We start from the raw sequence: 113990 nt of genomic DNA, 5'->3' as shown, positions 1-113990 counted from the left end.
CCCATTACATCGGCGTCGAGAACTATCGGGAGTGGTGGAGCCGGGACGATACCTGGCAGATCGTCACCAACACAATCGTTTTCACCCTCGCGGCCGTGGTCGGCAGCCTGACACTGGGACTCGGACTGGCACTGCTGCTGAATCGGAAACTGTTCGGCCGCAGCGTCGTTCGCGCCGCGGTCTTCGCGCCGTTCGTGATCTCCGGGGCCGCCGTGGGCGTGGCGTTCCAGTTCCTGTTCGATCCCACCTTCGGCCTGATCCAGGACGTGCTGCGCCGGCTGGGCATGTCGAATGTGCCCGACTTCTACCAGAATTCGCACTGGGCGCTGTGCATGGTGACGGTCACCTACATCTGGAAGAATCTCGGCTTCACCTTCGTCATCTACCTCGCGGCGTTGCAAGGGGTGCGGCGAGAGTTGCTGGAAGCGGCCGCGATCGACGGCGCGGGCCGCTGGGCGAGGCTCACCCACGTGCTGCTGCCGCAGATGCGGCCGACCACGTTCTTCCTGTCGATCACCGTGCTGCTCAACTCGTTACAGGTTTTCGACCTCGTCCACGTGCTGACTCGCGGCGGTCCGCTGGGCACCGGCACCACCACCATGGCCTACCAGGTGTATCTGGAGTCCTTCCGCAATTCCCGGGCGGGGTACGGCGCCGCGGTGGCGACCGTTCTGTTCGTGGTGCTGCTGATCGTGGCGCTCATCCAGGTACGCGCCATGGACCGGGGTGACCGATGACCGCCGACGCCTTCCGGCGCAGACAGCGCGCGGCCACACTGCTCGGCTACGCCGCGATGGCGTGCGTGCTGATCATCGTCGGCGTGCCGCTGTTCTGGGTGCTGACCACCTCGTTCGAGGCCCGGCCGGACATCTACACCCGACCGGCGGTGTGGTGGCCGCGCACCTGGCAGCCGGGCAACTACACCGAGGCCGCGACCACGCTGCCGTTCGGGACGTTCCTGCGCAATTCGCTGATCGTCACCGCCGTCGTCGCCGCCGTGAAGTTCGTGCTCGGCGTGTGCGGCGCCTACAGCCTGGTGTTCCTGCGCTTTCCCGGCAAGACCCCGATCTTCCTGCTGATCCTCGCCGCGCTGCTGGTGCCCGACGAGGTCACGGTCATCTCCAACTACGCCCTGGTCGACCAGTGGGGCTTGCGAAATACCTTGCCGGGCATCATCGTTCCGCTGTGCGGCGTCGCCTTCGGCATCTTCCTGCTGCGCAATCACTTCCGGTCGCTGCCCGCGGACGTGATCGACGCGGCCCGCATGGACGGCGCCGGCCGCTGGCAGCTGCTCACCCGGGTGGTGCTCCCGATGTCCGGGCCGACCCTGGTGACTTTCGCCGTGGTCACGGTCGTCACCGAGTGGAACGAGTACCTCTGGCCGCTCCTGATGGCCGATGACGCCGGGGTTGCCACTCTCCCTGTGGGCCTGACCCTCCTGCAGAGCACCGAGAATCCGTCGTTCACCAACTGGGGACCGGTGATGGCGGGGACAGTGCTCACGATGCTGCCGATTCTGGTGGTCTTTCTGATCCTGCAGCGACACATGATCAAAGGCCTCACCCTCGGCCTGACCCGGCCGACACCGAGGCCGGACGACCGATGAGTCTGCGTGGGCGCGATCGTCTGGGCCTGCCGCGCACACCGACCGTCGCGGCCGCCACCGCCCCTTCGAGACGGGGAGCGGGCCGTCGGTCCACGGCACGACGATCGCGCTGACCATGGCCGTGGCCGACAGGCTCGCCTACTCCACCAGCGACGTCGACAGGCGACGGATCTACCAGATCCGCACGCGCTCGGTCGGATCCAGGTACAGGGCGTCGCCCTCGGTGACCTCGAACGCCTCGTGGAAGCCGTCCAGGTTGCGGACAACACCGTTGCAACGGAACTCCGGCGGCGAGTGCGGGTCCACGGCCAGGCGGCGGATCGCCTCCTCCTTGCGGGCCTTGGTGCGCCACACCTGCGCCCAGCCGAAGAACACCCGCTGCAGCCCGGTGAGACCGTCGACGACCGGCGGCTCGGCGCCGTCCAGCGCGATCTTGTAGGCCTGCAGTGCGATCGACAGGCCGCCGAGATCGCCGATGTTCTCGCCGATGGTGAATTCGCCGTTCACCGTGTGGTTGTCGGGCAGTTCGGCGGGGGAGAACCCGCTGTACTGGTCGATCAGGGCCTTGGTGCGCTTGGCGAATTCGGCGCGGTCGGCGTCGGTCCACCAGTCGATCATGTTGCCGTCGCCGTCGTACTTGCTGCCCTGATCGTCGAAGCCGTGCCCGATCTCGTGGCCGATCACCGCGCCGATCCCGCCGTAGTTGGCGGCGTCGTCGGCGTTCATATCGAAGAACGGCGGCTGCAGGATCGCGGCGGGGAAGACGATCTCGTTCATGCCCGGGTTGTAGTAGGCGTTGACGGTCTGCGGCGTCATGAACCATTCGTCGCGATCGACCGGACCACCGAGCTTGTTCAGGTCGCGGTCGTGTTCGGCGGCGTAGCCGCGGCGATAGTTGCCGATCAGATCGGCCGGGTCGATCCGCACGGCCGAGTAGTCGCGCCAGCGGTCCGGGTAGCCGATCTTGGGGGTGAACTTCTCCAGCTTGGCCAGCGCGGCCTGCCGGGTGTCGGGTCCCATCCAGTCCAGCTGGGTGATGTTGCGGCGGTAGGCCTCGATCAGGTTGGCCACCAGCTCCTGCATGCGCTGCTTGGCCTCCGGCGGGAAGTGCTCGGCGACATACAACTTTCCGACCGCCTCGCCGAGCAGGTCCTGCACCAGCGACACGCCCCGCTTCCAGCGCTCGCGGTTCTCCTGCGCGCCGGTGAGGGTGCGGCCGTAGAAGTCGAAATTTTCCTCGACCAGCTCGGGCGTCAGATATGCCGCCCGCGCGCGCAGCACCCGCCAGGTGGCCCACGCGCGCCACTCCGCGAGCGACTCCGAGGCCCACAGCCGGGCGAAGGTGCGCGCGTAATCCGGTTGGCGCACCACGATTTCGGCGAACAGCTCCGGACCGGAACGGTCCACGCCCTCGGCCGTCGCGGAAGCCCATGCGGCCCAGTCGAATTCCGGGTTCTCCGCGGTGAACGAGTCGAAAGTGGTGAGGTTGTAACTCAATTCGGCGTCACGGCGGCGGACCACGTCCCAGTGCCCGGCCGCCAGCTTGCGCTCCAGTTCGAAGACCCGCTGCGGGTCGTGGTCGACGCCGGCGAGGGCGAACATGCGGCCGATGTGCTCGACGTACCGCGTGCGGATCTCGGCGTAGTCGTCGCCGCGGTAGTACGACTCGTCGGGCAGGCCGATGCCGGACTGGGTGGCATGGACGAGGTAGCGCTGTGAGTTCTTGTCGTCGGTGTCGACGTAGAAGCCCAGCGCGCCGCCGACGCCGGTGCGCTGCAACCGGCCCAGCAGCGCCGCGAACGCACCGCGGTCGGTGACGTCGCGAATCTCGGCCAGTTCGCCGGCGATCGGGGTGAGACCGGCGGCCGCCACGGTCGCCTCGTCCATGAAGCTGTTGTAGAGGTCGCCGATCTTGCGCTCGACGCTGCCGGGCGCGGCATCCGAGGCGGCGGCGTTCTGGATGATGGTCTGCACGTCGAGTTCCGCCTGGTCGTACAGCGTGCGGAAGGCGCCGTCCACCGCGCGATCGGCCGGGATCTCATAGGTCTCCAGCCACTTGCCGTTGACGTGTGCGAACAGGTCGTCCTGCACCCGCACAGCGTCGTCGCGATAGGACAGATCGATTCCGGAGGGGGTCGTCACGTCGGCAGTCACGATCTCCAGTATGCCGATCCGCGCGAGCGGGCGCCCCCGCCGGACGGGTTACACCGGCACCCGGTCGAACTCACCGGCGCGGGCCCCGGCGACGAACGCCTCCCACTCGCCCGGCGTGTAGGTGAGGGTGCGGCGCCCGCGGCTCAGCGTGGTGGCTCCGTCGGCGGCCGTGCGCGCGATCAGCTCCGTGGCCGGTGGCCCGCTGCCCGCCACGGCGTCGAGGAAGACCATCCACTCGGTCGCGGTGACGGTGATGACGGGCTCGTCCTCGGGGCGATGCGCCGGATCGCGGCGGAACTTGCTGTCCCGGATCAGTACCGCGTCGCCGTCGAACCGGACCTCCACGCACTGGTTGCCGTTGTTGGTACGGCTCGAGGTGAACCAGCCGGTGGCCTCGGGCCGATACCTGGCGGTGGTTGGCATGGGCAGGATCTTACACTCGGGCATGCTTCCTGATCAGGGCCAATGACTCAGTGCGACTGAGGGATTGGTCGAGCGCCCGGGCATAGGCGAACGCCAGGTCACGCACCTGTTCCGGGTTCTCGACCGCGCCGCCGAACACCGCGCTCTCCGCCCACGCGAACGTCGGCAGGGAGGCGCCGGCGAAGTCGAGCAGGTGGAAGCTGGAGCCGCCCAGAATCGCGCCCGCGGGGGCGCTGAACGGGATCACCCGCAACTCCACCGTGTCGAGGTCCTCCAGCAGATCCAGCAGATACTCCAGCTGGCCCCGCAGCACCGCGGCGCCGCCGATCTGCTGCAGCAGCGTCGCCTCACTCACCACTGCGGTCAGTCGCGCTCGCTCCGGACCGCGCAGCCGCTGTTGTCTGCGCATCCGGACCCCGACCAACTGTTCCACCAGCACCGGCCGGATCATGACGTCCGCGCTGATCAGCGCCCGCGCGTAGGCCTCGGTCTGGAGCAGGCCGGGCACGACCAGGCTGTCGTAGCTGCGGATGCTGTCCGCACCGTATTCCATGCCGTAGTAGCGCTGCAGCTCGGGGCCGATCACGGCCGATGCCTTGGCCCACCACCCGCGATCCTTGCTCGCCGTCAGCAGCGACAGCAGTTCGTCGCGGTCGTGATTCCCCACTTCCAGTAGATCCAGCACCGGGCCGATGGTGGTCAGGGTCAGGACCCGGCGGCCCTTCTCCACATGCGACCAGTTGGCGGGGGTGAAACCGACCCGTTTGGCGAAGGTGGCCGAATCGAAGCCACGTTGCTCGCGCAGCTCACGCAGGCGCAGCACCAATTCCCAGCGGGCGACCGTAGGCGACAGCGGAGCCATGGCAGGTGATGCTACGCCGCGCCGTCCGACAATATGTGACTATTGTCATTTTAATTGCGCGGAACACCTGATCTCTCAACGGGTCGGCGCCGGCGTGACGCTCAACTTGTTCTCCAGGGTGTCCCGGAAGTCGTCCTCGCACTGCTGCACCTTGGACTGGTCACCGCCGGCGTCCCTGATGCAGTCCATATAGTCGCGCCCGCCGTTGTCGACGAAGAAGCTGTAGCCGACGATCGCCTCGGCGACCGCACCGGCCAGGGCCAGCACGCCCAGCACGATGCCCGCGACGGCCATGCCGAATCCGCCCGCCGTGCCGCGCCGCGCCTTGACCGCCGCGATGATGCCGAACAACAGCGCGAACGGACCGAGGATCACCGCGCCGAAGAAGATGAGCAGCCCGAGGACCGCGAGGATGCCGAGCACCAGCGACGTGATCGCCAGGCCCTTACGCTGCGGCGATTCCTGCCAATACTGCTGCTGGCCCGGGTAATTGCCCGGCGGCGGCGGATAATTGCCGGACGGCGGCGGGGGGTATTGGCCGGGCGGGGGCGGGTACTGACCGGGCGGCGGATACTGCTGACCGGACGGCGGGTGCTCCGACATGGCTGTCCTCTCGTTCGCCCAGGCGCGGTGCCGGGTTCGGGCGCTCTGAAATGTTATTGGGCGCCGAGCCGCGCGTGCATCTCCCACACCAGAACCTCCGACGGCGAGTTCGCCACGACGCGCTGACCGCCACTGCGGGTCATCCGCACCGCATCGCCCTCGTAGAGGGTTCCGACGCCCTCCATCTCGATCTCACCGCGCGCCACGAACAAGTGAAGATAGGGGGCCTCCGGGACGGTCACCGGCGCGCCGTCCGCGGCGCCCGGCATGCGCGCGACATGCAGCGCGGAATGGCTGCTGTTGATCGCGATGGCGGTGCGGTCGCGGTACTGCGGCAGGCCCGAGGCCACCGTGACCAGCTCGCCGCCGGCCAATTCGGCGTCGATCTCCAATTGCTGATAGCCGGGATTCAGTCCGGGCTCGTCCGGCACGACCCACATCTGCACGAAATGCACCGGCTCGACGTGCTCGTCGGTACCGCCCTGGGCCGGCGCCAGCCGCCAGGAATCGTTCTTCTCCGAATGCAGAATTCCGGTGCCCGCGCTCATGCGCTGCGCCAGCCCCGGATAGATGATGCCGCTGTGCCCCAGCGAATCCTGATGCACCAGATTTCCGCTCAATACCCAGGTGACGATCTCCATATCCCGATGGGGGTGGGTATCGAATCCCCGGCCCGGCGAAACAATGTCTTCGTTATTCACCAGCAACAGGCCGTGGTGGGTGTTTTCCGGGTCGTAATGCTCGCCGAAGGAGAAAGAATGCTTCGAATCCAGCCACGCCACACGGGTTTTCATTCGGTCGCCGCCGCGGTGGACGTCGATGTGCGGTGTCGTGAGTGTGGACATCGTGGTCCTCCTCTCCGGCCGAGCACCCATCACCTTTCAGGGTAGGAGCACATTACGAACCAGTCCCTGAATTCCCAGTAAATTCTACCGTGCGAGCCCCGGACACCGGGCCCCGTGACGCCACGGCCACCACGATAAGCTCCCCGGCGGCACCGCGCCCGATGGCAAATACAGGGCGCTCGGTACCGCCGCCGGATACGCACCGCGGCGCGCCGGCCGTGCGCGGCCGACCGTATCATGGTGTGCCGCAACCCGAACCGGAGGTGATTCGCGCATGCGACCCGAGGTGTTCGCGGGCATCGAACACATACTCCGGCAGCGGTCCCGCGCGCCGGGCCGCGACCGCGATCGGGCGGCGATACCGGTCCACCGCGACCGGAAGCCGCTGGTGGTACGGCGTGTCGCCGGTGACCGCGGATGACCGGCCACCTGACCTCGAGCCCGGACGGTCCGCCCGCACCGAATCCACCGCACCGGTTCGCCGTCGCGCGGACGGCGCTAACCGCCATCGCCCGCAGCCCCGGCATGCTCCGGCTGGCGCTGGTCCGTTTCGCCGGGCAGTTCGGCGACGGGATGTTCCAGGCGGCGCTGTCGGGCGCGATTCTGTTCAATCCGGAACGCGCCACCGATCCGCTGGCCATCGCGGCCGGATTCACCGTGTTGCTGCTGCCGTATTCGGTGATCGGGCCCTACGCCGGGGCGCTGCTGGACCGCTGGGACCGCCGGCTGGTGCTCCTGGTGGCGAATCTGCTGCGCGGCGTGCTGATCCTGGTGACGGCCGCCGGTCTGCTCGCCGGGATCACCGACACCCCGTTGCTGCTGCTCGCGCTGGCGGTGATCGGGATCAGCCGTTTCGTGCTGGCCGGAGTGAGTGCCGCGCTGCCGCGCGTGCTGGCGCAACAGTGGCTGGTCCCGATGAATTCGGTGCTGGCGACGGCGGCCTCGGGCTGCGCGGGCGCGGGCGCCGCGGCCGCCGTCGCGATCATCGGCGGCCTCGGCGCGGGCGACTTCGGCTCCGCCGTGGCGGTGGCCGTCGCCGCCGCCGGATCGGTCGTCGGTGCGCTGGCCGCGTACGGGTTCGGGCGCCGCGCGCTGGGCCCGGAGCGTGCGGAGTCCGCAGCGCGCAGTTCGGTGCGCGCCGTGGCGACCGGATTGCGTACCGGCGCGCGAGCGGTGTGGGAGTCGCGCGAATGCACCACCGCGATGATCGGCATCGGCACGCATCGAATCGTGTTCGGCGCCAACACTCTGCTGATGGTGCTGGTGCTGCGCCGCACACCCGCCGAAGGCGTGTCGCTGAGCAGCGGGCTGGTCGGGTTCGGGGTGGCCATCGCGGCCGCGGCCTCCGGGATGCTCGCCGCCGCCGTGATCGCACCGGTGCTGATCCCGCGGCTGGGGCGGCCGCGCACCGTGGCCGCGGGTCTGGCCACGGCCGTGCTGGTGCAGTTGCTACTGGTCACGCCGATCACGGTCGCCACGGGGGCCGCCGAGCGGCACGCCCATCACCTGCTGCTGGCCGGCGCCTTCCTCCTGGGGTTGGCCGGGCAGACCATCAAGCTGACCGGCGACGCCACCTTGCAGATCGATATCGACGACGCCCGGCGCGGGCAGGTATTCGCCCTGCAGGACACCGTTTTCAACATCACCTTCGTGCTCGCGATCGCGGTCACGGCGCTGCTGATCCCCGACGACGGGCGGTCGCCGGGGGTGGTGCTGGCCGGTGCGGCGATCTACGGGCTGGGCATCGCCGCCGTCACGGTCAATACCCGGCGGCACACGCTCACTCGCTGACCGGGCGGATCTGCTCGTCCCAGACGCCCAGCCCGGCGGGATCGGTGAAGTAGGCGTCGAGCACGCCGTCGTCGTCGAGGTCCAGCGCGGACACGTCGGCGAAACCGTCGCCGTCCGAATCCCACAGCGCGTCGTCGATCGCGCCGTCGCCGTCGAAATCCAGCGCGACGCCGTCGAACACGCCGGTACCCGACAGATCCAGATCCGCCGGGGACGACCAGGTGTGGCGAACGCCGTCGCCGGTGCCGAACACGTACGCGATGTCGGTCATGACAATTCCGACGCACTCGAATCGATACGGGTTCCCCGCCGTGCCGTACTGCGTACGGGCAAATCGGTCGGTTAAATTGAACGGGCTGTGTTCGGCCCCAGTGACGATGGCGGCCGATTGTGCGATGTCACCGCAGCGCGGCCGGTACCGAGGAGAATTGATACTGCATGGGAAAAGGCACTGCGCCTGCGCTTTTCGGTGTCCTGCTGACCGCTGTCGGGCTGTCCGCGCCCGCCGCGGCGGCCCCCGCGCCCTGGGCGCCGCCGCCGGTGAACGCCTGCGGTGAAACGGGATTCGACCCGCTGGCGCGCGAACCCGACCCGAACGCACCGCCGCCGCCACTGCTGCCGCCGCTACCGCCCACCATCGACATCCCGGTGCCGGTCCCGGAAATCGTGCCGGTGCCCGTGCCCGGACCACAGCCGGACAACACCCGCATCGAACCGGCGCCGCTGCCGCCGGATCCGTGCGGCAACCCGTGCCCCGACATCCGCGACAGTCCCAAACCCGAGCCCGAAAAGCCCAAGGAGCCCAACGGTTCCAAGCCGCAGACCGCGCCGGAGCTGGAGCCGGAACCCGAACCGGCGCCACCGCCACAGCCCGAGCCGCAGTCCGGTTCGGGGTCGGGATCGTCGGATTCGGGATCGTCGGGTTCCGGGTCGAACTCCGGGCCGTTCAACCTGCCGCGCATCCAGATCAAGCCGGAACCTGAACCGATTCCGGTCCCCGTGCCCGGCGGCGAGCCGCCGGCACCGCAGACCCCGCCGCCGCCGGTCGTGCACCCGGCCGAGCCCGGTCCGATCGTGGCGCCGGTGGCGCCCCGGCAGGTGGAGTCGACGACGCTGGTGAACCAGGTGACCGGCCACGGCTCGGACAATCGCACCGATATGCGCTGGCAGGTCGACGGCACCGACCTGGGCATCCTGTGGGAGACCAAGCCGGGCGAGGTCGCGGTGCTGTTCGGCGACACCTTCGGCAAGGGCTGGGCGCCGGGCGGCGCCGGTGGCGCGGGCGCGGACTGGCGCAGCAACGTCATGGGTTACAGCACCGAGCGGGACCTGTCCAAGGGGCTGGTCATCGAGAACATGGTGCAGGACAGCCGTTGCCACGCCGCCGAACTGCTGGACAGCCGCAAAATCAAGAATTACGAGACCACGGTCATCCCCACCTCCGGTTTCGCGCTCGGCGGCCGGCAGTACATGAGCTACATGTCGGTCAATCACTGGGACCGCATCCCCGGTATGTGGTGGACCAACAACGGCGGGCTGGCCTACTCCGACGACAACGGCCGCACCTGGGTCAAGGACCAGTACGCCAAGTGGGACAACATGTTCGGCCTGAATCGCTTCCAGGTCGCCACCATGGTCCCGCACGGCGACTACGTGTACATGTTCGGCACTCCGAACGGCCGCATCGGCGTCATCGGCCTGGCGCGGGTGCGCCGGGACGAGGTGCTCAACAAGTCGGCCTACCAGTACTGGGTCGACGGCTCCTGGGCGCCGGCGGCCGAGAACTACGCCACCCCGCTGCTGCCCGGTATTGCGGGTGAGATCTCGGTGCGCTACGACGAGTCCAGCGGCCAGTGGCAGATGGTGTACCTGGATCCGGCGCGGGGCTCGATCGTGCTGCGGACCGCGGCCGAACCGCAGGGCGCCTGGACCGACGGCGTACCGCTGGTGAGTACCGCCGATTATCCGAAGGCGTACGGCGGCTTCATCCATCCGTGGTCGTCGGGGCGCGATCTGTACTACACGATCTCGGCGTGGGACAGCTACAACGTGTACCTCATGCACACGACCCTGGACGAACCCCGCTGAGCCATCGGAAGTTTCGCCTCCGCCGGGCGGTTTCCGGCTGACACAAATGCGTCGATGACGTCAATACGCTTCGCGGAATGGGTGGTCAGCGCGGATAGACCTGGACCTCGGTGGCCTTCACGGCGAAGTACACCTCGAGATCCGGCGCGAGTCGCAGTTCCGCCGCGGCGGCGGGCGTCAGATCGGCGGCCGGGCCGGGATTGCCGTCCGCGCGCTCCCCGGCCTGTACCCGGATGATGCCGCCACGATCGGTGAGTTCCGCGACGCGCACCCGAAACACGTTGCGCGGGCTGCCGGTCGGCGGTTTCCGGTGGACGGCGACAGCCGAGGGGGAGAAGACGGCCGCGGCCTCGACACCGGGCCGCCAATGATCCCCGCACCGGCCGTGCACAACATCCGCGCCGCATCGCACGGCGCGCAGCGGATGCGGGTCGTCGACATCCCGGTCTCGGCCCACATCGGCGTCCCCGGCCGCCGGGTCCGGGAACGGCACGGGCTCGGCGGTGTCGATCGCGGTGCCGATCATCAGGTTCACACCGGCGATGCGAGCGGCGAAGGCGCTGCGCGGCCGGGACAGCACCGCCGCGACCGGACCCTGTTCGACGATCCGGCCCGTCTCCAGGACGACGACCCGGTCGGCCAGTGTCAGCGCATCGACGATGTCGTGGGTGACCAGAATCGTGCTGGGAGCGTGGGTGTCCCGCGGTTGCCGGAGCACGCGGCGCAAGAGGGTGCGCAGGGCCGGGGCCGCGGTCACGTCGAGTGCGGCCATCGGTTCGTCCAGGAGGAGCACGCGCGGCTCGACGGCCAGGGCCCGCGCCAACGCCACCCGCTGCGCCTGTCCGCCGGAGAGTTCCCCGGGCCGCCGCTCGGCCAGCGCGGCGGCGTCGACCGCACCGAGCCACCGGCGAGCCACCGCCGCGGACCGCGCGCGCCCACCGCGGCTGCGCGGACCGAATGCCACATTCGCCGCGGCCGTCAGATGCGGGAACAGCAGGGGATCCTGTGCCAGCAGCGATATCTCGCGTCGATGCGGTGGCACAGCGACCCCGGACGCGACATCGGTCAATGTCTTTCCCGCCAGGCGGACATGCCCACCGTCCGGCGCCACCAGCCCCGCCACCACCTCCAGGACGGTCGATTTGCCCGCGCCGTTCGGACCCAACACCGCCACGACCTCGCCGGGCGCGACCGAGAACTCCACGTCCAGCCCACGTTCGGCGACTCGGGCCGAAACCTCCAGTCCCGCACCAGCGCCGGTGTTCATCGACCCGCCGCCGAGCCGCCCCAGCGCCACAGCCCGCCCGCCCACTCGCGGCCCTCGGGCACGCCGACACGGCGGTACGCCACCAGCACGATCAGCACGGCGATCAAGACCAGCAGCAGGGAAAGTGCCACGGCCGCATCGGGATCGGCCTCGCGTTGCAGATAGATCTCGAGCGGCAGCGTGCGGGTGCGGCCCTGCAGGCTGCCCGCGAAGGTGAGCGTGGCGCCGAATTCGCCCAGGGCACGGGCGAAGGCCAGCACCGCGCCGGAGATCAGCGCGGGACGCAGCAGGGGCAGCGTGATCCGCCACCACACCGTGGTGGGCGCCGCGCCGAGCGTCGCCGCGATCCGCTCGTACCGATCACCGGCCGTGCGCATCGCTCCCTCGAGCGTGATCACCAGGAACGGCAGCGCCACGAAGGCCTGCGCCAGCACGACCGCGGTGGTACTGAACGCGATCCGGATACCGGCCGCCTCCAGATGCCGGCCGAGCATCCCGTACCGGCCGAACAGATACAGCAACGCCAACCCGCCGACCACCGGAGGTAACACCAAGGGCAGCAACACCATTGCCCGCAGCACCGGCAGCACCCGCCACCGCGCCCGGGCGAGCAGCACCGCCATCGGCACCCCGGCCACCACGCACAGCGCCGTACTCGCCAGCGCCGTCCGCACACTCAGCGACAGCGCGTCGCGCGAGGCGGGCGACGACACCAGTCCGAAGAACCCCGACCAATCCACCGCCCCGGCCAACGCCACCAAAGGCGCTGCCACGAAGGCGAACCCGAGCAACGCGAGCACCAACAGCCACCCCGGCACCGCGAGCCCGGGACCACGCAGGCTACGAACAACCCGCACGGTTCGCCGCCGAACCACGCGACGTAAGGCCACGTGGCGGCGCTGCCCGGACCTGGGGGTTCGGGCAGGGGGCGGGGTGTCGGCGGTCGGGCTCACGGTGTTCCGAAGCCGGCCTTCGACAATGCCGCGCGGCCCTGTGGTCCGGTGACGAGGCTCTCGAATTGATGCGCGAGGTCGGCGTGTGTCGAATCGGCCACCGCGGCAATGGGATAGGAGTTCACCGCGTCCGCGGATTCGGGGAAGGCGACCTGCTCGACCTTGTCGCCCGCACCGGCGGCGTCGGTGACGTAGACCAGCCCGGCGTCGGCCTCGCCGGAGGTCACCTTGGCCAGCACGTCGGTCACCGCCGATTCCTCACTCACCGGAGCGGTCGGCACCTTTGCCGCTGTGGTCACCTTCTTCGTCGCCGAACCGCACGGCACCTGCGGCGCGCACACCACCAGGCGCAGCCCCGGCCGAGACAGGTCAGCCAGCGACGCAATGTGTTTCGGATTTCCCGGCGGGGTGACGATGGTCAGCACGTTGGTGGCGAAAAGCTGTGGCTGCTCGGTGATCCGCCCGCTGCGCACGGCCTTGTCCATAGTGGCGGTATCGGCGGAGGCGAAGACATCGGCGGGCGCACCCTGATCCAGCTGCGCCGCCAGGTCAGACGAACCGGCGAAGGAGAAGGTCACCTTCGTCTCCGGATGAGCGGCCTCGAACTCCGCGCCCAGCTCGGTGAAGACCTTGCTGAGCGAGGCGGCGGCGAAAACCGTCACGGTCGTCGTGTCGGAATCGGACGAACCACACCCGGCAGCCACCACCGTCAGCGCCACCGCGCCCAGTACGCCGACCGCGCCGCGCCACCCGCGCCGCATCAGCCGCGATCCGTGGGCGTCTCGACGACGACCGTGGTCGCCTTCACGCTCGCCACCGCCACGCTGCCCGGCTCCAGCCCGAGCGCCCGTACCGACTCGCTGCTCATCAGCGACACCACCGTGAACGGCCCGCATTGCATCTCCACCTGTGCCATCACCCCGTCGGCCAGCACGCGCGTGACCAGTCCGGGCAACCGATTGCGTGCCGAACTGGCACTACCCAGCCGCGTCCGCGGCGTCCGCGCGTGTTCGACGGCCAGGGCCGCCAGCTCGCCGCCGTCGATGGTCAATCGTCCCGACTCGTCCTTGCGCGCGGCGAGCGCGCCGGTGTCGATCCACCGGCGGACCGTGTCGTCGCTGACGCCGAGCAGCTCGGCGGCGTCGCGGATACGCAGACTGGGCACGTCAGCAGCATAGGTCCGAATAATCGGACCAACAACGGCCGATCATCCGAAAATGCGGACTCAAGAGCGGTTGTTTTCGGAGACGTCACCGACGACGGGGTCGTGTTGTCACCCGTGCCCAGTACTCTCGAAGCAATCATGGCCACCTATTTCGACCCCAAGACCTGGTCGCCGTTGCGCGCCGTGGATGTCGGCAGACGCCTGCTCGACCCGGGTCTGCTGGATCAGGTCGCCGATCTGGGCGCGGGCACCGTCACCGCGTTGCTGCCGGACGTGCTGATGACGCTGCTCAGCGAGGGCATCCTGAGCCAGTTCGGCGGCCGGGAGGTCAACGCCACCCTGCTCGGCCACGAGATGACGGCCACGCTGGACACACTGAAGGCCCGCCGTCGCGGCGCTCACTTCCAGACCAAGACGGTGCTGACCGATCTGCGCTGGAACGGTCATCCGATCGAGGAGATGACCGTGATCGCGCACGGCGTGCGGCTGATTCCGGGCATGCCGACCAAGGTGCGCACCACGAATCTCGACGTCACCGGCACCGTGACCACCGCGGCGCTGGTCGGCTGGCTCAACGACGGACGGCTGGACTGGCGGCTCGGGGTCGACCCGCACACCGGTCTGTTCACGGCCCGGCACCGGCGCCGCAATATCCGCGCCCTGGTGGATGCGTCGGTCGGGGAGAACCTGGTCGCCATCGCGGTGCACCGGGCGAGCTGGTTCGGTGTCCGCGTTCCCCGCCGGTGGATCAGGATCGCACCGGTGCCGCTGACCGAGTTGCCGAAGCACATCACCGTCGTGCGCGCCGACCGGGACGGCGACCACGTCCGTTTCCGCATCGATATCCCCGAGATCACCGGCTCGTTCGATCTGGCCCAGATTCGTTCGGCCATCGTGGCGGGCACCACGCTGATCGTCTTCTAGGGCGCGCCCGCTTTCCACCATTCCAGCAGCGCCGCCTCGGCGTCGTCACGCGAGAGCGGCCCGCGGTCCAGCCGCAGTTCCTTCAGATACCGCCAGGCCCGGCCCACCTGCGGCCCCGGTTCCAGGCCGAGCAGTTCCATGATCGCGTTGCCGTCCAGGTCGGGCCGGACGCGATTCAGGTTCTCCTCCTGTTGCAGGTGCTCGATGCGTTTTTCCAGGTCGTCGTAGGTGGACTGGAGTTGCGCGGCGCGGCGCTTGTTGCGCGTGGTGCAGTCGGCGCGGACCAGCTTGTGCAGCCGCGGCAGCAGCTCACCGGCGTCGGTGACGTAGCGCCGCACCGCCGAATCCGTCCATTGCCCCTTGCCGTAGCCGTGGAAACGCAGGTGCAGATAGACGAGCCGGGCCACGTCCTCGGTGAACTGCTTGGGGTACTTCAGGGTTCGCATCCGCTTGCGCACCATCTTGGCCCCCACCACCTCGTGATGGTGGAAGCTCACGCCGCCGCCGGGCTCGTTGCGCTTGGTGGGCGGCTTGCCGATGTCGTGCAGCAGCGCCGCCCAGCGCAGGACCAGGTCCGGATCGCCCTCCTCCTGGTCGATGGCCTGGCGCAGCACGGTCAGCGAGTGCTGGTAGACGTCCTTGTGCTGGTGGTGTTCATCGATCTCGAGCCGCATGGCCGGTACTTCCGGCAGCACGCGTTCGGCCAGCCCGGTTTCGCACATCACGTCGATGCCCTCGAGCGGGTGCTCGGCGCCGATCAGCTTGTCCAGCTCGGTGCGCACCCGCTCGGCGGTGATGCGATCGATCTCGTCGGCCATCACGGCGATCGCCGCCCGCACCCGGGGCGCGAGCTCGAAACCCAGCTGCGCCACGAACCGCGCGGCCCGCAGCATCCGCAGCGGATCGTCGTTGAACGAATCCTCCGGCGCCGCAGGCGTATCCAGCACACCCGCCAGCAGCGCGTCCATACCGTCGAGCGGGTCGACGAATTCCAGCTCGCCCGCGGCGCCGATGCGCACGGCCATCGCGTTCACGGTGAAGTCGCGCCGCACCAGATCGCCCTCGAGCGTGTCCCCGAAGGTCACCTCCGGATTGCGCGACACCCGGTCGTAGCTGTCACTGCGGAACGTCGTGATCTCCAGCTGCCACCCGGCCTTGGACGCACTCACCGTCCCGAACGCCAAACCCCCCGTGTCCCACAGGTTGTCGGCCCACCCCCGCAAGATCTCCTGCACGGTCTCCGGCCGAGCGTCGGTGGTGAAGTCCAGATCCGTCCCGAGCCGCCCCAGCACCGCATCCCGCACCGTCCCCCCCACCAGGTACAACTGATGCCCCCGCGCCCCGAACATCTCCCCCAGCGGCGTAAGCACATCCGCCAGCCGCCCCACCGTGATCGCCGCCGACGCCAGCAAACGAGTACGACGATCCACATTCGGATCAGACACTGTTGCATCCTCGGATATCGGCGAAACCACGAAAACGCAGCTTAGTTGGTAGCGAAAGACACCCACGCAACCCCGCCCGGGGTTTCGGCGCGGGGGGGGGGGGGGGGGTGGGGGGGGGGGGCGGCCGCGCGCGGCGGCGGCCGGGGCCCCCGCCCCCCCCCCCCCCCCCCCCCCCCCCCCCCCCCCCCCCCCCCCCCCCCCCCCCCCCCCCCCCCCCCCCCCCCCCCCCCCCCCCGCGGAGCGGCCGTGCCTGCGTGCGCCCGCAGACCGAGAAGAGACGGGCTGGGATCGGATCCTGGTAACAGGAGCCTCTCATACTGGTAGTGGCAGCACCTGGATACCCGCCGGGTGGTCGATGAGGATGGGTGCATGGTTGCGGAGTCCCGGACGGTGCGGAAGGTGCGGCGTACCGAGTTGGCGGCGTTTCTGCGGACTCGCCGGGCTCGGATCATGCCCGAGGATGTGGGGCTGCCGTCCGGGCCGCGGCGGCGTACGCCGGGGTTGCGGCGCGAAGAGGTCGCCCAATTGGCCGGGGTCGGGGTCACCTGGTACACCTGGCTGGAGCAAGGGCGCGACATCAATGTCAGTGTGCAGGTGCTGGACGCGATCGCGCGCACGCTGGCCCTGGATGCCGTGGAGCGCGCCCATCTCTATCGGCTCGCGGATGTGCCGACGGTGCCGAGCTGGCATGTCGAGGAGGGGGTTCCCGAAGAGTTGCAGGTGATTCTGGATCACCTGTATCCGCTGCCGGCCGTGTTGCTGTCGGGGCGGTACGACGTGCTGGCGCACAACGAGGCCTATGCGGCGCTGTGCCCGGGGTTCATCCGGGGTGAGCGCAATGTGATTCGGAAGGTGTTCTTCACCGAGGAGTGCTGCAATCCGTATCCCGGTCAGCCCGAGCATGTCTGCCGTATGGTCGGGTTTCTGCGGAGTGGTTACGCCAAGAATTTGCACGATCCGGAATGGGTGGCGTTCATCGACGACATGTGCTCGCGCAGTGCGCGTTTCGCCGCGCTGTGGGCGCGTAACGACGTAGCCTCGCCGTTGGGCCGGTATCGCATGGTCCGCAATGTCGCCAGCGGTGATATGGAGGTCGTCATGACCAGCATGTCGCTGCCGTCGATGAGCGGATCCTGGGTCCAGATACTCACTCCCGCACAGGATTCCGACTGGGAGAAGCTCAACCGGTTGCTCGCCATGTCTCCGGAGGAGCGCGCCCGGCCCTGGCAGGAGCATTTCGATCGGTATCACGCCGAGGCGACGGCCTGACTCACACCTTGTGCAGCACACCGTTGATAGTGCTGCCGACGGCGCCGGTGCGGTAGGCGAGGGACCCGTCGGTGTGCAGCTGAATCGTCGATTGCGCACTCTTGTCGCAGTCCGTGCCGGTCACCGATTCGGCGGTCAGGGTCAGCTCGGTCTCGGAGGCGGTGACCACCCGCTCCACCCGGTCGCAACGGGCACCCGTGGCCGTATTGGTATGCGACGAAGTGGCGGCCTGTTCGGAACCCTCGCCGTTGATCGTCAAGACGACATCGAAGGTCTCACGCCCGTTGTCGGCGGCCCCCTGCCACGCCCCGACGAACGCGGGCGCGGCCGTCGCCGCCGAATCGGTATCCTCCGGATTGCGGACATACGCGATCACCGCAATCGCCACGATCAAAATCGCGATAGGCCCCACGACGGCCAGCCGCAGCCGGTTCTTCCGACGAATAGCCTGCTCTTCCGGCGTCTCCCACTGCTCCCGACCCACCTACCAAGTGTAGGCCCATTGGCAGCCGTCGGTCTCGTATTTGCCGCACCTGGTCACGTAATGCATTGCGACACGGCCGCTCTCGTTGTCTCGAGACTCCGCGTTTCAAGCCGCCACGCCGACGCGCTCGCTCAGAGCGTGCACGTCGTCTCGCATTCCCGACGGGGGTGACTTCAGTAGACCGCGGAGCAGGTCCCGTGCGAAACCGTTGTATCGGATGGTTTCCGGAGCCGTCCATTCCGATTTCGACAGCAAGGCGAGTGTGGCGACCGCATCGTCGCGGCGGTGATGAGCGCGGGCGACTTCGATGAAATGCCTGCTGCGGCGGGGTACGGAGACGATCCGCTCCGCGTCGAACGTCTGTGCCGCCCGCAATGCTTCTCCGGAACGGCGCAGCTCTACGCCGAGGGTCACCGCGTGCGCGGCCATCACGGGCTGCGAAAACGATGTCTGCACATGCCGATACGACGGGCCGAGCAGTCTGACGGTGTGGTCGGCGCGTTCCCAGTAGCGCCAGGCGTCTCCATGTCGGCCGCGACGCGCGTGCACGTAGGCGATCTCGGCGTCGAGCGCTCCCGCGATACCGCGCCAATCGTCGGATGTTCCCTGCCGATCGAGGTAGGGAGTCAAACGGTCGATCGAGTCGTGAGCCAGGCCGATCGCTTCTTCCCACCGACCGGAATCTCGCAGAGCCTGCACCATCGACCATGCGCTGCATGCGATCACGTAGGGATCGTCGGCTTCGTAGCCCTCGTTGAGTCCGCGGTCGGCGACCATCCAGACCAGTTCCGGGGCAGGTTGGTAGGCGACGTAGAAGTCCGCGAGTTGATACACCCCGGCCAGGATCTTGCGGGCTGTACGGCGTTCCGCACCGGGCGTGCGTGCCGCCGTCTGCGCGTCGCGAATCAGCCCTGGCAGCAACGCACCCAACTGTGTTCGATGGTCCGGGCTGCCATGCCGGATCTGCCACGCCTGCCGCAACCGTTCGGCCAGATGCTGCGGCTGCGTGCGCCGGCCGGACGGGCTCGCACGGAAGTCCGTCAGCGCGTTCTGTACCTCGGTCAGCGCCGCGTGGCGTTCCCCGGCGAACACCGCCACCGGCACCGCGTCACCGTCACCGGCTAGTTCGGCGAGGTCTCGAATTTCGAGAGCTTGGGCGATTCGCAGCAGGATAGGAAGCCTCGGCGTCTGCAAGCGGCCGTTCTCGACAGCCTTCAACCACTCCGCCGATTTGCCGATCAACCCGGCCAGAACCGGCCGCGACATCCCCGCGCGCTCTCTCCGCAACTTGATTCGCCGGCCGATCGCCAGGCTGTCCTCGCCGTTCACGATAACGCCCTCCGCTCGTCGCCCCCGAGATCAAGGCTAGCGAAGCGGCCAGGGGTACGGAATGTACCTGGCAGCATTCGGTGCCGGTACGGCCATTCCGTCACATGCTCGCGTCCGATGCTGCAATGAATGGCTCGGTGGATACTTCCAAACCCCGCCTGTAACAACGTATTCCGGGTGCCTACGGATTTGCGAGAGATCCGGTGTCGAGGCCGCCGGGATCGTTCTGGAACTCGGGATCAGTTGGTCCCTCGTGCATGAGACACGGAACCGGTTCGGCCGGTGCGTGGACGGCGATGTGTCGGAAGGTGACACACGAAAGTTGTGCGACGGAACGGTGGTGGGCGACCCCGCCGGGTCGGCGGTCGGATCGCCCCGCACGTTCAGGATTCGCTCGGGAGCCGGAAATAGTGCCCCGCGTTGAGGTCTTCGAGGAGGTTGGGGTGGGTGGGTTTCCAGTTGAGGAGGTCTTGGGTTCGGGTGCTGGAGGTGGGGTTGTCCAGCGTGACCATGGGGGCCAGGAAGCCGAAGTGGGCGGGGGCGGATTCCGGGGGGATGCTTACCGCGGGGATGTTCAGGTGGCGGGCGATGGTTTCGGCGATGTCGCGGAGGGGGACGCCCTCGTCATCGACGGCGTGCAGGCGGGAGCCGGCGGGGGCGGATTCGAGGGCCAGCCGGTACAGGTGGGCGGCGTCGCGGGTGTGGCCGGCGGGCCAGCGGTTGGCGCCGTCGCCGACGTAGCCGGAGATGCCCTTCTCGCGGGCGATGGCGATCAGGGTCGGGACGAAACCGTGGTGGTCCAGGTCGCTGTGCACAGTCGGTGGGAGCCGGATGACACTGGACCGGATACCGCGGTCCGCGTAACCGACGACCGTGTTCTCCGCGTCGATGCGCGGCCCGGATTCCAGCGCGTCGGCCTCGGTGCCGGTCCGCTGCAAGGCGCCGAGCATCCCTGTACCCGACGTGATCACCAGCGGTTTGCCGGTGCCTGCGAGGGCGTCGCCGAACGCCTGGACAACCCGTAGGTCGGCGTCGGCCGCGCTGGCGTAATCGCCCGACAGCATGTTCTCGTGTTTGAACGCCAGATGGATCACGCCGTCCGCGGCGGTCGCGGCGGCGGCCAGACCGGCGAGATCGTCGAGGGCGCCGCGGTGCACCTCGGCGCCCGCGGCGACCAGCGCGTCGGCCGAGCGCTGCGAACGAGCCAGGCCGACGACCTCGTGCCCGGCGGCGCGGAGTTCCGGGACCACGGCGGAACCTACGTGCCCGGACGCTCCGGTGACGAATACCCGCATGGTGAACACCTTCCTGCGATGAGTTCGGGGCTCGCACCGCGGTGCGAGAGCGGCTTATGTCAGCCGCTGTCATCAGCGTAGCGCTTATGTCAGTTGCTGTCATCAATCCCGGCGCGTGCCGTCGTTTGGGCGGTTTCGCGCCGGGTAGATCGCACAGGTAGCCGAGAAGAGGAGGTAACTGTGTCCGCAGAACTCGAGGGTGCGCGCGTCCTGATCGTCACCTCCAATGCCGGGGTCGAGCACGACGAGTTGGTGGTGCCGCGCGACCAGCTGCGCCAACGCGGCGCTCAGGTACGGCATGCCGCGATGAAAGGCGAAGCGGTACAGACATATCGCCACGATCTGGAGCCCGCCGAGCAGGTGCAGCCCGACGTCACCCTGGATGCCGTGGCGCCCGACGACATCGACGTGCTGGTCGTTCCCGGCGGCACGGTCAACGCCGACACGCTGCGCACCGACGATCGCGCCCGCGAACTGGTTCGTGCCGTGAAGTCGGCGGGCAAGCCGATCGCCGCGATCTGCCACGGTCCGTGGCTGTTGGTGGACGCCGAGGTGCTCCCCGGCAAGACGCTGACGTCCTACCCGTCGCTGCGCACGGACATCGTCAATGCCGGTGGGAAGTGGGTGGACCAGTCGGTGATGCGCTGCGATCACAACGGCTGGATCCTGATCACCTCGCGCAAGCCGGACGACCTGCCCGACTTCGTCGACACCATCACCACCGAACTGAGCCGCTGACAAGCCACCGAACGACGAGCCGGTGCGGATCGGCCTCGGTCACGCGCGTATTCAACTGAGCGCGTGAGGAATTCGGTTCAGCCAGTCGCGTACCGGCCCGAGGCTGATCATGCCGCTGCCCGCGCCCGCCAGTTCGTCGGCGGCAGGTGATAAGCGGGTAACAGCCCGGCGCAACACTTTTCGGTCGTCTATCGCCAGCGCGACGGCCGTTTCCAAGCAGGTTTGCGCCTCGTACATGAGATCCGCGGGCGGCTCCGGCAGGGCATGCAAGGCGTCCTTCGCGTCGGCATCGCGGTTCTCCCGAAGCGCGACGAAGGGCTCTATCCAAGGCCGGTACGGACCCCAATCTTCCTGCGGGTCAATGTATTCGGCGGGGGGGGGGGGGGGCGCCCCCCGCCCCCCCCCCCAATTCCCGCCTGGGCTATATTGTGGGGGGGGGGGGGGGGCCCCCCCCCCCCCCCCCCGGACAGCCGCAGGCACAGCAACGCCAGGGGGAGTAGGCCGCGTTCCACCCCGGGCATCCCCGCGCCGTCCAGACGTTGCGCGGCACCACGATACGCAACCTCCGCGTCGACCTCGGAACCGGTGGCTGCGAGTCGAAGCGCCCGATACCACTCGGTGAAGACGCCGGTCAACGGCCGTTCGTAACGTTCGCCCAAGCGGTCTGCCGTGGCGGCATGACGATCCGCGGCAGCGAAATCGCCGAGCGCGCCGCACGCCTGCACACGAATCAGATGTCCGAGAATTTCGAACGACGCCAGCCCGTGCCTGGCCGCCAGATCGACCAGCTCCGAACCGATTTCGCCGCGCCGCGAAGCGAGACCGGCGCGGGTGCACGACTGCATGAACTTCCCGTTGAGAGCGAAAGCCAGTAGCGCGGGATCATCCAGTCGGCGCGCGATCTCCTCGGCGCGGTGCGCCGCCTCCGGCCCACGCGGCAAGCGACTGCCGCGCATCTCCACAGCGATCGTGGCGAGCAGACGGCAGCGCGCGGGGTCGTGCGGTTCGTCGCCGGGCAGCGCGGACAGCGTGCGTTCGGCCGCGGCGACCACCTGCTCGGCCTGCCGCGGGTCGTCGCTGCGGGTCCAGATCGCGGGGACGTCGAAGGCGCCGATCACCCGGGCGGTCAGCTCCGGGTCACCGAACTCCTCGGCGGCCGTGATGGCCGCCATCCGATGCTCCCGGGCCAGCTCGAGGCCGGTGCCGCCGGTGACGGCGAGGTTGCGGAGCAGGCCCACCGTCGAATCCAGCCGGGCTCGGGATCCGGCGGAGACGGCCCGGTCGTACGCCGCGGTGGCCTCCGTCCACACCTGGGCCGCCGCGGTCTCGGGACTCGGCCGCGGTTCCAAGCGCGGATGGTGAGACAGGATGTCGGCCTCCAACCGGCGTAGTCGCGGGCCGGGGTAGAGTCCGAGTTCGTCGGCCAGTGCGGTGCGGGCGCGGCGCAGCACCGCCAGCGAATCAGCTTGGCGCCCAGTCCGATACAACGCCGAGGCCAGGAGCGCCCACGCCTCTTCGCGCCACGGGTGGTCGGTCAGGTGGGCGTTCAGGTCCGCGATCACCTCGGCTGCCCTGCCCAATGCCAGCCGGGCCTGGGCATGCTGTTCGACGGCATGCAGCCGCAGCTCCGCCAGGCGGGCGCGCTCGGTCCGGACCCAATCTTCGTGCGCGAATTCGGCGTAGGACGGGCCGCGCCACCACCGCAGCGCGTCGTCCAGCCGCTGGAGCGCCTGCGCGGGCGGCAACTCGGTCGCCGTGCGGACGGCCGTTTCGAAACGCCACGAATCGACCGCGTCCGCCCGCGCCCGCAGTGCGTAACCGGGCCCCTCGGTCACCAGCAGCCTCGGAGCGGCACGCGGCGGCCGATCCGGTTCGAGCACGCGCCGCAGATCGCCGACGAAGGTGCGGACCGCGCCGACCGCACCCGCGGCCGGGTCCTCCCAGAGGTCCTCCACCAGGCGCGACACCGGAACCAGTTGCCCGTGAGCGACAATCAATCGCGCCAGCACCGCCCGATGCCGCGGCCCCTTCAACCCGAGCGCCCCGCCGTCGGCGTCCCACGCGGTCACCGGCCCGAGCACGCCGAACGTGACCTGCCGCATGCCGCCTCCCTATCGTCTGTCGCCGCGCTGGACCATCGGATTACGCACTGACCTCGGTGCTGATCGGATGCTGATTCGCCCGCGGCACAGTCGATGATGCCCGCCGGTCCGGCGGATCCGTCCCGACGAGAGAGAATCATGGAAACACCGACCATCCCCGATTTCGAGTATCGCCGCGTGCCGGTCGCGCCCGGTGTCGCACTCAACGCCGCGATCGGCGGGCGTGGCCGTCCGATCGTGCTGCTGCACGGTTTCCCGCAGACCCATCTGATGTGGCGGCACGTGGCCGCCCGGCTCGCCGCCGACCACACCGTCATCTGCCCGGACCTGCGCGGATACGGTGCCAGCGACAAACCGGCCGAGATCGACAAGGCCACGTACAGCAAGCGAACCATGGCCGCGGACATCGTCGCGCTGGCCGCCGCGCTCGGCCACGAACGGTTCGCCCTCGCCGGGCACGACCGCGGCGCGCTGGTCGCCTTCCGGGCGGGACTGGATCACCCCGACACGATCACTCATGTGGCCTGCCTCGACGTCCTGCCGACGCTCGATATGTGGGACGTGATGCACGGCGTCGATGCGGCCGTCGGTTTCCACCTCTACCTCATGGCGCAACCGCCGGGCCTGCCCGAACAGCTGATCGCGAATTCCCCGGACGCCTTCTTCGGCCACTTCCTCGACATCTGGAGCCTGCGCCCCGACGCCGTACCGGCCGATATCCGCGCCGCCTACCTGAACGCCTGCCGCGCCGCCGTGCCCTCGATCGTCGCGGACTACCGCGCCTCCGCTACGGCCGACCTCGAACACGACCGCGCCGACCGCACTGCCGGAAACCTCCTGCGAATGCCGGTGACCGTCCTGCAGCAGGACTGGGGCGCCGCACTCGGTTTCGACGCCGCCGCCCGGTGGCGCGCCTGGACGAAGGACCTGGCCCACGCCACCGTCACCTCCGGACATTTCATGGCCGAGGAGGACCCCGACCGCATCACCGCGGAACTGCGCGCCCTGCTGGCGCGGTGAAGACTACCGTCGCGGTGTAATGCGCCTCAGGTCGACGAGCGCCAGGCGGCCATGCCGAGGGCGATCATGCGGACCTGGCGGACCGTGCGGTCGACGATGTCCACGCGGTCGCGCAGGGCGGCGGCCACGTAGTCGGCGATGTGGTCGGCGACGGTGGACACGATCAGGTCGGCGGCCAGCTCCAGATCGTCGGGCGACCAGGTGTCCAGGGCCCTGACCCGCGAGAGATCGACCACCAGCTCCCGGGTGATGAGCTGCATCTCGACCGCGATCGCGGTGCGCAGCGCCGCCGAACCGCCGTGCCGCTCCCGGATCAGGAAGCCGTACAGCGCCTCACGGCCCGCGACCTGGCCGAAGACGAAACGCACGGTCTCGGCGAGCCGGGCATCCGGTGTGCGCCGCAATTCCCTTAGGGCCAGGCGCAATTGGCGCACGCCCTCGTCCACCAGCGCGGTGCCCAGTTCGTCCAGCGAGGCGTAATGGCGGTAGAACGCGGTCGGAACGATGCCGGCCGAGCGCGCGATCTCGCGCAGGGACAGGGCCGCGAAGCCACGGTCGGCGGCCAGCGCCAGCGTGCCCTCCAGCAGGGCCTGCCGCGTGCGCTCTTTGCGCTCGACTCGGGACTCCACCTGCTCACTCACATCGCTGAGCATACATCCGTTCACGATTCGTACTCTCCTAGGGATGTTGCCTCGGTCACAGCATCTGCTGGTTGAACTTGTATGGCACCAGCAGGCACACTATCTGAGTGTACAGATGTGCACCGAAAGTTTAGTGGTTACGTCGAGGCTCTGGGAGAACCGAATGGTGGGACTCATCGACCTGGTGCAGACATTGACTTCGCCGCACCCGCTCGATCGCTATCTCGAATTGGTGCGGCCGACGCTCACCCTGCGCGACATGCGCGCCGAGGTCACCCACGTGCGGCACTCGGCGTCGGATTCGGTGACCTTGACACTGCGCCCGACCTGGCAGTGGACCGGCCACCGCGCCGGACAGTACGTGCAGGTCGGAGTGCTGATAGACGGCGTGAAGCACACCCGCTGCTATTCGCCGGTCGACGCGCAGGGACGCGGGAGCCGGCGCCTGCGGCTGACGGTCAAGGCGCATTCGCACGGCCTGGTGTCGCAGTACCTCTACCGTCACGCCGCCCCCGGCATGGTGGTGGATCTCGCTCCCGCGGCGGGCACCTTCGCGCTGCCCGATCCGCGGCCGGACAAGATCCTGCTGATCAGCGGCGGCAGCGGCATCACACCGGTGCTGTCGATGCTGCGTACGCTCGACCGCGAGAAGCATCCGGGCGCCGTGGTGTTCCTGCACTACGCGAAGGCGCCGGAGGCGGTACCGCATCGCACGGAACTGACGGACATCGCCGCGCGGCACGGCAATTTCCACATCGAATTGCGCTACCCGAGCCGCGGTGCGGGTGAGCGCCTGGGTTCGCCGGTCGCGGCCGAGGCGCGCCCCGTCGGCCACTTCGACTACGACACGGTGGAGCAGCTGGCGCCGTGGTTCGCGACCGGGGAGGCCTTCGTCTGCGGCCCGCCCGCGCTGATGGACTCGGTACGCCGGGTCTACCAGGCCGAAGGACTCGAAAACCGGTTGCACAGCGAAGAATTCATCATCTCGACCACGCCGGTGGACCCGGCGGACGTCACCGGCACCACGACCTTCTCGGCCAGTGGAGTGCAGCAGGCCAATGCCGGCGCCAGCCTGCTCGAGCAGGCCGAATCCGCCGGGCTCACCCCGGAATACGGCTGCCGGATGGGAATCTGCTTCTCCTGCACCGCCGTCCGGCGGTCCGGCTGCACCCGCGACCTGCGCACCGGCGAGCTGGACGGCGACCCCGACCAGCCCATCCAGCTCTGCATCAGTGCCGCCGTCGGCGACGTCGACATCGAAATCTGAAAGGGGAGAACAACTATGACCATTCTCACCGAGACCAAGGACGGCCCGCTGGTGCTCAGCCCGCAGCAGGTCGAGGAGATCGGCCGCCGGCTCGACGAGCTGCGCGAGCGGATCACCGCCGACCTGGGCGAGCGCGACCGGGAGTACATCTACTCGATCATCAAGGCGCAGCGCGGGTTCGAGATCGCCGGCCGCGGCCTGATGTATCTGGGTTTCCTGCCGCCGTTCTGGCTGGCCGGCGTCGCCGCGCTGAGCGTGTCGAAGATCCTGGACAACATGGAGATCGGCCACAACGTCATGCACGGCCAGTGGGACTGGATGCGTGAGCCGGGGCTCAATTCCCGTGTCTTCGAATGGGATACGGTCTGCCCGGCCGATCAGTGGAAGCACTCGCACAACTACATGCACCACACCTACACCAACATCCACGGCCGCGACCGGGACATCGGGTACGGCGTGCTGCGCATCGACGAAGGGCAGCCGTGGAACCCGTACTACCTGGGCAACCCGGCGTACGCCTTCCTGCTGATGATGCTGTTCGAGTGGGGCGTGATGCTGCACGACCTCGAGGCCGACAACATCGTCAAGGGCAAGCGCAAGTGGTCCGACATCCAGAAGCTGGCCAAGGGGCAACTGCGCAAGGCCGGTAGGCAGGTGCTCAAGGACTATGTGGTGTTCCCGCTGCTGAGCGGTCCGCTGTTCCTGTCCACCCTGGCCGGGAACGCCACCGCCAATATCGTCCGCAACATCTGGGCCTACTCGATCATCTTCTGCGGTCACTTCCCGGCGGGCGTACAGACGTTCACCGAAGAGGAGACCGCGGAGGAGACCCGCGGCGAATGGTATGTGCGGCAGATGCTCGGTTCGGCGAACATCACCGGCAGCAAGCTGTTCCACATCATGTCCGGGAACCTGTCGCATCAGATCGAGCATCACCTGTTCCCGGACCTGCCGGCCAACCGCTACCCCGAGATCGCTCCCGAGGTGCGCGCGCTGTGCGAGAAGTACGGCCTGCCCTACAACACCGGCCCGCTGAGCAAGCAGGTCGGCGAGGTGTGGATGAAGCTGTTCCGGCTCGCGCTGCCGCCCGCGCTCGCCAAGAATGCCCCGCAGCCAGGTGTTATCGTGATGCGAGAGCGGCATCCTAGCGAAGCGGGCGTGTGAATGATCGGAAAGTTCGAAAGCAACAAGGATCTGATCCAGGAGTTGACGTCGTCCGGGGCACGGCACGTCGGCAATATCGCCACGATCATCACGAGCACCGTCGCCGAGGTGACCCGTGAGATCGGCGAGTGGGTCACCGACGCGATCGAGAGGCGGGAGGCGGCCGCGGCGGCCCAGCGCGATCAGGCCGCCGCCGACGTGAACGCCGGGCGCGACGAGCCGGATGTGTTGCTCGACGAGCCCCGGCAGACGCCACACGTGTCCACCGAACAGCCGTATATCGACGCCGATATCGAGATCGTCGACCCGCGGGACCGCTGAGACCGGTTGCCGGGTCAGAAGACCGGTAAGCGGCGGCGGTGTTCGGTGACGTCGGTGATCAGATCCTTGTAGCCGTCGGCCAACTCGGCGAGGCGTACCCATTGCAGGTGCGCCTCGCTGTCCACGCCCATTCGCGTATCGGGTGTCGGCAGGCCCAGAGCATGTTGGGCGGCAACCCATTTCGCCGCCATTCGATCGATGACCGAGCCGAGGGTCTCGGTGTGCAGCGAGGCGCCCTCCCGATGCGGGATGTTGTCCCCGACCCAGGTGTCGATGCGCGCGATCAGCCGCATCCGGGTGACGTCGACATCGTCGACGACCTGACTGCACGCGGCCACCCGGCTGCTGGGCACGCCGGGCGCGCGGGCGTCGCGCTGGGCGTGGCGGCGCCGTTCGTGACATCGCACCAGCGCCGCGGCCGCGTCGAGCACGGGATGCGCGTGTTGTTCGTGGTCTGCGCGGAAGGCCCGCAGGAGCGCCGCCGCGGACGGCAGTTCGCCGAATCCGATACGGCCGTCGGCGTATTCGGTGGACATGATGTTCCCACCCTCGTACTGGCGTCGACTGGATACGCCAGGGCCGAGGGGGTATCGGGGAGGGGCTCCCCTCGGCTCCGGCGCAGCCCCGCGGGCCCGGACACGGCAGCCCACCACAAACGCTCACGGTGAAGAAACCGGGAAATCCGCGACGATGCGATAGAAGAGTGTCCGGGAAATGCGGGACATATTCAGGAAAGCGCGTCGGCAGAACCCACGCAACAGTCGGACGCCCGAAACACCGAAGCTGCGGGCAATCGTTATACACCATTACGGCGGGGTCACATGATCGCGAAGATCGGTGATCTTCCGGCACGGTAGGAACTACAGGTACCCGGGCGGTGCGCCGGCGAAACCCGCTGCCGCCGAGCGGACGGCCGCGCTGTCGCGATAGCGACACGGGAGCTATCCGCGCCGCGTCGGGGGACGTCGTCCGATAGCCTGCTATTTCGTGTCTGCCTATGTGTCCTCCCCGGAGCTGACCTTCGGCTTCCTGTTCGCACTGGAAGACCCCGAGCGAATCGCCGAGGTGGTCCGCAATCTCATGGAACGCCGGACGGTTTCGGTGTTCCGGCTGGCACACGTGTCGGGCACCGCGGGTCCCCCGGAGCGTTATGTCGTGAATTGGGCCGCCATTCCGCAGATTTCGATCACCACCGAGGCCCCGGACGGCGAGGAGTTGCTGGCCGCTCGCACCATGCTGGTGAACGCGTTCCTCGACGACGAGGGCGCGGTCAGCCTGTATTCGTCGCAGGGCAATCTGCCGGGGTGAATCCGAAGGTGCTCCGGGATACTCCCGGCGTCACGTGGCGACCGCGTGCGACAACCGATGCAGCAGCACCTGTTCGAGCAGTTCGACCAGGACCCGCTTGACCGACTCGCGGTCGCGGGCATCGCATTCGACCAGGTGGATCGACTCGTCGATGTCGAGCGCCTCGCGCACCTCGTCGAGTGCGAACTGCGGGGCGCCGTCGAAACGGTTGACCGCCACCACGAATGCGGTGTCGCGCTGCTCGAAGTAGTCCAGCACCGGGTAGCAGTCCTCTACCCGGCCGGTGTCGACCAGGATCACCCCGCCCAGCGCGCCGTCGAGCAGGTCGTCCCAGAGGAATTCGAACCGCTGCTGGCCCGGCGTGCCGAACAGGTACAGCACCAGCGTGCGATCCAGGGTGATGCGCCCGAAATCCATTGCCACCGTGGTGGTCGTCTTGTCGGCGCGTCGGCCGGGATCGTCGACGCCGACGGAGACCTCGGTCATCGCCGCCTCGGTGGACAGCGGCTCGATCTCGGAGATGGCGCCGATGAAGGTGGTCTTGCCGACCCCGAAGCCGCCGCTGACCACGATCTTGACCGAGGAGGGGGACGGGTCCGGCGTGGGGCTGCCGGAGGGGCCGATGTCAGAGTGCCCGAACAAGATCCCTGATCCTCTCGATGGCGGCGGTGGACAGTTCGTCGGCGGTGTGCACCGACGCGTGCCCGGCGGTGACCAGGTCGCTGACCACGACCCGGGCGACACCGAGCGGAACCCGCAGTGCGGCAGCGATTTCCGCGACCGAGTGGGGTCGCTGGCACAGCCGCACCACCGTGGACTGTTCGAACCGCAAAGGGGCCGACAGCGCGGCGGTGGTGGCGTGGACCAGTGCTTCGATGCGTAGTCCCGCGATCAGCGGAGCGGTGCGGCCGCCGGTCATCAGGAACGGTCGCACCACGGGATCTTCGGTGGAGCGTGATGTCGTCGGGTCTGATTGTGCCACAGTGGAACTCGACCACGCATCCGGTCGGTTCAGGGCGATCATCCGGTGGTCGGGCAGCCGGTGCGACTCGGTCATCTGCGCAGCGATTCCCGCAGTTCGGTGATGAGGGCTGGAGTGAGCAGGGCGCCGGCGCGGTCGGCCAGCACGGCCATCTGGTACCCGACCAGGCCCACATCGGCGTCGCTGTCCGCGATCACGCCGACGCAGCTGCCGTCGGCGATCGCCGAGACGAGCAGGAAGCCGCGGCGCATCTCGATCATGATCAGTTTCAGGCCGTCGAAGTCGTAGCTGCGCGAGGCGCTGCGGGACAGGCTGACCAGGCCGGAAACCATGGCGGCCAGCCGATCCGCGTCGGTCCGGTCGAGGCCGTCCGACATCGCCGTCAGCAGGCCGTCCGAGGACACCGCGACCGCGTCGCGCACGCCGTCGGTGGTGCGGACGAAGTCGGTGAGCAGCCAGTTGAAGGCGTGCGGGTCGGTGTCGGACAGGTGGGTGGTCACCTGGGTTCCTCCTGGTTCGTCGGTACCGGAATCCGTTGCCGCTCTTCGGTTTCGCCGCGCTGATGGCCGCTGCGGAAACCGGCGAGCATACTGCGGACCTGGTCGGGGGAGCGATCGGCGGCCGGCGCCACCGGATGCCGGGGCGGGGCCGCCGGGCGATTCCCCGCATCACGAGTCTTCCGCGCCCGCTTGACGAGACCGTTTCGCGTACGTTGAACTTCGGCTACCGGCGTGTCTCCGCCACTGTGAGGTTCACCCGCCCCGCCGTGCCGCCCCCGCTCCACCGCCGCGGCGAACAACGAATCCTTCATCGGCCCGGGCGGCAGCGTAGGAAACGGATCCGGATACGCCCCGGTTACGGCCCCATCCGTCCCGCCGACACGAAGACTGTGCCGCCCCACCGAACCCGGCTGCAGCCCCGAACCCGGCTGTTGTCCCGCCGAATCCGGTTGCCGCCCGATGGGATTCGGTTGCTGTTCGGTGGTATCCGGCTGCCGCCCGATCGAACCCGGCTGCCTCACGGTCGAATCCGGGAGCTCCCCTGCCGAATCGGACTGTTCTGCCGCATCCGGGGGCCACACGGACGTAAACGGCTGCGGCCCTGACGAAATCGCCTCCGCTGTAGCACTCTGCCGCGTAGGCGATCCGGGAGGCCATGCCGAGGACTCGGTCGATGTCCCGGTGGCCCACTGCGAGGTATCTCCGCGCTGCACCTCGGCACGCCCGCTCCCGTTCGTGGGCTGGCTGACCACGGGCAATCGCGCTGCGGATGCGGCGGGCACGCCCTCCGGAAGGCCCGAACGGCCGATAGCCGCTACAGGTTCGGAAGAAGCGACGGAATCGGGGGCAGGCGTGGTGGGGTCGGCCAGCAGGGTGGTGGGGAGTAGGAGGCGGGCCACCACGCCGCTGACCGGGGAGACGGTGAGTTCGACGGCTATGCCGAGGCGGCGGGCCAGGCGGCCGACGACATAGTGGCCGAGGAAGCGGGTGGGGGCGACCAGGAATTCGGCGTCGCCGCGGAGCCGGGCGTTGGCTTCGGCGAGTTGGGCTGCGGGCATGCCGACGCCGTGGTCGACGATGGCGAGCAGGTACTGCTGCCCGATGCGGCGGCCGTAGATCTCGACCTCGAGGTCCGGTGGTGAGAAGGCGAGGCCGTTCTCGATCAGTTCCGCCACCATGTGCGCCAGCTCGCTGACCACCGCGCCGGTGACGGGCACGTCGTCGACGCGGCGCAAGGTCACGCGCCGGTAGTCGTCCACTTCCGACAGCGCCGCGCGGATGACGTCGGTGAGCGGGATCGGTTCCGCCCAGCGCCGCGGGCTCGCCTCGCCGACGAGCACCAGCAGGCTCTCGGCATTGCGGCGCATGCGCGTCGCGAGATGGTCGAGTTCGAACATATTGCCCAGCATCTTGGGATCGAGTTCCTCGCGCTCGAACTCGCTGATCAGCGCCAGCTGGCGGCGCACCAGGTTCTGGTTGCGCCGGCCCAGATTCGCCAGCGACTCGGTGGTGTTGCGCCGCAGCAGCGCCTGCTGCGAGGCGAGTTCGTAGGCGGTGACCTGTACCCGGTCGAAAGCCTCTGCCACCGAGACGATCTCGGTGCTGGCGGCGGCGGGGGTCCGGACCCGTTGCGGCGGATCGGGTTCGGCGCCGGTGGTGGTGTGCCAGGCCGCGATGAGTTCCGGCAGCCGCCGCGAGGCCACGTCGTCGGCCTCCGCCGCCAGCGCGGCCAGCGGCCGCACGATCGCGCGCGCACTGGCGACCACCAGCAGCACCAGGGCGAGCAGCGCCAGCACGGCGGCGCCGGTGTAGACGCCGAGGGTGGTCGCGGCCTCGCGGCGCAGCTGATCGGCCCGATTTTCGATGTCGGCGCCGATCGCGCCCTGCACGCCGCGCTGCGCGTCGATCACGGCGGTGGTCCGCGCCCACCAGTCGGCGGCGTCCACCGGGCGGGTCAGCGGCCCGCGGTCGGAGGCGAGCGCCACCGCCTCGGACTCGGCGGCCCGGGTGGCGTCGGCGGAGCGCAGCGCGGCGTCGAACCCCGCCCGGCGCTCGGGGGTCGCGTCCTCCCGGAAGGCCTCGACCGCGGCCTGCTGACCCGCGCGGATGTTGAGGAACTGCACGTATTCGCCCGGCCCGAAGCCGCCCGCGGCGAACACGCCGTTGAGGAAGCCGCGCTCCTGGCCCGTGTACTCCTTGGCGTCGCCGAGCCGGTACAGCGCCTGCAGGCCGCGCCACACCCGGTCGTCGCGGGCATGGTCGAGTCCGGAGCGGGTGCGGCCGAGCGCGCTGATCGCGCCGGTATAGAACTGGAAGGCCGCGGCGCGGTCGAGGCGGCCGGTGTCGATCCGCGTCCGGGTGTCGCCGAGCGTGCCGAGCTGGTCGAACGCGCCACGCGCCGGGGCCACGCCGGGCGCGTCGGTGGCGAGCGTGGTGTCCAGCGCCGCCAGTGCCCGGTCGGTGGCCGCACGCTGTATGTCGACCGTCGCGCGCAGCGCCGGATCACCACCCAGCAGGCCGTTGCTGAGGCCGCGTTCCCGCTGCAGTTCGTGCACGGCGTCCTGTACCGACAGGGCCAGCGAGACCGTGCGGACGGTGGCATCGGTATCGCGATACGAACCGACCTCGCGGGCGACGATCACGCCGAGCAGCACGAGCGCCAGCGCCACCGACACCACCAGGACTCGCGTGAGCTGACCGCGAATGGTGCGGGGGCGGACCACGCGGGCCAGCGGTGTGAGCCTTTTGCTACCTGACGGCAACAATCGAGCGCGGCGGAATTGCACTTGTACTCCTCGCTTTTCGCTCGACACCGACCTCCGGCGCATGCCGCGGAGAATCACAAGCAACGTCGCACACCCCGGCGGCTTCCGCAACAGCTACAGCCGTTCGCCACGACACTGGCTCGAATGCGACACGCCGGGCGTCGAGCTGTTATGACACGTCCAGTGTGGAAAGTCCCATGAATTTGCGTCCGCATGGGAAACAATTGACGACACAACCGGCCCGACCGCAGGGCCGAAACGCCCGAGAGGAGCGTGATCATGAATCCGGAAACCGTGAATCCGAACCCGATCAGAGTGCGAGGCGATCTCGACCCCGCGCTGTCGCGGTGGCAATGGATCGTCAAATGGATTCTGGCGATACCGCACTACATCGTGCTGTTCTTCCTGAGCATCGCGTACGCCGTGGTGACCGTGATCGCATTCTTTGCCATTCTGTTCACAACCCGTTATCCCCGTGGGCTTTTCGATTTCAATGTGGGTGTCATGCGCTGGTCCTGGCGGGTGCGCTTCTACGCGTTCTCGGCGCTGGGCACCGATCGGTATCCGCCGTTCAGCCTGCGCTCGAACGACGACTATCCGGCCGATCTCGAGGTCGACTATCCCGAGCGGCTGTCGCGCGGTCTGGTGTTGATCAAGTGGTGGTTGCTGGCTATTCCGCAATATCTGATCGTGTGGGCGCTGACGGGCGGCGGGCAGTATTGGGGCGATGACGGCGGCGGCGGCATGTTCTTTCCGCCGCTGCTGGGAATTCTCCTCGTCATCGCGGTGATCGGTCTGCTGTTCACCGGCAGCTATCCCGGCGGGCTGTACGCGTTCGTGATGGGCGTGAACCGGTGGACGATCCGGGTGCGCGCCTACACATCGCTGATGCGGGACGAGTATCCGCCCTTCCGACTGGACCAGGGACCGCGCGAGCCCGAGCCCCAGGGGCCGCGCGAGCCCGAGTCCGCGTCGTAGATGCGGCGGACCACGTCTTCGATATCGGGCTCCTCGATGGACAGGTCGCGGACCTCGGCGCGCGCCCCGCCCCCCCGGTGGAGGAGTGGGGGCGGGGGGGGGTGTGGGGGGTGAGCTGGGTGTGGTGGTCGGCGCCGCCGGGGGCGTGGGTCGGCACCGCGGCGCCGGCGCCGCCCTGGTGCAGCAGGATCTCCCGGATGCTGCCGCTCAGTACCGGATGCGGTCCGACCTCGAGGAAGATCCGGTGCCCGTCACCGAGCAGGGTCTCGACGGTGTCGGCGAAGCGGACCGACTCGCGCACGTTGCGGCACCAGTACTCGGCGTCCCAATCCTGTGGTGTCGCCCGCGCCGCGGTGACCGTGGAGTACACGGTGACCGACGTGTCGCGGGCCGCGAGCGCGGCCAGCGCCGTGCGCAGCTCGTCGAGGATCGGATCCATCAACCGGCTGTGGTAGGGCACCTCCACGCGCAGCATGCGAGCGAAAACACCGTCGGCGGTGAGCTTTTCGGCGAGGTCGAGCAGGATCGGCGCGGGGCCCGCGAGGGTTACCGCCGACGGGCTGTTGATCGCGGCGACGTCCACGCCGTCGAGGTCGGCCAGCAGGTCGCGGGCCTCGGCCGCGGGCAGCCCGACCGCGAGCATCGCGCCGCTGCCGGCGGTGGTGGCCTGCAGACGGGAGCGGTGGTAGCTGACCGTCACCGCTTCGGCGAGGGTCAGCGCCCCCGACACATACGCGGCGGTGACCTCGCCGACGCTGTGGCCCACGACCACGGCGGGCCGGATGCCGCGCTCGGCGAGTTCGGCGGTCAGCGCGGCTTGCAGCAGGAAGTTCGCGGGTTGCGCGATCTCGGTGCGGGTGATGCGGGAATCCGCCTCGGCACGCAGCATCTCGTCGAGAATCGACCAGCCCGCGAGCTTGCCGAACTCCCGGTCGACCTCGCGCGCCACCGCGGCGGCCGGGCCGTCGCCGCGCAGCAGCTCGCGCCCCATGCCCCACCACTGCGGGCCCATACCGCTGTAGACGAACACCGGATCGGTATCGCCCTCGGTCACCGCGCGGGCGGGCGCCTGCCCACCGCCCGCGGCGAATTCGGCCAGTTGGGCGCGGAGATCGTCGGAGTGGGCGTAGCGGAACGCCGCCCGCAGCGGATGATGCGCCCGCCGCACCCAGGCCGCGGCGGTGAGCCGGTCCACGGGCTCGGCGTCGACCGCCAGTTCCGCGGCCAGCGACCGCAATGCCGTCTCGCTCCGCGCGGAGAGCGGGAAGATCGGCAGCCCTGGGTGGTTGTCCCGCACGACAATCGCGGCGGGTTGGGGTTCGAGCGAGGCCGTCGCGGCCTGTCCCGTCACGATGGCCGTATCCGGGCGGCGGCCCGCGGTCACGGTGGAATCCGTTGCGGGGCCGATGATGACGTGAGCGTTGGTGCCGCCGTAGCCGAAACTGTTGACCGCGACCAGGGGTCGGCGCAGCGGCTCGGGAGCCATCGGCACGCGCAGCCGCAGGCCGTCGAAGTCGATCTCGGGGTTGGGATTGTCCAGGCGCACCTGCGGGGCGACGGTTCCGTGGTAAACCGTCAGCGCGGCCTTGATCACCCCGGCTACGCCCGCCGCCGCCTCGGTGTGCCCGATATTGTTCTTCAGCGAGCCCACCGGCAGCGGCTCGGTACGCCCGTCGACCGCGCCGTACACGTGGCCCAGTGCCGTCAGCTCGATCGGATCACCGACCGGCGTGCCCGTTCCGTGCGCCTCGACGAACCCGATCTCCGCCGGGGAGATCCCGGCCCGCGTGTGCACGCGGCGCGCGAGCTGTTCCTGCGCAACGGGATTCGGCACCGGGATGGCGAGGGTGCGGCCGTCCTGGTTCACGCCGCTGCCGCGCACCACCGCGTAGACGCGGTCGCCGTCGCGCCGCGCGGCCGCCAGCGGCTTGAGGATCACCGCGCCCGCGCCCTCGCCGCGCCCGTAACCGTCGGCGGCGGCGTCGAACGACTTGCAGTGCCCGTCGACCGCGAGGAACCGGCCCTTGCACATCGAGATGAAGGTCTCCGGCTGCAGCATGGCGTTGGTGCCGCCGACGATGGCCGACTCGCACTCGCCGGCTGCCAGCGCCTGTACCGCCTGATGCAATGCCACCAGCGAGGAGGAGCAGGCGGTATCGATCGTCATGGTCGGGCCGTGCAGATCGAGCAGGAACGCGATACGCGCCGACAGCAGGGTATGCGAGGAACTGGTGGGGGTGTGGCTGTTGATCGCGTGCCGGACCACGTTGCGCCCCACGGCATTGTCCATCATGAACCCGCCGACGAAGACGCCGACGTCGCGCCCGCCGATGCGCCCGGCCATGCCGCCGTCGTCGAGCGCCTCCCACGCCACCTCGAGCAGCAGCCGCTGCTGCGGGTCCATGATCGACGCCTCGCGCTGGGAGATGCCGAAGAAGTCCGCGTCGAACTCCCACAGCGATCGGCCGAGGAAGCCGCCGTGGCGGGTGTACATGCGGCCCGGCGCCTCCGGGTCGGGGTCGTAGAACTTGTCCAGGCTCCACCGGTCCGGCGGGACCTCGACGATGCCGTCACCCCGCCGGATCAGGAAATCCCAGAAGGAAGCGGGATCTTCGATGCCACCGGGAAAGCGGCAGCCGATCCCGACGATTGCTGCATCGGACATGGCGCGGTCCTCTGAATATCTGCACCGACCGGTGCGCGGCGGTAAGACTGTGCGGCCGAGTATTTCCCGGGCCAGTTGGACAGCATAGTTTCGATAATCGTTGCCATGGGTCAACTTCGGTGAAAGTCTTTGCGGCGCAGTGCAAGTAGGCATGACAAACGTGAATTGTGATGTGCTGCGGCAGTGTCCTGACGTTGTTATTGCGCGCTGACATCGTTATTTGTCCAGAGCGTCGCCGGAGAGTTTTCGAGAACGGGATTTCCGATAACATCGTCATTGCCACCGATTACATCGTTATCAACACCGTGACAATGTTATGGGTGTACTTTCGCGCCCATGCACTCCGGTGAATTCACGCTCGACCCGGACGCCGAGCCGATCGCCGGCCGGGATTGGTTGCGGGCCTTCGTCGATCGCTACATCGCCGGATGGAACACCGGCGACCCGGCCGCCGTCGCCGCCTGCGTCAGCACCGACACGCGCTGGCTCGACCCCTCGGAGGAGGGGCTGATCATCGGCCGGGCGGCCGTGGCGAAATTCGTCGGCGACACCGTGCGATCGTTCCCCGACGTCTCCTACGACCTGGTCTTCGAACCCACGATCACCGCCGACGAGCGCGCCGCGATCGTGCCGTGGCGGATGAGCGGCACCCATCTCGGACCCATCGACCCGCCCGGATTCGCCGCCACCGGAAAGAAATTCGACCTGCTGGTGGTCGACATCTGGCAGTTCCGGTCGGGGCTGATCTGGCGCAGCAAGGCCACCTGGGACCTCAACGAACTGCTGCTGCAACTGGGACTGCTGCCCAAGCGCAACGGCTTCGCCGAACGCTTCATGGCCCGGGCGCAGCGAGCCGGAGCGAAGCTGCGCCCGCCCCGCTGAGGACCGAACGCTCAGGTCAGGGTGACGGGATCCTGGCTGGGTGACAGCACCAGCTGCGCGACCCGCGTCACCGACTGCTGCACGCGCGCCGGTTCGGCGCCCATCCCGATCAGGATGTTGACGATCGAGGGCAGCAATACCTCGGTGAGCCCCTCGTCGCCGTAGAGCCCGGCCATGTCCAGCTGGATGAACCCGTATAGGCCCGTCCAGAATTGGGCGGCCGCGGCCCGCGCGTTCGTCGCCCGGATCAGCCCGGCGTCCAGCGCGCGCTGGGTCGCTCGCACCACGTGGTCGAAGCTCTCGGCGAAGTTCTCGAAATCGGAGTCGCCCGAGCCGGACAGGATATTGCCCCGGTTGAGCTTGACCTCCGCCTTCGGCGACTCGGTGGCGTACATCAGCCGGAACAGCTCCGGCTTGTGCAGCGCCTCGTCGCGGAAGATGAAGCCCAGCACCAGAATGTCGGTAATCGGATCGTCGCTGATCGCGCACTCGGACAGGCGGGTGTTGAGCTGCGCGAAGCCGACCGAGCCGACCGCCCGCAGCAATCCGGGCATGCCGCTGAAATTCGAATAGATCGCCATGGTCGATACATCACATATCCGGGAGACCCGTCGCACCGTCAGCGCCGCGAGCCCCTCCGTCGAGAGGAGTTGGATTGTCGCATCTATCAGTCGTTCTCGAAGCGACGACACCGTATCGGTTGCCGTGCTTGTTCCACTCATGCCAGCCACCTGCAATTCGTCGGCCTCGGCCGGCGTTGCACCTATCCGCTGCCGCACCGAGCCCTCATTCGCAAACCCGCCCCCAACTACCCGTTACCGGTCGGTAGCGTACGAGATATCGGGTCGGGAGAAGGACCGTTTGGCGAATTTCAGGAGTATCGGAGGCCGGTCGGCTCAGCGCGCCGCGTCGCGCAGCCAGTTGCGCAGCCAGCCGGTCGCGGTGGCGCCGTTGCCGTCGACGACGTACGACGCGTACTCCTGATGCACCTTGGAGCTGTAGAACTCCTCGAGCTCCTGCCGGCGCTGTTCGTTGGCGGAATCGCTGAACTGGCTCTGCAACATCGGGAGCCCGCCCGCGGCCATCAGATCGTTGATGATCGACTGCGCCTCCTGCTGATACCGGTTCGCCAGGCCCGGATCGGGCGCGGAGAGCTGCGCGAAGAAGCCGGCGATCCGGGTGGCGTAATCGTCGTCGGGCGTGGAGCAGTACAGGTCGCCGACGGCGCAGATGCTGCGCACTCGCGGTGTCAGCCAGCCGAATCCGCCGATCCGGGGCCCGCCCGCGCCGGCGCCGGGCACCGGCGGGCCGACCATCGGATCGGTCGGGGAGCGGCGCGGGTCGGCGAGCAGGCCCACCGCGGCCACCCGGTCCGGCGGCACCACCCCGAGGCCCGTGCCGATCTGGGCGGCCAGGTCACCGGCGGCGTCGGCGCCCTGGCTGTAGCCCAGCAGGGCGATCCGGGTGGCGGCGCAGGCGCGTCCCATGTCCGCGACCAGGTTTCGCGCGTTGTCGATACCCTCCTGCTTGGACCGGCCGTACACCTCGCCCTCCCACGGCATCGCGGTCGCCGCGTAGCTGACGTAGTCGGTGCGGATATTGCCGGGCAGGCCGTCGGTGACGGCGGACAGCATGCCTTCCCGGGGCTCCTCGCGCGAGGTCTCCCAGGTACCGGGCACGGCGACCACGTACAGGTCCGGGCAGCCGCCGGGCGCGGCGTGCGCCGCCGGCGTTCCGGCCGCCGACACCAGCGCCGCCGCTATCGCCGCCGCGGACGCGAGGGCACCACAACTTTTTCGAACAGACACGACCGAACTCCTTGCGCCGCAGAACCTTTCCCGGTGAGACGGCCGCCGAGCGCGCGATATTCGCGGTGCGCGAATACCTCGAGGACGTGCTCGCGAACCCCCTGCCGACTCGACGGTAACCGAGACCGGCGGTCCCGCGCGCGAGGTTAGGCCAAGATGTAGGTGAACCGTGCCTGAACCCTTACCAACGGCGGGAAGCCGCGGTGAGGTCAGGCGGTGGCCGCGGCCGGCGCCTCCCCGGGGCTCATCACCTGCTCGAAATGCGCCACGACACGGTCGTGGAACATCCCGAACAGGTCCTCGAACAGCGCCACCTGCGCGTCCGACGGGCCGGACTCGGAATCCCACACCGCCGCCAGCGCCCGCCACATCAGCACGTGTAGATCCGGGCCCACCGAGTAATAGGACTCGACGGCGGCGGGCACCTCGAGGATCATCTCGCCGATGGAGTTGAGCACCGCGCGCTGCATGCTGTGGCCGAGCGCCGACAGCAGCGTGCGGACCAGGGCCAGCTCACCGGCGAACAGCGCCGACAGGTTCGGATTGGGCTGGCGGGCCAGGGTTTCCAGGTCGTCGATGGACCGCTCCAGCAGCGCGGTATCCGCGCCGTGCGGCTCGGCGGTGTAGACCAGTAACGCGTCCATCACGATCTGCCGCTGCATGGTGACGATATCGCGGAACATCTCGACCGCGACCTCGGGCTGCGGCAGCGAGAGCCGGAACAGCCTGCGGTACACCTCGACTCCGCCGTGCTCGCGGACATCGCGGATGGTGAAACCCTTGCCGCGATGCGCCTCCACGAACCCGTGCGACTCCAGCCGGCCCAGGATGAGTTGCGCCGTCGCGCGATTCATCGCGAACTCCTCGGCGACCTGGCGAACGGAGGGCATCAGGTCGCCGGGAGTGTACTCACCCGCCGCCACCCGGCGCGCCAACTCGTCGGCGACATCGGCGACGACCGTCTGCGCTCCCATTGATCTCTCAACCCTTTCGATGTGGTTGACCGATGTGGTTGACCCACGAACACTTTTCGGCTACGTCCCAGACAGTCTAAGCTGTGCTGAGCCGAACTGCACGTGCATGGGTTGCGGGCTGTGCACACGATGGGGTGATCGATGTCTTTTCGTCGCGTCGGCGACCGGCCGGAGAACGAACGCACCGGCGCCGGTCGCGCGTGGGGCCGTGCCCGCCGGGACGGAAATCCGCCGGGGCACAGGATGGTTCGCAACGCGAAGCTGGCCGCCCTGCCGGTGGCGTTCGCCGGGCGGCGGGCCGCCGGCGTCGGCAAACGGGCGCTGGGACGTTCGCCCGCCGAGATCGAGCACGAGATCCAGGTCCGCACCGCCCAGCACATCTTCGAGGTGCTCGGTGAACTGAAAGGGTGCGCGGCCAAACTGGGTCAGCTCCTTGCCATCTACGAGCTGGCGCTGCCGCCCGCGCTGGCCGAGCCGTACCGCACCGCGCTGAGCCGGTTGCAGGACTCCGCGCCGCCGATGCTGCCGCGCACGGTGCATGCCGCCGTGGCCGAGAGTCTCGGTGCGGACTGGCGGGATCGGTTCGCCGACTTCGACGATCGGCGCGCCGCGGCGGCCAGCATCGGGCAGGTGCACCGGGCCGTCTGGCACGACGGCCGCCCGGTCGCGGTGAAGGTCATGTACCCCGGCGCCCGCGCCGCGGTCCTCGGCGATCTCGACGAACTGCGCCGGATCTCCGCGCTCGCACCGGTTTTCGCGCCGGGCGCGGACATCAAATCGCTGACCGAGGCGCTGGCGGGATCGGTGCGAGCCGAACTCGACTACGCGGCCGAGGCCGACAACCAGCGCGTCTTCGCCGCCGCCTACGCCGACGACCCGGACTTCCTGATCCCGCGGGTGGTAGCCCAGCAGGGCGACGTGGTGGTCTCGGAGTGGCTCGACGGCGTGCCGCTGTCGCGGCTGATCGCCTCCGGCTCCCAGTCCGAGCGGGACCGGGCCGGGATGCTGGTGCTGCGGTTCACCTTGTCGGCCTGGCAGCGGACGGGCATGCTGTACTGCGACCCGCACCCCGGCAATTTCCGCGTATTGCCCGACGGCCGCTTGGGTGTGGTCGATTTCGGGGCCTGCACACCGTTTCCGCCGGAGGGTTTCCTCGACGCCGTGTCGGGCATCGGCGAGGCGCTCGTCAACGGCGGCGACCCCGAACTGCGCGACGCGATCCGCGCGCACGGATTCGTCGATCCGGACCGGGATTTCGACGTGGAGGCGCTCGGCAAACAGCTCGAGCCGTTCGTCGAGCCGCTGCTGGCGCCGACCTTCCAGCTGTCGACGCGATGGTTGCGCAAGCGCGTGCTGCGCGCCCTGGACCTGCGGCTGACCAATGTCAATCGCGAACTCACCATGCCCGCGGACTACACCCCGTTCGCCCGCTGCGTGCTGACCGCGGCCGGACTGATGTGCCAGCTGCACGTCGAGGGCCCGATCGGCGCCGAAATCCAGCGCTGGTCACCGGAATTGGCCGAGGTGGTGGCCCGCTACCGAGCCCGCGCCCCCGAGCAGGCCGATCTCGACGAGCCGGCCGACCTCGACGCCGCTCGCCGCCGCCGGGCCCGCGCGGCCTCCTCGGCGGAGGCCGCCGGCTGACGGCGGGGCGAGCGGAACCGGTACTCCGAACTCAGTACTTGCCGAACAGCACCGCGGCGTTGTGCCCGCCGAAGCCGAACGAATTGTTCATCGCGAACTCGACATTGGTGTAGCGGGGCTTGTCCCGGACCACGTCGAGGTCGACCTCCGGGTCCTGATTCTCGAGGTTGAGCGTCGGCGGGATGACCTGATCGCGCAGCGTCAGCACCGAGATGGCCGCCTCCAGCGCGCCGACCGCGCCCACCGAATGACCCAGCGCCGACTTGGGCGCGTACACGGCGGGGTGGCTGCCGATCGCGGCCGCGATGCCCTTCGCCTCGGACAGGTCGCCGATCGAGGTGCCGGTGGCGTGGGCGTTGACGTGATCGATGTCGGCGGCGGTGACGCCCGCGGTCTCGATGGCCCGGCGCATCGCGCGCGCACAGCCCAGACCCTCGGGGTCCGGCGCGACCATGTGGTAGCCGTCGGCGGTCAGTCCGGCGCCGAGCAGGCGGGCCAGCGGCTTGGCGCCGCGGGCCAGCGCGTGCTCCTCGGTCTCGAGCACCAGCAGCGCCGCCGCCTCGCCGAAGACGAAACCGTCGCGGTCGCGGTCGAAGGGACGCGAGGCGCGCTCGGGCTCGTCGACCCGCGAACTCAGCGCGCGCGCCATGGTGAATCCGGCGATCGCCATCGGGTTGATATAGCCCTCGACGCCACCGGCCACCATCATGTCGGCCTCGCCCAGGATCATCGTGCGCCACGCGTGCACGAGCGCCTCGTTGCCCGACGCGCACGCCGAGACCGGGGTGACCACACAGGCCCGCGCCCCGATGTCCAGGCCGACGACGCCGGATACGCCGTTGGGCATGCTCATCGGCACGGCGAACGGCGACACCTTGCGGTAGCCGCCGGCGCGCATCGCGTCGTTGGCGTCGACGATGGTGTCGGCGCCGCCGAGGCCGGTGCCGATGCAGACGCCCAGGCGGTCCTTGTCGACCTCCGGTTCCCCGACGGTCGCCCACAGGCGCTTGCCCATGGCGTACGCCATCTGCTGCACGTAGCACATCCGGCGCTTGCGGACCCGGTCGAGATCGGCGGTCGGGTCGTGGACGAGCTTGCCGCCGATCGTGTTCGGCAGGCCGGCCTCGGTGATCTCCGGGTCGGTCAGCGTCTTGATCCCGCTCGCACCCGAGAGCAGGCCTTGCCAGCTGCTGTCGGTGTCGGCGCCGATCGACGTCGTGATCTCCACCGCGGTGACCACGATGTCGCGGAAACCCCCGTTGCGAGTGGAGAAGTTCTCGAGCTTGCCCACGTTCTGGTAATCCTCACTGTCGGTCCCTGCGGACGCGAATACGGCGGCATCGGCGGACGCGATGACGTCATTGTCGAAGGCGTACGACACCGGCGCCCAACCCGCCGGTGCAGGTGAACGGATCGCGTGCTCGGGTCAGCCTACAGCGTGCGGGCCGGTCGCTCCGGTCGGCGAAACGCCCCCTGCCGGGAAACGGTCACCGCGTACCCTCAGGCTGTTCCGGCCGGATCGTGATGCTCGATGTTTGCCCTGGCCGGACCGTGGAACCCTGCCGATACCACCGGGCCGAAGCAGGCCCGCACGGGCAACGGAAGGGGCGTGCCCGAGATGGTGATGACCGCGATGTCGGAGCTGGTTCGCAGCCAGCTGGAAAATCCACACCCGGAAGCCCCGCCCGGATCGGGCGCGTCGGCCTCGTTGTTGCGGCACCTTGTCTGGCTGCATCTGGCGGCCACCGCGATCGCCACGATCTGGTGGGTGCATCTGGCGCGCACCCGCGGGGACGGGCGATTGCGCGCGGTGCACGTGGCGATGCTGGCCATCCTGCTGGGACTGTCGTCCGCGGGCGCGGGGCTGCTGCTGGGCGCCGCGCTGGAATAGGCGGCGGGCCGTCATCCCATGGCGGCCCGTGCGATACGCAGGTCCGCGAGGAACTCCGCGTAGGCGGCGTCGCGGTCCGGAGAGCGCAGCACCGCCGACGGGTGCACCGTCGCCACCGCGCGGCCCGCGCCCAGCGCTACCACCTGACCGCGCTGCTTGCTCACGCGGAACGACGGGTCGATGACCGACTGCGCCGCGATGGCGCCCAGGCACACCACCAGGTCCGGCTCGATCCGGTCCAGCTCGGCCTCGAGCCAGGGCCGGCAGGCGGTGATCTCGGTCTTGCCGGGCTGCTGGTGGATGCGGCGCTTGCCCCGCTCGGTGAACTTGAAGTGCTTGACCGCGTTGGTCAGATACACCGTCTCGCGGTCGATCCCCGCCTCGGCCAGCGCGCGGTCCAGCAGGCGTCCGGCGGGCCCGACGAACGGGCTGCCCGCCACATCCTCCCGATCGCCGGGCTGCTCGCCGACGAGCACGACGCTCGCGCTCTCCGGTCCCGCGCCGAAGACGGTCTGAGTGGCGTGCTTGTACAGCTCACAGCCGTGGCACCGGCAGGACGCCGCGCGCAGGGTCGCCAGATCCGCGCCCTCGGGAATGAATTCACTGGCGCTCATGTCCTGTCCTCCCTTGTCGGCTGCTGCGGCGATACCCGGGTCGGGCCGGGAGAAACAGCGGCCCACGCGCTAGACGTAACCTGCAATCACACGTACCCTGCGGGTAGGCCCGGTCACGGACGTCCGGGCGCGGATCACACGAAACGAGTACCTCAATGGCGCGGCATGTCGACGTACTGATCATCGGCGCGGGCCTGTCCGGCATCGGAATGGCCTGCCACCTGACCCGCGAGCAGACCGGGCGCAGCTACGCGATCCTGGAGCGGCGCACCGCCATCGGCGGCACCTGGGACCTGTTCCGCTACCCGGGTATCCGCTCCGACTCGGACATGCTGACCTTCGGGTTCGGCTTCCGGCCCTGGCACGGCACCAAGGTGCTCGCCGACGGCCCGCACATCCGCCGCTACATCGCCGACACCGCCGACGAGTACGGCGTCACGCCGCACATCCGGTTCGGCCGCAAGGTCACGCGGGCCAATTGGTCCAGCGCACAAGGCATCTGGACGGTGACCGCCCGCGACGAGCAGACCGGCGAGACCGAGACCTACACCAGCAACTTCCTCATCGGCTGCACCGGCTATTACGACTACGACAACGGCTACCGCCCGTCGTTCCCCGGCGAGGAGAACTTCCGCGGGCCCATCGTGCACCCGCAGCACTGGCCCGAGGACCTCGACTATCGCGGCAAGCGGGTCGTGGTGATCGGCAGCGGCGCCACCGCGATCACCCTGGTCCCGGCGATGAGCGCCGACGCCGCGCACGTGACCATGCTGCAGCGCTCGCCCACCTACATCACCGCGCTGCCCGCCGACGACCCGCTGGCGGTCGGCATGAAATTCGCGCGAGTGCCCGCCGCCCTCGCCTACAAGGCGGGCCGGGCCCGCAATATCGCCTTGCAGCGGGCCAGTTTCCAACTGTCTCGGACCAATCCGAAGCTCTCGCGCAAGCTCCTGCTGGCCGCGGTGCGGGCACAGGTCGGACCGCGGATCGACATGCGGCACTTCAGCCCCGCCTACAACCCGTGGGATCAGCGCCTGTGCGTGGTGCCCAACGGTGATCTGTTCAAGGTGCTGCGCAGCGGGCGGGCCTCGATCGTGACCGACCGCATCGCCGCGTTCACCGAGACCGGCATCCGGCTGGAGTCGGGCGACGAACTGCCCGCCGACATCGTCATCAGCGCGACCGGCCTCACCGTGCAGATGCTGGGCGGCGCCACCCTCGAACTGGACGACGAGCCGGTCTCGGTGCGCGATCTGGTCGCCTACAAGGGCGCACTGCTCGGCGGCATCCCCAACGCCATGATCGTGCTCGGCTACACCAACGCCTCGTGGACGCTGAAGGCGGACCTGGCCGCCGAGTACTTCTGCCGCCTGCTCAACCATCTGCGCGACCACGGGCTGACCCGGTTCGTCGCGGTGCCCGAGCCCGGCGACATCTCCCGCGATTCGCTCATGGGCGGGGCGCTGACCTCCGGCTACATCACCCGCGGCGACGCGGTGATGCCGCGTCAGGGCACCCGCGGACCCTGGAAGGTGATCAACAACTACTTCCGCGACCGCGCCCTGCTGCGCAAGGGACCGCTCGAGGACGGCGTGCTGCGCTTCTCCCGCGAGACCGCGGACCTGCGCGCCGTGCCGGAAAGCCGTTCTGCCTGAGCGGTTTTCGGTTCGGTGGGTTGCCCTCCGAGGAAATCATCTGCGGGGAAGTGAGCGGGGGAGCCCGAACCACGGGAGCACGCTGTTGTCGAAACGGGTCACGGCGCTGATCCGGTTGCCGGCCAGCGTGAGGACGAGAAGTCCGGTCCCGCGCCGGATTCCGTCGGTCGCCGAGCGCAAATAGGTCCCGAATGCCGGTTGGCCGTTGGCTCGCGTAGGCACCATGTGGTAAGTCCGGTCGCCGCTCATCAGCGCGGCGTAGAAGCCGGCGACGGCGTCGCGGCCGACATATTCGAGGGGCATAGGCGGCATGGAGATGCGAACGTCGTCGGTGAGTAGGGCGACCAAGGCATCTATATCACCGGATTCGTAGGCGCGGGCGAACCTCGCCACGAGTGCCTGCTGGGCGGGCGAGGGAGGCGAATCGGCGTCCGTACTCGACGGGAGTCGCCGTTGCAGCGTCGCGCGCGCTCGTTTCAGAGCGCTGTTGACCGATTCGACCGTCGCGTCGAGCATGTCCGCGACCTCGGCTGCCGGGTATCCGAGCACCTCGCGCAGGATCAGAACGGCGCGCTGGCGCGCGGGGAGGATCTGCAGCGCGGTGATGAAAGCCAACGAGATGGACTCGGCTTGCTCATAGCGGGCTTCCGGGCCGAGCGGCATGGCGATCGCGGGGTCGAGGAGCGCGTCCGGATACGGCTCCAGCCACACCACCTCGCCGCGCCGGGTCGGCTCCGGGGGGTCGATTTCGGGCACATCCCACTCCTTTGCCGGGCGCCGGGCGGCCGAGCGAAGCGCGTTGAGACATTGATTGGTGGCGATCCGATACAGCCAGGTGCGGATCGAGGAACGCCCTTGGAAGCGGTCGAGACCGCGCCACGCCGCGAGCAGCGTGTCCTGGAGCACGTCCTCGGCGTCCTGGAACGAGCCGAGCATCCGATAGCAGTGTCGGTGCAGTTCCCGGCGGTGCGGCTCGGTCAGCTGCCGGAACGCCTCGCCGTCCCCGGCTCGCGCCCTCGCGATCAGGTCGCTCGCGGTCACGTGTCATCACCCCTGCCTGGTGTCGGCTCGTCGGTCTTCTCTGTGTGCTGACACCGCCCGGGCCTCGAACTGGGCGCTGCATGCCCCGCCCAATTTTTCGAGGTCGGGGTGTCTGCACCATCGACGGTTCATATTCGCCTGATTGGAGAACGCATGACTCTCGCGGACAAAACGGTTCTGGTGACCGGAGCCAACCGAGGCCTCGGACGGGCTTTGGTCGACGAGGCTCTGAGCCGGGGCGCGACCCGGGTCTACGCAGGCACGCGGCAGCCCCTGATGCACCCCGACGCGCGCGTCACGCCCCTGGCCCTGGACGTGACCGACGCCGAACAGATCGCCGCCGCCGGCGAGGCCGTCGCTTCGCTCGATGTCCTTGTCAACAACGCGGGCCTGGGAGGTTATGAGGACCTCGCCGATCGCGCCGCGCTGGAGCGGTATCTCGCGGTCAACCTTTTCGGCCCGTACGGCGTCACGCAGGCCCTCCTGCCCCGGCTCGTCGAGTCGCGGGGCGCGATAGTCAACGTGGTGTCGATGGCGGCGCTGGCGGCATTGCCGGTCAGTCCCGGCTACTCGATCTCCAAGGCCGCCACGCTGTCCATGACCCAGTCCCTGCGAGCCACCCTCGCCGGTCAGGGCGTCCATGTGCACGCCGTGCTCGCCGGACCCGTGGACACCGACATGGTGCGCGAGCTCCCGATTCCGAAGGCGTCACCGTCGTCGGTTGCCCGAGCCATCTTCGACGGAATTGCGCAGGGCCACGACGACATCTTCCCCGACCCGTTCTCACAGGCGTTCGCCGTCGGCTGGAACGGCGGCACGGTCAAGGCGCTCGAACGCGAGAACGCGGCGCTGATTTCCGCGGCACGGATGTTGCCCGGGGGGTGAACCGCCGCACAACGGGCAGGCGGGCAGGCTTCCGGCCTGGCACCGGCGAGTTCACCACCTCGGGCAGAGCGCCGGGGGCAGCCCGACCAGACCAGCATCCTCCGCCCGCGCGCGGTGGCGGGCGGGCCGAACGTCGGCAGTCGAGGTGCCGAAGGTCCTTCCGGTTACCGCGGCACGGTGACCGGATCGGTGCAGCTGCCGGGTGTGTCGACCAGCGAGCAGGCGCCCGGCGCGCGGGTCGGGCGGTAGTCGCCGGGCACCCCGCCCGCCCGGGTGATCGCGCTGTAGGCGGCGACCGCGTCGGTCGGCCGGCGGGTGAGGCTCGGATCGGTCGTCACGTCGACGGTGTAGAGGCCGAAACGTGGTGTGTAGCTGCCCCATTCGTAGTTGTCGGTGATGCTCCAGTAGTTGTAGCCCATGACGTTCATGCCGTCGGCGCGGGCGCGCTGAATCCAGTAGACGGTGTCGCGCAGGTCGTCGGCGCGGGTGTAGCCGTCCGCGCGCGGCGCGCCGTTCTCGGTGGGTATGCCGTTCTCGACGATGTACAGGGGTTTGCCCGGGAAGCGGCGGGCGTAGTGTTCCAGCGCGTAGTAGATGCCCTCGGGCTGCAGCGGCATGGTCCACAGCGCATCGGGGTTGGGCGGCGCGCTGTTCAGCAGCGACTGCAGGGTGTAGCCGTAGTAGTAGTCGATGCCCACGTAGTCCAGCCGGTCGGAGATCGGGTCGATGATCCCGCCGTTGACCGGGCCTTCCGCGGCGCCGACGGAGTAGGCCACGTTGCTGGTGACCTGCGCGCCGGGCTGCGCGCGGTGGATGTGGTCGTAGATCGTGTTGTGCGCCTGCACCAATGCCTGCTGCATGGCCGGCAGTCCGGCCGGGGACAGGCCGCCGTTGCGGGTCTCGTTCACCAGATAGAACGTCGGCTCGTTGAAGGTGACCCACAGCGGATTGCGAGAGGCGTAGCGGTCCACCACTTTCCGGGCGTTGGTCAGCCAGTCGTCGAGCATGGCGGGGTGACCCCAGCCGCCGCGCTCGGCCGCCCAGCCCGGATACACCCAGTGGTCGAGGGTGAGCATCGGGCGGATGCCCGCAGCGGCCATGGTGTCGAGAACGCTGTCGTAGAAGGCGAATCCGTCCTCGGACCACTCGCCCGGCCGCGGCTGCACCCGGGCCCATTCGACGCTGATGCGGTAGACGCCCACGCCCAGCCCGGCCGCCAGGTCGATGTCGGAGGCGTAGCGGGTGTAGAAGTCGACCGCGTCGCGGTAGCGGTCGTAGGCGGGGTGCGCGTCGATGTAGCGCGTCCAATTGCTGTCCGGCGCATGGCCTTCGCACTGAAACCCGGCGCTGGCCACGCCCCAGAGGAAGTCCGATCCCAGGGCCGGCACGGTCGGCGGCGCGGCCGGGCGGGCACCGGCCGACGGTGCCGGACCGGCGAGCGCGGCGGCGGTGCCGGCCGCGAACAGGCCGAGAGCGTGACGGCGGCTGAACGGGCGCATCGGACTCCTCTACATCGACAGCGGATGACTTTCCGGCAGGCTAGCCGGGGCCACGGGCCCGGCCGCGGACCGCGCGGGAATGTCGTCATTCTGTCCGGTAACTGGTCGCCTGTCCATCTCGATGGCGGCCCGACGGCGGTGTCGGTGGGCCCGGCTACGGTGGACACCATGACGACGCATCTGACGCACTGGGGAGCGTTCGAGGCCGCCACCGACGGCGAGCGGCTGACCGAGGTGCGGCCGTGGCGCGGCGATCCCGAACCGCTGCCCCTGATCGAGAACGTCGCCTCCGCGCAGCACCACCCCACGCGCATCGATCGCCCGTATGTACGGCAGGGCTGGCTCGAGCGCGGCCCGGGGGCGGCCCGGCGCGGGGACGAGCCGTTCGTGCCGGTGTCCTGGGACCGCGCCGTCGAGCTGCTGTCGGCCGAATTGCGGCGGGTCTACGGCGAATTCGGGCCGGACTCGGTATTCGGCGGGTCCTACGGCTGGGCCAGCGCCGGGCGCTTCCATCACGCGCAGAGCCAGGTGCACCGCTTCCTCAACTGCCTGGGCGGCTACGTCCGGCACGTCAACAGCTACAGCCTCGGCACCTCGGCGGTGCTGCTGCCCTACGTACTGTGCGACCTGTACTGGCTGCTGGGCCACAGCACGGCGAAGTCGGTGATCAGCGAGCACACCGAGCTGGTGGTCGCGTTCGGCGGGTTGTCGCCGAAGAACGCCGCGGTCAGTCCGGGCGGGGTGTCACGGCACAACGCGCGGGGCTGGGTCGCGGCGGCACGCGAGCGCGGCTGCCGATTCGTGACGGTCGCCCCGCTGCGCGACGACACACCGGACGAGGCGCAGGCGGAATGGCTTGCGCCGCGGCCGAATACCGACGCCGCGCTGATGCTGGCGCTGGCCCAGGTGCTGGACGCCGAAGGCGCGGCCGACACCACCTTCCTGGATCGCTACACCGTCGGATACGAACGGTTCGCCCGGTACCTGCGCGGCGAGGCGGACGGGGTGGTGAAGGATCCGGCCTGGGCCGAGGCGATCACGGGCATCCCGGCCGACCGGATTCGCGCGCTCGCCCGCGAGATGGCCGGGTCGCGCACCTTCGTGACGGTCAGCTGGTCGCTGCAGCGGGCGCGCTACGGTGAGCAGCCGCTGTGGCTGGGGGTGGTGCTGGCGGCCATGCTGGGCCAGATCGGGCTGCCCGGCGGCGGTTTCGGCCACGGCTACGGTTCGGCGGCCAATGTGGGGGAACCGACGCGGCAGCTGCGGGTGCCGTATCTGTCGCAGGGCGAGAACGGCGTCGACACCTTCATCCCCGTCGCCCGCATCGCCGACATGCTGCTGAATCCCGGTGCGCCCTACCGCTACAACGGACAGGACCTCACGTATCCCGACATCCGGCTGGTCTACTGGGCGGGAGGCAACCCGTTCCACCACCATCAGGACCTCGCGCGGCTGCGCGAGGCGTTCGCCCGGCCCGACACCATCGTCGTGCACGACGCGTTCTGGACGGCGACCGCCCGGCACGCCGACATCGTGCTGCCGGCCACCATGACCATCGAACGTGACGACTTCGGCGCCGGCGACAACGACCGCATGTTCTTCCCGATGCCCGCGCTGACCCGCCCGCACGGCCAGGCGCGCGACGATTACGCCATCCTCGCCGAACTGTCCGAAAGGCTCGGCGTCGCCAAGGAATTCACCGAGGGCCGCACCACCGGCGAGTGGCTGCGGCACCTGTACGAGCAGTGGCGAGACGGGCTGGGGGAGCGCGGCCGGGAGTTGCCCGGATTCGACGAGTTCTGGGCCGGCGCGGGTCTGGAGCTGCCGGTGGCCGAACCGGCGCAGGTGGCGTTCGCCGATTTCCGCGCCGACCCCGACGCCCACCCGCTGCCGACCCCGACGGGCCGCATCGAGATCTTCTCCGACACCATCGCCGGGTACGGCTATCCGGACTGCCCGGGCCATCCGGTGTGGCTCGAGCCGGAGGAGTGGCTCGGCGGCCCCGCCGCCGCCCGGTTCCCGCTCCAGCTGGTCGCCAACCAGCCGCGCACCAAACTGCACAGCCAGCTCGATGTCGGTTCGCACAGCCGCTCGGTGAAAATCGCCGAGCGCGAACCGGTCCGGCTGCACCCGGACGAGGCGGCGGCGCGCGGCCTGCGCGGCGGCGAGATCGTGCGCCTGTTCAACGACCGCGGTTCCTGCCTGGCGGGTCTGGTGGTCGATGCCGGGGTGCGGCCGGGTGTCGCGCAGCTGTCCACCGGCGCCTGGTACGACCCCGACCCGGCCGACCCGAGCCACTGCCGCCACGGCAACCCGAACGTGCTGACCGCCGACCGGCCCTCCTCGACGCTGAGCCAGGGCACCACCGGCCAGCTGGCGCTGGTGCAGATCGAGGCGTATCGCGAAGTGCCGCCGGATCTTTCGGTGACCGCACCGCCCGCCATCGTGACGGAACGGGGGTGAGCGACGCCATGGCGAACACCGGGATGCCCGAGCGCCCGACCGTCACCGAGGTGGCCGTGGCGGCGACCCTCGACGATCTACAGGCCCGCTACGACCGCTCGGTCGCCACGCTGCGCGCGGCGGTGAAGGACTTCGTCGACAGCGGGGTCGTGCCCGCCGCCGAGGTCCGGGCCGCGGGTGCGTTCGTGTATCCCGAGTTGCGGATCAGCTGGGACGGCCGCGCCGAGCCGAAGAACCGGTCGCGCGCGTGGGGACGGCTCACCCGGCCGGGCAGCTACCGGACGACGATCACCCGCCCGGCCCTGCTGCGCCGCTACCTGACCGAACAGCTGACAGTGATCACGGACGACTACGACATCCGGATCGAGGTCGGGCCCTCCCGGCAGGAGATCCCGTTCCCGTACGTCATCGACGCCGCCGAACTGGGGCTGGACCGGTCGATGAGCGCCGACCTGGCCCGCTACTTCCCGACCACCGACCTGGCCGAGGTCGGCGACGAGATCGCCGACGGTCTCATCGACACCAGCGGCCCACTGCCGTTGAGCCACTTCGACGCTTTGCGCACCGACTTCTCGCTGGCGCGGCTGCGGCACTACACCGGCACGCCGGTCGAGCACTTTCAGCCGTTCGTGCTGTTCACCAACTACAGCCGCTACGTCGATGAGTTCGTGCGCTGGGCACGCGACCTGATCGCCGACCCCGCAACGCCTTTCGAGGCGCTGTCCTGCGCCGGCGGCACGGTGATCACCGCCGGGACCGGAGACCACGATTCGATGGTGGCCGACGAGGCGTGGAAGAAGCATCAGATGCCGGCGTGGCATCTGATGTCGTCCACCGGGCAGGGCATCACGCTGGTGAACATCGGCGTCGGTCCCGCCAACGCCAAGAACATGTGCGACCACCTCGCGGTGCTGCGCCCGCACGCCTGGCTGATGATCGGCCACTGCGGCGGGTTGCGGGAGAGCCAGGAGATCGGCGACTACGTCCTGGCCCACGCCTACCTGCGCGACGACCACGTCCTGGATCCCGTACTGCCGCCGAACATCCCGATCCCCAGCATCGCCGAGGTCCAGCGCGCGCTGTACGACGCGACCAAGCAGGTGAGCGGCATGCCCGGCGAGGCGGTGAAGCAGCGCCTGCGCACCGGCACCGTCGTCACCACCGACGACCGTAACTGGGAACTGCGCTACTCGGCCTCGGCCCTGCGGTTCAACCTGAGCCGGGCGGTCGCCGTCGACATGGAAAGCGCCACGATCGCCGCCCAGGGCTACCGCTTCCGCGTTCCCTACGGCACCCTGCTGTGCGTCTCCGACAAGCCACTCCACGGCGAGATCAAACTCCCCGGCCAAGCCAACCGCTTCTACGAGGGCACAGTCTCCGAACACTTACAAATCGGCATCCGCGCCGTCGAACTACTACGCGCCGAAGGCGACAGCCTGCACTCCCGCAAACTCCGCACCTTCAACGAGCCCCCATTTCGCTAGTGGTCCCGCCGTTTTCGGGGCACAATCGGATTTCGCGCCGCGACCGATGTGGAATTCGATACCTAGGCAACCACACTTGCGGTATCGGGAAAACTGACCACTCGCGTTCCAGGCGCGGCAGGTGAAGGATCGGTGATGTCCGACAAAGTGCCCACATTTCTCGGCAATGCGGCGGAGGTCGTGCTGCCCGGTGTCGGCGCGCTGGTCGGAAAGGCGTGGGGCCCGGTCGGCAGTATCGCCGGAGGCGCGATCGGCGGCTTGGTCGGTGGCGCGCTCGACGGTGTGCTGCGCGGAGAATCCCTCGGCGATATCGTGGTCGACGCGGGCTTGGGCGCTGTGGCCGGCGGCGCGGGCAGTTTGTTCGGCTTCGGCCGGGCCGGTCTGCTGAAATATACGACGGGCCAACGTATTACGGCGCAGGCCAGCGGGGCTTCGGTCGGTGGCGGCTTGTCGGCATTCTTCGGCGACATCCGGCCGAAGCAGCCGGTCGATATGGGATGCGGTGAGTGCACGGAGATGCCGAGCGTGCTGAAGCCGGTCGGCCTGAACGCGGAGGTCGATGACCTGTTCGAGCAGCTTCCGGGGTTTCTGTGCGGCATTTGGCAGATGCTCGGCGACCCGCCCCAGGCCGGGAAGACCGGCCCGGGGCCCGCGCCGCCGACACTCACGGTCCCGCCCGGAATGAGCGGCATAGGCTCCTACGAGGGCAAGGCCTCCTTGCTCGTCGACACGGCGAAGGTCTTCGCGGCGACGGAACAGGACCTGGCACGCCTCATCGACAGCACCGGCGAGAACTCCCGGCAGGGCCGGGACGCCATCCGGCGGGCGATCGGTGAGATCAACAAGAAAGCCGCGGACACCGTGCCCGACGGCCTCGACATCAACAGCTATTACCTGGGTGTCGCCCAGCGCGCCATCCAGGAAAGCGAGCAGATGCTGGAACGCGCCGGGACCCGGAATCAGGGCAACGCCGCCGGAACGGACCAGCAGACCGACCGGTTACCGGATCCCCAGGACCCCGGCGGAACCAGCTCGCCCCCGCCGACTTCCGGCGACGTTCCGGACCTGCCGCCTGGCGGCCGCGACGGCAGCCTGCCCAACACCTTCGCCCCTTCGCCCCCGGGCACACCCTAGACCGGTGGTCAGGTCGCTGCGGATCGCGGATCGGTGAGGGCGGCTTCGGCGGTGTCGACGATTGTGCCGAATGCCTTGGCGACCACCGGGCCGAAGAGTTTCATCGCGGCGGCGTTCAGGGCCGGAAAGGGAAGCGGCAGTTCGGAAGTGGTACTCCACACGATGCGCGTGCCGCCGCCCGCCTCGGTGAAGGTCATGCTGCCGCCTTCGTGGCGCGCGGGAGGAAAGCTGCGCTCGACGAGATAGTCGAAGCCGTGCGGTGGGTTGTACGCGGTGACGCGTTCGCGGAACCATCCGATCAACCACAGGTGGATCCGCACCGCGCCGACCCCGTACGGTGCGTCGTCCCCGAGCCGGGCCCAGCGGTTGCGCAGCACGAACGGTGAGCGGGCGTAGTTGCGTGAATCGGCGAACCAGTCGAAGACCTCACCGATCGGTGCCGCGATCACCCGGTCGACTGTAATGGTGTGCATCCGATACCCTCCCATGATCTACTACAGACGATAGTAGTACTTTCGCTGCGCGACCGTAAGGGTTCGGCACCAGGAAACCGTCTCCACCCGATGAGCGACTACAGCCCCAGCTTCGTCACGGCGTTGTCCTCCAACGGGTTCGCGGTGCGGATGTAGCCGTGCACGGTGCGGGGGTTGGACCAGCGGCCCTGGCGCATGATCTCGCGGTCGCTGGCGCCGCCGAGGGCGGCTTGGGTGGCGAAACCGGCGCGCAGGGAGTGGCCGGAGAACAGGGCGGGATCCAGGCCGGCTCGGGCGGCGTAGCGTTTCACCAGTTCGGCGACGGCACGGCCGGACATGGCGTCGTTGCCGATACCGCCGTGCCGTGAGATGGTCGGGAACAGCGGCAGGTCGGGGTCGGTGAGAGTGGTCCCGGTGAAGGCGTGGCAGCGGTGGATGCCGCTGTCGGTGACCATCCGGTCGTCCAGCCAGGCGCGCAAACCCCCCGTGCCGTGGCGAAAGTGCGTCTCCCGCAACCTGGTCCAGTCGGCGAAGGCGCAGACGGGGCAGGTGCGCGGCCGGCTGCCGCGCGGCAGCGCCACCCGCTGCGCCGCCGCACCGGTCGGGTCGGTCTTGGTGGCGGGCAGCTGAATCAGCAGCACCGGTTCGCCGCTGGCGTGGTCGAGGTCGACGCGGACATCGCAGAGGCGCAGCCCGGCGATCTCACTGCGCCGCAACGCTCCCGCGAAACCGACGAGCAGCACCAGGGCATCGCGGCGACGGGCCGGTTCGGTCGGCCAGCCGGGTGTGGGCAGGCCGTCGAGGAGCTGCTCCAGAGTGTGCAGCAGGACGGGCCGTTTGCGATTGGGCTGAGTGCGGCGGGTCCGCCGGATGCCGCGCAGAGTCAGGCGGACGACGTCGGTGCGGGTGGGGGAGGGCAAGCCGTTCGCGGCGTGCACGGCCGCGATCGCGGCACTCTTGCGCTCCAGGGTCGCGGCGCTGAACGCCCACTCGCCGCCCGGCTTGCGGGTATCGGCCGCGGCCGCGAGATACACCGCCACATCCAGCGGGTCCGCGGGCAACGCCTGCCGTTCCTCGGCCGCGCACCAGGCCGACCACCCGATCCAGTCGGACCGATAGGCACGCACCGTGTTCGGTGACTGCGACGCCTCCAGATACCGTCGCAGCGCGCCGGCCTGCTCGTCGTCGAACCGCTCCCGCACCAGCCGCAACGCCGCGATATCCACGAGCACACTGCGCACGCCGCGGCGGAGTTCGGTGTGCACGGCCTCGGGCACGGCCACGGCCGCGCTCTCGGCGGCGAGGGAATCGAGTGGTGGGTTCATCGTCGGTCACAGTACCGCGCATAGGGCCTCCGACGGCGAAACCGCATGCGGCGTTTACCTATTCGCCACAGCACCGACGCATCCGGACCGGTGTGCGCGACACGGCGCCCCCAGCCTGCTGTGGATTCGCCGCCGACAAGGCACTTGTCGCCACCGGCCAGCAGACCGTGATCTGCTTGACCGACACCCCGGACCGGTGAATTCAGGTGGTGGCCACCAGGATCTGCTCGGACTGCGCGGGCCGCAGGCCGTCGGGCCGATCGGCGAAATAGCGGTCGATCAGCTCGTCCGGCGCGACGTGGCGGGCGGCGGGAAAACCCGCTTCCTTGGCCAGGTTGAGCATCTCCGCGGGCGTGAAGAAACTGATGAACAGTGTGCCGGAGGAACGGGCGCCCTGTTCGGCGAACCCGCGCAGCCGCTGCTCGTCCGGGCCGACGAGGTCGATCGGCACCATGAACGTCGTGGCCAGCGTCGATCCCGGGGCGAGCCGTGAAATCTCCCGCAGGGTAGCGATATTCGCGTCCCGGGTGAGGTACATGCTGACGCCGGTGGACGCGACGACCGCCGGTCGCCCCGGATCGAAACCCGCGTCGGTCAGCCGATCCCACCAGGAGTCCGTCTCGAAATCCACCGGCACCAGCCGCAGCCACGGCGGTATCGCGAAGCCGAGTTCCCCGAGCCGCCGCCGCTTCCACGCCTGCGGACCCGGCTGATCGACCTCGAACACCGTAAGACGTTCGGCCAGTGCGGGACGGCGCTGCGCGAAGGTGTCCAGACCCGCGCCGAGCAGCACGTACTGATCGACCCCGAGGTCGGCTTGTGCGGCGACGAGATCTTCGATGAAACGAGCGCGGGACAGGATCCCCGCCCGCATCGGGGCGGTCAGCACCGGATCCATGTCCGGGCGCTCCTGCCAGCCGTCCTCGGGCTCGGCGAGGCGCAGCCCGACCTCGTCCTCGAAAACATAAGGCGGCGAATCACTTCGGAGGTGCACCGCACGCCACAGCGCGGTACGCACGGCCGTGTGGTCGGGCTGAGCGTCGGCGGGCACGGCGGTCACTGCTTCCCCGGAGCCTGCAGGCTCCACAATCGGCCGTCCGGATCCCGCACCGTCATCTCCTGAGTCCCGAAATGGGTCTGCTCGAACTCGGAGACGATCTCGACATCGTCGCCCGGCCGCTGATCGGTACTTTCGGCCTTCAACACCAACTGCACGCGCGGCTCCTGCGTGGGCGCCACCTCCGCCACGAATACATAGGGACCGTCACTGTTACGAAACTGGCCCGAGTTGTGGTCGGTCTCGAATTCGACCTCGAACCCCAATCCTTGGAGGAACCTCGCGGTCTTCCCCCAGTTGTGGGTCTCCAGGAACACGGCCTCGATGCCTTCGGTCGTCATATCAATCCTTCTCCGTCTCCGGCTGCTGGTGGGAAACGTCGAGATAGGCCCGCAGCGCCGCAGCGACCAGCGCCGACAGCGACATCCCCGATTCGATGGCCCGAATCTTCACCTGCTTGATCAACCCGATCGGCAGGTAGACGTTGAACTGCTTCACATCCTCGTCGCCCACCCGGCCGATGCTAGCATGCTAGCAATCTAGGGTCGAGCATGATCATTCCGCGCGGCCGCCCAGGTGCCGGGCGAAGTGCCGCTCGACGGCACGGTAGAGCCGGATCTGGTTCTCCGGATTCGCGAAACCGTGGCCCTCGTCCTCGGCGACGAGATATTCGACCGGGATACCGCGGTCGCGCAGCGAGGCAACGATATTGTCGGATTCGGCCTGCACCACACGAACGTCGTTGGCGCCCTGGGCAACCAGTAGCGGCGTACGAATCCGATCCGCCATGGTGAGGGGAGAGCGGGCGCGCATATCGGCTTCCTGGTCGGGGTCCTCGGGGTCGCCGACGTAGCGGTACCAACTGTTGACGTTGTAGGGCCGGGTGAACGGCGGAAGTGTCCGCAGAAAGTTCGCCAGATCGGAGATACCCACGTAGTCGACGGCGGCGGCGAAGTAGCCGGGGGTGACGGTGACGCCGACGAGGGCGGCGTAGCCACCGTAGGAACCGCCCATGATGCCGATCCGCTGCGGGTCGGCGAACCCCTCGGCCACCGCCCAGTCGGCGGCATCGATGAGGTCGTCGTGCATGGCCCCGGCGAACTCACCGATCGCGGCGGTGGTGTGCCGCTTCCCGTAGCCGGTCGAGCCGCGGAAATTGACCTGCAGCACCGCGTAGCCGCGGTTGGCGAGGAACTGCACCAGCGGGTCGTAGCCCCACGTGTCGTGTGCCCAGGGCCCGCCGTGTACGAGCAACACCAGCGGCAGGTTCCGGGGTTCGACACCGACCGGCAGGGCGCGGAAAGCGTGCAGCGGCAACCCGTCTCGCGCCGGGAATTCGACCGCGGTCATCGGTGCCAGCACCGCCGGGTCCAGCCGCGGATAGGCACGGAACAGCTGCCGGCTCCGTCCCGTCGCGTGGTCGTAGAACCAGGTCACCGCCGGGTCGCGGTCATGGATGAAGGTCGCCACCCAGCGTTGTTCGGACTCGTCCGACGACAATGTGCCGAGCACGCCGTCGGAGAGTTGCGCGAGAGCGGCGTAGACCTCGGCGAAGTGCGGGTCCACCACCTCGATCCGGGGCCGGTCGCCGACGAAACGCGCCGCGAGGACCTCTCCGGTCCGACGACTGAGGAATACGGTGGGCGGCAGTACGCCCGGAGCCATCATGCCGGTGATGTCGAGACTGTGCCCCGGAACGGCCGCGACAACGGTCTGCTGCCCGGTCTCGCGGTCGACGCGGATCAGCCGCAGATCGACGGAATCCTGATAGGCGCCGAGCAGCAGGCCTTGTCCGTCCGGCGTCACCAGCTGTGGCTGCGCACCCATCGGATGCTCAGCGCCCCCGACACGAAGTAGCGGGTGCTTCTCGCCGGTGCTCGGGTCGATCGTAAAGAACTGAAAGACACCGTCTTCGGCCAGCTGCGAAGCGAAGGCCGGTCGATCGCTACGGTCCAGCAGGACGGTCGCACCCGGTTCGCTCTGTTCGAGGTGCGGCGTGGTCGTCCCGCGGGCGACATCGATACGGAACGCGTCGATGAAGTGGGGGCGCTTGTTCATCCACACGAGCACGGTCCCCGGGACCGCGGCGGATGGCTCGGCGCCGAACACGCGCGAGCCGGGCGCCAGGGGCGTCAGGTCCACGGCAGGCTCGTCCGGCGCTTCGAGGTCCACCCGGTACAGATGCCAATCCTCGTTGCCGTCGGTGTCCTGCAGGTACAGCAGCCAGCGCGGATCGTCGGTCCAGTAGTAACTGGTGATGCCGCGCCGCGCATCGTGGGTGACGCAGACTGCGTCCTCGTGGTCCTCGTCGATCCCGCGCACCCACACATTCCGCCGCCCGTGCGCGGGGGCGCGGTAGGCGATGCGGGTGCCGTCCGGTGAGATCGACGCCCCGGAGAACTCCGGATCGGCGAAGAACTCCTCGACGGCGACCAGCTCGGGCAGGGCTCTACTCTTCGATGTCGTCATGTCCGGCTCCTCCGGGTCAGCGATGGTCGTCGGCCGATTCGGCGATGAGGGCATCGACGCGCCGCAGCACCTGCAACTGCGCCGGGTTGTAGAGGTCGCGAAGCGCCTGCACCACCGCGTCTTCGGTGACCTCGACGCTCCGCTGGGAATAGGCGGCCGGATCGGCGGCCCACGGGTGCCGCCGCTGGAGTTCGCGGACCACCGGCGCCATCCGCGCGGCCAGATCTCCGATCGCGGCCGCGTCGGCGTCGGCGGGCAGCTCATCGAACTCGTCATCGGTGGGATGCCGGTGCGCCACCATGTCGGTCAGCTGCGCCATCGCCTCCGGGGTGAAGAGCCGGGAGTAGATCATGATCATCGACCGGTCCGATTCGGACAGCTCCCGGGCGAGGTGGCCGAACCCGGCCGGAACATCGGCCGGTACCCGATCCCGCAGGATGACCGCCAGTTCCGCACGAATCCGCTGCAGCCGCTCGATGGTCGCCGCCAGCTCGGCGTCCAACACCCGGATCGCCTCATCGGGGTCCTCATCCGCGCGCCCCATCGCCGCGATCTGCGCCAACGGCACCCCGAGATCGCTGAGCCGCTTGATCTGCAACAGCCGCAGCAGATGCTCGGTCCGGTACTGCTTGTACCCGTTCGAAGCACGCTCGGGTTCGTCGAGCAGGCCCACCTCGTGATAGTGCCGGACCGCCCTCAGCGTCGTCCCGGCCAGTGCGGCGAGCTGCCGCGTACTCCAGGCCATCATCCACCCTTCCCGTGCGCTCCGCGGACCCCGCAACTTCCTCGCCGCCCCACCAGTGGAAACTATGCCCTCGCGGCACAGTCAACTCCCCGGCACACCATCCGCTCGGCGAGCCGGTCACGGTGCCGAACCGAGCCCTACCCGGTGCCGGGAAGGTCGAGGGTGTCGAATCGGTGTGTGGCCCAAACGAACCGGGAACGTTCCTCGGGATAGGGCGCGGTGGTCGGAGTGGCGGCGTACACGCGGGTCGCGCGGACGTCAGGGTCGTAGGGCGTCCACCCGGGGTTGCCCGTCGTAGCGAAGGCCAGCCAGTCGGTGCGCATGGCATGGGCGACCTGACGGATTTCGCCGGCCGCGGTCGGATGGGCAGCGGGATGAGTTCGGACCTCGGCCGGGGTGAGTGTGCCGAACACCAGGAGAAAATCGAGGCAGTGCGAGGAGCCCTCCACCTCGTTGAAGCTCCAGCAGAGTTCGTAGACCCAGGTCGGCCCGCCGCCGGTGGCATGGGCGTCGGCCAGGTGCAGGCTCGGCATACGAAACAGCCAGTCGGCGTGGACGGTTTCGTACAGCTGCGCGGGAGTGGACTCGGCGTAGACGGCACGGTAGTCGCCCGGCCCGTCCGGCCGAGGAGCGAGATGCCGCAGGGCAGTGGTCACCTGGTCGTCGGCAACCTCCCGGCCACGCAGAGGATTGAACAACCGGTATTCGTCGCGGGTATGACCGATGAGCAGTTCGACGCCTCGCACGCTGCCGTTCGCCAGCGCCCGCCACGGCGCGCAGGGAAGCACATCCCCGTCGACCACGGGGGAGAACGGCGTCGGTGTCAGCGCCATAGGACCCCACGAGTCGACCAGCGACGGCATTCGCCGGAGCACCGCATCCGACGCGCCGACCAGCGCATGTGAGTCCACGCGCGCCAGGTCGTCGACGGTCGCGCGGGCCCCCGCCTCCTCGGCGATCCTTGTCGAGATCGCTGCGGCCAGCCCCGCGGAGAAGTACGTGCCCGGAACACTCTGCGCGATCGCACGCTGAAACAGCCCCTGCGCCTTGGGCATTGCGAGCAGCGCCGCAACGCACCCCGCGCCTGCCGACTGGCCGAACACGGTCACCCGCCCCGGATCCCCACCGAACGCGGTGACATTGTCCTGCACCCAGCGCAGCGCCAGGGCTTGATCGAGAATGCCGCGGTTGTCCGGGGCACCGGCTATGTGCGCGAAGCCCTCCACACCGACGCGATAGTTCAGGCTGACCATGACCACCCCGGCCGCGGCGAGCGTGGCGCCGTCGTAGTGCGGATTGCCGGAGCTGCCCTCCCGGTACGCGCCGCCGTGAATCCACACCATTACCGGCAATCCGGCCGGACCGAGGTCGGGGGACCAGACATTCAGGGTCAAGCAATTCCCGTCATGCGCGACCGTCGACCCTGCCTGTGGCGCGGGCGGCCCGAACTCGAACGCATCCCGCACTCCATCCCACGCCCGCACCGCAACAGGAGCCGCGAAGCGCCGGGGCCCGACAGGCGGCTGGGCATAGGGGATGCCTCTGAACACCGCGACCGCGCCCTGCCACTTCCCACGCACTCCTCCTGCGGTCGTACGGATCTCCGCCTCGAAACTCACCGGCACTCGCTCTCTTCCGTTGACCGCCACATCTGACAGAACCACCTGACCCTCGAGCCTCCAGCACCGGGCCCACCCGTGTCCTCGCAAGCGTCGTGAGACCGGTGGGGGAGAATCCTCGGTTGGTACGCCGGTATCGGTTCTCAACTGATCTGTCGTAGCTCGCTCCTGACCTCCGCCGCGACAGTTCCGCCACTTCGGATGGCGACATCGTTGCTGTGGACCAACGGAAGTCGTCGTTCCACACCACGAGTGGGACAACGCTGCCCCGCAGGAGCTTTCGCCGATAATCTCGCGTAGGTACCGCAGAGAAGAGGTTGCAGATGCACAGCAGCACGAGATGGGTCAACGGGAGGTATCGCGCTCCAGACAGCAAGGAGCCCCAGGTCGCATACGTCGCGTAGAGGCGGCCTGGGGCGTTCGCTAATCACGATAGCATCCTCGTTGTGACCGCAGTTGCTCGCGCTGCCGCGCGTAAGAACCTCGTTTCACTGTTCACCAGTGAGCGGTTGGCTCCGTACTTGGACGAGAGCGGCGGCGACGTCGATAAAGCGCTCGAGTTGTATGCCTGGAATGCGGCAATCTCCGCTGCATGCATGGAGACCTTCGCGTACGTCGAGGTCATGCTGCGCAACGCGATCGATCGCGAACTGACCCAACATGCCGACGAAGCGCGCCGCAAGATCCCCTGGTTCATGATTCCCTCGATCAACGGCGAAGCCCACGCGTTCATCAGCAAAGAGATCGAAACCACCCGAACACGCCTTCGTCGGATCAGCCCCGCTCGCGATTCCAAAGGCCAGATCATCGCCGGTGTCTCGTTCGGTTTCTGGACCGAATTGTTCGGATCCCGGCATGAGGATCTGTGGCGGGCCGCGTTGAACAGGGCACTGCCCGGAGCACCCCGTGGGCTCCGAAAGAACGTCACCGCCAAGCTGACACGACTGCGCCCGTTTCGGAATCGGCTCGCTCACCACGACTCGCTCTTGGCCCAGGACATTCTCTTCCATCTCGAAGAGATGCTTAGCCTCGTGGAATGGATCAGCCCCGATGCGCGCGCCTGGCTCGAACGCCACGAGAAGGTGAGCGCCCTCTACGCGCAGCGCCCGGTCACCCCGATCGACACCCTCGTCGTCCCAGGCACCGACGCCTGGAAAATCTATGAATCGAATCAGGTCTACATCTGCCCCGCCGGCCGGAACTTCCGTCCCAGCACCTACGTAGCCTTCTATGCCGACAAAGAGATAAAACGCGCGATACCTCGGATCCTTCATCACCGCGACAACGTGGAATGGTCTGCAGCCGAAGCCAATCGGCTAGCAGCTCTGACTGGCGATGCGCACAAGTCCGACCGGAAGATCGCGGCCGCGATCACCGCCGGCCGAGCTGCGGGCTGGACCGATGGCCGCTACCAGGTCTTCCTCCTGACGAGCAAGGGGCACCCAGCGCATATCGAACTCAGAGCACCGATCCTGCACCAGTCCACGGGGCGCGGATCGGCCTTCGTTCAGCGCCACCGGTACCTCTCGCACCACAGCCTGCAATCGGCGAAAACGACGATCGACCTCGTCTGAATATCCGCGCTGGCTGCTCAGTGTGGGGCCAGATCCCTACATTTCTTCGTCGTCCGGCGTGCGTGGGAGTCACGCATCGACCGGGCCGAGTCCGTTGACCAGCCAGTTGTGATACTCAGCGGTTTCGCCTGCTTGCAGTCGCTCACATCGGCTCTATCGATCGATCCCGCCGATAGGTGGCTATCAGATTTTGCCGGATCCACTGACCATTCTCATGTGGCCTACCGCTGACACCCGATGACGTTTCCTAGCTCGCGCGTGATGATGACGACGACTCGCACCAATGATGTCGAGTCTCATCTGACTTGTCGTATGGCGCGCATCGACGGGTGCATCTGGCGACAACCCGGACAGCCAGTACTGCCGAGCACAGTTTTCAATGCTTTTCGTCGCAGTTTCGTTTCGTTGTTAGAAACCAAACGGAAACGGAATTCGGTCGATGTCGCCAGAGGAACCCGTACGCCCTAACCACCGATAAGGTTCACTTATCGGGTGTTAGGGCCTCATGGGTCGAATTGCCTCCCAGCAGTTTTCGTTTCGTGTCGATACGTTAGATCCAACGAAACCAACGCTACGATTTCCCGGTGTCGAACGTATGTAGCTATCCGGGATGCGCGCGCTCTATCACCCGCAACGGCGGGCCCGGCAGACCATCGGAATACTGCGACCACCCTGAGCACACTCGTTGGCGCGCATGGCGGGAGCGGCAGCGTCTTCAGCAGGAGGTCGAGGTACCGGCGGCGAACGTCACTGTGACGCAACAGGGTCCGGTTGCCACGGCTCGGCTACGTGCCGATGAGCTGCTCGGACAGTTCCGCGCTCTGGCTGATCAGCTGAGCGGCACACTCAACGCGGCGGTCGCCGAACTGTCCACCCTCGCGGACCCCTCCGTCGCGGAATCCCAGGTCCAGGCCGTTCAGGCGGACGCCGCGCGGCGCATCGCCGAGGCCGAGATGGCGACCGTCGCGGCCGAACAGGCCCGCCGCGAGGCCGAAGAGGCAAGAGCCGCGGCCGAATTCGCCGCCGAGGACGCCGCTACCGCGGCCGAGCAGGCGGAGGCCCGCATCGCCGAGGCGCTGACCGCCCGCGACGACGCGCTGGCCGAGGTCGGCCGCGTCACCAAACAGTCGGCCGACGACGTGTTCACCGCCCGCACGGAAGCCGAGGCCGAGGTGCGGACCGCTCGCCGCGAGGCCACCGCGGACATCGAGCGCGCCCGCGAGCAAGCGGCCGAAGAGATCGCACTGGCGCGCCGGAAGGCGAGCGCCGATATCGAACGGGCCAAACGGGAGGCGGCCCAACAGGTCACCGCCTCGGCGGCGGAGCGGGACCTCGCGGTACAACGCGCGGCCGATGCCGAGCGCGCCATCGAGCGAGCGGAGGCCGCGGTCGGCGAACGTAACCAGGCGCTGAGTGAAACCCGTGACGAACTGAACCGCGTGCGCGACGAACTCACCGCGGTCCGAACCGAACTCGCCGACACTCGCCGCACCGCGTCGGAGCACGCCGCGGCGCTACGGTCCGAGCATGCGGCAGCACTGGAGAAGTCCCGCACGGAGACAGCCGAACGTCTCGCCGCTCTCGACGACGCCCGCGCTCAAACCCTCGCCCGCGCCGAACGCGCCGAGCGTCAATTGGACGAACTGCTGTCGGCCACCCGCCGGGAAGCCGGGGAAGGGGTCGGGACCACCGCATGACGACCGGGAGTGGCGGTCGTAATCGTCCGCGGCGCAGGCGCTTCGACGCGGACCGCCCGCATTCGGGCTTCGCGGTCCAACGTGACCAGGTTGACTGTCACCATGACATCGGCACATCGGAACAGCAGTTCGGAACGATCGGCGTCGACCGGCGGCATTCGCTCGCCGCACGAGCTGATCGTGGTCACGCACGGCGCCGCCGCGTCCATCGATCTCGTCGCCCTGGACGCCACCCGCTCGGCCGAAGGCCACGTTGCCACACTGCTTCCCGACGATCTGGAACTCGTCCGGATCTTCGGCGCCGGCGACCGCCTGCAGCAGAGCCTGTACGGAACGCCGGCGGAGTCGACCGGCGCCCGATACCTGAACTACTTCTTCGTCCGCGGCGCGGCGCGGGTGCCGACCGCCGACCTGACGACACTGGCCGAACGATTGCGCGCCGACGACGCGGTGGCGGCCGCCTACGTGAAACCGCCCGCCGAACCCCCGATCGATCCCCTGGTCTCGGTGGTCCGCGCGCAATCCGACGCCCCGCCGGTGACACCCGAATTCACCGTCCGCCAAGGCTATCTCGACGCCGCACCGAACGGTATCGACGCACGCTGGGCCTGGACGCGGACAGGCGGCCGAGGCACAGGGGTGCGAGTGGTGGACGTGGAGGGCGCGTGGCGGTTCACTCATGAAGATCTGCGCGAGAATCAGGGCGGCGTGATCGGCGGCGTCCCGTCGACCGATCTGGGCTGGCGCGACCACGGCACCGCGGTGGCGGGCGTGATCAGCGGGGACGTCAATACGTTCGGCATCACCGGGATCGCACCGGAGGCCTCGATCCGGGCCGTGTCCTTCTTCGGCCCGGGATCGGCGTCGGCGACCCGGATCGCCGCGGACGCACTCGGCGCCGGCGACCTCATCCTGCTCGAATTGCACCGGCCGGGACCGCGTTTCGACTACGCCGGCCGGCCGGATCAGCGCGGGTACATCCCCGTCGAATGGTGGCCCGACGATTTCGCGGCGATCCGCTACGCGGTGGACCGAGGCGTGATCGTGGTCGAGGCAGGTGGCAACGGCGGCGAGGATCTCGACGACGCCCTGTACGACACGCGGCCCGCGGACTTCCCGGACTCATGGAGCAACCCGTTCCGGGGCGGTGCCGCGGACTCCGGAGCGGTGCTGGTCGGGGCGGGCGCACCGCCGCCGGGCACGCACGGCCGCGACCACGGCCCCGGACGATCGCGCCTGGCGTTCTCGAACTTCGGCGCCCGGCTGGACACGCACGGCTGGGGCCGCGAGGTCACCACCACGGGATACGGCGACCTGCAGGGCGGCCGGAACGAAGATTATTGGTACACAGACATTTTCAGCGGCACCTCCAGCGCCTCCCCGATCGTGGTCGGCGCCGTCGCGAGCTGCCAGGGCGCGGCCGCGGCGGCCGGCGCCCGTCTCACCCCGGCCCAGATCCGCACCAAACTGCGGGAAACCGGCTCTCCGCAGACCGACGCACCGAACCGTCCCGCCTCGCAGCGGATCGGCGCGCTCCCGGACCTGCGTGCGCTCATCGGAGGATCCGGCTAGCGCGACGGTTCGCCCAGGAATCCTGACGCTGCCGGGAGATGCCGAAGTGGGCGCGCGGGTAATCAGTGGGTCGGCGCCACAGCCCGATCGAGCCTCAGTTCTTCTTCAGCTCCTGGGCGAGCATCACGATGATGCCGCTGGGACCGCGGACGTACGTGAGCTTGTAGATGTCCTCGTAGGTGGCCACGGCGCGCAGCGGGTGGCATCCGTGTTTCGCGGCTACCTCGAGGGCTTTGTCGATGTCGTCGACCGAGAAAGCGACGCGGTGCATGCCGATCTCGTTGGGGCGAGTGGGCTCCGAGTCGATCGCTTGGGGATGGATGTACTCGAAGAGTTCGAGGCGGCCATCACCGTCTGGCGTCTGGAGCATCGCAATGTTGGCGTGGTTGCCCTCGAGGCCGACGGCAGTGTCGGTCCACTCACCACTGACCGTGTCACGGCCGACGACCGTGAGGCCGAGGTCTGTGAAGAAGGAGATCGCTGCTTCGAGGTCACGTACGGTGATGCCGACGTTCTCGAGTTTGATGGCCATCTGCTGCATGCTACAGAGCACGCCCTAGGCGGTCGCGGTTCCCGCGTTCTCGATCCGGTCCCGCAGCCCGTCGAGTAGTGCGGCGAGTCCGAACTCGAAGCTGGCAACCGGGGCCGCGTTGTGTTCGGTGGCCGCGGCGCGCTCGATGCGGCCGCGCAGCCGCGGGTATCGCGCGGCGATATCTGTCGCTTCCGACATAGCTTGGGCGAGTTGAGCTTCGGCATTGTCACCGCCTTGGGCGAACCGCCGTTTGACGGCGATGTCGGCGGACGCGCCGATGGCATTGCCGAGCACGAACATGAACACCGCGGCGGCGGCCCGATCGGCCTCCGCCTCGTCGAAACCGGCCTTCTCGTAGACGCCGAGTACGTGCTCGTGATGCGAGAAGGTCATTGCCGCCGCCGCTTTCCTCAGCATGCCGATCGTGCGCAATCGCTACGGCACCGCAGCCATGGCTCGGGCCGAGGGTGAGCTGGCCCGGCAAGGCGTCCGGACCACCGCGCTGCGCGAGAACGGCATGCGCTTCGACGCCAGCGGCCACGAATGGTGGGCGCCCGGCGGCATCGCCGCTCTGCTCGTGCTCGCCGCGGGCCTCGGCCTCGCCGGCTTCGATTGGATGCGTCCGGTGAATTGGGTCGTCCTGTCGCTGTTGTTCCTCGGCAACTGCGTCATCGTCTACAGCAACCTGACGGCGGAACGGTCGGTGCGAGCGGCCTTCGGCAGGAAGAACGATCCCGAACTGGCCCGCATCGACGTCCCCGCCCTGCTCCGGATCGCCGAATCCGGCTTCCCCCGGTGGACCTGGACCTTGCAGACCGTACGCAACACCCTCGTCTTCGGGGGAGCGCTGCTCGGCCTCGCCGTACTCGCGTTCGCCTGATGCCGCTCGCCGACCTCAACGCACGGCGAGAGCGACGACCTGCGTGATCTGACTGCCGGAGAAGTTGTCGTCGCTGACGAGAACGAGCGTGCGCTCACCGGAAGCCAACTGCGGACCCCACGTCATACCCTCGATATTGTCGATCTCGGCGAGGCCGACGTCGGCGAGATCGACCAGCAGCCGCTTGCTCACCGGGCGGGCCTGTCCCAACGGCGCGTCGAGAACATCGGTCGCCCCGGCGGTGTCCATCTCGTAGACGCGAATCTTGTTGCCTGCCCTCTCGACGTACGAGCGTTCCAGCACAAGATATTCGTCGGATCGACCGGGTCGGCGGCGAGGATCGCGGCGATGCCGTTGGAGCCGGACCCTCGGCGAATACCGGATCCAGCGGGTAGGCGTACTGAGCGAGCAACGGCCCGGTGCGCGCCTGCACCGCGATCCGAGTCAACGCGCCGGTGGCCGCCGTGGGGCCGGGACCGTCCTGCAGCAGCGGACCCTCCACCGAGCTCACAAGCAGCGCACCGCCCGCCGCGAAGGTGACGCCCTCGAGCACGTCGTTGGTCCGCGGACCCGAATCCGGCCGCACGCGTTCGTTGTCCGGGATCGGCAGCTCGCCGGCGAAGGCGCCGTCGGGGTGGGCGATGCGGAGGGAGGGATCGGCGAGCACGGTGTGGTACCCGCGAAGTCCAGCCCGTGCGGCAGCACCTGTTCCCCGAGCAACCGCACCGCCGGCGCCCCCGAATCCGCGTGCGCGGGAATGGCACTGGATGCAAAGGCGCACACCGTGAACAACAGCGCGTATCCGGAGCGAGCCATAGTGGAAGAAGTTACCTCTCCCGGACTGCGTAGGTCAGATGGGTCACCCGCTGCGTCGGCTCCGCGCGGAGCGGCTCGAGGGCCACGCGGCGTGCGTCCACGCCTTCGAACAGGCGGATTCCGGAGCCGAACAGCACGGGTGAGAGCGTGATCGTGAACTCGTCGATCAAGCCGGCGTTCACGTACTCCAGGATCGTCGCGCCGCCGCCCGCGATGCGGACGTCCCGGCCGCCGGCGGCCGCACGGGCCCGGTCGATCGCCGTCTCGATGCCATCGTCGACAAAGTGGAACATGGTCCCGCCCGGACGCTCCCAGGGGTCACGCTGCTCGTGTGTCACCACGAAGACCGGGGTGTGGAACGGCGCCTCCTCCGGCCATGCCTGCTCGCCGGCGTCGAACATGCGCTTACCCATCACACTCGCGCCGGTACGCTCGAACGTCTCGCGCGCGATGTCGTTGTCGCGCCCTTCCTCGCCACCCTCCCCGAGCCGCAGATTCTCCCGGATGAACCGCAGCGGGAACAGCCACTGCTGCAGTTCCATCCACTGCCGCCCCATCAAATCCTCGGTGGACTCGGGCGCGATGAACCCGTCCAGCGACATCGACACGCTGAAGAACACTTTTCCGGCCATCAGCCCTCGACTCCCGTCCGGACGATCTCGGTGACGTAGGCGGCAAGGTTGCTCAGCGTCTGCTGTCCGCCTTCGATCGCGTGGTACTTCTCGACCGCCTCGTCGCGCAGCGCCTTAGTGGGGAATACCGTGAGCATGTCGATCCGGGTCGCCGGGCCGTCGGGCGCGAATGTGAGGACCGACTCGAAGGCATTCGGGTCGTCGCGAGACTCACCGTGCAGCAACGCAATCCGCGCCGGCGGGGTGATCTCGGTCCAGCGGATCCACTCCTGATAGTCCGTCCCGTCGGGTCCGTGCATCACGAAGTCCCACTCCCCGCCGACGCGGAACTCGAATGCCCGCGTCGTGGTGGTGAACCCCTCCGGTCCCCACCACCGCGACAGATGCCGGACTTCGGTGAACGCCTCGAACACCAACTCTTGTGGGGCGTCGATGACCCGGGTGATCACGATCTCGCGGTCGCTGCGATCGGTCACTTCTCCTCCTCCTGCCGTGCCTGCCGGAGATCCCGCACGTACTCGTCCAGCCGGTCGAAGCTCTCGTTCCAGAATCGTTCGAACCCGCCGGTCCACTCGTGGACCGGTCGCAGCCCGCGGGCGTCGAGGCCGTACAGGCGCTGCTTACCCGCCTTGCGGTCCCGCACCAGCCCCACCTCCCGGAGCACCCGCAGGTGTTTGGACGCTCCCGGCTGGGTGATTCCCAACTCCTGGGCCAACTCGGTCACCGGCCGCTCACCCGCCCGCAGTAGCACCAGGATCTCCCGGCGTTGCGGCTCGGCGATCGCGTTGAAAATGTCCGACGTTGTCGCTGCTCGTGCCATTGCACAGATCATATTCCCATATGGGTATGTGTCAAGCCGGGGCTGAAGGTGAGGGGGCCGAGCGTGCCGGATCCGGTTGCGGCCCTGCGTTTCAGATGTGAGCGGGAGTGGTGGGCTCGGAGCGAGTGTCGTCCGCGGTGAGCACGACGGGGGCGCCGCCCGCGGGGACGTTGGTGATGTTGCGGATTCGGCCGCGCTCGGTGGTGGCGCCCGGGGGAAGCGACAGGGTGTAGCGCGAAAGTACTTCGCGGAGAACGACGGTGCCTTCCATGAGCGAGAATCCCGCGCCGATGCAGCGGCGCACGCCGCCGCCGAACGGGAGCCAGGTGTGCGGGGCGACGCTGCCGTCGAGGAAACGCTCGGGGCGGAAGCGGGCGGCATCGGGGTAGTTGTCGGGCCGTTGATGGGCCAGCACGATGGAGGTGGAGACGACGGTGCCGCGCGGCAGGTCCAGCCCGGCGATTGTCATGTCGCGGGTGAGCCGCCGTACCGCGCCGCCGATGACCGGCCGCAGCCGCATCGCCTCCTTCAGCACCGCTTCCAGGTACTTGTCGTCACCCTCGGCGGCCGCCCGGCGTGCCAGGTCCTGTGTCCGGGGGTCGGCGGCGAGTTCGTGCATTGCCCACGACAGCGCCGACGCGGTCGTCTCGTGGCCGGCCAGCAGCAGGGTGATGAGCTGGTCGCGCAGTTCGGCGTCGGTGAGCGGCGCGTCGGCCGAGTCGTCACCGGAACCGACCGCGAGCAGCCGCGACAGCACATCGGCCCGCTGATCCAGGTCGGGGTGGCCGCGACGGCGGGTGATCTCGGCGTAGAGCAGTTCGTCGATGGCGTTCTGGTTGTCGCGGAAGCGTTTCCACGGTCCGAAGCGCTGCAGCCGCGGGTACTTCCAGCCGAAGAACACGATCGGGTTGATGTCGATGATGTGGCGCAGCAGGGGCGCGAGTTCGTCGCGGCGGTGCTGGTCGGTCATCCCGAACACCACTTGCATGATCACCTCGAGGGTGAGCTGGTTCATCCGGTCCAGCGTGGGCAGCGTCGTCCCGGTGGCCCAGCCGTCGACCTGCGACTTGGTGATGGCTTCCACCAGAGATCGGTAGCCGCGTAGCGCCGACCCGGTGAAGGCGGGCATCAGCAGTCGCCGGGCGCGGGCGTGCTCGGCCTCGTCGGTCAGCAGCAGTGAGTGTTCGCCCATGATCGCGCCGAGCACCCGATTGCCCTCGCCCGCATGCAGATCCGCCGGATCACCCGCGAAGATCTCCCGGATGTGCTCGGGCCGCGAGAACACCACGAGCCGCTCGGCATACGGCGGAACCATCCGCACCGTGAAGACCTCGCCGTAGCGACGGGCCAGAGCGGACACATAGGGGCCGCGCCGGCGCGTGTACAGCACGGTCTGAATCGTCCTGGGAAGCCGAGGGCCCGGCGGGTACGTGCTGGTCACGAGGCAGTCCTTCCGAAACGCTGTGGCTACCACCGTAACCCGCCCGGACGCTCACTAGCACAGGCCGTGCGCCAGGATGCGTTGCGAATCGGCCTTCTCCTTGGGCACCTGACCGGTGATCGACACGGTCACCGCGCGACCGTCACGGGTGGCGCCCGAGATCGCCGAGAACCCGTGGATTCCCCCGCTGTGCCCGACGAATTCCGCGCCGCAGGGCAACGGGCCGTACATGACACCGAGGCCGTAGTCCGGCTTACCCGGACCGGTGGGCCCGCCGTCGAGCATCTCCCGCAGTCGCGCGGGCGGCACCCCCCCGCCCGGCGGCCAGCTCCGAGTAGAAGCGATTGAGGTCGGCGCCTGTGGACACCAGACCACCCGCCGCCCACGGCACCGACGGTTCGATACGGGAGGCGTCGACGCGTTTGCCGTCGACGGTGGTGTAGCCGTTCGGATGGGGTTCGCGCAGCTCCAGCTCCCCGGTGGGCGGCAGATACGTGCCGGTCAGCCGCAGCGGATCCAGGATCCGGTCGCGCAGTTCATCGGTGTAGGGCCGCCCGGTCACACGCTCGACCAACATTCCGGCGACGATGAAATTGGTGTTGCTGTAGTCGTACCGGCTGCCGGGCGGAAAATCGGCGGGCCGCCGCAAAGCGATGGCAATCTCCTCGCCGGGAGTAAAGGTGCGTCCGGTGCGCGCGGCCAGGTCCTCGTCTATCTCCGGATTCTCGGTCAATTCGGGCAGTCCGCTGCGGTGCTGGAGGATCTGGCGCACGGTGATGACCCGGCCGTCGATTCCGTCGCCGGTGAGCACACCGGGCAGGTAGGTGTCGACCGGTGCGTCGAGGTCCACCCGTCCGGCGTCGACCAGGTGCAGCACGAGGGCGGCGACGAACGATTTCGCGATGCTGCCGACCCGGACGCGCTGCGGCGGGTCGGTCGGAATGGGTTGCCCGGTCTCGGCATTCGCGGCGCCCGCGGTCAGCGTCACCGACTGCCCGTGGTCGGTGACAGTGGCGATCACCCCGACCGCCCCGGCCTCGATCAGTACGTCGAGATCGCCGCGGACGGCGTCCACGCGAGCGACGGGAACAGGGGAGGGCGTGGACCCGGTGGTGGTGTCGCCGGAACAACCGGCCACGGCCAGTGCCGCCACCCCGAGCAGCAGGAGACTCGAGCGCATGAGCAGACGGTAGGAACGATCGCGCCCGAGCACATCCGGTAGAACCCCGAATTCTCCCCCTATGCGCCCCGTCTTCTTCCGGTCGGACACCGCCGCGAGCGCCGATCGGACAGCAATATCGCAAATACTCGGCTACTCGACCGGCGCGGTCATATCATTGCGCTATGCCCACTCTCCGAGCCGCGGGGCGTACCGACATGTTCGCCGGCGATGCGTGGCCGGTGGCACTGGCGATCGGCATGGGATCGGTGGTGCTGGGGGTGATGATTCTCGTCTGGCCCGGCAAATCGGTGCCGGTGGCCGGCGCGCTGTTCGGGGCCTGCCTGGTGCTGTCGGCGCTGTGGCAGCTCACGGTGGCGTTCCGGGCGCGCATTGCGGGCGGGCTGCGGTTGCTCGAGTTCGGCACGGCGCTGTTGGCGTCGCTGCTGGCGATGTGGTGCCTGCAGAGCGGCGACTGGCCCTCGGTGCTGGCGCTGGCCGTCGGATTGGGCTGGATCGTGCACGGCGTCGTGCAGGCCGTCGTCGCGGTCTGGACCGACGACATGCCGCGCCGCGGGCGCTTCGAGCTCTACGGTGTGCTCATCGTGGTGGCCGGGGTACTGCTGCTGATCTGGCCCATCGAAACCCTCGCCGCGCTGTCGGTCCCCGTGGGGCTGGGCCAGATCGCCTTGGGCGCCATTCAGATTCAGGCGGCGGTGCGCCTGGAACGGGCCGCGGTACACGAGGAGACCGTCGGCATTCACGGCCTACTGCGCACCGAGCCGAAGACCGGCTGATTCGCGGCGCTCGCCGGAAGTCGTCCCGCAAATGCCGCTCCGGCCCGCGGGGCGCGGGTAACGTTCGCGGAGTTCGTGCGGTTGGTGTTCGATCGCGCGCGTTGCGGCGTCGCCCGGTCGGCAGTCCTCGAGGGAGGCGTGCGCATGGTGCGACTGGACGGCGAACTCACCGACGCCCTGATCGGTGCGCGCCGGTTCTTCACCCGGGCCGAGGTGTCACCGGACAAGCGGACGCTCTACCGGATCGGCGGACGGCAGGCCGACGAGTTCTACCGCGATCGCTGGTCACACGACAAGGTGGTGCGCTCCACGCACGGGGTGAACTGCACCGGGTCCTGTTCCTGGAAGGTGTATGTCAAGGACGGCATCATCACCTGGGAGACCCAGCAGACCGACTATCCCTCGGTCGGACCGGACCGGCCGGAATACGAGCCGCGCGGCTGCCCGCGGGGCGCGGCGTTCTCCTGGTACACCTACTCACCGACCCGCGTGCGGTATCCGTACATCCGCGGCGTGCTGCTGGAGATGTACCGGGAGGCCAAGGCGCGCACGGGAAATCCGGTCGACGCGTGGGCGGCCGTGGTCGAGGACCCGGAGGCGGCGCGGCGCTACAAGAGCCTGCGCGGGCGCGGCGGCCTGGTCCGTGCCACCTGGGACGAGGCCACCGAACTGATCGCCGCCGCGCACGTGCACACCGTCAAGACCTACGGACCGGACCGGATCGCGGGCTTCTCCCCGATTCCGGCGATGTCGATGGTGTCCTACGCGGCCGGTTCGCGATTCGTGTCGCTGCTCGGCGGGGTGATGCTGTCGTTCTACGACTGGTACGCCGACCTGCCGGTGGCCTCGCCGCAGGTGTTCGGAGACCAGACCGACGTGCCGGAATCCGGGGACTGGTGGGACGCCGGATATCTGATCATGTGGGGCTCCAACGTGCCGGTCACCCGCACCCCGGACGCGCATTGGATGGCCGAGGCGCGTTACCGGGGGCAGAAGGTGATCGCGGTCGCGCCCGACTACGCCGACAATGTGAAGTTCGCCGACGAATGGCTGGCCCCGCACCCGGGCACCGACGGCGCGCTGGCGCTGGCGATGGGCCACGTCATCCTGCGCGAGTTCTTCGTCGATCGCACCGAACCGTACTTCCGCGACTACGTGAAGCAGTTCACCGACCTGCCGTTCCTGGTGCGGCTCGACGCCGACGGCGACGACTACCGGCCCGGAAAGTTCCTCACCGCAGCCGATCTCGCGCAGTTCGCCGACCAGGAACACGCCGAGTTCAAGACGGTACTGCTCGACGGCGACGGAAACCCGTTGGCGCCCAACGGCTCTCTCGGCTTCCGCTACGGCGACGAGGGCGCGGGGCGCTGGAACCTCCAACTGGGACAAGCCGATCCGCTACTGACGGTTTACGGCGGAGACACGGTCGCGGTGCGGCTGTCCCGATTCGACGCGCCCGACGGCACCGCCCAGCCCCTGCGGCGCGGAGTGCCCGTCCGGACCGTCGGCGGTCACCTGGTGACTACCGTCTACGACCTGATGCTCGCCCAGTACGGCGTCCACCGCCCGGGGCTGCCCGGCGACTGGCCGGCCGATTACGACGACGCCGGGCAGCCGGGCACACCCGCCTGGCAGGAGACGATCACCGGGGTCCCAGCGGCGGCCGCCGCCCGCATCGGCCGCGAATTCGCCGCCAACGCCGCCGAATCCCAGGGCCGGTCGATGATCATCCTCGGCGCGGGCACCAACCACTGGTTCCACTCCGACACCATCTACCGCACCTTCCTGGCGCTGACCACCCTCACCGGCTGCCAGGGCGTGAACGGCGGCGGCTGGGCGCATTACGTCGGGCAGGAGAAGTGCCGCCCGGTGACCGGCTGGGCGCAGGTCGCGAACGCGCTGGACTGGTCGCGCCCGCCTCGGCAGATGATCCAGACCGCCTACTGGTACCTGCACACCGACCAGTTCCGCTACGACCCGTTCGCCGCCGACACCCTCGCCGGCGCCGCGGCGGGCGGTCGGCTCGCGGGCAAGACCACCGCCGATCTGATCGCGCTGTCGGCTCGGCTGGGCTGGATGCCGTCGTATCCGACCTTCGACCGCAACCCCCTGGATGTGGCCGACGAGGCGGCCGCAGCGGGCGTGCCGGTCGCCGACCACGTGGTGTCGGAATTGACCTCGGGGCGGATGCGTTTCGCGTGCGAGGACCCGGACTCGCCGCAGAATTTTCCGCGGGTGCTCAGCGTGTGGCGGTCGAACCTGCTGGGGTCGTCGGCGAAGGGGGACGAATACTTTCTCCGGCATCTGCTGGGCGCGCAGTCGTCGCTGCGCGCGGAGGAAGCGCCGCCGCACGCCCGGCCGCGCGACGTACGATGGCACGAGCAGGCGCCGGTCGGCAAGCTGGACCTGCTGCTGACCCTGGACTTCCGGATGACCAGCACCACCCTGTACTCCGATGTGGTGCTGCCCGCGGCGACCTGGTACGAGAAACACGACCTGTCGACGACCGACATGCACCCCTTCGTGCACTCGTTCTCCCCGGCGATCGCGCCGCCGTGGCAGGCCCGCACGGATTGGGACGCCTTCCAGGGCATCGGAAAAGCCTTCAGCCGCTTGGCCTTCGACCATCTCGGCAAACGCACCGACGTGGTGGCGGCGCCGCTGCAGCACGACACCCCCGACGAGCTGGCCACCCCGCACGGCGTGGTCCGGGACTGGAAAGCCGGTGAGTGCGCACCGATTCCGGGCCGGACCATGCCGAAGCTGATCGCGGTGGAACGCGACTATCCGGCGGTGGCGACGAAGATGGCGGCGCTGGGCCCGCTGCTGGATACGCTGGGCGCCGCTACCAAGGGCGTCACCTTCGATGTGCGGCACGAGATCGAATACCTGATCGACAAGAACGGTTCGGTGCGTGGCGGTCTCGCCGACGGTCGCCCCCGCCTGGTGCGCGACGTCGACGCCTGCGAGGCGATCCTCGCCCTGTCCGGCACCACCAACGGGCGACTGGCCACCCAGGGCTTCCGAACCCTGGAGCAGCGCACCGGAACCCGGCTGGCCGACCTCGCCGCCGAGCACGAGGGCACCCGGATCTCCTTCGCCGACACCCAGTCCGCGCCGGTGCCGGTGCTCACCTCACCGGAGTGGTCGGGCTCGGAGTCCGGCGGCCGCCGCTACTCGCCGTTCACGCTCAACGTGGAGCGGCACAAGCCCTGGCACACCCTCACCGGGCGCCAGCACTTCTACCTCGACCACGATTGGATGGCCGAGATGGGGGAGCAGCTTCCGGTGTTCCGGCCGCCGCTGAACATGACCGCGCTGTTCTCCGAGCCCACGCTGGGCTCCACCGGGGAGCACGGCCTCACCCTGCGCTACCTGACGCCGCATTCGAAGTGGTCGATCCACTCCGAGTACCAGGACAACCTGTTCATGCTGAGCCTGTCCCGCGGCGGCCCCACCATCTGGATGTCCGATCGCGACGCCGCGAAAATCGGTGTCGCGGACAACGATTGGATCGAGGCGGTGAACCGCAACGGGGTGGTGGTGGCGCGGGCGGTCGTGTCGCACCGGATGCCCGAGGGCACCGTGTACATGCACCACGCCCAGGACCGGGTGGTGGACGTGCCGATCGCGGAGACCTCCGGGCAGCGCGGCGGCATCCACAATTCGCTGACCCGGCTGCTGATCAAACCCACCCATCTCATCGGCGGGTACGCCCAATTGTCCTACGCGTTCAACTATCTCGGCCCGACCGGCAACCAGCGCGACGAGATCACCGTCATCCGCCGCCGTGGCCAGGAGGTGCGGTACTGATGCCGGCCACCGTCGCGTCCCGGCAGACCAGGAGGTGCGTGCGATGAAACCCATGGCGCAGCTGGCGATGGTGATGAACCTCGACAAATGCATCGGCTGCCACACCTGCTCGGTGACCTGCAAACAGACCTGGACCAACCGTGCGGGCGTCGAGTACGTCTGGTTCAACAACGTGGAAACCCGCCCGGGACAGGGATATCCGCGTACCTACGAAGATCAGGGGCGGTGGCGGGGCGGCTGGACGCTGGATCGGCGCGGGCGGTTGCGATTGCGCGGCGGGGGCCGGCTGCGCAAGCTGCTCACCATCTTCGACAATCCGATCCTGCCCGAACTCGCCGACTACTACGAGCCGTGGACCTACGACTACGACACCCTCACCTCCGCCCCCGTGCAGCGGCACACGCCGGTGGCGCGGCCCAAGTCGCTCATCACCGGGAAGGACACCAAGGTCACCTGGTCGGCCAACTGGGACGACAACCTCGGCGGCGCACCGGAACTCGCGCGCCGCGACCCGCTGCTGGCGGCGCTGAGCGAGCAGGTGCGCTTCGAGTTCGAGCACACCTTCATGTTCTATCTGCCGCGTATCTGCGAGCACTGCCTCAATCCCTCGTGTGTGGCGTCGTGCCCGTCCGGTGCGATCTACAAGCGCAGCGAGGACGGCATCGTGCTGGTCGACCAGGACCGGTGCCGGGGCTGGCGGATGTGCGTGTCGGGTTGCCCGTACAAGAAGGTGTACTTCAATCACCGCACCGGCAAGGCAGAGAAGTGCACGTTCTGCTTTCCGCGCACCGAGGTCGGGCTGCCGACGGTATGCGCGGAGACCTGTGTGGGGCGGCTGCGCTACATCGGGCTCATGCTCTACGACGCCGACAAGGTGCTCGACATCGCGAGCACACCCGACGAGCACGATCTGTACGCGGCACAGCGCGACGCCTTCCTCGACCCGAACGATCCGGAGGTGATCGCCGCATGCGAGCGGGCGGGCATCCCGCGCGACTGGGTCCAGGCCGCGCAGCGTTCGCCGGTGTACGCGCTGATCAACACGTACCGGGTGGCGCTGCCGCTGCATCCGGAATACCGCACGGTGCCGATGGTCTGGTACATCCCGCCGCTGTCGCCGGTGGTCGACGCGCTGCGTGAGACCGGGCACGACGCGGAGGAACACCGCAACCTGTTCGCCGCCATCGAGGCGCTGCGGATTCCGGTCGGGTACCTGGCGGAACTGTTCACCGCCGGTGACGTCGCCCCGGTCGAGGCGGTACTGCGCAGGCTCGCCGCGATGCGCAGCTACATGCGTGACATCAACCTCGGCCGCGAGACCCGACCCGAGATCGCCGAGCGGGTGGGCATGAGCGCCGAACAGCTCTACGACATGTATCGCCTGCTGGCACTGGCCAAATACGACGAGCGGTACGTGATCCCGGCCGCGCACGCGGAACAGGCGCAGGGCCTGGAGGAGTCGGCCACCGGGTGCAGTCTGGACTACGACGGGGGTCCGGGCATGGACGGGTGGGGGCCGTTCGGCGAGAGTTCCGGCGGCACGACACCGGTCGCGGTGGAGAACTTCCGGATGTTGCGCGATCGGCAGACCCGCGACACCGAATCCGCGCCGGTCGTCAAGTCCGGCCGGATCAACCTGCTCAACTGGGACGGACGCGGCACGCCCGAGGGGCTGCTGCCGCCCAGAACCGGAGGGAGGCACCGCAAATGAACCTCCGCACCACGGAGCGCGCCGCCGCGTGGCAGGTGCAGTCGCTGCTGCTGGGCTACCCGGACGAGACGCTGCTCGCGCGGCGTTCCCTCGTCCGGCGGGCGGCGGGCGCGCTGCCGCCCGCGGTCGGTGCGCCGTTGCAGGCGCTGCTGAACCACCTCGACAGCACCGAACCGCTCGCGCTGGCCACCGAATACGTCGACACCTTCGACCATCGCAAACGGTTCAGCCCCTACCTGACCTACTTCCTGTACGGCGATACCCGCAAGCGCGGGATGGCGCTGCTGCGGTTCAAGCAGGCGTACCGGGCGGCGGGCATGGTCCTCGACGACGCCGAACTGCCCGACCACCTCGCCGTCGTACTGGAGTTCGCCGCCGCGAACATCGAAGCGGGACTGGAACTCCTGATCGAGTACCGGGTGGGGGTGGAGCTGATGCGGCTCGGCCTGCGCGAGGCCGGATCGCCGTGGGCGGCAGTGCTCGATTCCGTCGCTGCCACCTTGCCGTCGCTGCCCGGACGCGACCGAGACGTGCTCGCCCGCCTGATCGCCGAGGGCCCGCCGGGGGAGGAGGTCGGGCTCGAGCCGTTCGCGCCGCCGTCGTACATGCCCGCCCCGACCGGAGGACGCCGATGACACCGAGCGCCACCGACATTCTGCTGTGGGTCGCCGTGCCCTATGCGGCGCTGGGTATCTGCCTGGTCGGGCACGTCTGGCGGTATCGGTACGACAAGTTCGGCTGGACCACGCGTTCGTCGCAGCTGTACGAGAGCCGGTTGTTGCGGCTGGGCAGCCCGCTGTTCCACTACGGGATCGTGCTCGTCGTCCTCGGGCATGTGCTGGGACTGGTGCTTCCGGAGTCGTGGACCGAGGCGATCGGGGTGAGCGAGGGCCTGTATCACGCGGTGTCGTTCACGCTGGGGACCGTCGCGGGTGTGGCGACCGTGCTGGGGCTGGCGATTCTGATCTACCGGCGGCGCACGGTCGGGCCGGTGTTCTCGGCTACCACGCGCAACGACAAGATCATGTATCTGCTGCTCGGGCTGAGCCTGGCGCTTGGGCTGGGGACCACGCTGTACTACACACTCAGCGGGCAGGTGCACGATTACCGGCAGGATGTGGCGCCCTGGTTCCGGTCCATCTTCACTTTCCGGCCCGAACCCGAACTCATGGCCGGCGCGCCGCTGGGCTTCCGGTTGCATGCGTTGGCGGCGTGCGCGCTGTTCGCGTTCTGGCCGTTCAGTCGTCTGGTGCATGTGTGGTCGGCCCCGGTGGGCTATCTGACCCGGCCTTACCTCGTGTATCGCAGCCGCGACGAGGCGCTGGGGACGCACCGGCCGCCGCGCGGCTGGGAACGGGTGGGGCCGTAGCGATTACATGGTCGGTGCAGTCGCTGCAACATAGCGCGGGGTGCCGGAACGACGGTGAGAGGTTTGTGGGTGTGCGGAGCCGGGCACGCCTTGCGGGATGGCTGAGTCGGTCGCACGTCTGCTCGACGTAGTTGCTGGAAGGTTGTCGCGCAAAGGGGGCGTTGCATGTCATTGTCGCGTCGTGGGTTCGTCGGTGCTGCCGCCGTGGGTGGTCTTGCCGCACTCGCCGGGGTGCCGACGACGCGAGCGGCCGAACCTCGCACGGTGCTGCCGGGCGACCCGGAGTATGCCGCGCTGACCCTGCGTGGATACAACCGGCGGTTCGTGGCGCAGCCGCAACGGATCTACGTACCGGAGACAACCGACCAGGTCGCGGACGCGGTGGCGCGGTGTGTGCACGGCGGGCTGCGGATCGCGGTGCGGTCCGGCGGGCACTGTTTCGATGGCTTCGTCGACGACCCGGGGACGCAGGGCTTGATCGATCTGGGGCGGATGAACGAGATCCGCTGGGACGAACGGTATCGCGCCTTCTCCCTCGGCGCGGGAGCGGAATTGAGCGCGGTGTATCCGGCGCTCGCGCGGTGGGGCGTCACCGTGCCCGCGGGCATCTGCAAGGGCGTGGGCGTGGGCGGGCACATCAGCGGCGGCGGATATGGTCCGCTGTCGCGGCGGCTGGGTCTGGTTGCCGATCACCTGTATGGCGTGGAGATCGTCACGGTGACGGCGGACGGGACGGTCCGGCCGGTGGTGGCGACCCGGGACGGCCCGCACCGCGACCTGTGGTGGGCGCACACCGGCGGTGGCGGGGGCAATTTCGGCGTGGTGACTCGATTCCTGTTGCGGTCGCCGGAGGGTGGCGGGGAGCCGGAACGCGCACTGCCCCGGCCGCCCGCGACCATGACGACCGCGCGGCTGGTGCTTCCGGCGACCACCGAGGAATCGTTCGCCCGGTTCCTCGGGAACTACCTGGACTTCCATGCGCGACACCGCGATCCGGGCAATCGGTTCGCGGATCTCTACGCGCCGCTGAGCGTGCACCCGCTACCGGCCGCGTATACCGAAATCCTTCTGCTGATGGATGCGGACGCGCCGGACGCGTCCGCGCGGCTGGAGGAGTTCGTCGCGGTCGTCGGCGACGGTGTGCGGCCTCGCCCGATGCTGCAACCGGCCACCGTCGCGAGTTACCCGGAGACGGTCGAGAAGTCGTACTACGCCAGGGCGCCGGAGCCGCCGCGGGTGAAGATCAAGGCCGCGTATCTGCGCCAGCCGTACACCGCCGAGCAGCTGCGAATCTGCTACCGCCGCATGGCCGATCCGCGCTGCTTCGGCGAATCGGTCCTCGAGTTCCTGCCCTTCGGCGGCGCGATCAACGCCGTCGCGCCCGAGGCCACCGCGATGGCGGCGCGGGATTCGTTCATGAAGATGCTCATCCACGCGGCTTGGCGGCTGCCCGCCGACGACGAGCGGCAGCTCGCCTGGGCTCGGGAAATGTATCGCGATCTGTACGCGGGCACGGGTGGTGTGCCGGTCCCCGACGAACGTAACGGCGGCAGCTACATCAACTATCCGGATCCCGATCTCGCCGACCCGCGCTGGAACAGGTCCGGTGTTCCGTGGTCCGCCTTCTACTACGGACCGAACTACGCGCGGCTGCAGCGGGTGAAGGCGGAGTGGGACCCGAAAAACCTGTTCCGCCATCAGCTTTCGGTGGAGTTGCCCGCGGGCGGCGGGTGAGCACGGTATATCCGGGCATCGCGCGGTCGGCACTCCGGCATGCCACAGGACGGAATCCGCTCAGCGGAACAGGTCGGCGTGGGCCGCGGCCCACTCGGTGAAGGTGCGTGGCGGGCGGCCCGTGACTCGTTCCACGGTGTCGCGGACGACGGATTCATCGATCGCGCCCTCGACGTAGAAGTCGAAGAAGGCGTCCACGTATTCGGGTGGGGTGGTCTGCAGCAGTTCGGCGCGCGTCTCCTCGTTGCTGAGTTCGACGCAGGTCAGATCGCGGGACAGGACATTGCTGAGCACCGCGATCTGCTCGGCCGGACGCAGCGCCTCCGGTCCGGTGGGCCACAGGATCTCGCCGTGATGGCGGTCGGTCAGCAATGCCCGTGCGGCGACCGCGGCCAGGTCGGCCGGATCGAGGGCGGCCACGGCGACGGTGGGGAACTGGGCGCGAACCACGTCCCCGGCGCGCAACTGGGGGAGCCAGCGCAGGGCGTTGGACATGAAGGCCGATGGGCGCAGGATCGTCCAGGTCGGGCCGGAGCCGGTCACTTCCTCCTCGGAGGCGGCCATGTAGCGCGTGACGGCGTTGCCGAGATTGCCGGTGCCCGCCGACGTGCCCGACAGCAGCACCACGTGCTCCACTCCCGACTTGGCCGCTGCCGCAACGGCTCCCGGGTAGCCCGGCAGTACGAACGCCGCCCGCACACCGTCGAACACCGGGCCGAGCGTGCCCGGCGCGGTGAGGTCTCCGGCCACGGCCTCGACCCCGGCGGGCAGCGTGGCGCGTGCCGGGTCGCGCACCAGGGCACGGACCGATTCACCCGCCGCGGCCAGGGCCGTGACCAACTCACCACCGATATTGCCGGTCGCACCGGTCACCAGATACATGACTGTCCCTTTGTCATTGTCGCGGCCACTGCGGCGGAGGCGGCTGATGCTGACCCGGATAACCGGCGGGTGGCTGTCCGCCCATCGGCGGCTGGGGCCAGGCGTTCGGTGGCTGTTGCGGCCAGGCGCCCGCGGCGGGTTGCTGTTGTCCGCCGCCGGACGTCGCGGCCAGGACGAGCGCGATGATGGCGACGAGGGCGGTGAGCGCGGCCGGGATCGTCAGCCAGCCGCCGTGCGCCCACAGTCCGCCGAAGCGGCGGGTGCTCTTGTCCAGGGCCGTGAGGATGTAGCCGAAGGCCGGGGTGAAGACCATGCCCGCGGCGACCGCACCGAGGACTCGGCCGGGCATCGCCTTGCCACCGGCGAGGATCAGGATCGCCGCCGCGATGGCGGCGATGACGGCCAGGATGAAAGTAGCGTTGCCCCAGAGGAATTCGCCGTAATGGGCGGAAAGCCAGATGATCCGCACCGCGTGCAGGAGCGAGGTGAGGAGCAGGAAGACGACGGCCAGCACATCGGCGCCGCTCCGGCCGCCGGGGCGCTGGGGCGGACCCGGCTGCCACACCGGACTCCCCGCCGGTGCGCCCCATCCCGGACCCGGCGGGTTGTGCTGTGGTGGTCCGGGCGGGAACGGTTGGCCCATTACGTCGAACTCCCCTCGCTGTACGGTAACTCGAAGCAGACTATGCGATTCCGGCGTTCGGGGCGGGGTGAGCGGATCGGGGCGCCGGCAGCCCACGCTGTCGGTGTGCGTGGCCGTCGCTGTCACCGAGGGCTGCGTGGTGCCGGGGTGGTCGTCCGCGGGCGCGTTGAATTCCGGTTCGCGGCACGCTCGATCAGCGCGAGTTCGGCCACCCGCCGCGCTACGATCGCGCTGTGCTGCAGGTCTGCCCCAATGGTGCGCGCCGGCGTTCGGAGTGCGCCGGGCTTCCGATGTCCGCGGCAGAACTCGCCGTCGCTGCCCGTGAGGCCGTCGAGGCCGGTGCCGAAGATATCCACCTGCATCCGAAGCGTCCCGACGGCCGAGACACTTTGCACGCGAGCGTCGTCGCCGACGTGCTCGACCGGGTGCGTGCCGCGGTGCCGGGTATCCCCGTCGGCGTCACCACCGGCGTCTGGGCCGAGCCAGACCCGCAGCGCCGCGCCGACGCTGTCCGGGCCTGGACGGTGCTGCCCGACCACGCGTCGGTGAATTGGCACGAGCCCGGCGCGGACCTGGTCGCGGCGGCGCTGCTCGACATGGGCGTCGGCATCGAGGCGGGCCTGTACTCCGGCACCGCCGGCGCCGACCGCTTCCGCCGCTCACCCCACGCCCCCCACGTCCTGCGCATCCTCGCCGAGGTCATCGACACCGACCCCGACACCGCCCCCGCAGCCGCCCGCGCCCTCCTCGCCCAACTAGGCCCCGACCTCCCCGCCCCCATCCTCCTGCACGGCGAGAACAACAGCGCCTGGCCCGTCCTACACCTGGCCGCCCGCCTAGGCCTCGACACCCGCATCGGCCTGGAAGACGTCCTACACGACCCCGCCGGAAAACCGGTGCAGGGCAACGCAATCCTGGTCCGGGTGGCCCGGGAAGCGCTGACCACGCAGCCTTGAGGCTCGGCCGACCTTGGGGTACACCTCGGGTTCATTTGGAAGGATACGGCGGGGGAAGGTTCATAGACGATGCCGAGTAGGTTAGCTACTTTCAGGGCGCATTCGAGCATGAAAAGCAAGTAGCGTTGACAACTTCCGCTACTCGTAAGTTCATAGCCGGTTTGGCGAAGGAATGGAGCACAAAGTGAGCACGGAAGATCTCGAGTGGCGAGTATCGCGCTTCTCGGACAATGAGACGTGTGTGGAGGTCGCAGGCTTGTCCGATGGTGACGTGCTGATTCGCAACTCCAACGCTCGTGATGCTGGGACCCTAGCGTTTACACGGGCGGAATTCTCCGCGTGGATCAGAGGTTGCGCCGCAGGAGAATTCGATGACCTGATGTAGTCCAACGAAACCAGGGGCTGTCTTCGAGGGCAGATTGTGGGAGTCGCTCAGATGTGAAGGAGGCCCGTAATGGCGGGACGTCAACTGTCCGTGGAGGAATGTGATCGGCTTTGGCAGGCGTGGACTCCTGCCGAGGTGGCGGAACGGCTGTCGGGTGTTGCGCCGTGCTGGTATGTGGCGGCCGGGTGGGCGTTGGATCTGTTCGTCGGCGGGCTCGGGCGGGAGCACTCCGATCTCGAAATCGGGGTTCCGCGTGGACGATTCGCCGAGATCGTGGATGCGTTTCCCGGTTACGAATGGGATGTCGTCGGCGACGGGCAGGTCTGGCCGTTTCCCGAGGAAGCGGACAATCAACATCAGACGTGGTTGCGTGAGCCGGAGAGTGGACTGTACCGCCTGGACGTCTTTCGTGAGCCGCACCGCGGGGGTAGATGGGTGTGCCGCCGCGACGACTCGATCACCCTGCCCTTCGACGAACTGATCCGCCACACCGCCGACGGCATCCCCTACGCAATCCCCGAAGCCGTACTCCTGTTCAAGGCAAAAGCCCGCCGCCCCAAGGACGAATCCGACTTCCTGCGCGCCCTACCCGCCCTGAACCTATCCCAACGATCCCGCCTGTCCGACTGGCTGTCCCGAGTGCACCCGGGCCACCCGTGGCTGGAGGCGCTGTCGACTGGCACGCAATAGACATCGCCCGGTCTGTCTACAGGCGCGCCTCTTCGTAGCGCTCTGTGGTGTCGAACCCCTGTGCCACAACGTGTTCGGCATACTCGAGCGAGGACGGCCGAGACGGTCTCGACGATCATTCGATACCGATCACCGATGGCGCGGCGTGCGCACACCGCACACGACCCGGTCGCGGTCTGAGTGAATCTTTGGGACTCACACGTAGGCGTCGAATGCCTCGTCGATCGCACCGTCGAGGATGCAGAGGGTGGTGTAGGAAATCTGTTCGATCCAGTTCTCCAACCGGGAGACGTCTTCGCCGGTGATGAGGTTGTTGCTACGCAGCATCCCCCCGGGCGACGTTCCCCACGCCCGGCCGAAGTGACAGATCGCCCAGAGCGCTCCGACTACCTCGCGGTCGACGATGTCACTTTGCAGATCGTCGGTGAGTGCCCGCAGGCAACCCATCACGGAATGGAAATTCTCTTCGTGCAAACCGCGATAGGGGCGGAGCATGCCGAGAAACCCTTGCTCCCAGCGCGGATCGTGGACGTCGGGATGCGCGCCGCTGTGGAACAGCAGCAGCTCACGGGCGGCGTCCGGTGTCACGGCTACTTCTTGCGGGCCAGGGCGCAGGAGATCAGGTGCTCCCATATGGTCAGTTCGCGTTCGGTCACTCCTATCGTGTCGACGCCCTCGGCGGGGGCGGCCGGGCGCCACTGGGGGCAGAAGGCCAGGCCGGGCTCCAGGATCTCCATGTCGTCGCCGAACAGGGACAGGATCTCGTCGTCGGTGCGCCATCGGCCGCGGCCGAAGGTTTCCTGCAGTTTGCTCTCGGCGACCTTGGTCTCCTCGTTGTGGCCGGAGCGGAAGTGCGAGATGTAGACCTCGCTGCCCGACGGCACCCGATCGACCCACCACCGCACCAGCTCGCCCGGGTCCTCGTCGTCGTTGAGGTGGTGCAGGATCGCGCTGAAGATGACACCGACCGGCTGGTCGAAATCGATCAGCCGCCGCACGTCGGGGTGCTCCCGAATGTCCTGCGGCGCACGTAGATCGGCCTGGACCACCGCGGTGTTGTCGTCGGTCTCCAGCAGCGCCCGGCCGTGCGCCAGCACGATCGGGTCGTTGTCGATGTAGGCGACCCGCGCCTCGGGCGCGTGGTGCTGCGCCACCTGGTGCACATTGTCGGCGGTGGGCAGCCCGCTGCCCATGTCGACGAACTGCCTGATGCCGTCGCGCGCCATGTCGCCGACGGCCCGGATGAGGGCCTGCCGGTTGGCGTAGGCGATGGCGACCGAACCCGGCAGGTCCTTGATGAAGTAGTCGCCGATCCGGCGATCGGCCTCGTAGTTGTCGCGGCCGCCGAGCAGGTAGTCGTAGACCCGAGCAATGCTCGGTGTCGACTGGTCCACACCCGTGATGCTCTCGGTCATCCGACTCACCCCTGTCCGATGCTGCTGTCGATTGCATCGTAGGAGACCCGGCGTATCCGGGTGAACGCTTCCGGGCATACCGTTGCCCGCCGAGGGATCTGTCAGTCGGGCACGGCGGCTCGGCACCGATCACCCAGTGTGCGAACGGCTTCGGCGAGTTCGGGCGGCCCGGTGACGGTGAAGTCGACATCGAGCGAGGTGATCATCCAGGTCAGCGACCACGGTGTGTCGGCACCGAGGTGCAGCAGGCACGACGTGTCGTCCACGGCCTCCAGCACGCCCATGCCCGGCCAGATCCGGTCGGCGAGGTCGTCGGCCGATCGGTGCAGCACGACTGTCGCCCGCCACGACCACGCCGCGTCCGACAGCCGCCCGGCCAGATAGGCGACGACGTCGCCGCCGGGTAGCTCCCGCGGCGTGAACCGGGGTCCGGTCGGGATCTTGGGCCGCAGCCGATCGATCCGGAACGATCGCCAGTCGTGCCGCCCGACATCCCACGCGACCAGATACCAATGCCTGCTGAAGTTGACGACCGCGACCGGCTCGGTATCCCGGATCGACTGCCGCCCACCGTGATCGGTGTAGTCGAACCGGATCCGCTCGCGCCGGTCGCATGCCTCGGACAAGGCGATCAGGACATCGGGATCGACCCGCGGCGCGGCCCCGCCGACCCGCACGACGGACCGCTGCAGCGCGGCGAGCCGATGCCGCAGCCGCGACGGCAGCAGCTGCTCCAGTTTGGCCAGCGACCGCAGCGACGCCTGCTCGATCCCCTCGACCGTCCCGCCGGCGACCGTGCGCAGCCCGACCGTGACGGCCAGGGCCTCCTCGTCGTCGAGCAGCAGCGGCGGCAGCGCCGACCCCGCGCCCAGCCGATAGCCCGCGGTGCCGCGTTCGGCGTGCACCGGATAGCCGAGTTCCCGCAGCCGATCGATATCGCGACGCAGGGTGCGGACGCCGACCCCGAGCTGCTCGGCCAGTTCCGCGCCGGATCGGCTCCGGTGTTCCTGCAACAGCGACAGCAGGCGCAGCAGCCGTGCGGAGGTGTCCAACATGGTCTCCAGCATGCCGCACGGTTAGGACCGGAATCGACCTAACCGAGTCGTAGCGTTCAGGTATGACGAATCCCCAGCCTTTCCGGATCGATATCCCACAGCACGACATCGACGATCTCGTCACCCGCCTCGCCGCCACCCGGTGGCCCGCGGAACTGCCCGGTGTCGGATGGGAGTACGGCATCCCGACCGGTTACGTGCGCGAGCTGGCGGACTACTGGCGCAACGATTTCGATTGGCGGCGGCAGGAGGCGGCACTGAACGCCCACCCCCAGTTCGTCACCGACATCGACGGGCAGCGCCTACATTTCACGCACGTGCGATCCGCCGTCCCGGACGCCTTGCCACTGGTACTGGTGCACGGCTGGCCCTTCGCCGACTTCCGGGCGCTGATCGGTCCGCTCACCGATCCCGCCGCGCACGGCGGCGACCCCGCCGACGCGTTCGATCTGGTCATCCCGACCCTGCCGGGATTCGGATTCTCCGGCCCCACCCGGGCACCGGGGGAGGCCGCGACGGAACGCTCCGCCGAACTGATCGCGAAGCTGATGGCGCGACTCGGTTACGCCCGCTACGGCGCGCAGGGTGGCGACGCCGGATCGTTCGTCGCACCGCAACTCGGCCGCATCGACGGCGAACACGTCGCGGGCGTGCACCTCAACGACCCGATCACCATTCCGTCCTGGGACGACGACGGCTCCGGCTACAGCACGGACGATCAGGCGAAACTGGCCGAGCTGCAGGACTGGAACAGCTCGCAGACCTCCGGCTACGCGGGCATCCACGCCACCCGTCCGCAGACCTTGGCCCCGGCCGTCAACGATTCGCCCGCGGGCCTGCTGGCCTGGGTGCTCGACGTCGTGCACACCTACATGGACCCGGCCAAGGACCTGCCCGACGAGGCGATCGATCGAGACCTGCTGCTCACCGATGTCAGCATCCTCTGGTTCACCGGAACCATCGGCTCGTCCATGCTGCTGTACAAGGAATCTCGGCAGTGGGGCGCGGACCTGCCGAGTTCCGGGGTGCCGACCGGCGTCGCGGTATTCCCGGGCGCGGGGACCATCCGGGGGATCGCCGAGAAGCAGAATTCCGTCGTGCACTGGTCGCGCTTCGAGCGCGGCGGGCACTTCGCGTCGATGGAGGCGCCGGATCTGCTGCTCGAGGATCTGCGCGTGTTCTTCCGGACGGTCCGCTGAGGTTCCGGCTCAGCGCGCGAATACCGTTGCGCGCTCGGCCATGTCGAGCACCGGTTGCGGCAGGATGCCGAGCACCAGCGTCGCCGCCGCCGACACCGTGATCACCGCCGTGGTCACCGGCGGGGTGACGATCCGCGGCGCGTCCTCGGGCGGGTCGGTGAAGAACATCAGCACGATGACGCGGATGTAGAAGAACGCCGCGATGGCGCTCGCGACGACGCCGACGATCACCAGCACCGGGGCGCGGCCCTCGGCCGCCGCCGAGAACACGGCGAACTTGCTGACGAAGCCGCTGGTGAGCGGGATACCGGCCATCGAGAGCAGGAACAGGGCGACAATCGTTGCCAGCCAAGGGGACCGGCGGCCCAGCCCGGCCCAGGCGGGCAGGGCGGTGGCCTCGTCTCCGTCGCCGTCACGCACCAGCGTCACCGCCGCGAACGCGCCGACCGTCGTGATGCCGTACGCGGCCAGGTAGAACAACACCGACGAGGTGCCGGAGGCGTTGTCGGCCACCAGCGCGGTGAGGATGAATCCGGCGTGCGCCACCGAGGAATACGCCAGGATGCGCTTCATGTCGGTCTGGGTCACCGCCATGATCGCACCGACCGCCATCGTCGCGATGGCGATCGCCGCGAGGATCGGCCGCCAGTCGTCGCGCAGGCTCGGCACGCCCACCTGGAGCAGTCGCAGCAGCGCGCCGACGGCGGCGATCTTCGTCCCGGCCGCCATGAACGCGGTCACCGGAGTCGGGGCGCCCTGGTACACGTCGGGCACCCAGGACTGGAACGGCACCGCGCCGATCTTGAACAACAGTCCGACCGCGAGCATCGCCAGGCCCAGCACCGCAAGGGTTTTCGAGCCGGAGTCCCCGGCCGCGACCTCGGCGATGCCCGCGAAGCGGACCGTGCCCGCGTACCCGTACAGCAGCGCCATGCCGTAGAGGAAGAACGCCGAGGAGAACGCGCCGAGCAGGAAGTACTTCAGCGCCGCCTCCTGCGACAGCAGCCGCCGCCGGCGCGCCAGCCCGCACAGCAGATACAGCGGCAGCGACAGCACCTCGAGCGCCACGAACATGGTCAGCAGATCGTTGGAGGCGGGAAACAGCAGCAGCCCGCCGACCACGAACATGGTCAGCGGAAAGACCTCGGTGGTGCTGAATCCCGCTCGGGCCGCGGCGATCTCGTCGGGGCTGCCCGGCATGGCGGCGGCCTGCGGGGTGAACGCGTCGACCGGTGCGGCGGCGGTGGCCACGGCGGCCGCGCGGCTCCACGTGCCGGGCCCTTCCCGGTGTGTGCGCAGCCGGGGCTCGATCCCGCGCTCGGCCATCAACATCAGCCCGAGAATGGCGACCACCAGAATGGCGCCCTGCAGGAACAGCGCCACATTGTCGACGGCGACCGCGTCGACCACGGCGGTCGAGGTGGTCCCGGCCAGCGCGATCACCGCGCCCAGCGCCACCGCGAGACCGGCGATGCCGAGCACCAGTTGCAGCCGGTAACGCCAGCCGCGCGGGGCGAACGCCTCCACGATCACGCCGGCGACGGCCGCGCCGAACACGATCAGCATCGGCGACAGCTCGCTGTATTCGATCGAGGGAGCCGGAACCGTTGCGGCGAGAAGCTGATTCACTGGTCTGTACCTCCGCTGCGGGGGGAGAAAGGCCGGACGGTGTGCGCGCGAGTCACTTGTGCGCACCTCCGTGCGGTGCGACGGCGGCCTCCTGCTGGGGCACGTCCGGTGCCGGGTCGTGCTTGCCGATGGTGGTGAGCGTGCTCGCCACGGCCGGATTGATGCGGTCCAGCAGCGGTTTCGGGTAGGCGCCCAGCAGCAGCAACGCCACCAGCAGCGGCGTCACCACGACCAGTTCGCGCGGCAGCAGGTCGCGCAGGCGCTCGTTGCCCTTCTTCACCGGACCCGTCATCATCCGCTGGTACAGCCACAGCACGTACAGCGCCGCCAGCACCAGCGCGCTGGTCGCGCAGACGGCGGCCACCGGGTAGCGCGTGAACGTTCCGGCCAGCACCAGGAATTCGCTGACGAACGGCGCGAGGCCCGGCAGCGACAGCGTCGCGAGACCGGCGATGAGGAACGTCCCGGCCAGGACGGGCGCCACCTTCTGCACGCCGCCGAATTCGGCGATGACACGAGTTCCGCGGCGCGACACCAGGAATCCGGCGATCAGGAACAGCGCGGCGGTCGAGATGCCGTGGTTGACCATGTAGAGCGTCGCCCCCGCGCCCCCCTGGTTGGTCATGGCGAAGATGCCCAGGATGATGAAGCCGAAGTGCGAGATCGAGGTGTAGGCGATCAGCCGCATGACGTCGGTCTGCCCGATGGCCAACAGCGCCCCGTACACGATGCCGATCACCGCCAGCGTGCTGATCAAGGGCGCGTAGGTGGTGGACGCCGAGGGGAACAGCAGCAGGCAGTAGCGCAGCATGCCGAAGGTGCCCACTTTGTCGACCACCGCCATCATGAGGACCGCGCTGGCCGGGGTGGCGGAGACCGCGGCGCCGGGCAGCCAGGTGTGCAGCGGCCACAGCGGCGCCTTCACCGCGAACGCGAACATGAAGCCGAGGAAGAGGGCGTTGAGTACCGCGGGCCCCGCACCGAGTTGGCCGGAGTTGGCCGCGGCCACGACCGCGCGGAAGTCGAACGTCCCGCCGCCGTCGGCGCCGAGCTGCTCGCGCGCGGTGAGCACGTACAACCCGATCACCGCGGCCAGCATGATGAGCCCGCCGAACAGGTTGTACAGCAAGAACTTCACCGCCGCGCGGGACCGCTGCTGCCGCTGCGCCGCATCGTCGCTGCGCGGGCCGAAGCCGCCGATGAGGAAGTACATCGGAATCAGCATCACCTCGAAGAACACGTAGAACAGCAGGATGTCCAGCGAGGTGAACGAGATCAGCACCATGGATTCGACGACCAGCGTCAGCGCCACGTAGATGTGCGCCACCCGCTGCCCGGTGCCGACCTCCCGATCGTCCTTCCACCCGGCGAGGATCAGCAGCGGCACCAGCGCGGCCGTCAGCAGCACCAGCACCAGCGCGATCCCGTCGACGCCGAGGGTGTATCCGGCCCCGAAAGCCGGTATCCACCGGTGCGATTCGACGAACTGGAACTGCGCCCCGCCGGGTTCGAACCGCACCGCCACCACGATCCCGACCGCCAGGGTCGCGAGCGCGACGACCAGGCCCGCCGACCGGGCCGCGGTGCGCCACGCGCCGGGCAGGATGAGCACCAGCACCGCGCCCGCCATGGGCAGCACCCACAGCGTCGTGAGCCACGGGAAAGAGTTCACAGCAACCTCACCGCCAGCAGGGCGGCGACCACCAGGGCCGCGCCGGTGAACATGGACAGGGCGTAGGACCGGACGAAACCTGTTTGCACGCGCCGGATTCGGGCCGACAGGCCGCCGATGAGCGCGGCCGTGGTGTTGACCAGGCCGTCGATGCCGCGGTTGTCGACGAATACCAGGGACCGGGTCAGGTGCTGCCCGGGGCGCATGAAGGCCGCCTCGTTGACGGCGTCGCCGTACAGGTCGCGGCGGGCGGCGAGGGTGAGCGCGGAGGCGGCGGGCGCTGTCTCCGGCACGGTGCGTGCGTACCGGTTGTAGGCGACCCACACCCCGGCCGCCACGACCGCCAGCGCGAGGACGGTGATCGCCCACGCCGGAATCGCGGGTTCACCGTGATGCGCGCCGACCACCGGTGCCAGCCAGTCCTGCAGCGACGACCCGAGCACCAGCAGCCCGCCCGCGCCGATCGATCCGAGGGCCAGCAGGATCATCGGCCCGGTCATCACCGCGGGCGATTCGTGCGGGTGGGCGTCCTCGTGCCAGCGCCGCTCGCCGAAGAACGTCAGGATCATCACCCGGGTCATGTAGAAGGCGGTGATCCCGGCGCCCGCCAGCGCCGCGAGACCGGTCACGATCCCGCCCGCGCCGCCGAAGGCGAAGGCGGACTCGATGATTCGGTCCTTGGAGAAGAATCCGGAGAACGGCGGCACGCCGATGATCGCGAGGTAGCCGAGCCCGAAGGTGGCGTAGGTGATCGGCATGACCTTGCGCAGTCCGCCGTAGCGGCGCATATCGGTCTCGTCGTTCATGCCGTGCATCACCGAGCCCGCTCCGAGGAACAGCCCGGCCTTGAAGAAGCCGTGCGTCAGCAGGTGCATGATGGCGGCCGCGTAGCCGATCGGCCCGAGCCCGGCCGCGAGCACCATGTATCCGATCTGGCTCATGGTGGAGGCGGCGAGCGCCTTCTTGATGTCGTCCTTGGCGCAGCCGATGATCGCGCCGAACAGCAGCGTCACCGCGCCGACGGTCATCACCGCGGCCCGCGCGCCCGGCGCGAGATCGAAGATCGGGCCGGAGCGGGCGATGAGATACACACCCGCGGTCACCATGGTGGCGGCGTGGATGAGCGCCGACACCGGGGTCGGGCCCTCCATCGCGTCCCCGAGCCAGGACTGCAGCGGCACCTGGGCGGACTTGCCGCACGCGCCGAGCAGCAACAGCAATCCGATGGCCGTGAGGGTGCCCTCGCCCGCCTGCGGCGCCCCGGCGAACACCTGGCCGAAGTCGACCGACCCGAAGGTGGCGAACATGACGAACAGGGCGATCGCCAGCCCCATGTCGCCGACCCGGTTCACCACGAACGCCTTCTTGGCCGCTGTTGCGGCGGAAGGCTTTTCGTGCCAGAAGCCGATCAGCAGGTAGGACGCCAGGCCGACGCCCTCCCAGCCCAGATACAGCACCAGGTAGTTGTCCGCCAGCACCAGCACGAGCATGGCCGCGAGGAACAGATTCAGGTAGGCGAAGAACCTGCGGCGGCCGGGATCGTGGCTCATGTAGCCGACCGAGTAGATGTGGATCAGCGAGCCGACCCCGGTGATCAGCAGCACGAAGCACATCGACAGCTGATCGAGCCCCAGCGCGAAATCGGCCTGCAGCCCGGCCACCGGGACCCAGCTGAAGAAGGCGTGCGAGACGGGCCTGTCGTCGGCCGCGCGGCCGAGCATGTCGAAGAACGCCCACCCCGCCACCGCGAACGAGGTCAGCGCGGTCAGGCAGCCCAGCCAGTGTCCCCAGGCGTTGCTCGCCCGGCCCGCGAGCAGCAACAGCACCGCACCGGCCAGCGGCAGGGCCGGCAGCAACCAGAGCGTCAGTGTCGTATCCACGTCAGTACTTCAGCAGGTTGGCGTCGTCGACCGAGGTCGAGCGGCGGGCGCGGAAGATGGTCATGATGATGGCCAGGCCGACCACGACCTCGGCGGCGGCGACCACCATCGTGAAGAACGCGTACACCTGGCCGTCCAGGTTCGCGCGTTCCCGGGCGAAGGTCACGAAGGCCAGATTGACCGCGTTCAGCATCAACTCGATGCACATGAACACCACGATCGCGTTGCGCCGCACCAGTACACCGGCCGCGCCGATGGTGAACAGCAGCGCGGACAGATACAGGTAGTTGTCCGGATTCACCGCAGAGCCTCTCTCTCAGCCGTGCGTGGGGTTGTCGTCGGAACCGTTGTCGCCGTTCGCATTCCGCACGCCGATGGCCGCGGCCTCGGTATGCGCGCGGTGGCGGCGGTGCCGCAGGATAGTGCTGACCGACAGTGCGGCGAACGAGCCGTCCGGCAGTCGGGCAGGTACGTCGACCGCGTTGTGCCGGGCGTAGACACCGGGCGTGGGCAGCGGCGTGACCTGCTTCCCCTCGCGCACCCGGCGTTTCGACAGCTCCCGCTGATCGGTGCGCGGGCCGAAACGCTCGCGATGCGCCAGCACCATGGCGCCGATGGTCGCGGTGATCAGCAGTGCGCCGGTCAGCTCGAAGGCCCACACGTAGCGCACGAAGATCAGCTCGGCCAGCGCCGCGATGGTGTCGCGGCCGAAGCCGGGCCCCACCGGTGCGGCCGCATCGTCGTGCACGCCTCGGGCGATGGCGGCGATCAGCAGCGCCCCGAAGCCGAGGCCCACCACGACGGCCGCGACGCGATGCCCGCGCAGCGTCTCCCGCAGCGACTCCGAGGAGTCGACGCCGACGAGCATCAGCACGAACAGGAACAGCATCATCACCGCGCCGGTGTAGACCACGATCTGCACCACGCCCAGGAACAGTGCGTTCTGGGCGATGTAGAAGACCGACAGCGTGATCATGGTGGCCGCCAGGCACAGCGCCGAATGCACCGCCTTGCGTGCGCACACCATGCCCAGTGCGCCGACGACCGCGACGACCGCGAGGATCCAGAACGTCACGGCCTCGCCGGTGGAGGTGCGTGTGATCGCCTCGGCGGCAAGGGTATTCATCATGACGCTCCTTCCGCACCGGCCGCGGCGGGCTCGGGCGCCGCGGCGCCGGACGGCGGGACGGCGGGCATGCCGAGGTCGGTGCGGCGCAGCCCGGTGTCCTGCGGCGTGCCCGGCGCGGCCGGGACGTTGCCGAGGTAGTAGTCCTCGTCCGTCGCGCCCGGATAGGCCGGGTGCGGCGCCGGTTGCATCCCCGGTTCCAGCGGGGCGAGCAGGCGGTCCTTCTCGTAGATGAGGTCCGCGCGGCTGGCGTCGGCGAGTTCGTACTCGTTGGTCATGGTCAGCGCGCGGGTGGGGCACGCCTCGATGCACAGTCCGCAGCCGATGCAGCGCAGGTAGTTGATCTGGTAGACCCGCCCGTACCGCTCGCCGGGGGAGAAGCGCTCGCCCTCGGTGTTGTCGGCGCCCTCGACGTAGATGGCGTCGGCGGGGCAGGCCCAGGCGCACAGTTCGCAGCCGATGCATTTCTCCAGCCCGTCCGGGTGCCGGTTGAGCTGGTGGCGGCCGTGGTAGCGCGGCGCGGTCGGGACCTTCTCCTCGGGATAGAACTCGGTGTTCTTCTCCTTGAACATGGTCCCGAAGGTGACGGCGAATCCGGCGAGCGGCTCGAGCAGGCCGGGCTTGGGCCCCTGCCGTTCGGGCGGGGGCGGCATCGGCGGCACCGGGAAGCCCGCGTACGGCTCGGCCGCGGCGGGTTCGCCCTCGGCAGCACGGTCGTCGCCCTTGTGCCCGGCGCGCAGCATGACACCGATCAGCAGCAGCGACAGCACGATCCCGCCGATCACCAGCCCGGCGGTCTCGATGTGGGTGCCGTTGTCCTGCAACACCTTGAGCGTCGCCACGATCATCACCCAGAGCAGCGACACCGGGATCAGCAGCTTCCAGCCCAGGTTCATGAACTGGTCGTAGCGCAGCCGGGGCAGCGTGCCCCGCAGCCAGATGAACACGAACAGGAAGGTCCACACCTTGGCGGTGAACCACAGGATCGGCCACCACCCGGAATTGGCGCCCGCCCACAGGCTCAGCGGGAACGGCGCGTGCCAGCCGCCGAAGAACAGCGTGGTGGCCAGCGCCGACACCGTGCCCATGTTGATGTACTCGGCCATCATGAACATGGCGAACTTCAGCGAGGAGTACTCGGTGTGGAAGCCGCCGACCAGCTCACCCTCGGCCTCGGGCAGATCGAACGGCGCCCGGTTGGTCTCGCCGACCATCGACACCGCGTAGATCAGGAACGACGGCAGCAGCAGGAAGACGTTCCAGGTGCCCCACTGGCTTTCGACGATGCCCGAGGTGGACATCGTTCCGGCCAGCAGGAACACCGCGGCGAAGCAGGCGGCCATCGCGATCTCGTAGGAGATGACCTGCGCGGTCGAGCGCAGGCCGCCGAGCAGCGGGTAGGTCGAGCCCGAGGCCCAGCCCGCGAGCACGATGCCGTAGACCCCGACCGAGGCCATCGCCAGGATGTACAGCACGCCGACCGGCATGTCGGTGAGCTGCAACGGAGTTCGCGTGCCGAAGATCGACACCTCGGGTCCCAGCGGGATCACCGCGAACGCCATGACCGACGGGATCAGCGCGATGATCGGCGCCAGGATGTAGATCGGCCGGTCCACAATGGTGGGGATGATGTCCTCTTTGAGGAGCATCTTCGCGCCGTCGGCCAGCGACTGCAGGGTGCCGCGCGGGCCTACCCGATTGGGGCCGACCCGCATCTGCATCCAGGCGACCACCTTGCGCTCGATGAGCACGCCCAGCAGCGGGATGCTCAGCAGGAAGACGAAGATGCCGACGGACTTCAGCAGGATCAGCCACCACGGGTCGTGGCCGAACATACTCAGATCACTCACGGTGGTCCTCCCGTCGGATGCGCACGAGGTGGCCGGGGATGGCGGCGAGTTGCTCGGACACCACCGACCCGGGGGAGTTGAGCGGCAGCCACACGACGCGGCCGGGCATCTCGGTGATCGCCAGCGGCAGGGTGATGTGGCCGTGGTCGGTGCTCACCCGCACCGGATCGCCTGCGGCCGCACCGATCTCGTCGGCGGTCTCGCGCGACAGGCGCACCACGGGCGGGTGGGCGGTGGCGGCCAGGTTCGGTTCGCCGTCCTGCAGGCGGCCGCGGTCCAGCAGCATCCGCCAGCCCGCGAGGACGGCGGTGCCGGGTGCGGTGTGCGGGGCGGCCTGCGGCGGCCGGGTGGGCGCGGGGACCGGCTCGCCGTCCCAGACCCCGAGATCGGCGAGTTCGGCTCGGGCCGAGGTGATGTCGGGCAGGCCGATCGGGATGCCCATCTCGTCGGCGATCGCGTGCAGGACCCGGTGGTCGGCGAGCGGCGCGGCCGCGCGGCGGACGGTGGGGTCGGCGAGGGCGGCGTCGAACTGGCGGTTGCGCCCCTCCCAGGTGAGGAAGGTGCCCGCCTTCTCCATCGTGGACGCCACCGGGAAGACGACGTCGGCGCGATCGGTGACCGCGCTGCGCCGCAGTTCGAGGCTGACCACGAAACGCGCGGCATCGAGCGCGGCGAGGGCGGCCGCCGGGTCGGGCAGGTCGGCGACCTCCACCCCGCCGATCACCAGCGCGCCGAGATGCGCTGCGGCGGCGAGTATTTCAGAGGTGTCGCGGCCCGGCTCGGCCGGGAGATCGTCGACGTTCCAGGCGGTGCGAAGCTGCTGGCGCGCGCGGGCATCGGCGACGGGGCGGCCGCCGGGCAGCAGGCCGGGCAGCGCGCCCGCCTCGACGGCGCCGCGTTCGCCCGCGCGGCGCGGGACCCAGGCCGTCGCCGCGCCCGTGGCCTCGGCCAGGCGGAGTGCGGCGGAGAGGGCGCCCGGTGCGGTGGCGAGCCGTTCGCCGACCAGGATCACGGCGCCGGGTGTGCGGAGCAGCCGGCCGAGTTCCGAGACCTGATCGGGCACATCCGGTGCGGCCGGCCGGAGGGAGGCGAGCGTGTCGAGCACGTGCGCTTCGCGTCCGGGCGCGGCCGGGAGCAGCGTGCCCGACATCCGCTCCAGGCCCCTACTCGCGTACGGCGCAACGGAATACACCCGCAGACCGTGCTTGCGGGCCGCCTTGCGCAGCCGCAGATACACGATCGGCGATTCTTCTTCCGGCTCGAACCCGGCCAGCAGCACCACCGGCGCGGTCTCCAGCGCCGCGTAGTCGACCGCCATGCCGCGGCCCGCGACACGGGCGGCCAGGAAGTCGGCCTCCTCCGCCGAGTGGGCGCGGGCGCGGAAGTCGATGTCGTTGGTGCCCAGGGCGATCCGCGCGAACTTGGTGTAGGCGTAGGCGTCTTCGAGCGTGGCGCGGCCACCGACCAGGACGCCGGCGTCGCCCCGGGCCGCCGCGAGCCCTTCGGCCGCGCGCGCGAGCGCCTCGGACCAGGACGCCGGGGCCAGGGTGCCGTCCCAGTCGCGTATCAGGGGTGTGGTGATCCGGTCGGGCTCGGTGGCGTAGGCGAATGCCCAGCGGCCCTTGTCGCAGTTCCACTCCTCGTTCACCTGCGGATCGTCACCGGCCAAGCGGCGCAGCACCTTTCCGCGACGGTGGTCGGTGCGCTGTGCGCAGCCCGACGCGCAGTGCTCGCACACCGCGGGGCTGGACACCAGGTCGAAGGGGCGGGCGCGGAACCGGTAGGCGGTGCCGGTGAGCGCCCCGACCGGGCAGATCTGCACGGTGTTGCCGGAGAAGTAGGAGTCCATCGGCTGCCCCTCGGCGACGCCGACCTGTTCCAGCGCGCCACGATCCATCAATTCGATGAACGGGTCGCCCGCGACCTGCTGGGAGAAGCGGGTGCAGCGCGCGCACAGCACGCAGCGCTCCCGGTCCAGCAAGACCGCGGCCGACAGCGGAAGCGGTTTGGGGTACGTGCGTTTCACGCCTTCGAAGCGGGATTCGGCGCGGCCGTTGGACATCGCCTGGTTCTGCAGCGGGCATTCGCCGCCCTTGTCGCACACCGGGCAGTCCAGCGGATGATTGATCAGCAGCAGCTCCATCACGCCCTCCTGCGCCTTCTCGGCCGCGGGCGAGCTGAGCTGGGTGTGCGCCACCATGCCGTCGGTGACCGCCATCGTGCAGGAGGCCACGGGCTTGCGCTGGCCCTCGACCTCCACCAGGCATTGCCGACAGGCGCCGACCGGGTCGAGCAGCGGATGGTCGCAGAAGCGCGGGATCTGGATGCCGACGAGTTCGGCGGCGCGGATCAGCAGCGTGCCGGCGGGCACGCTGACGGTGGTGCCGTCGATGGTGACGCTCACCAGATCCTGGGGCACCACATCGCTGTCGCTGTTCGAGACAGTCGCGGTCATGGCAGGCCTCCTGGGAATGACGGGACTCGGTTCATCGCGCGCTCTCCGCGGCGTCCGCCCAGGCCGTCGATCGAGCCGGATCGAACGGGCAGGCGCCCAGGCGCAGATGCTCCTCGTATTCGGCGCGGAAGTACTTCAGCGACGACACGATCGGGCTGGCCGCGCCGTCGCCGAGCGCGCAGAACGACTTGCCGTTGATGTTGTCGGCGATGTCGAGCAGCTTGTCGAGGTCGGCCGCGGCGCCGCCGCCGGCCTCCAGCCGTTGCAGCAACTGCACCAGCCAGTAGGTGCCCTCCCGGCACGGCGTGCACTTCCCGCACGATTCGTGGGCGTAGAACTCGGTCCAGCGCAGTACCGCGCGCACCACGCAGGTGGTGTCGTCGAAGATCTGTAATGCCTTGGTGCCCAGCATGGATCCGGCCGCGGCCACGTTCTCGTAGTCCAGCGGCACGTCGAGGTGCTCGTCGGTGAACAGCGGAGTGGACGAGCCGCCGGGCGTCCAGAACTTCAGTCGATGCCCGCGCCGCACGCCACCGGCGTAGCCGAGCAGCTCACGCAGGGTGACGCCGAGCGGCGCCTCGTACTGTCCCGGCCGGGCGACATGCCCCGACAGCGAGTAGAGCGTGAAGCCGGGCGACTTCTCGCTGCCCATGGAACGAAACCAGTCGATGCCGTTGAGGATGATCGGCGGCACGCTGGCAATGGATTCGACATTGTTGACCACGGTCGGGCAGGCGTAGAGACCGGCGACGGCCGGGAAGGGCGGGCGCAGCCGGGGCTGGCCGCGGCGGCCCTCCAGGGAATCGAGCAGCGCGGTCTCCTCGCCGCAGATGTAGGCGCCCGCTCCGGCGTGCACGATCAGTTCCAGGTCGTATCCGGAGCCGAGGATGTCGTGGCCGAGATAGCCGGCGTCGTAGGCCTCCTGCACCGCCGCCCGCAGCCGTCGCAGCACCGGGAGCACCTCGCCGCGCACGTAGATGAACGCGTGCGAGGCTCGGATGGCGTAGGCCGCGATGATGACGCCCTCGACGAGCACGTGCGGGGTGGCCAGCATGAGCGGAATGTCCTTGCAGGTACCCGGTTCCGACTCGTCGGCGTTGACCACCAGGTAGTGCGGTTTGGTGGTGCCGTCGGGGCCGGGGCCCTGGGGGATGAAACCCCATTTCATGCCGGTGGGGAAGCCCGCGCCGCCGCGGCCGCGCAAACCCGCGTCCTTCACGGTGGCGATGACCTCGTCCGGCTGTAGCCCGAGGGCCTTGGGCAGGGCGCGGTAGCCGTCGTGGCGGCGATAGGTGTCCAGCGTCCAGGACTGCGGTGCGTCCCAGTAGCGGGTGAGGACGGGGGCGAGGGTCACCGCGCACCTCCGGAATCACCGGGCGCTGACTGCTCCGCCGTGGCGGCCTCGCGGGCGACGCGCAGGCCCGCGAGAGTGGCCTCCCCGGGCTCGCCGTCGTTGGCGCCCGGCCGGTCGTCGGGGAAACCGGCCAGGATGCGGGCGGTTTCGCGGAATGTACACAGGGGCGCGCCGCTGCGCGCGGCCGTGACCTGCTCGCCGTCGCGCAGCGCGTCCACCAGCGCGCGGGCCGACTCCGGGGTCTGGTTGTCGAAGAACTCCCAGTTGACCATCACCACGGGGGCGTAGTCGCAGGCGGCGTTGCATTCGATGTGCTCGAGGGTGACGGCGCCGTCGGAGGTGGTCTCGCCGTGCCGAATACCCAAGTGCGCCTGCAGGTCCGCGAAGATCTCGTCGCCGCCCATGACCGCGCACAGCGTGTTGGTGCAGACCCCGACGTGGAAGTTCCCGGTCGGGGTGCGGCGGTACATGGAGTAGAAGGTGGCGACCGCGGTCACCTCGGCGTCGGTGAGACCCAACTGCTCGGCGCAGAATCCGATGCCGGTGCCGGAGACGTAGCCCTCCACGCTCTGCACCAGATGCAGCAGCGGCAGCAGCGCCGACCGCGGCTGCGGGTAGCAGTCGATGATCTGCTTGGCCTCCAGCTCGAGGCGGTCGTGCACCTCCGCGGGATACGGGGCCGGCCGCGTGGTCAGTTGCAGCAGGACTTCGGTCATCGATCGACACCACCCATCACCGGGTCGATGCTGGCGACGGCGGCGATGACGTCGGCGACCATGCCGCCCTCACACATCGCCGCGACGGCCTGCAGATTCGTGAACGAGGGATCGCGGTAGTGCACCCGGAACGGCCGGGTGCCGCCGTCGGAGACCATGTGCACGCCGAGCTCGCCGCGCGGCGACTCGACCGCGGTGTACACCTGGCCGGGCGGCACGCGCATGCCCTCGGTGACGAGCTTGAAGTGATGGATCAGCGCCTCCATGGAGGTGCCCATGATCTTGCCGATGTGCTGGGCGGAGTTGCCGAGCCCGTCGGGGCCCAGTTTCAGGTCGGCGGGCCAGGCAATCTTCTTGTCGTCCACCATGACCGGGCCGGGCCGCAGCTTGTCGAGGCACTGTTCGACGATCTTCACCGACTCCTTCATCTCGTTGACCCGGATGAGGTAGCGGCCGTAGCAGTCGGCGCCGGTGTCGGTCATGACGTCGAACTCGTAGTTCTCGTAGCCGCAGTAGGGCTGGGACTTGCGGAGATCGTGCGGCAGTCCGGTGGAGCGCAGCACCGGGCCGGTGATCCCCAGGGCCATGCAACCGGCCAGATCCAGATAGCCGACGCCGCGGGTGCGGGCCTTCCAGATCGGGTTCTCGTTGAGCAGCAATTCCATGTCGCGCAGCCGTTTCGGCAACAGCGCCAGCAACTCCCGGACCTTCTGCACGCCGTTGTCGGGCAGGTCCTGGGCGACGCCGCCGGGCCGGATGTAGGCGTGATTCATGCGCAGGCCGGTGATGGTCTCGAAGACGTCGAGGATCAGCTCGCGCTCACGGAACCCGAAAAGCATCGGGGTCAGCGCGCCCAGTTCCATGCCACCGGTGGCCAGCGCGACCAGATGCGAGGAGATCCGGTTGAGTTCCATCAGCAGCACGCGGATCACGGTGGCGCGCTCGGGAATCGCGTGGGTGATGTCGAGCAGCTTCTCCACGCTCAGGCAGTAGGCCGTCTCGTTGAAGAACGGCGAGAGGTAGTCCATCCGGGTGACGAAGGTGACGCCCTGCACCCAATTGCGGAACTCGAGATTCTTCTCGATGCCGGTGTGCAGGTAGCCGATGCCGCACCGGGCCTCGGTGACCGTCTCGCCCTCGATCTCCAGGATCAGCCGCAGCACGCCGTGGGTGGAGGGATGCTGGGGGCCCATATTGACGACGATGCGTTCCTCGGCGGCGCCGCCGAGGGCCTCGCGCACGTCGTCCCAGTCCTGGCCCGCGACCGTGACGACCCGCTCGGGAGGCGTTGGGCGCGTGTAGGTGTCGGCGCCCTCGCGCCGGGTGTCGATGTCGTTCATCAGCTGTACGCCCTCCGCTGGTCCGGCGCCGGGATGCGGGCGCCCTTGTACTCGACCGGGATGCCGCCGAGCGGGTAGTCCTTGCGCTGGGGGTGTCCGCGCCAGTCGTCGGGCATCGTGATCCGGGTCAGGGCGGGGTGACCGTCGAACAGGATGCCGAAGAAGTCGTAGGTCTCGCGCTCGTGCCAATCCGTGGTGGGATACACGGAGTAGAGCGAGGGGATGTGCGGGTCGGCGTCGGGCGCCGACACCTCGAGTCGTAGTCGCCGGTTATGAGTGATCGACATGAGTGGGTAGACGGCGTGCAGTTCGCGCTCCGTGTCCTCGGGGTAGTGCACGCCGCTCACGCCGAGGCACAATTCGAAACGCAGCGCAGCGTCGTCGCGCAGGGCCTGAGCGACCCGCGGCAGGTGTTCGCGCCGCACATGCAGGGTCAGCTCGCCGCGGAACACCACGATCTTCTCGATCGACTCGGTGAACCCGTTGTCCGGCAAGGCTTCACGCAGTGTGTCGACCAGCTCGTCGAAGTAGCCGCCGTACGGGGGCGGGGTGCCGCCGGGCAGGCCGACCGAGCGCACCAACCGTCCGTAGCCGGAGGTGTCGCCGGTGCCGGTGACGCCGAACATGCCGCGGCGCACGCCGACCACCTCGTCGCCGGGTTCGGCGCGCTGGTCCTGTTCGGCGAGTTGTGCCTGGTCCTGACCGGTGCCGTCGGGAGTGGCGGCGGCGGGGGTGTCCGGCGGGTCCTCGGCGCCCCGGGGAGAATCGAATGTCATCGCAGCAATCCCGTCATCTGGATGGTCGGGGTGACGGCCAGCGCGGCCTGCTCGGCCGCGCGCACGGCCTCCTCGCGGTTCACCCCGAGCGGCATCTCCTGGATCTTCTCGTGCAGTTTCAAGATCGCGTGCAGCAGCATCTCCGGGCGGGGCGGGCAGCCGGGCAGGTAGATGTCCACGGGCACAACGTGATCCACGCCCTGCACGATGGCGTAGTTGTTGAACATGCCGCCGGAGGAGGCGCACACGCCCATGGCCAGCACCCATTTCGGCTCGGTCATCTGGTCGTAGACCTGGCGCAGCACCGGGGCCATCTTCTGGCTCACCCGGCCCGCCACGATCATCAGATCGGCCTGGCGCGGCGAGGCGCGGAACACCTCCATGCCGAAGCGGGCGCTGTCGAAGCGCCCGCCGCCGGTGGCCATCATCTCGATCGCGCAGCAGGCCAGCCCGAACGTGGCGGGCCACAGCGAGCCCTTACGCATGAAACCGGCGAACTGTTCGACCGTGCTCAGCAGAAACCCGCTGGGCAACTTCTCCTCGAGACCCATTCGGACTGACTCGCTTCCGTGTACGGGGTGGGTGCTTCTCAGTCCCAGCTCAATCCGCCGCGCCGCCACTCGTAGGCGTAGGCGACCGAGACGTTGAAGATGAACAGGGCCATGGCGGCGAGACCGAAGACCCCGAGCGCGTCGAAGTGGACCGCCCACGGGTACAGGAACACGATCTCGATGTCGAAGATGATGAACAGCATCGCGGTGAGGTAGTACTTCACCGGAAACCGCTGCCCCGCAGCATTTCCCGGCCCGCCGCCGACGGCATGCGGCGTCGGCTCGATACCGCACTCGTAGGCCTCGAGTTTGGCGCGGTTGTAGCGCTTGGGGCCGATCACCGCGGCCAGCAGGACGGAGATGACCGCGAACGCCGCCGCGATCGCGCCCAGCACAAGGGTTGGTACCTCGGTGTTCACAACTGCACTACCCCTTCCCTTGCGGACACAGCCGGCAGTTGCCGAGGCGGGCTGACATCGTCGTCTGCCGGGCCAGTCGCGCCCCAGGGCATGGCTCAGCGGGGTGCGGACGATAGGGGAGAACCGGACGAACGGGGCTCATATCGACGCCCGCACTGGTGTGAGCTTGGGCACAGCCTACAACTGATCTTTCTGAATGCGTGCCGTTTGCGGGCGCTCTTTGATCGAATTCGGAACTGGCACTTATGACTGAACCGGCAGAATGAGGCCGTCAGGTGACAGCGAGAGCGCGCGCGAAAGCGTGCACGCGTCCGCTGTCTCGATCGCGATGCCAAATCAGCGCGACCCGGGAGTCCGGGATGCCGTGCACCGGAACACAGGTGAGGTCCGGCCGCCGATGGTAGGCCGCCGTGGTGTCGCACAGCAACAGTCCGCCGCGCCCGGCCGCCACGGCGGCGATCGCCTCCTGGGTCGTGAATACCGCGGGCCCGGCGGGTATCTCGCGGCCGTCGGGTGTGCGGCGCGGGGCGTGGGCGTCGCGCCAGTACCGCGGCGCGGTGTCGGCGATCCCGATCAGCGGGCACTCGGCGAGTTCCGCGGCGGCCAGGGTCTCCCGCGACGCGAGCGGGTGCGCGACGGGAAGCACGAGCACCTGCGGCCGGGCCGGCAGCACCGGCCCGACGACGAGATCGGCCTCGGCGATCGGCAGCAGCGCGAGAGCGGTGTCCACCTCGTGGCGTCGCACCGGACCGAACGGATCGGCGTACGGAATCTCCACCAACTCGACGGTGCATTCGGCGTGCGTGTCCCGGAACGTGGCGAGGGCGGCCAGGATTCGTTCGTCCGCGCTGCCCTGGAATCCGACCCGCAGCACACCGCGCACGCCCTGCGCCGTCGCGCAGGCCGAATCGAGGGTGGCGCGCAATCGGTCGTAGGCGGTGCGCAACTCCGGAAACAGTTGCCGCCCCAGCGGAGTGAGGCTCACCCGGCGGCTGGTGCGCTCGACCAGCCGCCCGCCGATGCGGTGCTCCAGCGACCGCAGCAGCTGCGACACCCGGCTCTGTGACACGTACAGCCGGGCCCCGGCCCGGCCGAAGTGCAGTTCCTCGGCCACGGCCAGGAAGGCCTCCAGTTCGCGCAGGTCCATGCCGTCGAGCGCCTCTCCCTCGGTCGATGAGTCCGGCTAATAGAAGGATGAGCACATCGCCGTTGTTCCGCGCGGATGCGGCCGGTTGGCTGGTGCTATGACGGAAATCGATACGATCGATACGGAAAGCGCTGCACCGCATCATCTTTCGTCGCGCCGGTGGACCGCGGTGGCGGTGGTGGCGGTGGGCACCTTCACCGTAGTGACCTCGGAGATGCTCCCCGTCGGCCTGCTCACGCCGATGAGCGAGGCGCTGCGCGTCTCCGGCGGACTGGCCGGACTCGCGCTGACGATCACCGGACTGCTGGCGATGACCGCGCCGTTGCTGATGGCGGCGCTGGGCCGGATCGATCGACGGCGATCCCTGCCGGTGCTGCTGCTCGTGGTGGCGGCGGGCAATCTGCTGTGCGCGGTGGCCCCGAATTTCGCGGTGCTGGTGGCGGGCCGGGTGCTGGTCGGCGTCGGCATGGGCGGGGTATGGGCGATCTCGGGCAGTCTCGGGGTGCGGCTGGTGCCGCCGCGATCGGTCGGGGCGGCCACCTCGGTGATCTTCAGCGGGATCGCCGTCGCCTCGGTGCTGGGCGTCCCGGCAGGCACGTATCTCGGGGCGCTCGCGGGCTGGCGGTCGGCCTTCGCCGCGGCCGCGGTCCTGGCACTGCTGGTCGCCGTGACAGCGGCCGCGATCCTGCCCGCGCTGCCGCCCGAGCGGGGCGTCTCACTGACCGAACTGCCGCGGCTGCTGGCCGACACCCGCTTGCGCACCGGCATGATCGTGGTGGCGTTGCTCGTCGCCGGTCATTTCGCCGCCTACACCTATATCCGGCCGGTGCTCGAACAGCGGACGCACGCCGACGCCGCCACGGTGAGCGCGCTACTGCTCGGCTACGGAATCGCCGGTGTACTGGGTACTTTCCTGTTCGGCAGGATTGCATCGCGTGCACCGCGGCGCGCTGTGCTGATCATCTGCGCGGGACTGGCCGCCGCGATGGCCGTGCTGGCGTGTGCGGGCGGCTCACCGGTGTGGGCGGGCGCGCTGCTGCTGCTGGTGTGGGGTGTCGCCTATGGCGGCGTCTCGGTGAGCACGCAGTCGTGGACCTTGATGGCGGCGCCCGGCGCCCGTGAGGCCGCCTCGGCAATCCTCGTCGCGGTGTTCAATGCCGCCATCGCGGTCGGCGCGCTCGGCGGGGGCCGTGCCGTCGACGGTGGAGGTCCGGCTGCTGCGCTGTGGCTCGGCACGGGGCTGGTGATCGTCGCGGCAGCGGCGGCCGCCCTCGGGAAAGCGCCGCGGGGAAGCTGAGTCGTCCGTCAGGCCGCCGAGCGGCTGCGCAGGAGACCCGTCACCGCCTCGGTGAGTTGGAACGGGTCGATCGGGTGCGGCACCGCGGCCTCGGCGCGGGACCAGTTCGCGAGCCAGGCGTCGTCGGCGCGGCCGGTGAGCACCACGATCGGCGGACAACTGTCGAGTTCGTCCTTGAGTTGCTTGGCCAGGCCCATCCCGCCGGTCGGCGCCGCCTCACCGTCGAGGATCGCCAGGTCGATACCGCCGGCATCCATGTGCTGGACGAGTACGGGCGCGGTCGCCACCTCGACGTACTCGATCGGCGGCAGCTCGGGATGGGGATGTTTGCCCAGCGCCAGCATCACCTGGCGGCGGGTGTCGGATTCGCTCGAATACACGAGCACCCGCAGCACGGCGGGACGGTTCGCATCGGCCACCTTTCGCATGCTACGTCCGCGGTGCCCGGCGCCGGGGCAGGTTCGCCGACTGCGGTGGGTCGCGTCGGGGGACCTGACCGTCCGGTTGATCGTCCCGCGCGGAATCTTTGCTGGTCGTCACGGCCGAAACGCGAGATCCTGAGAAGCACCGAAGGGCAAGAACGGATGGTGGCAACCTATGCGAATTTCCGAGATCCTGCGCAAGAAGGGGACCGACGTGGTCACGATCGCACCGCGGACGCCGGTGCGAGAGTTGCTCGCGGTGCTGGCCGAGCGGAATGTGGGCGCGGTGGTGGTGTCGGCGGACGGCGTCGCGCTGGACGGCATCGTCTCCGAGCGAGATATCGTCCGCCGCCTGCACGCGGTGGGGCCGGACCTGCTCGACCGGCCGGTCACCGAGATCATGACGACGGTGGTGCACACCTGCTCGCCCGACGACCGCGTCGAGACGCTGCGCACCACGATGACCGATCATCGGATCCGGCATCTGCCGGTGCTGCGCGACGGCCGGATGGTCGGCATCGTCAGCATCGGTGATGTGGTCAAGAGCGCCATATCCGAGCTGGAGACCGAGCGTGAGCACCTGGAACAGTACCTGCTCGGCTGATCGTCACCGCGGGCGGCGGTCGTACGCCGCGTCGCGGGATTGCAGCCGGACCCGCTGCGGCGACAGCCCGAACGGACCATCGATACTGATCACGGGCTCCTCTTCGGAGACCCGCGCGGGTTGCGGCGGTGGTTCCGGCTCGTCGTAGTCGGCGGGACCGGTGCGTGACAGGGCGTCGCGCACCGCCACACCCGCCTCGGCGCACAGCCTGACCAGCCGGACGCGGTCCTCGCCGGTGTCCACACCGACGCGGAATTCACGCACCAGCCGATCCAGTACTTCCGCCAGTTCCACGGCCTCCGCCGTGGTGTCGCACTGGCTCGCGATAATGATCATGTCCTGCAAACGCGCGGAAAGACTTGGCATTCAACATCCCCTCCCGTGCCGTTGGCCCCGCGTCCAGGATAGCGGCCCGCGGGGATGCTGCGACGAATACCCGGCAAACGCGCGGGGCGGAACTAGGCCAGACCCCAGGCCTGCAGGATATAGGTGACGTTGGCGGCGATCGAGGTGACGACGTTGGCCAGGTTCAGGGCGGACGACCCGAGGTCGATGATCGGCACGGAAATCTCTCCATTCTTCGGTAATCAGCGCATTCACGGTAGGTCGCGCCGCAATCGCCCGGCAACCGGCAGTGTGGGTCGCCGGCGGCGCCCGAATACCGTGGGATGTCCCGCTGATACGTTCTGCCGCAATTGTTTTCGGGAGTTCTGTCCGAATGCGAGCGAATTGTCTCGGATGTCGCCCATGGCGGATTTCACTGTTTCGGCACGGTTGTGGCCGCGATCACCGGGGGTATCGAGCGTCGCGGGTGGCGGAAGGAACACGGTGCGCAACATGCCGCTATCGGATTTTCATCAGGTCGTAACAGCGAAAACCACTGCCGGGCGGAAGTTTCGGAGGCACAATTCTCGGCGGGCGGATCTTACGAATCCACCGGCTCGCGGTCTATCGCACCGCCGATCGGGTGGGGTCCGAGATGTGCTGCGGCCCTCGGACCTCACCGCCCGGCATCGACCGTCGGCCGCGTAGGTCCGCCGACCAACGCACTGCGCGCCGGGCCCCCGGGCCCGGCCGCGGCAGGCGATGATTCCTCCTACCCCCTGCGGGCCGTGGCGGCCGCCCCTATTAGGGTGCGTGACGCAACTCGAGGGCCGGGCACCGGTCCGTGGACGTAGAGGAAAACGTATGCGTCGCATCGCGATATCCGTGTTCACCCTGACCGTCGCGCTCGCCTGCGGGGCGTGCGGGTCCTCGGACGGCGGGCAGGACACGACGGCCGGTGGGTCCACCCCGGCCACCACATCGAGCGGTGCGGCGCAGCCCGCGGCCAAACCCTGCAACGAGCAGTCGTGGCCGCAGGCGGTGCCCGACTTCCGCGGCAAGCAACTCGGCGAGACCGTCGTCGGCGCGGGCCTGTGCTTCGCGATCAGCTCCATCACCGCGGCCGACGGGCGGGACGTGATGAACGATTCGTCCAGCCACACCACCGCCTGGACGATCACCGACCAGTCACCCGCCGCGGGTACCTCGGTATCGGCGGACACCCCGATCACGCTGAAGGTGGATGCGGCGCAGCCCAACTGAGTTCGCGGCGGCCGCCTACGGCGCGGCGGGGAACACCACGGTGAAGCGCGCGCCGCCCGCGGGGCCGTCGTCCACCCGGATCTCGCCACCGTGGCGGTCGACCACATCGCGCACGATGGCGAGCCCCAGGCCCGCACCGCCCTCGTCGCGGCTGCGCGCATCGTCGAGCCGGACGAAGCGCTGGAACACGCGCTCGCGGTCGGCGGGCGCGATGCCGCGCCCGTCGTCGCTGACCTCCAGCGCCACCGTGCCGCCCGTCCGGCGCACGGTGACCCGTACGGCGGTGGCCGCGTGACGCTGCGCGTTGTCGACGAGGTTGCCCAGCACGCGAGCGATCTGGATGCGGCTGCCGAGCAGGGGCGCGGGGAGATCGGGCAGGTCGGCCAGCACCGGATGCGCGTCCGCGGCGCGGTGTGCGAGTTCCTCTCGCACCAGCTCCGCCAGGTCCACCGGCTCGCGGCGGGGCCGCTCGCCGGCGTCCAGGCGGGCCAGCAGCAGTAGGTCCGCGGCGAGATGTTCGAGCCGCACCGAGTCGGCGATCAACCCGTCCACCTCGAGCAGGTGCGGATGCGCCTGGGCGACCTCGAGCTGGGTGCGCAGGCTGGCGATGGGACTGCGCAACTCGTGCGCGGCGTCGGCGACGAACCGGCGCTGACGTTCCGAGGACTGCTCCAGGGCGGCGAGGGTGGCGTTGGTCGTCGCCGCCAGCCGGGCGATCTCGTCGTGCGAATCCGGTTCGGGGACACGGCGGGTCAGGTCACCACCCATGATTTCGGCGAGTTCGCGGCGGATCGCCTCCACCGGGCGCAGCGCGCGACGGGTGACCAGCCAGGTGACGCCACCGACCAGCACGAGTAAGGGCGGCAGGCCGAGCAGCATGGCATTGCGGGCGCCGGAGACGGCCTTGTCGGCGGTCGCGAGCGACGCACCGGCATAGATCGTGACGGGCTGCCCCGACGCGGTCGCGGGCAGGGCGGCGACCCGGAAGTCGTGGCTGCCGGTCTCGTCGTCGGCGATCGGGAGCCGCATGTTCCGCAGCTCGAGCGCCTTCGCCGAGGAGGAGTTCACCAGCTCCGCGGTGCCGGGCTTGTCGCCCTGCTGCTCGTCGTCGTCATCGTCGTCTTCCTCCTCGGCGTCCTCCGCGGCGCCGGAGAAGCCGGTGGCCATCGACGGCTCGCCGCGCAGCTTGTCGTCCTCGGCGGCCAGCACCTGACCGTCGGCCGAAACCACCTGCACCGGTTGATTGTCCGCGTCGGGCAGCTTGAGTTGCGCCGGATCGGCGCCGCGGACGAGTTGCGCCTCGACGTTGCGTGCGGTCATCTCCGCCTGCAGACTCGCGCTGTCGATCAGGTTGTGCCGCAACACCGCCAGCACGGCCGCGCCCGCGGCGACCAGCCCGACCGCGACGACCGCGGTGGCGGCCGCCGTGGTGCGCGCGCGGACCGAACTCAACCACCGCGGTCGCCGCCGCAGGACCGACCAACCCGGCACGCGTCGTAACTCAGGCACGATCGGCCACCAAGCGGTAGCCCGCGCCGCGCACGGTGGTGATCGACCGCCGGCCGAACGGCGCGTCGATCTTGCGGCGCAACGTGCTGATGTACACCTCGACGATGTTCGGGTCGCCGTCGTAGGCGAAATCCCAGACATGTTCCAGGATTTCGGCTTTCGACACGATCTCACCGGCGCGCACCGCGAGCTGCTCGAGCACCGCGAACTCCTTGGCGGTGAGCACCACCTCCTCCGCGCCGCGGCAGCAGCGGTGCGTGTTGGGGTCCAGACTCAGATCGCCGACGTTCAGCACCGGCACGCCGCCGCGGGTGCGCCGGCGCAGCAGGGCCCGGATGCGGGCCAGCAGCACCACGTAGGAGAACGGTTTCCGGAGATAGTCGTCGGCGCCGGTGTCCAGGCCCTCGGCCTCGTCGTACTCGCCGTCCTTCGCGGTCAGCATCAGCACCGGCGTCTCGTGGCCCGCCGCACGGAGAGCGGCGCAGACCTGATAGCCGTTGCGGCCGGGCAGCATGATGTCGAGGATGATCACATCGTGGGCGCCGGTGGTGGCCAGATGCAGGCCGTCGGTGCCGTCGTAGGCGACATCCACGGCGAAGCCTTCCGCCTCCAGGCCCTTGGCGAGGGTATCGGCGAGACGCTTCTCATCCTCCACGATCAGCAAACGCATGGCTCCTAGCCTGACAGATGCATCCTGAAGGCGGTTTCAGGTCCGTTCAGGTTGGCTTCAGGGCCGGGTTGGGAGGGTGAGGGCCACGTTGGAGATCATCACCGCCCCAGGAGGTTCGACCATGGAACTCTTTCTTCGCCGGATCATGCACGGTCTGCGCTGGATGCTCGTCGGCGCTGTCGCCGTCGCGGTCATCGGGGGCGGTGTGGTGCTGACATCGTTCGGTTCGGGCGGCACCGCGGCCGCCGCCGTGCGCCCGGATCAGGCTCACACGCAAGGGAATCCGGCGGTCACGCGGGAGCAGGCGACCGCCAAGGCCGTCGAGGCGGTGCCCGGCGGCACGGTGCAGTCCGCCGAACTGGACACCGACCGCAACGTGACGGTGTGGGAGGTGGATGTGCGCGGCACCGACGGCATCGACTACGAGGTGCGCGTGGACGCGGGCTCCGGCGCGGTACTGAGCCACGATCGCGACGACGACTGAGCGCGGGACAACGCGCGGGGGGGGGGGGGGGGGGGGGGCCCCCGCCCCCCGGCGCGGGCGGCGAGCCCCCCGCCGGGGGGCGGGGCCGGGGGCGGGGGTGTTGGGGGGGGGGGG

109 protein-coding genes and 2 pseudogenes (1 of these 111 running past the window's edge) are annotated in these 113990 nt (G+C 69.1%); 40 read left to right on the top strand and 71 right to left on the bottom strand.

Annotated elements, in window-relative coordinates; translation table 11 throughout:
* On the top strand, window positions 1-737 hold the 3' portion of the coding sequence (locus QH470_RS36660; protein WP_280276987.1) for a carbohydrate ABC transporter permease. Its footprint begins 160 nt before the window's first position; only the last 737 of its 897 coding nucleotides appear in the window; its start codon lies beyond the left edge, outside the window; its stop codon occupies window positions 735-737.
* Complete coding sequence (locus QH470_RS36655; protein ID WP_280276986.1) at window positions 734-1606, top strand: carbohydrate ABC transporter permease; 873 nt, start codon at window positions 734-736, stop codon at window positions 1604-1606. Before QH470_RS36660 ends, QH470_RS36655 begins: the two co-directional genes overlap by 4 nt.
* Window positions 1607-1777: 171 nt before the next feature.
* On the opposite strand, the gene QH470_RS36650 is transcribed toward QH470_RS36655, so the two are convergent.
* The 5 genes from QH470_RS36650 to QH470_RS36630 all read right to left on the bottom strand — a co-directional run bounded on the left by QH470_RS36650 (window position 1778) and on the right by QH470_RS36630 (window position 6493).
* Window positions 1778-3760 carry a M13 family metallopeptidase gene (locus QH470_RS36650; protein ID WP_425302844.1) on the bottom strand — a complete coding sequence of 661 codons (1983 nt, stop codon included), beginning with the start codon at window positions 3758-3760 and terminating at the stop codon, window positions 1778-1780.
* 48 nt (window positions 3761-3808) lie between these two features.
* Entirely contained in the window at window positions 3809-4183 is a 375-nt protein-coding gene (locus QH470_RS36645) for a DUF397 domain-containing protein (protein WP_280276985.1), read from the bottom strand.
* Window positions 4184-4193: 10 nt separating this feature from the next.
* Window positions 4194-5045 carry a helix-turn-helix domain-containing protein gene (locus QH470_RS36640; RefSeq protein WP_280276984.1) on the bottom strand — a complete coding sequence of 284 codons (852 nt, stop codon included), beginning with the start codon at window positions 5043-5045 and terminating at the stop codon, window positions 4194-4196.
* Between the two features lie 75 nt (window positions 5046-5120).
* The gene (locus tag QH470_RS36635) at window positions 5121-5648 is read right to left on the bottom strand and encodes a DUF4190 domain-containing protein (protein WP_280276983.1); all 528 of its coding nucleotides are present in this window, start codon (window positions 5646-5648) and stop codon (window positions 5121-5123) included.
* Window positions 5649-5701: 53 nt separating this feature from the next.
* Complete coding sequence (locus tag QH470_RS36630; RefSeq protein WP_280276982.1) at window positions 5702-6493, bottom strand: pirin family protein; 792 nt, start codon at window positions 6491-6493, stop codon at window positions 5702-5704.
* A gap of 274 nt (window positions 6494-6767) precedes the next feature.
* Here QH470_RS36630 and QH470_RS36625 point away from each other — a divergent pair, with 274 nt between their 5' ends.
* Window positions 6768-6914, top strand: a complete 147-nt coding sequence (locus QH470_RS36625) for a hypothetical protein (RefSeq protein ID WP_280276981.1) — start codon at window positions 6768-6770, stop codon at window positions 6912-6914.
* On the top strand, window positions 6911-8284 hold the full coding sequence (locus tag QH470_RS36620) for an MFS transporter (RefSeq protein ID WP_425302843.1): 1374 nt from the start codon (window positions 6911-6913) through the stop codon (window positions 8282-8284). Before QH470_RS36625 ends, QH470_RS36620 begins: the two co-directional genes overlap by 4 nt.
* Here QH470_RS36620 and QH470_RS36615 read toward each other — a convergent pair.
* Window positions 8274-8555: a hypothetical protein gene (locus tag QH470_RS36615; RefSeq protein WP_280276980.1), complete on the bottom strand. Its 282-nt coding sequence runs from the start codon at window positions 8553-8555 to the stop codon at window positions 8274-8276. The two genes, QH470_RS36620 and QH470_RS36615, sit on opposite strands and share 11 nt — an antisense overlap.
* A 167-nt stretch (window positions 8556-8722) precedes the next feature.
* Between QH470_RS36615 and QH470_RS36610 the strand changes: the two genes are divergently transcribed.
* On the top strand, window positions 8723-10372 hold the full coding sequence (locus tag QH470_RS36610) for a glycoside hydrolase family 183 protein (protein WP_280276979.1): 1650 nt from the start codon (window positions 8723-8725) through the stop codon (window positions 10370-10372).
* Window positions 10373-10457: 85 nt separating this feature from the next.
* On the opposite strand, the gene QH470_RS36605 is transcribed toward QH470_RS36610, so the two are convergent.
* From QH470_RS36605 to QH470_RS36590, 4 genes are all read right to left on the bottom strand, one after another.
* Window positions 10458-11639: a sulfate/molybdate ABC transporter ATP-binding protein gene (locus QH470_RS36605; protein WP_280276978.1), complete on the bottom strand. Its 1182-nt coding sequence runs from the start codon at window positions 11637-11639 to the stop codon at window positions 10458-10460.
* The gene (locus QH470_RS36600; protein ID WP_425302848.1) at window positions 11636-12457 is read right to left on the bottom strand and encodes an ABC transporter permease; all 822 of its coding nucleotides are present in this window, start codon (window positions 12455-12457) and stop codon (window positions 11636-11638) included. The genes QH470_RS36605 and QH470_RS36600 overlap by 4 nt, the downstream gene beginning before the upstream one ends.
* Before the next feature lie 131 nt (window positions 12458-12588).
* The gene (gene modA / locus QH470_RS36595) at window positions 12589-13353 is read right to left on the bottom strand and encodes a molybdate ABC transporter substrate-binding protein (RefSeq protein ID WP_280276976.1); all 765 of its coding nucleotides are present in this window, start codon (window positions 13351-13353) and stop codon (window positions 12589-12591) included.
* On the bottom strand, window positions 13353-13757 hold the full coding sequence (locus QH470_RS36590) for a TOBE domain-containing protein (RefSeq protein ID WP_280276975.1): 405 nt from the start codon (window positions 13755-13757) through the stop codon (window positions 13353-13355). The genes modA and QH470_RS36590 overlap by 1 nt, the downstream gene beginning before the upstream one ends.
* Window positions 13758-13895: 138 nt before the next feature.
* Here QH470_RS36590 and QH470_RS36585 point away from each other — a divergent pair, with 138 nt between their 5' ends.
* Complete coding sequence (locus QH470_RS36585; RefSeq protein ID WP_280276974.1) at window positions 13896-14681, top strand: hypothetical protein; 786 nt, start codon at window positions 13896-13898, stop codon at window positions 14679-14681.
* Here the strand turns inward: QH470_RS36585 and QH470_RS36580 are convergent.
* Window positions 14678-16126 (bottom strand): CCA tRNA nucleotidyltransferase, encoded by a 1449-nt coding sequence (locus QH470_RS36580; protein WP_280276973.1) that lies wholly within the window; start codon window positions 16124-16126, stop codon window positions 14678-14680. The genes QH470_RS36585 and QH470_RS36580 overlap by 4 nt on opposite strands.
* Window positions 16127-16495: 369 nt before the next feature.
* On the opposite strand from QH470_RS36580, the gene QH470_RS36575 reads away from it, so the two are divergent.
* Window positions 16496-17395 (top strand): helix-turn-helix transcriptional regulator, encoded by a 900-nt coding sequence (locus QH470_RS36575; RefSeq protein ID WP_280276972.1) that lies wholly within the window; start codon window positions 16496-16498, stop codon window positions 17393-17395.
* 1 nt (window position 17396) lies between these two features.
* Here QH470_RS36575 and QH470_RS36570 read toward each other — a convergent pair whose 3' ends face one another.
* The 3 genes from QH470_RS36570 to QH470_RS36560 all read right to left on the bottom strand — a co-directional run bounded on the left by QH470_RS36570 (window position 17397) and on the right by QH470_RS36560 (window position 20503).
* Window positions 17397-17879: a hypothetical protein gene (locus QH470_RS36570; RefSeq protein ID WP_280276971.1), complete on the bottom strand. Its 483-nt coding sequence runs from the start codon at window positions 17877-17879 to the stop codon at window positions 17397-17399.
* 105 nt (window positions 17880-17984) lie between these two features.
* A complete protein-coding gene (locus QH470_RS36565) occupies window positions 17985-19208 on the bottom strand; it encodes a helix-turn-helix domain-containing protein (RefSeq protein ID WP_280276970.1) in 1224 nt (407 codons plus the stop codon).
* A 383-nt stretch (window positions 19209-19591) separates the two neighbouring features.
* The gene (locus tag QH470_RS36560; RefSeq protein WP_280276969.1) at window positions 19592-20503 is read right to left on the bottom strand and encodes an SDR family oxidoreductase; all 912 of its coding nucleotides are present in this window, start codon (window positions 20501-20503) and stop codon (window positions 19592-19594) included.
* A gap of 180 nt (window positions 20504-20683) precedes the next feature.
* Here QH470_RS36560 and QH470_RS36555 point away from each other — a divergent pair, with 180 nt between their 5' ends.
* Complete coding sequence (locus QH470_RS36555) at window positions 20684-21241, top strand: type 1 glutamine amidotransferase domain-containing protein (protein WP_280276968.1); 558 nt, start codon at window positions 20684-20686, stop codon at window positions 21239-21241.
* 51 nt (window positions 21242-21292) lie between these two features.
* Here the strand turns inward: QH470_RS36555 and QH470_RS36550 are convergent, their stop codons facing one another.
* Together QH470_RS36550 and QH470_RS36545 are read right to left on the bottom strand one after the other, a co-directional pair.
* A complete protein-coding gene (locus tag QH470_RS36550) occupies window positions 21293-21478 on the bottom strand; it encodes a hypothetical protein (RefSeq protein ID WP_280276967.1) in 186 nt (61 codons plus the stop codon).
* An 83-nt stretch (window positions 21479-21561) separates the two neighbouring features.
* The gene (locus QH470_RS36545; protein ID WP_280276966.1) at window positions 21562-23343 is read right to left on the bottom strand and encodes an AfsR/SARP family transcriptional regulator; all 1782 of its coding nucleotides are present in this window, start codon (window positions 23341-23343) and stop codon (window positions 21562-21564) included.
* A gap of 138 nt (window positions 23344-23481) precedes the next feature.
* Here QH470_RS36545 and QH470_RS36540 point away from each other — a divergent pair, with 138 nt between their 5' ends.
* Window positions 23482-24363, top strand: a complete 882-nt coding sequence (locus QH470_RS36540; protein WP_280276965.1) for an alpha/beta fold hydrolase — start codon at window positions 23482-23484, stop codon at window positions 24361-24363.
* A 26-nt stretch (window positions 24364-24389) separates the two neighbouring features.
* On the opposite strand, the gene QH470_RS36535 is transcribed toward QH470_RS36540, so the two are convergent.
* Window positions 24390-25004 (bottom strand): TetR family transcriptional regulator, encoded by a 615-nt coding sequence (locus tag QH470_RS36535; RefSeq protein WP_400181652.1) that lies wholly within the window; start codon window positions 25002-25004, stop codon window positions 24390-24392.
* Between the two features lie 163 nt (window positions 25005-25167).
* On the opposite strand from QH470_RS36535, the gene QH470_RS36530 reads away from it, so the two are divergent.
* The 3 genes from QH470_RS36530 to QH470_RS36520 are packed head-to-tail and all read left to right on the top strand — an operon-like array spanning window position 25168 to window position 27756.
* On the top strand, window positions 25168-26271 hold the full coding sequence (locus QH470_RS36530; protein ID WP_280276964.1) for a ferredoxin reductase: 1104 nt from the start codon (window positions 25168-25170) through the stop codon (window positions 26269-26271).
* 15 nt (window positions 26272-26286) lie between these two features.
* The gene (locus QH470_RS36525; RefSeq protein WP_280276963.1) at window positions 26287-27435 is read left to right on the top strand and encodes a fatty acid desaturase family protein; all 1149 of its coding nucleotides are present in this window, start codon (window positions 26287-26289) and stop codon (window positions 27433-27435) included.
* On the top strand, window positions 27436-27756 hold the full coding sequence (locus QH470_RS36520) for a hypothetical protein (RefSeq protein ID WP_280276962.1): 321 nt from the start codon (window positions 27436-27438) through the stop codon (window positions 27754-27756).
* 14 nt (window positions 27757-27770) lie between these two features.
* On the opposite strand, the gene QH470_RS36515 is transcribed toward QH470_RS36520, so the two are convergent.
* Window positions 27771-28292 (bottom strand): DUF4254 domain-containing protein, encoded by a 522-nt coding sequence (locus QH470_RS36515; protein WP_280276961.1) that lies wholly within the window; start codon window positions 28290-28292, stop codon window positions 27771-27773.
* Window positions 28293-28743: 451 nt separating this feature from the next.
* Between QH470_RS36515 and QH470_RS36510 the strand changes: the two genes are divergently transcribed.
* Window positions 28744-29064, top strand: a complete 321-nt coding sequence (locus QH470_RS36510) for a hypothetical protein (protein ID WP_280276960.1) — start codon at window positions 28744-28746, stop codon at window positions 29062-29064.
* A gap of 30 nt (window positions 29065-29094) precedes the next feature.
* Here QH470_RS36510 and QH470_RS36505 read toward each other — a convergent pair whose 3' ends face one another.
* The 4 genes from QH470_RS36505 to QH470_RS36490 are packed head-to-tail and all read right to left on the bottom strand — an operon-like array spanning window position 29095 to window position 33332.
* Complete coding sequence (locus QH470_RS36505) at window positions 29095-29709, bottom strand: GTP-binding protein (protein ID WP_425302847.1); 615 nt, start codon at window positions 29707-29709, stop codon at window positions 29095-29097.
* Complete coding sequence (locus QH470_RS36500; protein ID WP_280276958.1) at window positions 29690-30121, bottom strand: DUF742 domain-containing protein; 432 nt, start codon at window positions 30119-30121, stop codon at window positions 29690-29692. The genes QH470_RS36505 and QH470_RS36500 overlap by 20 nt, the downstream gene beginning before the upstream one ends.
* Window positions 30118-30546 (bottom strand): roadblock/LC7 domain-containing protein, encoded by a 429-nt coding sequence (locus QH470_RS36495; protein ID WP_280276957.1) that lies wholly within the window; start codon window positions 30544-30546, stop codon window positions 30118-30120. The genes QH470_RS36500 and QH470_RS36495 overlap by 4 nt, the downstream gene beginning before the upstream one ends.
* A complete protein-coding gene (locus tag QH470_RS36490) occupies window positions 30543-33332 on the bottom strand; it encodes a sensor histidine kinase (RefSeq protein WP_280276956.1) in 2790 nt (929 codons plus the stop codon). Before QH470_RS36490 ends, QH470_RS36495 begins: the two co-directional genes overlap by 4 nt.
* 258 nt (window positions 33333-33590) lie before the next feature.
* On the opposite strand from QH470_RS36490, the gene QH470_RS36485 reads away from it, so the two are divergent.
* Window positions 33591-34289 (top strand): DUF4389 domain-containing protein, encoded by a 699-nt coding sequence (locus QH470_RS36485; protein WP_280276955.1) that lies wholly within the window; start codon window positions 33591-33593, stop codon window positions 34287-34289.
* Window positions 34290-34416: 127 nt separating this feature from the next.
* On the opposite strand, the pseudogene QH470_RS36480 reads toward QH470_RS36485, so the two are convergent.
* Window positions 34417-36954, bottom strand: a pseudogene (locus tag QH470_RS36480) (type I polyketide synthase); the annotation flags it as partial.
* A gap of 336 nt (window positions 36955-37290) precedes the next feature.
* Between QH470_RS36480 and QH470_RS36475 the strand changes: the two are divergent.
* Complete coding sequence (locus tag QH470_RS36475; RefSeq protein ID WP_280276954.1) at window positions 37291-37836, top strand: nuclear transport factor 2 family protein; 546 nt, start codon at window positions 37291-37293, stop codon at window positions 37834-37836.
* 11 nt (window positions 37837-37847) lie between these two features.
* On the opposite strand, the gene QH470_RS36470 is transcribed toward QH470_RS36475, so the two are convergent.
* The 3 genes from QH470_RS36470 to QH470_RS36460 form a co-directional block, all read right to left on the bottom strand.
* Entirely contained in the window at window positions 37848-38558 is a 711-nt protein-coding gene (locus tag QH470_RS36470) for a TetR/AcrR family transcriptional regulator (RefSeq protein WP_187688784.1), read from the bottom strand.
* A 174-nt stretch (window positions 38559-38732) separates the two neighbouring features.
* Complete coding sequence (locus tag QH470_RS36465) at window positions 38733-39644, bottom strand: cutinase family protein (protein ID WP_280276953.1); 912 nt, start codon at window positions 39642-39644, stop codon at window positions 38733-38735.
* Window positions 39645-39853: 209 nt separating this feature from the next.
* On the bottom strand, window positions 39854-40618 hold the full coding sequence (locus tag QH470_RS36460; RefSeq protein ID WP_280276952.1) for a GntR family transcriptional regulator: 765 nt from the start codon (window positions 40616-40618) through the stop codon (window positions 39854-39856).
* A 141-nt stretch (window positions 40619-40759) separates the two neighbouring features.
* Here QH470_RS36460 and QH470_RS36455 point away from each other — a divergent pair, with 141 nt between their 5' ends.
* The gene (locus QH470_RS36455) at window positions 40760-42262 is read left to right on the top strand and encodes an ABC1 kinase family protein (protein WP_280276951.1); all 1503 of its coding nucleotides are present in this window, start codon (window positions 40760-40762) and stop codon (window positions 42260-42262) included.
* Window positions 42263-42293: 31 nt separating this feature from the next.
* Here QH470_RS36455 and QH470_RS36450 read toward each other — a convergent pair whose 3' ends face one another.
* A complete protein-coding gene (locus QH470_RS36450; protein WP_280276993.1) occupies window positions 42294-43553 on the bottom strand; it encodes a KasA/KasB family beta-ketoacyl-ACP synthase in 1260 nt (419 codons plus the stop codon).
* 318 nt (window positions 43554-43871) lie between these two features.
* Between QH470_RS36450 and QH470_RS36445 the strand changes: the two genes are divergently transcribed.
* Window positions 43872-44153 carry a hypothetical protein gene (locus QH470_RS36445; RefSeq protein WP_280276950.1) on the top strand — a complete coding sequence of 94 codons (282 nt, stop codon included), beginning with the start codon at window positions 43872-43874 and terminating at the stop codon, window positions 44151-44153.
* An 11-nt stretch (window positions 44154-44164) separates the two neighbouring features.
* Here QH470_RS36445 and QH470_RS36440 read toward each other — a convergent pair whose 3' ends face one another.
* On the bottom strand, window positions 44165-44767 hold the full coding sequence (locus QH470_RS36440; RefSeq protein ID WP_280276949.1) for a UdgX family uracil-DNA binding protein: 603 nt from the start codon (window positions 44765-44767) through the stop codon (window positions 44165-44167).
* Between the two features lie 155 nt (window positions 44768-44922).
* Between QH470_RS36440 and QH470_RS36435 the strand changes: the two genes are divergently transcribed.
* Complete coding sequence (locus QH470_RS36435; protein WP_280276948.1) at window positions 44923-46422, top strand: flavin-containing monooxygenase; 1500 nt, start codon at window positions 44923-44925, stop codon at window positions 46420-46422.
* A gap of 36 nt (window positions 46423-46458) precedes the next feature.
* Here the strand turns inward: QH470_RS36435 and QH470_RS36430 are convergent, their stop codons facing one another.
* Window positions 46459-47463, bottom strand: coding sequence for a sigma-70 family RNA polymerase sigma factor (locus tag QH470_RS36430; RefSeq protein ID WP_280276947.1), 1005 nt, complete (start codon window positions 47461-47463; stop codon window positions 46459-46461).
* 153 nt (window positions 47464-47616) lie between these two features.
* On the opposite strand from QH470_RS36430, the gene QH470_RS36425 reads away from it, so the two are divergent.
* Window positions 47617-48348 (top strand): SDR family NAD(P)-dependent oxidoreductase, encoded by a 732-nt coding sequence (locus QH470_RS36425; protein WP_280276946.1) that lies wholly within the window; start codon window positions 47617-47619, stop codon window positions 48346-48348.
* A gap of 164 nt (window positions 48349-48512) precedes the next feature.
* On the opposite strand, the gene QH470_RS36420 is transcribed toward QH470_RS36425, so the two are convergent.
* Window positions 48513-49847, bottom strand: a complete 1335-nt coding sequence (locus tag QH470_RS36420) for a family 1 glycosylhydrolase (protein WP_280276945.1) — start codon at window positions 49845-49847, stop codon at window positions 48513-48515.
* Between the two features lie 168 nt (window positions 49848-50015).
* Here QH470_RS36420 and QH470_RS36415 point away from each other — a divergent pair, with 168 nt between their 5' ends.
* From QH470_RS36415 to QH470_RS36405, 3 genes are all read left to right on the top strand, one after another.
* On the top strand, window positions 50016-52310 hold the full coding sequence (locus tag QH470_RS36415) for a molybdopterin guanine dinucleotide-containing S/N-oxide reductase (protein WP_280276944.1): 2295 nt from the start codon (window positions 50016-50018) through the stop codon (window positions 52308-52310).
* A complete protein-coding gene (locus QH470_RS36410; RefSeq protein WP_425302842.1) occupies window positions 52307-53794 on the top strand; it encodes an AMP nucleosidase in 1488 nt (495 codons plus the stop codon). The genes QH470_RS36415 and QH470_RS36410 overlap by 4 nt, the downstream gene beginning before the upstream one ends.
* 135 nt (window positions 53795-53929) lie before the next feature.
* Window positions 53930-54928 carry a hypothetical protein gene (locus tag QH470_RS36405; RefSeq protein ID WP_280276943.1) on the top strand — a complete coding sequence of 333 codons (999 nt, stop codon included), beginning with the start codon at window positions 53930-53932 and terminating at the stop codon, window positions 54926-54928.
* 8 nt (window positions 54929-54936) lie between these two features.
* Here the strand turns inward: QH470_RS36405 and QH470_RS36400 are convergent, their stop codons facing one another.
* The 8 genes from QH470_RS36400 to QH470_RS36365 form a co-directional block, all read right to left on the bottom strand.
* A complete protein-coding gene (locus QH470_RS36400) occupies window positions 54937-55401 on the bottom strand; it encodes an SRPBCC family protein (protein WP_280276942.1) in 465 nt (154 codons plus the stop codon).
* Between the two features lie 98 nt (window positions 55402-55499).
* Window positions 55500-56726, bottom strand: a complete 1227-nt coding sequence (locus QH470_RS36395) for a site-specific integrase (protein ID WP_280276941.1) — start codon at window positions 56724-56726, stop codon at window positions 55500-55502.
* 202 nt (window positions 56727-56928) lie between these two features.
* Entirely contained in the window at window positions 56929-57744 is an 816-nt protein-coding gene (locus QH470_RS36390) for a class I SAM-dependent methyltransferase (protein ID WP_280276991.1), read from the bottom strand.
* A 38-nt stretch (window positions 57745-57782) separates the two neighbouring features.
* Entirely contained in the window at window positions 57783-58124 is a 342-nt protein-coding gene (locus QH470_RS36385; RefSeq protein ID WP_280276940.1) for a VOC family protein, read from the bottom strand.
* 1 nt (window position 58125) lies between these two features.
* Window positions 58126-58296 carry a CopG family transcriptional regulator gene (locus QH470_RS36380; protein WP_280276939.1) on the bottom strand — a complete coding sequence of 57 codons (171 nt, stop codon included), beginning with the start codon at window positions 58294-58296 and terminating at the stop codon, window positions 58126-58128.
* A gap of 42 nt (window positions 58297-58338) precedes the next feature.
* Window positions 58339-60252 carry a S9 family peptidase gene (locus tag QH470_RS36375; protein WP_280276938.1) on the bottom strand — a complete coding sequence of 638 codons (1914 nt, stop codon included), beginning with the start codon at window positions 60250-60252 and terminating at the stop codon, window positions 58339-58341.
* A gap of 16 nt (window positions 60253-60268) precedes the next feature.
* Window positions 60269-60997 (bottom strand): helix-turn-helix domain-containing protein, encoded by a 729-nt coding sequence (locus tag QH470_RS36370; protein ID WP_280276990.1) that lies wholly within the window; start codon window positions 60995-60997, stop codon window positions 60269-60271.
* Between the two features lie 137 nt (window positions 60998-61134).
* Window positions 61135-62616 (bottom strand): carboxylesterase/lipase family protein, encoded by a 1482-nt coding sequence (locus QH470_RS36365; RefSeq protein ID WP_280276937.1) that lies wholly within the window; start codon window positions 62614-62616, stop codon window positions 61135-61137.
* Window positions 62617-63062: 446 nt separating this feature from the next.
* On the opposite strand from QH470_RS36365, the gene QH470_RS36360 reads away from it, so the two are divergent.
* From QH470_RS36360 to QH470_RS36350, 3 genes are all read left to right on the top strand, one after another.
* On the top strand, window positions 63063-64190 hold the full coding sequence (locus QH470_RS36360; RefSeq protein ID WP_280276936.1) for a hypothetical protein: 1128 nt from the start codon (window positions 63063-63065) through the stop codon (window positions 64188-64190).
* A 752-nt stretch (window positions 64191-64942) separates the two neighbouring features.
* On the top strand, window positions 64943-65887 hold the full coding sequence (locus QH470_RS36355) for a coiled-coil domain-containing protein (RefSeq protein WP_280276935.1): 945 nt from the start codon (window positions 64943-64945) through the stop codon (window positions 65885-65887).
* A gap of 102 nt (window positions 65888-65989) precedes the next feature.
* Window positions 65990-67459 (top strand): S8 family peptidase, encoded by a 1470-nt coding sequence (locus QH470_RS36350; protein WP_280276934.1) that lies wholly within the window; start codon window positions 65990-65992, stop codon window positions 67457-67459.
* A gap of 94 nt (window positions 67460-67553) precedes the next feature.
* On the opposite strand, the gene QH470_RS36345 is transcribed toward QH470_RS36350, so the two are convergent.
* Window positions 67554-67991: a VOC family protein gene (locus tag QH470_RS36345; RefSeq protein WP_280276933.1), complete on the bottom strand. Its 438-nt coding sequence runs from the start codon at window positions 67989-67991 to the stop codon at window positions 67554-67556.
* A gap of 24 nt (window positions 67992-68015) precedes the next feature.
* Window positions 68016-68384: a TetR/AcrR family transcriptional regulator C-terminal domain-containing protein gene (locus QH470_RS36340; protein ID WP_280276932.1), complete on the bottom strand. Its 369-nt coding sequence runs from the start codon at window positions 68382-68384 to the stop codon at window positions 68016-68018.
* Between the two features lie 22 nt (window positions 68385-68406).
* On the opposite strand from QH470_RS36340, the gene QH470_RS36335 reads away from it, so the two are divergent.
* Window positions 68407-68871: a hypothetical protein gene (locus QH470_RS36335; protein ID WP_280276931.1), complete on the top strand. Its 465-nt coding sequence runs from the start codon at window positions 68407-68409 to the stop codon at window positions 68869-68871.
* Between the two features lie 15 nt (window positions 68872-68886).
* On the opposite strand, the gene QH470_RS36330 is transcribed toward QH470_RS36335, so the two are convergent.
* From QH470_RS36330 to QH470_RS36300, 8 genes and pseudogenes are all read right to left on the bottom strand, one after another.
* Entirely contained in the window at window positions 68887-69174 is a 288-nt protein-coding gene (locus tag QH470_RS36330) for an esterase-like activity of phytase family protein (protein WP_280276930.1), read from the bottom strand.
* A 127-nt stretch (window positions 69175-69301) separates the two neighbouring features.
* Window positions 69302-69538 (bottom strand): annotated as a pseudogene (locus QH470_RS38400) (esterase-like activity of phytase family protein); the annotation flags it as partial.
* A 160-nt stretch (window positions 69539-69698) separates the two neighbouring features.
* A complete protein-coding gene (locus QH470_RS36325) occupies window positions 69699-70319 on the bottom strand; it encodes a dihydrofolate reductase family protein (RefSeq protein ID WP_280276929.1) in 621 nt (206 codons plus the stop codon).
* Window positions 70319-70795, bottom strand: coding sequence for an SRPBCC family protein (locus QH470_RS36320; RefSeq protein ID WP_280276928.1), 477 nt, complete (start codon window positions 70793-70795; stop codon window positions 70319-70321). Before QH470_RS36320 ends, QH470_RS36325 begins: the two co-directional genes overlap by 1 nt.
* Entirely contained in the window at window positions 70792-71139 is a 348-nt protein-coding gene (locus QH470_RS36315) for an ArsR/SmtB family transcription factor (protein ID WP_280276927.1), read from the bottom strand. Before QH470_RS36315 ends, QH470_RS36320 begins: the two co-directional genes overlap by 4 nt.
* A gap of 91 nt (window positions 71140-71230) precedes the next feature.
* Complete coding sequence (locus tag QH470_RS36310) at window positions 71231-72580, bottom strand: cytochrome P450 (RefSeq protein ID WP_280276926.1); 1350 nt, start codon at window positions 72578-72580, stop codon at window positions 71231-71233.
* A gap of 54 nt (window positions 72581-72634) precedes the next feature.
* A complete protein-coding gene (locus tag QH470_RS36305; RefSeq protein WP_280276925.1) occupies window positions 72635-72865 on the bottom strand; it encodes a hypothetical protein in 231 nt (76 codons plus the stop codon).
* Window positions 72834-73760: a serine hydrolase domain-containing protein gene (locus QH470_RS36300; protein ID WP_280276924.1), complete on the bottom strand. Its 927-nt coding sequence runs from the start codon at window positions 73758-73760 to the stop codon at window positions 72834-72836. Before QH470_RS36300 ends, QH470_RS36305 begins: the two co-directional genes overlap by 32 nt.
* Window positions 73761-73924: 164 nt before the next feature.
* Here QH470_RS36300 and QH470_RS36295 point away from each other — a divergent pair, with 164 nt between their 5' ends.
* The 6 genes from QH470_RS36295 (at window position 73925) to QH470_RS36270 (ending at window position 83163) form a co-directional block, all read left to right on the top strand.
* Window positions 73925-74536, top strand: a complete 612-nt coding sequence (locus tag QH470_RS36295; RefSeq protein ID WP_280276923.1) for an HdeD family acid-resistance protein — start codon at window positions 73925-73927, stop codon at window positions 74534-74536.
* Window positions 74537-74680: 144 nt separating this feature from the next.
* Complete coding sequence (locus QH470_RS36290) at window positions 74681-78349, top strand: nitrate reductase subunit alpha (RefSeq protein ID WP_280276922.1); 3669 nt, start codon at window positions 74681-74683, stop codon at window positions 78347-78349.
* A gap of 43 nt (window positions 78350-78392) precedes the next feature.
* Entirely contained in the window at window positions 78393-80060 is a 1668-nt protein-coding gene (narH, locus tag QH470_RS36285) for a nitrate reductase subunit beta (RefSeq protein ID WP_280276921.1), read from the top strand.
* Window positions 80057-80695 carry a nitrate reductase molybdenum cofactor assembly chaperone gene (gene narJ, locus QH470_RS36280; RefSeq protein WP_280276920.1) on the top strand — a complete coding sequence of 213 codons (639 nt, stop codon included), beginning with the start codon at window positions 80057-80059 and terminating at the stop codon, window positions 80693-80695. The genes narH and narJ overlap by 4 nt, the downstream gene beginning before the upstream one ends.
* The gene (narI, locus tag QH470_RS36275) at window positions 80692-81429 is read left to right on the top strand and encodes a respiratory nitrate reductase subunit gamma (RefSeq protein WP_280276919.1); all 738 of its coding nucleotides are present in this window, start codon (window positions 80692-80694) and stop codon (window positions 81427-81429) included. The genes narJ and narI overlap by 4 nt, the downstream gene beginning before the upstream one ends.
* A gap of 165 nt (window positions 81430-81594) precedes the next feature.
* Complete coding sequence (locus QH470_RS36270) at window positions 81595-83163, top strand: FAD-binding oxidoreductase (RefSeq protein WP_280276918.1); 1569 nt, start codon at window positions 81595-81597, stop codon at window positions 83161-83163.
* 60 nt (window positions 83164-83223) lie between these two features.
* On the opposite strand, the gene QH470_RS36265 is transcribed toward QH470_RS36270, so the two are convergent.
* Window positions 83224-84045, bottom strand: coding sequence for an NAD(P)H-binding protein (locus QH470_RS36265; RefSeq protein WP_280276917.1), 822 nt, complete (start codon window positions 84043-84045; stop codon window positions 83224-83226).
* Window positions 84046-84058: 13 nt separating this feature from the next.
* Window positions 84059-84688 carry a hypothetical protein gene (locus tag QH470_RS36260; RefSeq protein ID WP_280276916.1) on the bottom strand — a complete coding sequence of 210 codons (630 nt, stop codon included), beginning with the start codon at window positions 84686-84688 and terminating at the stop codon, window positions 84059-84061.
* 233 nt (window positions 84689-84921) lie between these two features.
* Between QH470_RS36260 and QH470_RS36255 the strand changes: the two genes are divergently transcribed.
* The 3 genes from QH470_RS36255 to QH470_RS36245 all read left to right on the top strand — a co-directional run bounded on the left by QH470_RS36255 (window position 84922) and on the right by QH470_RS36245 (window position 86719).
* Window positions 84922-85644: a 3-keto-5-aminohexanoate cleavage protein gene (locus QH470_RS36255; protein WP_280276915.1), complete on the top strand. Its 723-nt coding sequence runs from the start codon at window positions 84922-84924 to the stop codon at window positions 85642-85644.
* Window positions 85645-85816: 172 nt separating this feature from the next.
* Complete coding sequence (locus QH470_RS36250) at window positions 85817-86029, top strand: DUF397 domain-containing protein (protein ID WP_280276914.1); 213 nt, start codon at window positions 85817-85819, stop codon at window positions 86027-86029.
* A gap of 69 nt (window positions 86030-86098) precedes the next feature.
* Entirely contained in the window at window positions 86099-86719 is a 621-nt protein-coding gene (locus tag QH470_RS36245) for a hypothetical protein (protein ID WP_280276913.1), read from the top strand.
* A 195-nt stretch (window positions 86720-86914) separates the two neighbouring features.
* Here the strand turns inward: QH470_RS36245 and QH470_RS36240 are convergent, their stop codons facing one another.
* The 3 genes from QH470_RS36240 to QH470_RS36230 all read right to left on the bottom strand — a co-directional run bounded on the left by QH470_RS36240 (window position 86915) and on the right by QH470_RS36230 (window position 89189).
* The gene (locus QH470_RS36240) at window positions 86915-87307 is read right to left on the bottom strand and encodes a hypothetical protein (protein ID WP_280276912.1); all 393 of its coding nucleotides are present in this window, start codon (window positions 87305-87307) and stop codon (window positions 86915-86917) included.
* Between the two features lie 2 nt (window positions 87308-87309).
* Entirely contained in the window at window positions 87310-88134 is an 825-nt protein-coding gene (locus QH470_RS36235) for an SAM-dependent methyltransferase (RefSeq protein ID WP_280276911.1), read from the bottom strand.
* A gap of 101 nt (window positions 88135-88235) precedes the next feature.
* Window positions 88236-89189 (bottom strand): helix-turn-helix transcriptional regulator, encoded by a 954-nt coding sequence (locus QH470_RS36230; protein WP_280276989.1) that lies wholly within the window; start codon window positions 89187-89189, stop codon window positions 88236-88238.
* A 62-nt stretch (window positions 89190-89251) separates the two neighbouring features.
* Between QH470_RS36230 and QH470_RS36225 the strand changes: the two genes are divergently transcribed.
* On the top strand, window positions 89252-90388 hold the full coding sequence (locus QH470_RS36225; RefSeq protein ID WP_280276910.1) for an epoxide hydrolase family protein: 1137 nt from the start codon (window positions 89252-89254) through the stop codon (window positions 90386-90388).
* Between the two features lie 9 nt (window positions 90389-90397).
* On the opposite strand, the gene nuoN is transcribed toward QH470_RS36225, so the two are convergent.
* From nuoN to QH470_RS36150, 14 genes are all read right to left on the bottom strand, one after another.
* Window positions 90398-92017 (bottom strand): NADH-quinone oxidoreductase subunit NuoN, encoded by a 1620-nt coding sequence (gene nuoN, locus QH470_RS36220; RefSeq protein ID WP_280276909.1) that lies wholly within the window; start codon window positions 92015-92017, stop codon window positions 90398-90400.
* Window positions 92018-92069: 52 nt separating this feature from the next.
* The gene (locus tag QH470_RS36215; protein WP_280276908.1) at window positions 92070-93689 is read right to left on the bottom strand and encodes an NADH-quinone oxidoreductase subunit M; all 1620 of its coding nucleotides are present in this window, start codon (window positions 93687-93689) and stop codon (window positions 92070-92072) included.
* A complete protein-coding gene (gene nuoL, locus QH470_RS36210) occupies window positions 93686-95569 on the bottom strand; it encodes an NADH-quinone oxidoreductase subunit L (RefSeq protein WP_280276907.1) in 1884 nt (627 codons plus the stop codon). The genes QH470_RS36215 and nuoL overlap by 4 nt, the downstream gene beginning before the upstream one ends.
* Before the next feature lies 1 nt (window position 95570).
* Complete coding sequence (nuoK, locus tag QH470_RS36205) at window positions 95571-95870, bottom strand: NADH-quinone oxidoreductase subunit NuoK (RefSeq protein WP_040748232.1); 300 nt, start codon at window positions 95868-95870, stop codon at window positions 95571-95573.
* Between the two features lie 15 nt (window positions 95871-95885).
* Window positions 95886-96695: an NADH-quinone oxidoreductase subunit J gene (locus tag QH470_RS36200; protein ID WP_425302846.1), complete on the bottom strand. Its 810-nt coding sequence runs from the start codon at window positions 96693-96695 to the stop codon at window positions 95886-95888.
* Window positions 96695-98530: an NADH-quinone oxidoreductase subunit NuoH gene (gene nuoH, locus QH470_RS38395; RefSeq protein WP_425302845.1), complete on the bottom strand. Its 1836-nt coding sequence runs from the start codon at window positions 98528-98530 to the stop codon at window positions 96695-96697. Before nuoH ends, QH470_RS36200 begins: the two co-directional genes overlap by 1 nt.
* 7 nt (window positions 98531-98537) lie before the next feature.
* Window positions 98538-101000 carry an NADH-quinone oxidoreductase subunit G gene (locus tag QH470_RS36185; RefSeq protein ID WP_280276905.1) on the bottom strand — a complete coding sequence of 821 codons (2463 nt, stop codon included), beginning with the start codon at window positions 100998-101000 and terminating at the stop codon, window positions 98538-98540.
* Window positions 101001-101031: 31 nt separating this feature from the next.
* Window positions 101032-102354: an NADH-quinone oxidoreductase subunit NuoF gene (gene nuoF, locus QH470_RS36180; protein ID WP_280276904.1), complete on the bottom strand. Its 1323-nt coding sequence runs from the start codon at window positions 102352-102354 to the stop codon at window positions 101032-101034.
* The gene (gene nuoE / locus QH470_RS36175) at window positions 102351-103070 is read right to left on the bottom strand and encodes an NADH-quinone oxidoreductase subunit NuoE (RefSeq protein ID WP_280276903.1); all 720 of its coding nucleotides are present in this window, start codon (window positions 103068-103070) and stop codon (window positions 102351-102353) included. The genes nuoF and nuoE overlap by 4 nt, the downstream gene beginning before the upstream one ends.
* The gene (gene nuoD / locus QH470_RS36170; protein ID WP_280276902.1) at window positions 103067-104410 is read right to left on the bottom strand and encodes an NADH dehydrogenase (quinone) subunit D; all 1344 of its coding nucleotides are present in this window, start codon (window positions 104408-104410) and stop codon (window positions 103067-103069) included. Before nuoD ends, nuoE begins: the two co-directional genes overlap by 4 nt.
* On the bottom strand, window positions 104410-105186 hold the full coding sequence (locus QH470_RS36165) for an NADH-quinone oxidoreductase subunit C (RefSeq protein ID WP_280276901.1): 777 nt from the start codon (window positions 105184-105186) through the stop codon (window positions 104410-104412). Before QH470_RS36165 ends, nuoD begins: the two co-directional genes overlap by 1 nt.
* Window positions 105183-105737 carry a NuoB/complex I 20 kDa subunit family protein gene (locus QH470_RS36160; RefSeq protein ID WP_280276900.1) on the bottom strand — a complete coding sequence of 185 codons (555 nt, stop codon included), beginning with the start codon at window positions 105735-105737 and terminating at the stop codon, window positions 105183-105185. Before QH470_RS36160 ends, QH470_RS36165 begins: the two co-directional genes overlap by 4 nt.
* Window positions 105738-105775: 38 nt before the next feature.
* Window positions 105776-106156 (bottom strand): NADH-quinone oxidoreductase subunit A, encoded by a 381-nt coding sequence (locus QH470_RS36155; protein WP_187688723.1) that lies wholly within the window; start codon window positions 106154-106156, stop codon window positions 105776-105778.
* A gap of 271 nt (window positions 106157-106427) precedes the next feature.
* The gene (locus QH470_RS36150) at window positions 106428-107303 is read right to left on the bottom strand and encodes a LysR family transcriptional regulator (RefSeq protein WP_280276899.1); all 876 of its coding nucleotides are present in this window, start codon (window positions 107301-107303) and stop codon (window positions 106428-106430) included.
* 97 nt (window positions 107304-107400) lie between these two features.
* Between QH470_RS36150 and QH470_RS36145 the strand changes: the two genes are divergently transcribed.
* On the top strand, window positions 107401-108600 hold the full coding sequence (locus QH470_RS36145; RefSeq protein ID WP_280276898.1) for an MFS transporter: 1200 nt from the start codon (window positions 107401-107403) through the stop codon (window positions 108598-108600).
* An 8-nt stretch (window positions 108601-108608) separates the two neighbouring features.
* Here QH470_RS36145 and QH470_RS36140 read toward each other — a convergent pair whose 3' ends face one another.
* Entirely contained in the window at window positions 108609-109028 is a 420-nt protein-coding gene (locus QH470_RS36140) for an Rv3143 family two-component system response regulator (RefSeq protein ID WP_280276897.1), read from the bottom strand.
* 169 nt (window positions 109029-109197) lie between these two features.
* Here QH470_RS36140 and QH470_RS36135 point away from each other — a divergent pair, with 169 nt between their 5' ends.
* Complete coding sequence (locus QH470_RS36135; RefSeq protein ID WP_280276896.1) at window positions 109198-109626, top strand: CBS domain-containing protein; 429 nt, start codon at window positions 109198-109200, stop codon at window positions 109624-109626.
* 3 nt (window positions 109627-109629) lie between these two features.
* Here QH470_RS36135 and QH470_RS36130 read toward each other — a convergent pair whose 3' ends face one another.
* On the bottom strand, window positions 109630-109992 hold the full coding sequence (locus QH470_RS36130) for a hypothetical protein (RefSeq protein WP_280276895.1): 363 nt from the start codon (window positions 109990-109992) through the stop codon (window positions 109630-109632).
* Window positions 109993-110814: 822 nt separating this feature from the next.
* On the opposite strand from QH470_RS36130, the gene QH470_RS36125 reads away from it, so the two are divergent.
* Window positions 110815-111213, top strand: coding sequence for a PASTA domain-containing protein (locus tag QH470_RS36125; protein ID WP_280276894.1), 399 nt, complete (start codon window positions 110815-110817; stop codon window positions 111211-111213).
* Window positions 111214-111228: 15 nt separating this feature from the next.
* Here QH470_RS36125 and QH470_RS36120 read toward each other — a convergent pair whose 3' ends face one another.
* Window positions 111229-112722 (bottom strand): sensor histidine kinase, encoded by a 1494-nt coding sequence (locus tag QH470_RS36120; protein WP_280276893.1) that lies wholly within the window; start codon window positions 112720-112722, stop codon window positions 111229-111231.
* Complete coding sequence (locus tag QH470_RS36115; RefSeq protein ID WP_280276892.1) at window positions 112715-113392, bottom strand: response regulator; 678 nt, start codon at window positions 113390-113392, stop codon at window positions 112715-112717. Before QH470_RS36115 ends, QH470_RS36120 begins: the two co-directional genes overlap by 8 nt.
* 121 nt (window positions 113393-113513) lie before the next feature.
* On the opposite strand from QH470_RS36115, the gene QH470_RS36110 reads away from it, so the two are divergent.
* On the top strand, window positions 113514-113876 hold the full coding sequence (locus QH470_RS36110) for a PepSY domain-containing protein (protein WP_280276891.1): 363 nt from the start codon (window positions 113514-113516) through the stop codon (window positions 113874-113876).
* Window positions 113877-113990 lie beyond the last annotated feature (114 nt).

It is taken from the genome of Nocardia wallacei, from assembly GCF_029868745.1.
GTDB classification, from domain to species: Bacteria; Actinomycetota; Actinomycetes; order Mycobacteriales; family Mycobacteriaceae; genus Nocardia; species Nocardia wallacei_B.
The sequence above is the reverse complement of the archived record's forward strand: the minus strand, read 5'-3'. Positions and strand labels throughout refer to the sequence as shown.

Excerpts from the sequence above, each read along its gene's own strand:
- QH470_RS36655 (WP_280276986.1), top strand. The coding sequence starts at position 734 with ATGACCGCCGACGCCTTCCGGCGCAGACAGCGCGCGGCCACACTGCTC.
- QH470_RS36645 (WP_280276985.1), bottom strand. The coding sequence starts at position 4,183 with ATGCCAACCACCGCCAGGTATCGGCCCGAGGCCACCGGCTGGTTCACC.
- QH470_RS36640 (WP_280276984.1), bottom strand. The coding sequence starts at position 5,045 with ATGGCTCCGCTGTCGCCTACGGTCGCCCGCTGGGAATTGGTGCTGCGC.
- QH470_RS36635 (WP_280276983.1), bottom strand. The coding sequence starts at position 5,648 with ATGTCGGAGCACCCGCCGTCCGGTCAGCAGTATCCGCCGCCCGGTCAG.
- QH470_RS36630 (WP_280276982.1), bottom strand. The coding sequence starts at position 6,493 with ATGTCCACACTCACGACACCGCACATCGACGTCCACCGCGGCGGCGAC.
- QH470_RS36625 (WP_280276981.1), top strand. The coding sequence starts at position 6,768 with ATGCGACCCGAGGTGTTCGCGGGCATCGAACACATACTCCGGCAGCGG.
- QH470_RS36620 (WP_425302843.1), top strand. The coding sequence starts at position 6,911 with ATGACCGGCCACCTGACCTCGAGCCCGGACGGTCCGCCCGCACCGAAT.
- QH470_RS36615 (WP_280276980.1), bottom strand. The coding sequence starts at position 8,555 with ATGACCGACATCGCGTACGTGTTCGGCACCGGCGACGGCGTTCGCCAC.
- QH470_RS36610 (WP_280276979.1), top strand. The coding sequence starts at position 8,723 with ATGGGAAAAGGCACTGCGCCTGCGCTTTTCGGTGTCCTGCTGACCGCT.
- QH470_RS36605 (WP_280276978.1), bottom strand. The coding sequence starts at position 11,639 with ATGAACACCGGCGCTGGTGCGGGACTGGAGGTTTCGGCCCGAGTCGCC.
- modA (WP_280276976.1), bottom strand. The coding sequence starts at position 13,353 with ATGCGGCGCGGGTGGCGCGGCGCGGTCGGCGTACTGGGCGCGGTGGCG.
- QH470_RS36585 (WP_280276974.1), top strand. The coding sequence starts at position 13,896 with ATGGCCACCTATTTCGACCCCAAGACCTGGTCGCCGTTGCGCGCCGTG.
- QH470_RS36575 (WP_280276972.1), top strand. The coding sequence starts at position 16,496 with ATGGTTGCGGAGTCCCGGACGGTGCGGAAGGTGCGGCGTACCGAGTTG.
- QH470_RS36560 (WP_280276969.1), bottom strand. The coding sequence starts at position 20,503 with ATGCGGGTATTCGTCACCGGAGCGTCCGGGCACGTAGGTTCCGCCGTG.
- QH470_RS36550 (WP_280276967.1), bottom strand. The coding sequence starts at position 21,478 with ATGTACGAGGCGCAAACCTGCTTGGAAACGGCCGTCGCGCTGGCGATA.
- QH470_RS36545 (WP_280276966.1), bottom strand. The coding sequence starts at position 23,343 with ATGCGGCAGGTCACGTTCGGCGTGCTCGGGCCGGTGACCGCGTGGGAC.
- QH470_RS36540 (WP_280276965.1), top strand. The coding sequence starts at position 23,482 with ATGGAAACACCGACCATCCCCGATTTCGAGTATCGCCGCGTGCCGGTC.
- QH470_RS36530 (WP_280276964.1), top strand. The coding sequence starts at position 25,168 with ATGGTGGGACTCATCGACCTGGTGCAGACATTGACTTCGCCGCACCCG.
- QH470_RS36525 (WP_280276963.1), top strand. The coding sequence starts at position 26,287 with ATGACCATTCTCACCGAGACCAAGGACGGCCCGCTGGTGCTCAGCCCG.
- QH470_RS36520 (WP_280276962.1), top strand. The coding sequence starts at position 27,436 with ATGATCGGAAAGTTCGAAAGCAACAAGGATCTGATCCAGGAGTTGACG.
- QH470_RS36515 (WP_280276961.1), bottom strand. The coding sequence starts at position 28,292 with ATGTCCACCGAATACGCCGACGGCCGTATCGGATTCGGCGAACTGCCG.
- QH470_RS36500 (WP_280276958.1), bottom strand. The coding sequence starts at position 30,121 with ATGACCGAGTCGCACCGGCTGCCCGACCACCGGATGATCGCCCTGAAC.
- QH470_RS36485 (WP_280276955.1), top strand. The coding sequence starts at position 33,591 with ATGAATCCGGAAACCGTGAATCCGAACCCGATCAGAGTGCGAGGCGAT.
- QH470_RS36475 (WP_280276954.1), top strand. The coding sequence starts at position 37,291 with ATGCACTCCGGTGAATTCACGCTCGACCCGGACGCCGAGCCGATCGCC.
- QH470_RS36470 (WP_187688784.1), bottom strand. The coding sequence starts at position 38,558 with ATGAGTGGAACAAGCACGGCAACCGATACGGTGTCGTCGCTTCGAGAA.
- QH470_RS36460 (WP_280276952.1), bottom strand. The coding sequence starts at position 40,618 with ATGGGAGCGCAGACGGTCGTCGCCGATGTCGCCGACGAGTTGGCGCGC.
- QH470_RS36455 (WP_280276951.1), top strand. The coding sequence starts at position 40,760 with ATGTCTTTTCGTCGCGTCGGCGACCGGCCGGAGAACGAACGCACCGGC.
- QH470_RS36440 (WP_280276949.1), bottom strand. The coding sequence starts at position 44,767 with ATGAGCGCCAGTGAATTCATTCCCGAGGGCGCGGATCTGGCGACCCTG.
- QH470_RS36435 (WP_280276948.1), top strand. The coding sequence starts at position 44,923 with ATGGCGCGGCATGTCGACGTACTGATCATCGGCGCGGGCCTGTCCGGC.
- QH470_RS36425 (WP_280276946.1), top strand. The coding sequence starts at position 47,617 with ATGACTCTCGCGGACAAAACGGTTCTGGTGACCGGAGCCAACCGAGGC.
- QH470_RS36420 (WP_280276945.1), bottom strand. The coding sequence starts at position 49,847 with ATGCGCCCGTTCAGCCGCCGTCACGCTCTCGGCCTGTTCGCGGCCGGC.
- QH470_RS36415 (WP_280276944.1), top strand. The coding sequence starts at position 50,016 with ATGACGACGCATCTGACGCACTGGGGAGCGTTCGAGGCCGCCACCGAC.
- QH470_RS36405 (WP_280276943.1), top strand. The coding sequence starts at position 53,930 with ATGTCCGACAAAGTGCCCACATTTCTCGGCAATGCGGCGGAGGTCGTG.
- QH470_RS36400 (WP_280276942.1), bottom strand. The coding sequence starts at position 55,401 with ATGCACACCATTACAGTCGACCGGGTGATCGCGGCACCGATCGGTGAG.
- QH470_RS36395 (WP_280276941.1), bottom strand. The coding sequence starts at position 56,726 with ATGAACCCACCACTCGATTCCCTCGCCGCCGAGAGCGCGGCCGTGGCC.
- QH470_RS36385 (WP_280276940.1), bottom strand. The coding sequence starts at position 58,124 with ATGACGACCGAAGGCATCGAGGCCGTGTTCCTGGAGACCCACAACTGG.
- QH470_RS36375 (WP_280276938.1), bottom strand. The coding sequence starts at position 60,252 with ATGACGACATCGAAGAGTAGAGCCCTGCCCGAGCTGGTCGCCGTCGAG.
- QH470_RS36370 (WP_280276990.1), bottom strand. The coding sequence starts at position 60,997 with ATGGCCTGGAGTACGCGGCAGCTCGCCGCACTGGCCGGGACGACGCTG.
- QH470_RS36350 (WP_280276934.1), top strand. The coding sequence starts at position 65,990 with ATGACATCGGCACATCGGAACAGCAGTTCGGAACGATCGGCGTCGACC.
- QH470_RS36345 (WP_280276933.1), bottom strand. The coding sequence starts at position 67,991 with ATGGCCATCAAACTCGAGAACGTCGGCATCACCGTACGTGACCTCGAA.
- QH470_RS36340 (WP_280276932.1), bottom strand. The coding sequence starts at position 68,384 with ATGACCTTCTCGCATCACGAGCACGTACTCGGCGTCTACGAGAAGGCC.
- QH470_RS36335 (WP_280276931.1), top strand. The coding sequence starts at position 68,407 with ATGCCGATCGTGCGCAATCGCTACGGCACCGCAGCCATGGCTCGGGCC.
- QH470_RS36325 (WP_280276929.1), bottom strand. The coding sequence starts at position 70,319 with ATGGCCGGAAAAGTGTTCTTCAGCGTGTCGATGTCGCTGGACGGGTTC.
- QH470_RS36315 (WP_280276927.1), bottom strand. The coding sequence starts at position 71,139 with ATGGCACGAGCAGCGACAACGTCGGACATTTTCAACGCGATCGCCGAG.
- QH470_RS36305 (WP_280276925.1), bottom strand. The coding sequence starts at position 72,865 with ATGCTCGACGGCGGGCCCACCGGTCCGGGTAAGCCGGACTACGGCCTC.
- QH470_RS36300 (WP_280276924.1), bottom strand. The coding sequence starts at position 73,760 with ATGCGCTCGAGTCTCCTGCTGCTCGGGGTGGCGGCACTGGCCGTGGCC.
- QH470_RS36295 (WP_280276923.1), top strand. The coding sequence starts at position 73,925 with ATGCCCACTCTCCGAGCCGCGGGGCGTACCGACATGTTCGCCGGCGAT.
- QH470_RS36290 (WP_280276922.1), top strand. The coding sequence starts at position 74,681 with ATGGTGCGACTGGACGGCGAACTCACCGACGCCCTGATCGGTGCGCGC.
- narH (WP_280276921.1), top strand. The coding sequence starts at position 78,393 with ATGAAACCCATGGCGCAGCTGGCGATGGTGATGAACCTCGACAAATGC.
- narJ (WP_280276920.1), top strand. The coding sequence starts at position 80,057 with ATGAACCTCCGCACCACGGAGCGCGCCGCCGCGTGGCAGGTGCAGTCG.
- narI (WP_280276919.1), top strand. The coding sequence starts at position 80,692 with ATGACACCGAGCGCCACCGACATTCTGCTGTGGGTCGCCGTGCCCTAT.
- QH470_RS36270 (WP_280276918.1), top strand. The coding sequence starts at position 81,595 with ATGTCATTGTCGCGTCGTGGGTTCGTCGGTGCTGCCGCCGTGGGTGGT.
- QH470_RS36265 (WP_280276917.1), bottom strand. The coding sequence starts at position 84,045 with ATGTATCTGGTGACCGGTGCGACCGGCAATATCGGTGGTGAGTTGGTC.
- QH470_RS36260 (WP_280276916.1), bottom strand. The coding sequence starts at position 84,688 with ATGGGCCAACCGTTCCCGCCCGGACCACCACAGCACAACCCGCCGGGT.
- QH470_RS36250 (WP_280276914.1), top strand. The coding sequence starts at position 85,817 with ATGGAGCACAAAGTGAGCACGGAAGATCTCGAGTGGCGAGTATCGCGC.
- QH470_RS36245 (WP_280276913.1), top strand. The coding sequence starts at position 86,099 with ATGGCGGGACGTCAACTGTCCGTGGAGGAATGTGATCGGCTTTGGCAG.
- QH470_RS36235 (WP_280276911.1), bottom strand. The coding sequence starts at position 88,134 with ATGACCGAGAGCATCACGGGTGTGGACCAGTCGACACCGAGCATTGCT.
- QH470_RS36230 (WP_280276989.1), bottom strand. The coding sequence starts at position 89,189 with ATGTTGGACACCTCCGCACGGCTGCTGCGCCTGCTGTCGCTGTTGCAG.
- QH470_RS36225 (WP_280276910.1), top strand. The coding sequence starts at position 89,252 with ATGACGAATCCCCAGCCTTTCCGGATCGATATCCCACAGCACGACATC.
- QH470_RS36200 (WP_425302846.1), bottom strand. The coding sequence starts at position 96,695 with ATGAATACCCTTGCCGCCGAGGCGATCACACGCACCTCCACCGGCGAG.
- nuoH (WP_425302845.1), bottom strand. The coding sequence starts at position 98,530 with ATGTTCGGCCACGACCCGTGGTGGCTGATCCTGCTGAAGTCCGTCGGC.
- QH470_RS36185 (WP_280276905.1), bottom strand. The coding sequence starts at position 101,000 with ATGACCGCGACTGTCTCGAACAGCGACAGCGATGTGGTGCCCCAGGAT.
- nuoE (WP_280276903.1), bottom strand. The coding sequence starts at position 103,070 with ATGACCGAAGTCCTGCTGCAACTGACCACGCGGCCGGCCCCGTATCCC.
- nuoD (WP_280276902.1), bottom strand. The coding sequence starts at position 104,410 with ATGAACGACATCGACACCCGGCGCGAGGGCGCCGACACCTACACGCGC.
- QH470_RS36165 (WP_280276901.1), bottom strand. The coding sequence starts at position 105,186 with ATGACATTCGATTCTCCCCGGGGCGCCGAGGACCCGCCGGACACCCCC.
- QH470_RS36160 (WP_280276900.1), bottom strand. The coding sequence starts at position 105,737 with ATGGGTCTCGAGGAGAAGTTGCCCAGCGGGTTTCTGCTGAGCACGGTC.
- QH470_RS36150 (WP_280276899.1), bottom strand. The coding sequence starts at position 107,303 with ATGGACCTGCGCGAACTGGAGGCCTTCCTGGCCGTGGCCGAGGAACTG.
- QH470_RS36145 (WP_280276898.1), top strand. The coding sequence starts at position 107,401 with ATGACGGAAATCGATACGATCGATACGGAAAGCGCTGCACCGCATCAT.
- QH470_RS36140 (WP_280276897.1), bottom strand. The coding sequence starts at position 109,028 with ATGCGAAAGGTGGCCGATGCGAACCGTCCCGCCGTGCTGCGGGTGCTC.
- QH470_RS36135 (WP_280276896.1), top strand. The coding sequence starts at position 109,198 with ATGCGAATTTCCGAGATCCTGCGCAAGAAGGGGACCGACGTGGTCACG.
- QH470_RS36130 (WP_280276895.1), bottom strand. The coding sequence starts at position 109,992 with ATGCCAAGTCTTTCCGCGCGTTTGCAGGACATGATCATTATCGCGAGC.
- QH470_RS36125 (WP_280276894.1), top strand. The coding sequence starts at position 110,815 with ATGCGTCGCATCGCGATATCCGTGTTCACCCTGACCGTCGCGCTCGCC.
- QH470_RS36115 (WP_280276892.1), bottom strand. The coding sequence starts at position 113,392 with ATGCGTTTGCTGATCGTGGAGGATGAGAAGCGTCTCGCCGATACCCTC.
- QH470_RS36110 (WP_280276891.1), top strand. The coding sequence starts at position 113,514 with ATGGAACTCTTTCTTCGCCGGATCATGCACGGTCTGCGCTGGATGCTC.